Origin of the sequence: Microbulbifer rhizosphaerae, assembly GCF_014191725.1 — a bacterium.
In the GTDB taxonomy this organism is placed as follows: domain Bacteria; phylum Pseudomonadota; class Gammaproteobacteria; order Pseudomonadales; family Cellvibrionaceae; genus Microbulbifer; species Microbulbifer rhizosphaerae.
In genome coordinates this window covers 1-101872 of sequence record NZ_JACHWZ010000019.1, presented here as the reverse complement: position 1 = coordinate 101872, position 101872 = coordinate 1, and the positions used below count along the sequence as shown (strand labels likewise).

The following is a 101872-nucleotide window of genomic DNA, read 5'->3' as shown; positions in this document are numbered from 1 at the left end:
TGGTGTGTTGGGTCCCTAACAAATGGGCACGCATAACGGGGGCCTAACGGTTGGGCGTCGCCCCTGGGGGCCTCTAAGTTGGTTCTACAACCTGGGGGCCCGCGGCCGCTCCTACAATTTGATATCGCAGGATGGGAGCTGCGGGGTTTTCCAGTAGAATGCAGCCCCGGTAAAGACTCGCGCCCAAAAAGCGCACTAAGTGGAGTAGCAATGGACTTTATCGGAGCCAATATCCTCTCTGTCAGCCAGTTCGAACGGGTCGATATCGACCGCGTTTTCGAAGTGGCGGACGCCATGGGCCCCTACGCGCGCCGGGAGAAGGTCACCCGGGTGCTGGAGGGGGCCATCCTCGGCAATATGTTTCTCGAACCCAGCACCCGCACCCGCCTCAGCTTCGGTGCCGCCTTCAACCTGCTCGGCGGCACCGTGCGCGAAACAGTGGGCATCAGCGCCAGCGCCATGGCCAAGGGCGAGTCCCTCTACGACACCGCGCGGGTGCTGTCCGGATACAGTGATGTCATCTGCATGCGCCACCCGCAGGAGGGCTCTGTGGCCGAGTTCGCCGCCGCCAGCCGGGTGCCGGTGGTCAACGGCGGCGACGGCGCCAACGAACACCCCACCCAGGCGCTGCTGGATCTCTACACCATCCGCAAGGAACTGGAGGGACACGGGCGTTCCCTGGACGAATTCCGTATTGCGATGATCGGCGATCTCAAGCACGGGCGCACGGTGCACTCCCTGTGCAAGCTGCTGTGCCTGTTCGGCAGGGTCCAGGTGGCGCTGGTATCGCCGCCGGAGCTGGCAATGCCGGAGGAGATCGTGGATCGGTTGCGCAAGGCGGGGCACCAGGTGACTGTGACCGACCAACTGGAGGGCGCTATCGCCCACGTGGATATTGTCTACTCCACACGTATCCAGGAGGAGCGCTTCGCCTCCCAGGAGGAGGCGGACCGCTACCGCGGCCGCTTCCGATTGAACCGGGATATCTTCACCCGCCACGCGGAACCCAACACGGTGATCATGCACCCCCTGCCGCGGGATTCCCGCGCCGAGGCCAACGAGCTGGACATCGATCTGAACGAACACCCCAGCCTGGCCATTTTCCGCCAGACCGACAACGGCCTGCTGGTGCGCATGGCGCTGTTCGCGCTGCTGCTGGGGGTGGAGGACAAGGTGGACCATTACGCCCACGCGGTGCGCTGGCACAGTCGCCGGAATCCCGTATAGCTGGGAGCGCCGAGCCCGCGCCGCGCTGGGGCGATAAATCTTACTTCGCCGCCTCGATCTTGTGGCGCCCCTGCTGCTGGCCGCCGCCGGCTATCTGCGGCTCGGCCGGCAAGCGGTAGAGCCGCTCCTTGTAGCTGAGCGGTCCCCAGAGGGAGTGGGCCATGGCCTCGTCGACAAACGGCTGTTCTTCCTCCACCGCCTCCAATTCGCCGTTTTGGTAGCGATACTGGGACGGCGCTTTGCCGCGCTCGAAGATCACCACTTTATCCCCCTCCATATACGCCTGGGTGGCGTTGTACTGCATCATCGCCCGGCCCGGGGTGCCCGCCAGCTCCGGGCGCAGCAGGTCGTGGCCGATGGCCGGGTGCTCCGCACTCAGGCCCATCAGCGAGAGCAGGGTGGGCAGCATATCGATCTGGCTGGCCACCCGCTTGTAGCGCATCGGCTCGACGTCGGCGCCGAGAATCAGCCCGGGAATATGGAAGTGCTCGATGGGCACCAGGGAGGCGCCGCGCACCCGGGCGTCGTGGTCGGCGATCACCAGGAACAGGGTGTCTTTCCAGTAACTGGACTGCTTCGCGCGCCGGAAAAATTCGCCCATGGCGTAGTCGGCGTATTTGACCGTGTTGTTCTCCGTGGCCTTCTGCGCGTCGTAGAGTTCGATGCGGCCGTCGGGGAATTCGAACGGCGAGTGGTTGGAGGAGGTGAATACCAGGCTGAAGAAGGGCTTGTCCCCCTGTTTTTCGAATTCCTCGTGGGCGCGGGCGAACAGGTCCTCATCGGAGGCGCCCCAGGAGCCCTCGAATACCGGGTTTGCAAAGTCGTTTTCGTCCACGATGCGCTCGAAGCCATTGGCCACGAAGAAGCGTGCCATATTGTCGAAATGGGATTCGCCACCGTAGATAAAGCTGGTGTCGTAGCCCCGCTTGGACAGCAGCTCCGCGATGGTGAAGAAGTCGCGTTGCGAGCGCCCCAACTTGACCACGCTGCGCGCCGGGGTAGGGGTGAAGCCGGTGATCACCGCTTCGATACCGCGCACCGAGCGGGTGCCGGTGGCGTAGAGGTTTTCAAACCAGATGCCCTCGTCCGCCAGCGCATCCAGTTCGGGGGTGAGGGGCCGGCCGCCCAGGGCACCCACGAACTGCGCGCCCATGCTCTCCTGCAGGATGATCACCAGATTGAGGGGTTTGTCCCTTTGTTTCAGCGGCTGCTGTCGGTGCAGGGTGGGTAATTGGTCGCTGGTGAAGCTGTCTGCGGGCAGCCGCATATTCTCTCGTACCAGCCGCACTACCTGTTCCCGTGGCATTTCCCCATACACTGCCTTGCCCTTCTCGTCCCGGCGCGCCTCGTAGATGGCGTACAGCAGGCTGTAGGTGGAGTTCAGGGCCAGGTCGTTGACCATCAGGTCCTCGGATACGGCGACGATGCTGGGGTTGACCGGGCGGTGGTCCAGGGTGGAGCGAACACCCAGGGCACCGACTACCAGCACCAGCGGCAGCATCCACAGGACCGAGAGCGGACTGGTGGTGCTGTCGCTCCGCACGCGGCGGAGAGAGCGGTAGACCAGGGTCACCGCCAGGGGCATGACCACCGCGGCCAGCAGGATCGGCAGCTTGTAAGCTTTCCACAGCATCGACGCCACTTCCCGCGGATAGCGCAGGTATTCCACGAATAGGATGTTCGGGCGCAGGTCGTACTGGTCGATAAACGACGGTGTGGCCATCTCCATATACAGCAGAAAGCCGAAGCAGGCGCTCAGGTAGATGGTCAGCAGCTTCTGCCAGAGGGCGTTACTGCGCGGGCGCAGCGCCAGCAGCGGTGTGGCCAGCGCCGGCAGCAGCAACAGCAGCGAACAGGCGACAATATCGAAGCGCAATCCCTGCAGCAGCAGAAAGCCGGTAATGCCCTGTTCACCCACCCGCGGCCACTGCCAGGTGATAAGACCCAGGCGGGCGATGGAGAGGAGTGCCAGGGCGATCAGCAGGAACAGGAAAAACGGCTGCAGGCAGCGGATACCGGCGGTCGGGTGGGTAAGTTGGCGTTTCATAGAAGGCTCAGGGTCATCAATCGTTGCTATTTCGCTCCCATCCCTGAGCAACTGGCCCGGAACTTAGCACAGACAGGTTGGTTAACAAATAGCCTCCATTGCGCTTTTGTGACCCAAGTCAGGGATTGGGTATATCGGGTACCTCTCTGGCAAGCGGGGTGTTTTCTGTTAACCTGCGAGTACTGCCACTCACTTTGCATCGGGATTGGTGCCATGTCGAAGGGGTTACTGGGATGTCGATCGGCCTCGTGGCTGGGGGCGGCCCTGCTGTTGCTGAACAGCCTACTGCTGTCGGTCTGCGCTGTTGCCCAGGAGACGCCGGAAGGCAGGGCGAAGGTGGACGGCCCCCACGTGGCGGAGTTCTCCATCGACGGCCCCATAGGCCCCGCCACCACCGACTATCTGGTGCGTGCCATGGAAGAGGCGGAGGAGGACGGTGCCCAGCTGTTCGTGATCACCATGGACACCCCCGGCGGCCTGGATGCCGCCACCCGCGACATCATCAAGCATATTCTCGCTTCCAGTATTCCCGTCGCCACCTATGTCCATCCCGCCGGCGCCCGCGCCGCCAGTGCCGGCACCTATATCCTCTACGCCAGCCAGATCGCCGCCATGACCCCGTCCACCACCCTGGGCGCCGCCACCCCGGTGCAGATGGGGGGTGCGCCGGGGCAACAGCCGCCCGGCGAAAGCCCGCAAAAGGGCGGGGGCGCGGAGGAGGAAGGCAAGGAGGGGGAGGAAAAGCCTCAGCCCTCCGGCGATGCCATGGAGCGCAAGGTCACCAACGATGCGGTCGCCTTTATTCGCGGCCTCGCCAATCGCCACGGGCGCAACGCCGATTGGGCGGAAAAGGCGGTGCGCGAGGCGGCCACCCTCACCGCCGGCGAGGCGCTGGAGATGAATGTGATCGACATAGTGGCCAAGGACCAGGGCGACCTGCTGCGGCAGGCCGCCGGGCGCAAGGTGGTGCTGGACAGCGGCGAATTTACCATCCCCGACAATATTGCCGAGCTGCCGCGGCAGAGCTACGAGCCGGACTGGCGCAACAAACTGCTGGCGCTGATCACCAATCCCCAGGTGGCCTATATTCTGTTGTTGATCGGTATCTACGGCCTGATCTTCGAAGGCTACAACCCCGGCGCCCTGGTGCCCGGCATCGTCGGGCTTATCTGCCTGTTGCTGGCTTTCTACGCGCTGCAGGTGCTGCCGATCAACTACGCGGGGCTGGCGCTGATTATCCTCGGCGCGCTGCTGATCGTGGCGGAAGTATTCATGCCCAGTTTCGGCGCCCTTGGGATCGGTGGCGTAATCGCGCTGGTGATCGGTTCGGTGATGCTGATCGACACCGATGTGCCCGGTATGCGGGTGTCGCGCCAGTTGATCGGTGCTATCGCCGGGGTCAGCGGGCTGGCAATGTTGGGGCTGCTGATGGCGGTGGGGCGCAGCTTTCGCAAACCGCGTATTCCCTCCGACCAGGCCCTGGTGGGGCGCAGCGCGGTGGTGACTTCATTGCAGGAAGACATAGTGCTGGTGCATTTGAATGGAGAGATCTGGCGCGCCCGCTGTGACCAGCCGCTGCAGCTCGGACAGCGGGTTACGGTGGTGGCACAAAAGGGTCTGACTTTGACGGTGGAACCGGAGAAAGGAGAATAACGATGTTCAGCTACTTTATCGGATTGTTGATCGCGGCGGTCGTACTGCTGGTGATGTACGCCATCCGCATCATGCGCGAGTACGAGCGCGCGGTGGTGTTTTTTCTCGGCCGCTTCCAGGCGGTGAAGGGGCCGGGGCTGATCATTATCATCCCGGTGATCCAGACCATGGAGCGGGTGGACCTGCGCGTGGTGGTGATGGATGTGCCCACCCAGGATGTGATCAGCCGCGACAACGTCTCGGTGAAGGTCAATGCGGTGGTCTACTACCGGGTGGTGGACCCGCAGTCGGCGATCATCAATGTGGAGCAGTACCACGAAGCGGTCAGCCAGCTGTCGCAGACTACCTTGCGTTCGGTGCTGGGCAAGCACGAGTTGGACGAGATGCTCTCGGAGCGGGACAAGCTCAATATCGATATCCAGAAGATTCTCGATGAGCAGACCGACGCCTGGGGTGTGAAGGTCACCAATGTGGAAATCAAGCATATCGACCTGGATGAGAGCATGATCCGGGCCATCGCCCGCCAGGCGGAGGCGGAGCGTTCCCGCCGCGCCAAGGTGATCCACGCGGAGGGTGAGGCACAGGCGGCGATGAAGCTCACCGAAGCCGCGGAAGAGCTGTCCAAGAACCCCAACGCCATCACCCTGCGCTATATGCAGACACTGATCGACGTGGCCGGGGAAAAGAACTCCACCATCATATTCCCGCTGCCGCTGGACCTGATCCGGCCGCTGCTCAAACAGGCCGAAGGAAAATAATGGATCTGGATTGGGATCAGTTTGCCAACTCCTTTCTGTTGCTCCTGGTGCTGCTGAACCCGTTCATTATGAGCATCTACCTGCTGGATCTGGTCAAGCGGGTGGAGCTCAGGCTTTTCACCCGGCTGATCGTGCGCGCTTTCCTGATCAGCCTGTTGGTTTTCCTGCTGTTCGCCTGGTTCGGCGAGCGAATTTTCGACAATCTGTTCCAGGTGCGCTTCCTGGCCTTTATGATCTTTGGCGGAATGACTTTCCTGATTATCGGAACCCGCCTGATCCTGGGCATGGGCCCGCCGGTGGATGTCATGAGTACGCAGTCCCGCGAAGTGGCCGGGGCCATCGCCATGCCGTTTATCGTCGGTCCGGGCACTATCAGCGCCTCGGTGATCGCCGGCAGCCGTGTCGGCGCTCCCGCTGCCTCCCTCGCCATAACACTGGCCATAGTCGTCGCTGCCATTTCCATGATCCTGCTGAAATTTCTCCACGACTGGGTGCAGACCCGCCATGAGCGCTACGTGGAGCGTTACGTGGAAATCGCCGGACGCATCACCGCGCTTTTCACCGGTTCCTTTGCGGTGGATATGATTTTGAAAGGAGTGGAGCGGTGGCTGTTTCTGCTTCAGCAGGGAGGTCTGTAAGAGCCTGTTCATAATCTTGCACTTCTCAGCGGGACCGGGTGGGATGACCCTTTGCGGGACACGGGCTGGGCGCCCCCCTTTAATACATCCCTGTACGCTCGTAATCGGCATCCCTGCCTCATACGGTCCCGCAAAGGGCCATCCCACCCGGTCTGCCAACTTCATCAGGAGATTATGAACAGGCTCTAAGGGCGGCTCCCCCGTTTACTCTGGGCAAAAAAAAGCCCCTGCTGGCAGGGGCTGAAAGATGCGCTTACAGCGATGGGGGTTTTCCCGTGGCCCTTACCACCAGGTGTAGTAGAGGGCGACGAGGATAAGACTGATGCACAATGCGGAAAGGTTGAAGCCGCTGCTGGTGGAGTAGTCCACCGAGCCTGTTTCGATGGCTTTGGGATTTTTCTCTTTTCCCGCCACCAGCATGCCGAGCAGCAGGCAGGCGACGAATATCAGCCCCACCCGGTCCATAAATGGCAGTTCCGGCCAGAAGATACGAGCCAGTGCCGACAGCACCACGGAACCGATACCCGCAACCAGCGCCGACGTGGCGTTGGCCCTTTTATAGAAAAATCCGAGCAGGAAAATGGCCACCACGCCGGGGGTAAAGAAGCCGGTGAATTCCTGGATGTACTGGAAAGCCTGGTCGAGCTTGCCGAGCAGTGGCTCGGCGATCACCATCGCCACCACCATCGCGGTCAGCGCGGCGGTGCGGCCGACCAGCACCAGGTGTTTTTCACCACGCTGGGTCCCGGCCAACTGGCGGTAGATATCCATGGTGAAAATGGTGGACACGCTGTTGGCCATGGAACTCAGGGAAGAGGCGATGGCGGCGACCAGCGCGGCGAAGGTAAGCCCCAGCAGTCCGGCCGGAACCAGCTTCATCATTTCCGGATATGCCTGGTCGGGCTTCTCCAGGTTTGGCACCAGTACCAGCGCGGCGATGCCCGGCAGTACCACCAGTATCGGCATCAGCAGTTTGAGGAAGGCGGCCAGGGCTATGCCCTTTTGCGCCTCGCGGAGGCTTTTCGCGGCCAGCGTCCGCTGCGTGATGTACTGGTTGAAGCCCCAGTAGGACAGGTTCATCACCCAAAGGCCACCGATCAGTACGGAGATTCCCGGCAGGCTGACATAATCTTTGTGCTCCGGGGAGAGAATCATGTCGAAACTCTGCGGTACCCGTTCCAACAATATACCGAAACCGGTGAACACCCCCTGGCCATCGGCAATGGTATTCAGGGCCAGGTAGCTGACCATCAGGCCACCGAACACCAGCAGCGTCACCTGGATGATATCGGTAAATGCCACCGCCCTGAGGCCGCCGTAAAGGGAGTAGGCGGCGGAAAAAACGGCCAGGAACAGCATGCCGTAGAACATCTCCACACCGGTGATCGTCTTGATCGCCAGCGCGCCCAGGTAGAGCACCGCGGTGAGATTGACGAAGGTATAGACGGCGAGCCAGAAGAAAGCCATTACCAGTTGCACCCGGTGATCGAAGCGCTGCTCCAGGAACTGGGGCATGGTATAGATTTTCTTTTCCAGGAAGGTGGGCAGGAAATACTTACCGATAATAATCAGCGTGATGGCCGCCATCCACTCGTAGGAGGCGATGGCGAGGCCGATGGCGTAACCCGAACCGGTCATGCCGATGATCTGCTCGGCGGAAATGTTCGAAGCGATCAGTGAAGTGCCTACGGCCCACCAGGGCAGCGCATTGCTCGCCAGAAAATAGTCGGAAGTGTTGCGTTGGTGGCCGGCCTTCTCCCGGGATATCCACCAGGCGAAGCCCAGAAGCAGAATACAGTAGCCGGCGAATACCGCCAAGTCCAGACTCGTCATCGCCATGATTAACCTCGTTATTATGTAATTGCTCTATCTATTATTTGTTCAGTCAGGCGCAGGATGGGCAAAGGAGCGTAGCGACGTGCCCATCAATTGGCGCCGGGTAATGGGCACGACCGCTTCGCGGTCTTTTGCCCATCCTACGGTTCTATTTGAATTCTAAAAATTTTCGGATATAGCGTTCCGCCAATTCCGCCAATTCCGCCACCTCCTCCACCGTTCGTCCCGGCTTATAGAGATCTCCACCGATGCCAAAGCCGTGGACGCCCGCGCGGAGGAAGTCCGCCATATTGTCCAGATGCACCCCGCCGACCGCGAGCAGACGGATTTCCGGCGGCAGCACCGCCTTGAGATGTTTTACGTATTCCGGCCCCAGGTGGGCGGCGGGAAAGAGTTTCAAATATTCTGCACCCGCCTCTATGGCGGCGAAGGCTTCGGTGGGAGTTTGGATGCCGGGCATAACGGTCATTCCCTGCTCGAGACTGCGGCGGATCACCCGCGGATTGCAGTTCGGCGAAACAATCAGGCGCGCACCTGTCGCGGCCACTTCCTCCGCCTGCCGCTCAGTGGTCACCGTGCCCGCACCACAGCAGGCGCGATCGCCGAAGTGCTCCACCAGTTTGGCGATGGTGTCCAGCGGGTCCGGCGAATTGAGTGGAACTTCGATATAGCGGAAGCCCGCCTGGTAAATCGCCTCGGCGACAGGGACTATTTCCGCGGTGGTGATGCCGCGCAGGATGGCCACCATCGGCAGGTGCGGCGCCCCCGTTGCCACGATCGGTTGTTCAGTCATGTTTTCTGCTCTGTTGATAGAGTTGCCGCAGACCGTTCAGCGCCAGGTCCGCGCCCTCGTATTGGCGACTGCCTATACCCTGGTGGGCGAGGGCCCGCTGGTAGAGTTCGGTGATGTGCAGGTCGCCGATCAGGTGGACCGTCGAATCCGCGCCGGGGGCAGCGGATGCCAGGTCGAGGCGCGCGCGGATCTCGCTGCCGATCAGCAGGCCTGACAAATAGGCCGCACCTTCGGAAGGTGGCAGCCGCTGGTCGAGCACGCGGGTTCGCGCAGAGAAGAGATTGAAAGCGAGGTCGGGGTTTTCGTCACTGGCGGCGACTCCCGAATCGAATGCCTCGCGGGAGAACTTCTGGTCGCCCTGCACCAGCACGCTGTGGTTGCTGAGCAGTGCGTAGAGTTCCCCGGTGATTGCGGTGCTGAATTGCTGTACTTCGCCCTTGTCAATGTTCACCCACTTTGCATGGGTGCCTGGCAGACACAGCCAGCTCGACCGGCGCTCCTCTTCCGAGGCCTGCGCCAGCCAGCCGACAATCTGTGTTTCCTCGCCGCGCATCACTTCCAGTTCGCCGCCGACGGTACGTGTGCTGAGGCCGGGAACTATGCAGGCATTGAGGTCCGCTTCTCCCAGCGGGGCCAGGGAGGCGGCCAGTTGCTGCGGGTCCACCGGACACGGCTGGTAGGGCACATTCTGCAGACCGATGTTGGACCCGGCCATTCCGCAGAGAATGACAGGCAGTGCCCGTGCCCGGCCCGGCAATTTGGCAATTTCCCCGAGCAGAAAGGGCAGAAGTTCTTCCCGGCGCATCTGCCCCACGCCGCGGCCGGAAACCCGCTGTTCCAGTAATCGCCCTTCGCCGTTGAGGAGGGAGAGGCGGAAGCTGCTGGTGCCCCAGTCCACCGCCACCAATTCGCCGGTATCGTTTGAAAAATTTCCCGTTGGGTTGTTCATCAGTGGGATTCTCTGGAAACTTCGTCGCCGGAACCGCCGACCAGAAAGTCCAGGTCGGCCCCTTGATCCGCCTGCAACACGGTCTCCACATACAGCTTGGCGTAACCGCGATGGTAGGGCGATTCCGGCTTGTTGTTCAGCCACTCGGTCAGTCGCGCCTGTAGTTCCTCGTCGGAGATTTTCAGGTTCAGGCTCCGCGCCTCGCCGTCGAATTCGATCAGGTCGCCGTCGCGCACCACTGCCAGCGGCCCTCCGGCGTGGGATTCCGGCGCCACGTGCAGGATCACCGAGCCGAAGGCGGTACCGCTCATGCGCGCGTCGGAGATACGCAGCATGTCTTTTACCCCTTTTTCCAGCAGCTTTTTCGGCAGGGCCATATTCCCCACTTCCGGCATACCCGGATAGCCTTTGGGGCCGCAGCCCTTGAGCACCATAATGCAGCTCTCGTCGATATCCAGCTCCGGCAGGTCCTTGCGCGCGTGGTAGTCCTCGATAGATTCGAACACCACCGCGCGGCCGGTGTGCTTGAGCAGCTCAGGGGAAGCGGCGTTGGGCTTGATGATGGCGCCCTGGGGGCAGAGGTTGCCGCGCAGCACCCAGATGCCGGAGTTGTCCCGCACCGGGTTGTCGAGGTCGCGGATCACCTCGTCGTTGTAGCACTCGGCGGATTCGATCTGCTCGCCCAGGGTCACGCCGCTGACGGTAGTGGCGCCCAGTTCCAGGTGGGGGGCGATCTTCTTCATCACCGCGGGCAGGCCGCCGGCGTAATGGTAGTCCTCCATCAGGAAGCGGCCGGAGGGCATCAGGTCGACGATCAGCGGCAGGTCGCGGCTGTAGCGGTCGAAGTCCTCCAGTTCCAGCTCGACCTCCAGGCGCCCCGCGATGGCCAGCAGGTGCATCACCGAGTTGGTGGAGCCGCCCACGGCGGCGTTGACCTTGATGGCGTTGATCAGGGATTCCTTGGTAACGATATCCCGGATGCGAATATCCTCTTCCACCAGGCGTACTATCTCGCGCCCGCTCATGTGCGCCAGCGCCTGGCGCCGCGCATCCACCGCCGGCAGCGAACCGTTGTATGGCAGGCAGAGGCCCATGGCCTCCACCAGGTTGGAGACGGTGGAGGCGGTGCCCATAGTCATGCACACGCCGCGGGAGCGGGACATGCCGCTCTCCGCGGCAATAAAATCCTCCACGGGCATTTCCCCGGCGCGCACCGCCTCGGAGAACTTCCACACGTCGGTGCCGGAGCCGATATCGCGCCCGCGGAACTTGCCGTTGAGCATGGCGCCGGAGGAGACCACGATGGTCGGCAGGTTGACGCTGGCCGCGCCCATCAGCTGTCCCGGGGTGGTCTTATCGCAGCCACCCAACAGCACCACACCGTCGATGGGATTGCCGCGGATGGATTCCTCCACGTCCATCGCCAGCAGGTTGCGGAACAGCATGGCGGTGGGGCGCATCTGGGTCTCGCCGAGGCTGGTCACCGGGAATTCCAGCGGTACCCCGCCGGCCTCCCAGATGCCGCGCTTGACGTATTCCGCCAGCTCGCGCAGGCCCGAGTTGCAGGGGGTGATTTCCGACCAGGTGTTGCAGAGGCCGATGATGGGACGGCCGTCGAAACAGTGGTCCGGGTAGCCCTGTGCCTTCATCCAGGAGCGGTGGATAAAGCCGTCCTTGTCCAGCTTGCCGTAGCTCAGCTGGCTGCGGCGTTTGGGTTTCTTGTTGTCGCTCATGAAAACTGGCTCAATTGTGGCGGAGAGTCACGGTTCTCCGGCTCGGTGACTGTTCTATTTTTTTATATGATAAATATGTCTTATGTGAATGGCAAGACGCAGATCACTCCGCCCTAGTCAGGGCCGTTTCCGCCGCGGACAGCTGCGGTGATCTTGCCTTCAGGTTTACGCCGGAGAGATCGCTGCCGAGGCGGATCAGCGCACTGGCCACGCCGTCCTCGCTGTGGATGGTGGATGGGGATACCAGTTCGGCATCGCCGGACAATTCGAAGGTGACCGGAATGCCGTTTGCATGGGTCTGATTGCCTCTGGCGTCGAGCAGGCGCACACGGGCAAACAGCAGATCATTGCTGCCGGGGACCGGCGTCTTGCCGGCGGTTTCCACGGACAGCTGCAATTGGCCGGGCTCGCCGGCGGTGACCAGCTTGTGCCGCGCCACGACTTTGCCATTCGCATAGGCCAGGGCTTCAAGGGTGCCCGGTACGAAACTGTCCAGCTCGAAACGGAAGGTCGGGTGCTTGAGATTGGTGAAGCGCGAATTGGGCGCGCTGCGCGCGACCGGTTTGCCATTCAAACGGATTTCCACTTCGTCCGCATTGCTGAACACATAGAAGCTGTTGCTCGAACCCGGCTGCCAGTGGCTGGCGATATGCACCATATAACCACCGGCCAGCGGGCCTGCGAAGTCGTTGGCGTCGCGTTGGCTCTGGTAGAAGTAGTAGCTGAACTTGGGCAGCCGCTCGATGCTCATCAGCCCCGAGGCCTCCAGGTCGTCGGCGTAGCCGCGGTTGTAGTCGAACATCGCCCAGTAGCCGTCGGCGAAAGCCGGGGTGTTGAAGTTGTCGTTATGGGCCTCCATCAGGTTCAGGGCCTGCTGCTGCAGGCGCTTCTCGCCGTCGGCGAGCAACTGGCGGCTGGACCTATCCGCCTGCAGCAGGTCGCCCCAGTTGTCCTGGTTGAGGCCGGCGTTCATCGCGTAATACTCCCAGTCGCCGTACTCGGACACGATATAGGGCTTGGTCGGCTCCTTGTAGTGGTCGAGGCGGTGCTGGCGCGCCTGCAGGTAGATATCGTATCCGTAAGGCTTCCAGCCGGCAGAGTAGACGTTGTCTCCGGGAAACTCCTCGTGCACTGCGGCGTGCAACCGGTCGATAAACGGCTCCGGCATTTGGGATTCGTTCAGCGAGCACTCCCACGCCAGCACCGAGGGGTGGTTGCGGTCGCGGCGGATCAGGTCGCGGCAGGTCTGCACCGCATGGTCCCTGAATTCCGGCGTGTCATTGAAGTACTGCCAGCCGAGAATCGCGTCCAGCAATACCAGCCCAAGCTCATCTGCGGCGCGCATAAACGCCTTGGAGTGGGGGTAGTGGGAGAGACGCACATAGTCGAAGCCGGCGGCCTTGATCAGTGCGGCGTCCCGGTACTGGGCGGCATCGGACAGGGCGTAGCCCACGTAAGGGTATTCCTGGTGGCGGTTCACCCCGCGCAGGAAGGTCTTTTCGCCATTGATAAACAGCTCGCCGTTTTGCAGGCGGAATTCGCGGATGCCGATACGGGTGTCCTGTTGGTCCGTCAGTTCGCCGCCGGCGTAGACACGGGTGCGCAGCGTATAGAGATTCGGCGATGAGGGGGACCAAAGCCGCGGCTGTGTCACGGTGAGCGTCTGCCGGTCAGCCAGGTCCTGTTTGCCTTCGGCGTCCAGCTTTTGCTGTGAGGTGGCGATTGGCTCATCGCCGTCCAGCAACTGGTGTTCCACCCATAGGGATTTCGCTTCGGCGCCGCGGTGGACATGAGTCTGTACTTCCACCTGGGCGGAATTCCTTGCGACCTGCGGGTAGCGCACAAAAATACCGCCGGAGGCCACTTCACCGGCGTGGACCGCATCGGTGATATGCACCGGGTTTTCCGCGCGCAGCCAGACGTCGCGGTAAAGGCCGCCGTACATATTGAAGTCCAGGGTGGCCAGAGGCTTGGGGCCGGTAACTTGGTTATCGCGGTTGTCCAGACGCACCAGCAGCCGGTTGGCTCCGGGTTTCAGCTGCTCTGTCAGCTCAACAGTGAAGGGCAGGTAGCCGCCCGCGTGGCTGCCGATTTTTTTGCCGTTCAGCCAGATTTCGGCCAAGTTCATTGCGCCTTCAAAATCGATATAAACTTTCTTGTCACTCCATTCGCTGCGGAGTGGAATATCCAGTCGGTACCAGGCATCGCCCTGCCACTGGTCGTCGACGATCCGGGGTTCGATGCGCGGCGTGTGGGGCAGGGTGACCGATTGCCAGTTACCGGACTGCAGGGCATCCTCGAGGCTGAGCCGGCTGTCCGAGCGCATAAACTGCCAGCCGCGGCGGTTCAGTTTTTGCGGTTGGCCGACGGACAGTTGTCCCGCCTCGGTTTCCGCTTTTGGTTTTGTTTTGGCCTCCTGGGCCGGCTTTCCACATGCGGCCAGAAGGATGACAAGGACGACAGCGACGTTTTTGATTAGTATTTTGCTCATCGGTTTCTCTCAAGTTTTTCCGTGCTCTGGAGGAGAGGAGTGGCCGTTGGCCGCAATCAGGCTTGGGGTGCTCCCAAACGCCGACCTCGGCCAATGGCCATTCCCGAAAAGTATTCTTCTTTGTTCCGTAGCGGGAGAAAAACCGCATTGCCGGCATTCCCCCAGCGCGAACCCGAATCCACAATGCTGGACGTCCGGTACTGGCTCAGGCGAGCTCCCGGTAGATGCGCCGACACCGCCGAAATTTTTATGGTATCGCGAGATGGTTGAGATAGCGCAGTTGGCCCACCGGGAGCGCGCCCGGCCACGTATTGTGGTGAATGTGGCGACCGGTCCAGTTTATATAATATAAATAATACTACTTTCAAGAGGTGTGCACTGCGGTATCTTGGGCGCTGTTTGGCCATTCATTTACCTAATTACCATCTAAGGTAAGCCGAGTTTAAGCAATCTTTCCGGCATTGACGGTGTTCGGAGAGAAACGTAGGCAAGCCGAGGAATAAGCGCGCACAGGTCGAATCTGCGGTTAAAACGTATTGGAATTCCGCCAGGTAGCGCCGTACATATTTTGGTCGCATCGCAGGGTAGGTACTGCGTAACGCGCTCTTTAAAGGCTTGGTCGATGCACAATGAGTTGTTGAACTCGTCGAGCAACGCTCGCAGAAAGTCCATATCCCGTCTGTTGGTGTTGGGCTACCCGTCCCGTTGTCTGGGGATCCTTGATCTATTTAATTGTCGCCCTTGAAAGTCTAGCGGATGGCCGCCCCGCGCAACAGCGCGGAGTTGCTTGTATTCCAAGGGCCCGCGGCCGGCGCGGCACATCCCTGTGCCGCATTGACCCGACAACCTACCTAGTTGCCGTTACTGTACGTTGACGATTGCGTTGATGAGATCTGGATACAGCCAATTGCCATTGTTGCGATCAAATAGCGCCATGCCACCGTCGCCTGCATAGCCGTTGTCCCAATACACAGGGACCATCTGATGGTTGACGCTTGACTGAGTGACATACTCATTCCAGTAAACTCTATACTGTCCATGGTCCCAAACATTAGGGCGTGAAATCACGCCATACTCACCGAGAATCAAACCTACTCCGTTATTCACGAAATGCGTTTTCATGCGATTGAATTGAGAATTCACATAGGATTCATGAGCCCAGGACTCGGTCTTGCTGGGATCTGTCGCACCGGAACCCCATTGAGTAATTCCACTATTGGCGTTCAGGGTGAAATTGTACGGGTCGTAAAAATGTACTTCCATGAACAGGCGGTTTTGGACTGTATCCTCGGGAATAACAGCAAAGTCGATCGCATGATCAATATTGGTATTAAACGACTGTACCACCAGGTAACGGGTTGGATTTAACCCGCCGGTAGCGCACACAGTATCAACAAACGTTTGGTTGAAGCTGTTTTGCACGGTGTAATACTCCTGGGTAGGCGTACCATAGTCGCCCTCTACCATCACTTCGTTGGAACCGGCGAACAAAAGCCGATGATCGTAGTCCGCAAAGTGGTTGGCGATCTGGGTCCACATGATGGCGAGACGATTGTTGACGCCGCCAGCCCCATTACCGTCTGTTTGGTCTCGGCTGTGTAGAAAGCACTCGACGACCAGTGGGTCAAGCGGTTGCCATTGCGACCGTTGGATTCGGTAAACTGGGCCGACGCGTCCTCTTCCAGAATCCAATCGTCGGTACCGTTTTCGAACCCGGGATTGGTCAACAGGTTTTGTGAAAAGGAGAAGGACGAGAAAGTCAGCAATGTGGGAAAAAGTACCAGGGATATTGCCAACTTACAGATCTGCAGGAATTTATACCTTACATTTATATAGCGAGTCATTATTCTATCTCCGATAGAAGGGGGTAATCGTATTACGCTTGCGAAATACAGGCCTGCTGAAACATATGTTCCACTTGATTTTGATAGCCGCCCATAGCGCGTCCTTTGCTTTTTGCCGCTTCCAGCACCGAACAACCTTTTTCGTGATCCCTGTCGTTAAAGGCGACAAGTGCTTCGATCACATATCTCAGGGGTGCTTCCGGGGTGTGCACTCTCGCCTCATCAAGATCGTTCCTTGCTTTTTTCCACTCATTTTGACTGAGATAAGCAAAGCTTCTGTTTAGCCAGGCCGATCCCAAGTCCGGTTTCAAGGCTATGGCTTTGTCAAAGTCGCGAAAGGCACCTTCAAAATCACCGGCTTCCCGTTTGATATCCCCTCTGAGATTGAATAGGTCCGCCGACTTCGGGTTTAACTCCAGCGCCTTATCAAAATCTTCTACAGCACCCTGGACTTTTCCGATTTTTTGTTGCAGGAGACCGCGCTTGGCGATTATGTTGAAATTCATTGGATTCAACTCAACTGCTTTATTGATGCTTTCCAGTGCTCCGTCGAGATCCCCGATAAACTCCTTCGCCAGCCCCAGATTAAAGGGGCCTCGAAAGTCTGTGGGGGCGATCGCTATAGCCTTTTTAAAATCGCGCATAGCCAAATCGTCGTTATTGAGCTGCGAATGAAGCGCACCGCGTTCCAGAAACACATCCGGATTGTCAGGTTGTATTTCAGCCGCTTTGTCAAGCAATCGGAGAGCGTCTTCAAGCTCGCCATACCGGAGTAGGTTCTTGGCCACTCGATAGTGGTAGTTCCCACCCTCTGAAAATTGATCCACAAGCTTCTCGATACTGTCGGGCTCTACATTCAGGAATTCCGGTATATTGGCTGCCCGATCTTCCGTCATCAGGTGCTCCAGCAAAACTGGTGGAGTATCGTTGCCGTCTTCATCTATATGGGTGAGCCATAGCTGCGTATAAGGGCCACGCGCTTTGGACGAAAACACCATCCAACGGCCATTCGGCGAAAAGCTGTGCCAAGAGTTCATTTCGACGGTATTGGCATTCATCTCCCGCGCCACCCCTCCTTCGGCGGGCACTATGTACAGGCGGCTATCTGGCTGTAGGAGCATAAAGCTTTCGGCCTGAGTAAACACAACCCACTTGCCGTCGGGCGTAACCTTGGGGAAATAATTGCTCTTACCGTTGTTGGAAGCGCCTTCCAATGGAACGGCCTCGCCACCTTCGCCATTGTTGAAGGGAATTTTGTAAATGTCGTACTTGAACTTCTTGCCACCACTCAAAAATTCGGCCGCAGCTTCTTTCGGGATTATCGCGGAGGTATAATCGTCCGCGTTCTTGAGCTGGTGAGCGCGTGATCGTGCAAAGAACAGCGTTTCTCCGTCGGGGCTCCAGGAAGGATTGCTTTGCACATACTCGGGGTTGTCAGCGCCCGAAAGCGCCTTGAATTCGCCTGTCTCGCGGCGGTACGACGCTATGATACCCTGGATAGGAAAGAACAGCTGCGAGTAGGCCAGGTTTTCCGGAAGTCCGACAAAAATCGAACGATCTTTCACAGTGCTCACGACGTGGTCCCCATCTGGCGATACACGCGATAGAAGCCCGAATGTAAGGGTTCCATCCTCTCGTTTGTAGTCGCTCCATGTGATAATTTTATCGGGAGTCAGGTCAGTATGTTTTTCCAGATCAGTAATAACATATGAACCTTTATCGTTGGCATAATCGACATCCATACCGAAAGTGCGACCGTCGTCGGAGGCCGAGTGGCAGTTTCCACAAAGCGGCAAGTTGTCCATTAACACTCGCGATTCGTGTGATTCAGAAACGTAACCGAGCCGATAGCGAATTTTCTCCGGGTACTTGTTGGCGTAGTCAAACGGCAGCGGAACTTCCCTGAAGAAGATAGGTGCTCCTACCGGGTCATCTGAGGTCCGGATTGATATCTCGTCGCTCGACACCCAGCTATCATGATTGTGCTCCCCGTCAACTCTGTGGCCACCTTGTACAATGATTGAGACCGGCTTTTCCAGTGCCGCGACTTTGATCGCTTGCCACACATCAGTGTTGGGTTTCCAGCTCTGTTCGCTAACCTGCTTTTCGACGATAGGAGCTTCCCCCTCGCGCACCACCCGAACAAGCCATGTATCTGCTTCGCCGGAATCATCTTTCCATATAAAAGTCGAGGGTGCTACTTCAAGCGGGAACATTGCCCCATCCAGGGGATATTCAATAGTCAGCTTACCGAGCTGATCGGATGAGGCCTCCGTCTGCCCGTTGGTCGAATCGCTTTTGGAGCAACTCCAGACCAACAGCAAGCTTACGGCTGCAAAACACAGGATTGATGTTGTTTTCAATAGACGCATTTTGTTGTTCCAATTTTTGGCATCACGACTTCGGCGTCGATCTCGAAAAGGAGATCATTCCTGCAGATATCAGCAATCACCGGAACGCCGGGAAACTCAGCAAGCCCACGTTTCCTGGCGATTCTCTGGAAGATATCCCACAATGCTGGATCTTTGAGAAATACATTGGCGGTAGCGACCTGATTCAGACTCGCAGAAACGGTTTCCAATAGCGTCTCAAGCTTGTCCAGTGTACAAGCGATTTGTGATGCACCGTCTTTTGGATGAAGGGTCCGGCCATCTCCGCCTATAGATGCAGTGCCGGAAACTTGAATGATATCGGCGGTCTGTTCCTGAATCAGAACTGCTCTTGAGAATGAAGCGCCGTAATGGAACGCCTCCTTCTGCGCCGGGTTGCTGAGCTGTCTAACGGTATCTTCGGATTTCGGCTTTACAGCCAGGAAGTCCGCTGCGAGAGCAGATCGGTTTGCGGAGGTACCCCCTATACCGGTGCTTGCTGGCAGGCGGAGTGGAGCGCCTGATTTTTTTGCCAATCGGAAATCGGTGTAGTGTTTGTCCCGCACCTGATTGAATAGCTGATAGTTATCGAGGATGTCGTGAATGTAGAACCAGGTTCTGGTCACGTCAGTGAGCGAAAAACCATTGTCGGCCAGGACGCTGGCAGCGGCCAGGAATACCTCGTTCGCTTCGAGATCAAGTTGGGGTGATAATCCTGCGTTTCCCCCAAACTGCAACCTTGCGTAGTCGGCAATACCCGAGGACCAGATTCGACCCACTGGGGTACCGTGAATTTCCAGGGTTTCCGGTTTCGCGATGCTCCCCGGTACAGCATGAAAGAGGGCGCCTGCCAGCCCGGAACCCCACGGAGGGCATCCGTGGATCAGTGTCACAGGTGTATTGGGATCAATGCCGTAGCGAGGTAGCGTTTGCTGTCTTTGGTAAAGCAAATCGTGCTGGCACGATAAGCTGGCAAACACTCTTTCATGAGTAATCACCAGCTGCTTTTCCGTCAATAGCGTTCCTATAGTTTCATAAAGAGCTTCGTAAAGAGTTTCGTAATTATCGTGCTCTTCACGAGCGCCTTGGGCACTTCCGCTTGCAGTTGCCGAAATGAAAATGCCGGCCGTGCCGGCATCGGTATATGTCAAGATCAAGCCGTTTCGAGCGAGCCTCTGTTTTACCACGGACCCCGGCGGCGAGGGCGAAGCCCGAAATGCTTTTGATATGGTTGGGTTCATAAATATTTGTTTCACACAACGCGGAGGTAAAGTTTTTTCCAGGTTCCCCGGCGTAAACGCCGGGGAACCAGGCGTCCAATTCGCGTATCAGAACTGCGTGATGAATTCCCACGTCTCACCGTGTACCCACGACGATCCAATAGGCTCATCGTTCGGCGGATAGGAGTGTGCTCCGTCGAAGGTGGACCAGCGCACGGGGTAATTGTCCGGGCAATCGTAGTCGTAGGTGACATGGGGGCCTCCGTTCCAGGCCTCGGGTACGGAACCAGGTGTCGCGCACGCGTTGTTCGCCACGAATCTATCTCTCGACCGCCGTCCCGATGAGATGGGACAGGTCGGGTCGTGCAGGCCGTGCACCCCCATATAGGCGAGGGGTTCGCCCGTATTGTCCGGGAAGTAGATGTTGTAGTCGGCGGTAGCGTACACCACTACGCCTCGCAGAACGTCCTGGTGCGTTTGCGCCAGGCCATTGGTGTACATTGCACCCAAGCTGAACCCGACGGAGAAGATTCTCGACGTATCGACGCATAAGTTGGATGCGAGGTGCGCGTTCAGATCATCGAAGAAGATGTGGTCGCGGTCGTCACTCCCGTTCCACCACTCGTTATATCCCTCAGGCGCAACGAAGATCGTGTTGTCCTCCGTATCGAGCGCTTTGAGTCCGAACCACTGCGACCAGCCCTCCACGGCTTCGGCGCTTCCACCCGCCCAGTGCATCCCGAACACCAGCCGGTAGGGCTTGTTCGCGTCGTAGTTGTCCGGAAGGGAGACGATGTACTCCCGATTGAGACCCGCGCTCGTCATCCTGTGGGTACCGCTCGCCAGACCGGGAGACTGACCGCAGCCGGCGCTTGGAACGGGTGGGTTGCCCAGTGGATACCCATCACCGGAATTGTTTCCGCAGTCGATCGCCTGCGGACTGTTGCCGGTGACGGTTAACGAATCAATGTTGCCCAGTCCCTCGCCGGAGACCGCCTCCAGACGGATTGTGTTCTCGCCGGCATCCAGGGAAATGGTCGCAGTCGCCACAGCCCAGGTTTCCCAGGCGCCGGTGGAGGGGAAATCCACCGTGGTCACGCTCGAGCCGTTGATCAGCAGGCTGCCGGACCGGTTGTTGTCCGAGGCATTGGCGTAGCGCCATTCCAGCTCATAGCTCCCGCCGGCGGGCACTTGAACACGCCACTCGACGCCGTTGCCGGCGGCGTTGTCGGTGTTGGCGAAGCCTCTTCCGTTGTAGCCTGGGTGGTTGCTGTCGACCGAGCCGTCCACACTACAGAAGCCAGTGGCCTCCTCGATCACAAGCTCGCCGGGGCCACCGTCGGACACCCATTCAAAGGCCACATCGTCGAAGCTGCTCCACTCGCTGTTTTCGGTCGTTATTCCCAGTTCGCAACTGCCGCCGCTCACCGAGATATTATCAACGACGACCTGGGCCCAACTGCCCCAGGGACTGGAGGGAATGGGGGTTGAGAAGCTCTGGCCGTCGCAGTAGGCCCAGAGCCAGGCTCCGCTGGTCTCGCCGCCGACGGTGTAAACGGACAGGCGGTAGTTCCCCGCCGCCAGTCCCGTTACCGTCTGTTTGGTCTCGGCCGTATAAGAAGAACTCGACGACCAGTGGGTTAAGCGGTTGCCACTGCGCCCGCTGGACTCGGTAAACTGGGCCGACGCGTCGCCGCCCAGCGTCCAACCGCTGGTACCGCTTTCGAAGCCGGGATTGGTCAACAGGTTTTGTGAAAAAGAATAGGAGGAGAAAGCCAGCAAGGTGGAAAAAAGTACTAGAGACGTTGCCAACCTCCAACTCTTCAGAAACCTAGATCTTATATTAAGGTAGCGAGTCATAATTATATCTCCGATAAAAGTGATTAATGAGTAAGCCTGCATTACCAGGCTGCTAACACGTTTAAAAAGTTCATCGATGGCATATTTATGGTGCGAGTCATAATTATTCCTCCGAGTTAAGAACGTGTGGTGAATGAGCCCGCGCTGGCGGGCTCATTCCCTGAACTACAAAATCTATGGTTACGGCCGGGGAGCCGGACGAATGAGCGGCATGGGTGGTACAGACATACCCTCGCCAAGGTAGTAATCAACATGATGTGACTGCTTATACCCCTGAACCGTCATGCTGTTGCGGTAGCCGGGGTTGTGAGGCAGGGTATAAATCCGGTGATCGGTTTGGTGCCCCGTTGTGTAAACCTTCAGGTGCGAATGGTCGGACGCTTCGATGATAACTTCTTCACGCCAGTCACCGAGTATGTCACCGAAAAATGGTAGCGCGCCCCGTGCTTGCACTATACCGTTGAAGCTTTCCCGCCAGACGTAGGTATTGCGTTCCTGCGCCTGGGTATCCCAGTCACCAACCCGGTTTTGATCCAGCAACTCGCTGCTCAGGTCACCGTCCCACTGAAATTCGAAGTTTGGCCAGGGCACATTTCGAAGGTCGCCGGCTTCCGGTATGAGTACGTCGCCATTTGCGGCATAGAGCCCATTGAAACTCCAGTATTCCATGCCAGGGATTTCGGGAAAAACATCGGCGACAGTGCCACGACCCAAATCCCTGCCAGTGCCACCGGTAGGATTATAATATGCACGCAGGATTTCGCCGGTGGCCGCATCGTAGTAGTAGGTTTCCAATCCATTGGGATTGTCCTGCTGGATTGCAAATCCCTCCAAACCGGGGCGGGTCGGGTCAATGTCGGTGATATGAAAACGGTCGCCATGAACAACGCCATTCCCGCGCAGGTCGTAGAGTACCGTTCCGTCCTGATCAAGTGCGTAACCGCCATCCAGCACTTCGTCCATGCCGTCGCCGTCAACGTCCATTATGCGTATTTGATGGAAGTCGTGGCTGGCGCCCCAGTCACGGTTGTACTTCCAGCGCCGTGTTAATTGGGTTCCGTCAAAGTCATAGGTAGTGACTACCAGGTTGAAGCCGCCACTGCCTACGCGGTTTTTGCACTTGGTGACTACGCTGGGGTTTTGGCCGTCCAGGTAGCCAGCGCCGAAATGACACTGAAGGGGGCCATCAGAGATATAATCGTCAGGCAGGGGCGCACGCGTTATTTCAGCACCGGTCTCTCCATTGACAATGGAAACAAACTGATCATTATTGTTGTTGTGGTTCAGCGTTTGCCCATCTCCGAACACGAAGCCATTGGCCGTCTTTATCGCCACTTCCGCTTTGCCATTGCTGTCAAAGTCAAACACGGTCAGCCCGTCGTTGTGGCCATTGCTGATGGTGGTGGGACCGCCTTCGATATTGTTTTGATTGACGCCCAGTGGCCCCGTGTCCAAACGCCACAGGAATTCACCGCTCAGGGTGTAGGCATCCACCTTTGGCGATTGAGAGCTTTTGCGGTCCACAATCACCTCGTATTCGCCGTTGCCTGTCAGGTCTCCGACCCAGCCGAGGCGGACATCCGCGCCGGATGGCGCCGGTGCCAGGGGAATTTCAATCCAGTGCCTCGGAAGCAGGGATGCACTGGCACTGGGCTCGCCTTCATCGCCATTAACGACGGGGCGCACGAAATACTCTGAATTGGCGGATTCATTGGAATCCAAGCACCAGGTTGGGTCGCTACCGCTTCGCGAGCAGACCAGTGACGTGTTGCCGCCATCCTGCCGATACAGGTTGAAAGTCGTATCGCGCGGCTCGTAGCCAAATAGACGCCAACTGACAAAAGCGTTGGAGCCTTGCTGATGCGCAATAACCCCTCGATCCAAACATTCCATGAATCTGCCATTGGCCTGGCCGCTACCACACTGTGCATTTGTATTGCCACAGGCCACCGCCTGCGGACTGTTGCCGGTCACGCTCAAGGAATCGATGTTGCCCAGCCCCTCGCTGCCGGTACCCTGCAGGCGGATGCTATTCTCGCCGGCGCTCAAGACAATTTCTGCGCTCGCCGACGTCCAGCTTTCCCAGGAGCCCGTAACGGGGAAATCCACCATGGCTTGATTCGAGCCGTTGATCAGCACCTCGCCGGGCCGGTTGGCTGAGCCGCCGTTCGCGTACCGCCATTCCAAGGTATAATCGCCGCTGCTCGGCACGTTGACCTGCCAGTCGGCGCCGTCGCCCGTGGCGTTGTCGGTGTTGGCGAAACCAATGCCATTGAAGCCCGAGTGGTTGCTGTCGACCGAACCATCCACGCCGCAGAAGCCGGTGCCTTCCTCAATGACAATCTCGCTGGGGTCACCGCCGCCGGATACCTGTTCAAAGACCACATCGTCGATGCTGGTCCACTCGCTGTTTTCGGTCGTTATTCCCAGCTCGCAGCTGCCGCCGCTCACCGAGATATTGTCAACGACTACCTGAGCCCAACTGCCCCAGGGGCTGGAGGGAATGGGGGTTGAGACGCTCTGGCCATCGCAATAGGCCCAGAGCCAGGCCGCACTGGTTTCACCGCCGACGGTGTAAACGGACAGGCGGTAGGTCCCCACCGCCAGCCCCGATACCGTCTGTTTGGTCTCGGCCCTGTAAGAAGAACTTGACGACCAGTGGGTCAAGCGGCTGCCACTGCGCCCGTTGGATTCGGTAAACTGGGCCGAGGCGCTCTCGGCCAGAGTCCAGCCGTTGGTACCGTTTTCGAACCCGGGATTGGTCAACAGGTTTTGTGAAAAGGAGAAAGGCGAGAAAACCAGCAAGGTGGAAAAAAGTATGAGGAATCTTGCCAACTTCCAGCCCTGCAGAAATTTAAATCTTATGTTTATAGGGCGAGTCATTATTATATCTCCGATAATTTGAAGTCTCATACTACGGGGGGAGGCAGGTTTGTTCTCAGGTTCCCCGGCGTAAAAGCCGGGAAACCTGTTCCCCCCGTCAACGAAGAATCACCTCTCGTAGGCACCCAGGTCCGGGACGGGTCCATTGTAGGGGAGTCCGACATCCACGCCGCGATCGATCATCTGGCTACCGGAGCTCAGTTTCAGGAAGTTCAGATCCGGCAGGCTTCCGTCAGCCTGGCGCGGGCCCATAAATCCGTTGTCGGACGTACTCAGAAAATCACTGCTACTCGGCGTAATTCCCAGGTTCCAGGTATTATATTGGTCATCCACTCCCTGCATGTTCCTGTTATTGTTGGGATAGCCGATATTATTCCTCATGCGGTGACGTTTACTGCCCGTCAATATCACGCCATCGGTTCGGTTCCCGTTTGAATCCCAGGTGCTGGCCAGCATGTCGTACTGGACACCATTGGAAAACGAGGTATTGTTGAACCAGTCGTTACCGCCAGAGGAGTGGTTGGCGTAAAAGCCCTGGGAGCGGTTACCAAAGGCGAGGTTGTTGCGCACAACGTGGCGAATACCCGTCTTACTACTTCCAATCTTGAACCCGGCGCCGTTACCGTTTGGCGCTCGGTCTGCACCGGAGTTGATATAACCGCTGCCCATCGCCCAGCTGTTCTCAACGATAACGGGTACTTCCTGGGATATAAAATCCCAACCATCATCTGAATTCCACCAGGCGCGACAACCGCGGAAAATCGTTACCTCCCCCGACGTCTGGTAGTGCACACCAAAGCCATCCGCGTTTTGGCCATTTCCCTGGTGCGACCACGGATCATAGTTGTCATGTGAATCCGAGTTGAGGAACAGGTGTCCGCCGCGGGTGGTATGAACGAACACACCGGCACCTGCGATATGGTGGATATCCAACAACTCGAAGATGTTACGATAAGCGTCGTTACCACCTACCCTCAGGCCTACATTCGAGCGCGTGTTCATGGGTACATTGCGAATCTCGAAGCCCTTGAGATGGAGATAGGACCCAGTCACTAATACCCCGAAGGTGTAGTTGGGATCCGGCCGGATCTGGAGGTTTGAAAAATCCAGTACCGGGCGCTCACCCGGGTAGGCGAAATACCTGATTCGGTTGTTATCGGAGGTACCGCTCTTCCAGAAATTAACGCCGGCTGACGGTATAGCGGGATTGGAGATGTTGTAGACACCACCACGTACGTAGACCAGGTCACCTGGTCCCGCGACATCAATGGCCTTTTGCAATGTGCGGAATGGTTGATTGAGCGAGCCCGGGTTTGAGTCACTGCCATTCGGCGCGACGTAATAGTCACCATCTCCGGCACCATCGGGTGGTGTTCCGCAGTCCTTGGCACTGACACTGCTACCTGCAATGGTGACACTATCGACATTGCCCAATCCAGCACTGCTTACGGCCTCAAGGCGAACCGTGTGGGTGCCCTGATCCAACCATAATTCAACGGTTTGGCTATCTGCCCAGCTGCTCCAGCTTCCTGTGACCGGGAAAGACGCTCCTTGATATTCCACCTGGCCATCGATATAGACATCGCCGGGGCGATCACTTTCACCGCCATTGGCATAGCGCCATTGCAGGGTGTAACTGCCCGCCTGACTCACCTCGATCTGCCAGTCGACGCCGTTGCCCTCGGTGTTGTCTGTGTTGGCGAAGCCACTTCCGTTGTAGTCCGAGTGGTCGCTGTCGACCGTGCCATCCACGCCGCAGAAGCCGCTGGTGTTTTCCTCGATCACAACCTCGGTGCTGCCGCCGGAAGACACCAGCTCAAAGACCACATCGTCGAAGCTGCTCCATTCGCTGTTTTCGCTCGTTATGCCCAGCTCGCAGCTGGCGCCGGTCACCTGGATATTGTCCACGGCAACCTGGGCCCAACTGCCCCAGGGGCTGGAGGGAATAGGGGTTGAGAAGCTTTCACCGTTGCAGTCTGCCCAGAGCCAGGCCCCGGTGGTCTCGCCGCCGACGGTATAGGCCGACAGGCGGTAGGTCCCCGCCGCCAGTCCGGTTACCGTCTGTTTGGTCTCGGCCGTGTAAGAAGAGCTCGACGACCAGTGAGTCAAGCGGCTGCCACTGCGCCCGCTGGATTCGGTAAACTGGGCCGAGGCTTCCCCGTCCAGGGTCCAACTGCTGGTGCCATTTTCGAACCCGGGATTGGTCAACAGGTTTTGTGAAAAGGAGAAGGACGAGAAAGCCAGCAAGGTGGCAAAAAGTACTAGAGATGTTGCCGACTTCCAGCTTTGCACTAATCTATATCTTATATAGCGGGTCATTATTATATCTCCGATGAGGGTGGGCCACGCGCTGAGAATAATGAGCGTGGCCACAAGCGCGGGAAATTTATGGATTCCGCAAGTAGCCAATAATGCCAATGTTTTGTCGGCGAATTTCATCAACAATCATTTGGGAAAACAGCTCCGCCCCCATTTCATTGGAGTGAGTCCTGTCGCTGCCAACAAAATAGGTCTGTGCCGCAGATCGCCCAATACTGCCCGCCCATTCACTGGTAAGCTCCATTAAGTCAATTAATGGGACATTTTGCGCATTGGCCACACCAATAAGCTCATTGCGAATGTTCAGATCTCCCCAAACATGCTGCCCGGACAAGGGATCCCCTGTGTTGCGAATCATCGGGGTGATCAGTATTGGGTTGGCACCTTTGTTGCGAATGGCGGTCACCATATTCGTAATCCTTGAGCGATAAAGAGATGCGGAGGTGGTTTTGTCATTGTGCCCCAGTTGAATCATTACCCAATCGCCAGACTTTAATCGTGAGTTAATCTGGTTCCACAAACCGCCTCCATCGGTCCTGAATGCCTGGGTGCCCTCACCGGAATCCGAGTAATTTGAAACCTCTATGGCACTGCCAAAGTAAGCCGGAATAAACTGGCCCCAGCCGGAATATCGCGCATCGGGTTGTGCATACAACTGAGGCCGCTGGTCCGCGACGGTTGAGTCCCCCGCGATAAACAGGGTTGTTGGACTGCTTATCGGGCTGAAGGTTAATCTGCTCAGGGCTGGGGCTCCCTGTGCGATGCGCAGATTCAATCCCGAGGTGCCACGATCGGATTGATCTTGCCAGGGCTGGCCTTCCGGATCGCGAACATCCACCAGGAAATCCGCGCAACGTGAAGCTGAAGTGCTTTGCTGAGGGGAGGTAAACATTCGCCGCCGTGATTCGGCAAAAACTTCGAGTTCGCCGTTGTATCCGGCATCGAACTCCATGGTCACACGGTAGTTTCCAACACCACCACCCAAAAGACATACCGCTGGATCACCGCTGCAGGAAAACTGCGAATCGGGATTACCTTCGCCACAGTCACCGGAATTGTTTCCGCAGTCGATCGCCTGCGGACTGTCGCCGGTCACGCTCAGCGAATCAATATTGCCCAGCCCCTCGCCGGAGATCGCCTCCAGGCGGATGGTGTTCTCGCCGGCATCCAGGAAAATGGTCGCAGTTGCCACCGCCCAGGTCTCCCAGGCGCCGGTGGAGGGGAAATCCACAGTGGCCACGCTCAAGCCGTTGATCAGCAGGTTGCCGGGCCGGTTGTTGTCCGAGGCGTTGGCGTAGCGCCATTCCAGCTCATAGCTCCCGCCGGCGGGCACTTGAACACGCCACTCGACGCCGTTGCCGGCGGCGTTGTCGGTGTTGGCGAAGCCTCTTCCGTTGTAGCCTGGGTGGTTGCTGTCGACCGAGCCGTCCACACTACAGAAGCCAGTGGCTTCCTCGATCACAAGCTCGCCGGGGCCACCGCCGGACACCCATTCAAAGACCACATCGTCGAAGCTGCTCCACTCGCTGTTTTCGGTCGTTATTCCCAGTTCGCAACTGCCGCCGCTCACCGAGATATTGTCAACAACGACTTGGGCCCAACTGCCCCAGGGACTGGAGGGAATGGGGGTTGAGAAGCTCTGGCCGTCGCAGTAGGCCCAGAGCCAGGCTCCGGCGGTTTCGCCGCCGACGGTGTAAACGGACAGGCGGTAGGTCCCCGCCGCCAGTCCCGTTACCGTCTGTTTGGTCTCGGCCGTGTAAGAAGAGCTCGAGGACCAGTGGGTTAAGCGGTTGCCACTGCGCCCGCTGGACTCGGTAAACTGGGCCGACGCGTCCCCGCCCAGCGTCCAACCGCTGGTACCGCTTTCAAAGCCGGGATTGGTCAACAAGTTTTGCGAAAAAGAATAGGAGGAGAAAGCCAGCAAGGTGGAAAAAAGTACCAGAGATCCTGCCAGCTTCCAGCTTTGCACGAGCCTGTGTTTTATATTGTGAATCATGGTTGTATCCCGTATTAATCAAAACATCCAACGAACCCGCTTGAATGCCGCACCGTTTCCTGCCGGAGCGGGTGACGAGGAGCAGCGAGCCCGTTTGCGCGGGCTCGCTCATTGGTACGCCAACTTACTGACAGGTGGTTCCCTGCAGCTGCGACGCGGGTTTTGAAGGCACGGGAAGGCCAGCTTGCTGAGCGATGCGTGCATACTCGTCCATGGCCGAGTTGGTGGAGTACACGCCGTTACTGAAGCTGAATGGCCTGCTGTCGCCATAGGCCGTCGGCTCCCAGATAAAGGAGCCCCAACCCATGTCGTTCGGCAGGTTCAGGAAGGTGTTATTGACGAGATCCCGGCGTTGGTTGGTGTATTCGCAACTCATCACCGGTTTGCCCGTCGTATTGATGACGTAGTTGAACATATCCCACCAGTCCCCGCCGTTGTTGGTGGTTCCGTAAGTCGAGCCGCACACCACGTCCGCATCGATAGGTGGATTGCTGCCAAATATTCTGTCCACCCAGAAAGGAAAGTCACCGTCCGGGCGCGGCCGACCATGTTGAACCACAGTGATGATGTCGGGATCGGTGTCCCGCACCGCCTGGAGACAGGAGTTCATCACACCGGAGAAGCCAGTCCAATCGTTATAGGAATAGCCTGCCACGTGCGTGTTGTTTTCATTCCCGCATTGGACCATGTCCGGCTTCACGCCGGCCGCCACCATTTGGTCGAGTACGCCCTTGCTGTAGTTGTAGGAGGCTGCCCGTATTTGCGCGTTGCTCATTCCCTGCCACTGGGAAGGTCTTTCCTGGTGGCCGATGGATGCCCAGTTATCGCTCAGGTGAAAATTGAGAAAGACCCCCATGCCACAGGCCTTGACGCGCTGCGCCATTTCAATGGTATGCGCGGTATCGGCCCAGTTCTCCGTGGGGCCTGCACCGGAATAAAGATGATCCAAATAGCCCCCGGGGCACTCCGGACAGACGAAGGTACGCAGTCGAATGAAGTTGAAGCCGTGGTCGACCAGTATCCGCTCAAGGGATTTGGTTTGTCCCTGGTCCCGGTAAGTCCGGCCTATCGATTCCTGTTCGAGAGTCCAGGTGATATCGGCCCCCAGGAGGTAGTCAGGCCTGAAGACTCCTCCGGAACCGGTGCCACAGTCTACCGCTTGCGGATTATTGCCGGTCACCAGCAGCGAATCGATATTGCCCAGCCCCTCGCCGGAGATTGCCTCCAGGCGGATGCTGTTCTCGCCGGCGTTCAGGGAAATGGTCGCGGTCGCCGCCGACCAGCTGTCCCAAGCGCCGGTGGAGGGAAAATCCACGGTGGCTACACCGGTGTCATTGACCACAACACTACCCGCACGGTTATTTTCCGAGGCATTCGCGTAGCGCCATTCCAGTTGATAGCTCCCGCCGGCGGGGACATACACACGCCACTCGACGCCGTTGCCCGCGGCGTTGTTGGTGTTGGCGAAGCCGCTGCCGGTGAAGCCGTTGTGGTCGCTGTCGACCGAACCGTCCACGCTGCAAAAGCCCGTGGCATTTTCCTGGATTAGAACTTCGGTGTTGCCGCTGGCGGACACCAGCTCAAAGACCACATCGTCGATGCTGGTCCACTCGCTGTTTTCGGTGGATATTCCCACCTCGCAGCTGGTGCCGGTCACCTCGATATTGTCAACGGTAACCTGAGCCCAACTGCCCCAGGGACTGGAGGGAATGGGAGTTGAGAAGCTCTGGCCGTTGCAATTGGCCCAGAGCTGGGCCCCAGCGGTTTCGCCGCCGACGGTGTAGGCCGACAGACGGTAGGTTCCCGCCGCCAGCCCGGTTACAGTTTGTTTGGTCTCGGCCGTGTAAGAAGAACTCGACGACCAATGGGTTAAGCGGCTGCCACTGCGCCCGTCGGATTCAGTAAATTGGGCCGACGCATCCCCGTCCAGAGTCCAGCCGTTGGTGCCATTTTCGAACCCGGGATTGGTCAACAGGTTTTGTGAAAAGGAGAAGGGCGAGAAAGCCAGCAAGATGGAAAAAAGTACCAGGGTCCTTGCCAACTCCCCGCTCTGCGCGGATTTGTGTCTTGTACTGTCAGTCATTGTTGTTCCTCGATAGCAGGTATTTGTGTGAAGCAACCACCGGTTTAAATGACCTGCCAGGAATACTTCCGCACAAACAGCTGCGTGCGCCCGGCGACATTCGGCGGTACCTTTTGTGGCACGAGGAAAAATAGGAAAACAGGACGGGAAATACGTACGATTTGTAACAGAAATCAGTTACCGCGCAGGGCTGCGAAATGCGGATACTGGGCGGCCATCCTCTTATAGAGACCGCGGGCTGGTTTCTCTCTCATCGCTCTTAAACCGTCTCTTATTATTCTTTTATCTGCCTCCCACTGTGGTGGGAGACAAGCTAAAAGTTATATTTATCATATAAAGCAGACGGAATTCTTTCCGATAGCGCCGAGTTTTTCAAGGGGGTTGTCGCGCGATTCTACGACTTGTGAAGTCGCCAATGGAGAATATCGATGAACCGAATGGGTCTGTCTCCATAATTCACTTGTATTGAGGAGATTCGCGCCATCGTGAACCCGGGCTTCGGAACTGAAGCGCGATGCCAATGTGATTCAGGACAGTATTGTCGTGGTAAATTCCCCCGCATTAGCGGTGTTCCCACCCGCGCCCGTCGCGACCGAAAGCGCAGATACTTTGTCGATTCTTTTTCCTGAAGCTTATCAGCCAGTAGGCCATTCGGGAGCGAGAGGCCGGATTCCTGTTTGTTTTTGATCTACTGGGTCATCCCTGAATGAGGTTGCATGCGCAATCCGTTTATGCAATATGAAAATATATTATTTATATCCTAAATAGATGGAAATTGAGTGCCGATAGCTGACGGAATTGTAGAGCCGGTATCGGCACAAGGGTGAGCGGTTAACCAATAAACACTACTCGACTCGTCCTGTTCGCAATGCGCATCATCACCTTCGTTCGGCCGCTGAAGACGCCTCGTGTCCTGCCCGTGCGGGAGGACCTCGACGTCCGCAGCACGCCGGGCCTGAAACTGGCCGGCGGCGCGGTGGTGGCCGTAACCCTGTTAATCGTATGGATCTTCCGGTGAACAAGATGAAAACTGCAATCTGGCTTTTTTTGTTGAGCGCCCTTATGGCGTCCCCCCAAGCGATGGCCCGGCAAACCTATTCGCTGAATCTCGACCAGCCATTGCCGCCGGTGCGGCGGGGGCACCTGGACCTGGGCGGTGAAAGTGTCACCGGGGAGCGCGTGGCGGTGAACAACCAGTACATCGAACTCAATGGCCGGCCCTGGATTCCGGTTGTCGGCGAAATCCATTTTGCGCGCTACCCGGCGGAGTATTGGGACGAGGCGATTCGCAAGATGAAGGCGGGTGGCATCAACCTGATCGCCACCTACGTGTTCTGGAACATGCACGAACGTACCGAGGGCGAGTTCGACTGGAGTGGCGATCGCAACCTGCGCCGGTTCCTGGAACTGTGCGCGGCCAACGACGTTCGAGCCATAGTGCGGATGGGGCCCTTCAGCCATGGCGAGGTGCGCAACGGCGGCATCCCCGACTGGATCTACGGCCGCCCGCTGGAGATCCGCTCCAACGATCCCGGCTACCTGTTCTACGCCGACCGCCTCTACGGCGAGATCGCCCGGCAGATGCGCGAGCTGCTGTTCAAGGACGGCGGGCCGGTGATCGGTGTGCAGCTGGAAAACGAATATCAGCACAGCGCAGCGCCCTGGGAGTGGACCTACCCCGGTGCTCCACGGGAGTTGACGGTGGCCGACCGCGATGTCGACGTCACCCACATCCAGATTACGGCGGGCGGACCGGAAAACAAGTTCGCCGACGAGGGGCGCGACCATATGGCGACGCTCAAGCGACTGGCCCGCGCCCATGGCATCGACGTGCCCATCTACACCGCGACCGGATGGGGCAACGCCGCCATCGTCACCGATGGCAGTATTCCGGTGACCGCCGGCTATGCCTATCCCTTCTGGGCACCGCCCGAGCCGTCCGATTTTTATTTGTTCAAGGACATCCGGCTGAATCCCGACTACCCGCCGGTCAGCTACGACGCGGCACTCTATCCGTCCATCCCGGCGGAGCTGGGCGCGGGGATCTCGCTGACCTACGGGCGACGCACCACAGTGCGACCGGAGAGCCTGGCGCCGCTCATCGTGCGCACCTTGGGCAGCGGCGCCAACGGGATCGGCTACTACATGTATCACGGCGGCTCCACCCCCGTGATCGACGGCCATTACTTTAACGAACAGGCCGGCGGCCTGCCGCGCATCAACTACGACTACCAGGCGCCGATCGGCGAGTTCGGCGAGATGCGTCTGCATCACCGCGAACTGAAGCTGCTCCACCTGCTGCTGGCGAACTGGGGTGATCGCCTCGCACCCATGCCGCCGATCCTGCCCGAGACCAATGCCGCCATCGCGCCCGACGACGTCGATACGCTGCGCTGGGCGGCGCGTACGGATGGGCGCAGCGGCTTCGTTTTCCTGCATAATTTCCAGGATCACGTCGACAACCACGATCTCACCGGCCTGCGGCTGGAATTGCACAACGGGGAGGATGATCCCATCACCTTCCCGCGCGAGGGCTCCTTCGGCCTGCGCGGCGATGCCAGTGGAATCCTGCCGTTCAATCTCGACCTCGGCGGCCTGACCCTGCGCACGGCGACGGCGCAGCCGCTGACGGCGTTGCGCCACGGGAGCGAAACCCACTACGTCTTCACCACGGTCCAGGGCATGAAGCCTGAACTCGTGTTCGCGGGCGAGCACAGGTTTGACACCGATGACGACAGTGTGGCGAGCCGGGGCGATGGCGTCACGGTCGTTGCCGGCGGCGAGCAGCACCCGTTTCGTTTCCGCAGCGGCGACCGGCACTTCCTGGTCGTGCCGCGGAAACTCGCCCTCACGCTCGTTCACGCTGACGAAAAGCGGCTGGTGTTCGCCGATGCGGATGGCTTTCCTGCACCGGAAGGACTCGAACTGCGCTCGATCGGCCGGCCGTCGATCGATCTGCGGGCCTACCCCGAGACTGCGGTATCGGAGCTGCGGGTGAGTCGTGGCACGGTTGAGCCGCAGCCGGCCGGGGAGGGGGGAATGTCGGCCTGGCGGGTGGAGTTCGACAAGTTGCAGCCGGCCGTGACGGTGCGGCGCGTCGGCTCGCGGCGCCTGGTAGTCAGCGCATCCGACGACAAACTGCGGGCGGACGATCTCTGGCTGCGCCTGCCCTACGTCGGCGACCGGGTTGCGGCATTCCTCGGCGGCGAGTTGGTGGCCGATCATTTCTACTTTGGCCAACCCTGGGATATCGGGCTGCGGAAATTCGCGGACCGGCTGGTTGAGGAGGATCTGGTGTTCGTGTTTCACCCCCTCTCGCCCGACGCAACCTATCTCGGCGACCTTCCGGCATCAGTGCAAACCGAACTTGCGGAAGGCGGGTCGCCACTGCTCAGGATAGAGAACCCGGTGGCGCAGCCCGAATACCGCACCCGGGTGACGTTTCGCGACTAACTCAAGTTTTGGAGTTCGAGGTCCTGAGCCGGGGTGGGGGGCGCCCTTCTGGGACCGTCTGCGAGAGGGACTTCGCGAACAAGCTACAGTATTCACAGCGTGTCCCGCAACGGGCACCCATCCGGCGCCCCGATCTGAACCTCGAGACTTAAGTCATAAATTTCGAATGCCGATCAGTTCGGGTAACGAGTGAGCCCGCTTACGCGGGCTCGACTGCATCTCACTGGTTTCAGATTATTGACAGGAAGTGCCCTGCAACTGCGACGCGGGTGTCGAGGGCACGGGAAGGCCAGCCTCTCGGGCAATGCGCGCATATTCATCCATGGACGAGTTGGTGTAATACACGCCGTTGCTGTAGTTGAACGGCCTCCGATCGCCATACCCTGCTGGCTCCCAGATAAAGGTACCCACACCCATGTCGTTGGGCAGGCTCAGGAAGGTGTTGTTGACCAGATCACGGCGACCGTCGGTGTACTCACAGCTCATCACGGGCTTACCCGTGGTGTCGATGACGTAGTTGAACATGTCCCACCAGTCTCCACCGTTGTTGGTGGTTCCGTAAGTCGAGCCGCACACCACGTCCGCATCGATCGGCGGATTGCTGCCAAACACTCTGTCCACCCAGAAAGGGAAGTCTCCGTCCGGGCGCGGCCGGCCATGATGCGCCACAACGGTGATCTCGGGATCGGTCTCGCGCACCGCCCGGATACAGGAGTTGATCACACCGGAGAAGCCAGCCCAGTCGTTATAGGAATAACCCGACACATGAGTATTGTTTTCGTTGCCGCATTGAACCATATCCGGCTTCACGCCCGCAGCCACCATCTGATCGAGTACGTCTTTGGCGTGGTTGTAGGAGGCCGCCCGTATTTGCGCGTCGCTCATTCCCTGCCACTGGGACGGTCTGTACTGTTTGCCGATGGATGCCCAGGTGTCGCTCAGCATGAAATCGAGAAAAACACCCATGCCGCAGGCTTTAACCCGCTGCGCCAATTCAATGGTGTGCGCGGTATCGCCCCAGTTTTCCGTGGGACCGGCACCGGAATAAAGGTTATCCAGATAGCCTCCCGGGCATTCCGGGCAAACAAAGGTGCGCAGGCGGGCAAAATTGAAGCCGTGGTCCACCAGAATACGCTCAATGGATTTGGTTTGTCCCTGATCGCTGTAGCTACGGCCAATCGATTCATGTTCCAGGGTCCATGTGATAGCGGCACCCAGGATGTAATCGGGCTTGAAGACACCACCCGGGGGGGAACCGCCGCAGTCGACCGCCTGCGGGCTGTCGCCGGTCACGCTTAACGAATCGATATTGCCCAGCCCCTCGCCGGAAACTGCCTCCAGGCGGATTGTGTTCTCGCCGGCGCTCAAGGCAATATTTGCGCTAGACGATGCCCAACTGGTCCAGGCGCCGGTGGAGGGGAAATCCACTGTGGCCACTGCGTTGCCATTGACTACAACACTGCCCGCACGGTTGTTGTCCGAGGTGTTCGCGTAGCGCCATTCCAGTTGATAGCTCCCGCCCGCGGGCACTTGGACACGCCACTCGACGCCGTTGCCCATGGCGTTGTCGGTGTTGGCGAAGCCGCTTCCGTTATAGCCTGAGTGGTTGCTGTCGACCGAGCCATCCACGTCACAGAAGCCAGTGCCTTCCTCGATCACAAGCTCGCCGGGGCCACCGCCGGACACCCATTCAAAGACCACATCGTCGAAGCTGCTCCACTCGCTGTTCTCGGTCGTTATTCCCAGTTCACAACTGCCGCCGCTCACCAAGATATTGTCAACGGCTACCTGGGCCCAATTGCCCCAGGGACTGGAGGGAATGGGGGTTGAGAAGCTCTCGCCGTCGCAGTAGGCCCAGAGCCAGGCCCCGGCGGTTTCGCCGCCGACGGTGTAGGCCGACAGGCGGTAGGTTCCCGCCGCCAGTCCGGTTACCGCCTGTTTGGTCTCGGCCGTGTAGGAAGAACTCGACGACCAGTGGGTCAGCCGGCTGCCGCTGCGCCCGTTGGACTCGGTAAACTGGGCCGACGCGTCCCCGTCCAGCGTCCAGCCGCTGGTACCGCTTTCGAAGCCGGGATTAGTCAACAGGTTTTGTGAAAAGGAGAAGGGCGAGCAAGCCAGTAAGATGAAAAAAAGTACCAGGGTTCTTGCCAACTCACCGCTCTGCGCGAATCTGTGTCTTATGTTGTCAGTCATTGTTGTTCCTCGATAGTAGGTTTTTGTGTGAAGCAACCACCGATTTAAATGATCCGCCAGGAATACCTCTGAACAACGCTGCGTTTGCGCCCGGCGACATTCGTGGGTGCTTTTTGTGGCACGAGGAAAAATAGGAAAACAGGACGGGAAATACGTACGACTTGTAACAGAAATCAGTTGCCGCGCAGGGCTGCGAAATGCGGATACTGGGGGGCCATCCTCTTGTATAGACCGCGGCCTGGTTTCTCTCTCGTCGCTCTTAAACCGTCTCTTATTATTCTTTTATCGCCTCCCACCATGATGGGAGGTAAAAATAAAAGTTATATTTATCATATAAAACGGGCGAAATACTTGACGATAACGCCGAGTTTTTCAAGGGGCTTGTCGCGTGCTTCTACGACTTGTGAAGCCGCCGGTGCAATCACAGAATATCGATGAGACGAACGGAGTTTACCTTCACAATTTATTTGTGTAATGTCGGATTTATCAGACAAGTTATGCCTGATGGCTGGTACCCTGCCAATGAGGAAGGCCGGGTGTTGGCACAGCGGTGAAGTGGTTAAGTAAAAAATAATATAACCAGCCGGAGAGAGAGAAGACCATGCCTAAAAAAAACGAACTTTCAAAAGCGATATTGGCATCAATGACCGCGATATATGGGGCAGGAGTGGTTGCTCAGGACGAAGTCAGTCCGCCAATGGAAGAGGTGGTCGTTGAGGGAATTCGCGCCAGCCTGAGCCGGGCGGCGGATCGGAAACGCGACGCCAATGTAATCCAGGACAGCATCGTCGCCGAAGACATCGGAAAATTCCCCGACCAGAATGTGGCGGAATCCCTGCAGCGTATCGCCGGTGTTTCCATTTCCCGTGTGAACGGCGAGGGCTCCCAGGTAAGCGTGCGCAGCTTTGGCCCCGAGTTCAACGTGGTCAAACTGAACCACCGCACCCTGGCCACTGTCAACGGAGGCCGCAGCTTCGATTTCCAGATACTGCCTTCCGAGTTGATCGGCGGTGCCGACGTCATCAAAACCCCGAGCGCGGATCTGTCCGCCGGCAGTATCGGCGCCTACATCAATGTGCGCACCGCGCGCCCGCTGGACAATGCCGGCTTCCACGCCACCGGCTCCACCAAGCTCAACTATCACGGCCTGGCCGAGGATTCCAACCCGGAAGCGGCGGGCGTGGTCAGCAATACCTTTGCCGACGACACCTTCGGTGTCCTGGTGGGCGTATCCTTCAAGGAAACCGACGGCCGTATCGACAACTACCGGACCAGCCACTGGCATCAGTACGCGTCCGGCGGCTTCGGCTTGCCCATGGGCGATGACACCCTCGGCGAGGACGGCAACCCCACCAGCCTTGAAGGCAGCCGCGGCCCCGGCCGCACCATTTTCAATATGGTGGACGAGAACCGCGAGCGCACCGGCGGCAACGTCGTCCTGCAGTGGGAGCCGAGCGAGAATTTCTCTTCCACCTTCGATGCCCTCTATACCAAGCTCGACCGGGAGTTCCTGGGTTCCGGCCTGCAGGTGCCCATGCAGCACTTGGGTAAATATACCCGTGCCGTGGTCAGCGATTCCGGCACCCTACTGGAAGCCACCATCGCCGACACCGATGTGGAAATGAACGTGGACTATGGCCTGCAGGAGTCCACCACGGCCGCCTACGGCTGGAACAGTGTTTTCAACAGCGGCAATCTTACGCTGGAAGTCGACGCCTCCTGGTCCAGGGCCGAATCGACCTTCGAGGGCGACAACACCACGGCCCTGCACTACACCCGCTTCGACGAAAACGGCGTCGCCCAGCCCAGCGAAATCATTCTGGATTACCGCAACGATATCCCCAGCTTGAGCACCACCGGCTCCCTGGACGTGACCGATATCTCCAAGGTCCGCGCCGCCTGGCAGCGCTATGCGGCCAGTGAGTCTGAAGACGAAGTGAAGGAACTCAAACTGGATGCTCTCTACGAGATTGACGTGGGCGTGATCAAGTCGGTCAAGGCGGGGGCCGCCTATGCTGGTCGCACCATCGAATTCAACGAATTTGGTACTGAGTTTGATGCCGAAACCGGGGGGGCAGACTGGGGTGGTGGCGGTGCCGTCATGTGGATCGGCGATGGCAGTACCTGGAACCCCGATACCAATCTCGGCGTGCTGCCGGCGGACGTTCTGGAACTGAGCGACAGCAACTTTATGGACGGCGAAGGCGGCAACTTCCCGCGCGAGTGGGTACAGATTGCCGACCACGAAGCCTACCGCGCGGCAACCCAGGCCTATCTGGAGCAGGCGGTGGCCAACGGTGATGACTGGCGGGCGGCGCTCGTCAACGCCGGCTGGGATACCGTATACCCGGGCGCCGGTGGCAGCTACGGCAATGAAGAGGACACTGTTGCGGCCTATGTGCAATTGAATCTCGAAGGCGAGCTGGGCGACTACGCCTGGTCGGGCAACCTGGGCGGCCGCTATGTCTCCATCGAAAACGCCGCCAGCGGCACCGCTTCCACCATCGACCTGTTGACACTGAACGAACAGTCCTCGGACCTGCCCGAAAAGGTCCATAATGCGGCTATTACCTCTGCCAAGTCCCTCACCTTTGAGACCAGCGAGGAATACTTCCTGCCCAGTGTCAACTTCAGCCTGAATTTGAACAACGGCAACTACCTGCGTGCCGCCGCCGCCAAGACGATTACCCAACCTTCTCTGGCCGACAAGCGCGCCAGCTTGAATGAGAGTCCGGGGCTGGAAAATCCGACGGTGACCATCGCCGGCAGCAATCCCCTGCTGGAATCCTACCGGGTCAACCAGTTTGACCTGTCTTTTGAGCACTACGCCGACAACGGCTCGGCATACTCCGTTGGCTATTTCTATAAAGACATTTCCGACTTTATTTCGACCCTCACCACCGTGGGTCCCTGGGACGGCCCCATAGCCCAGGACCTGGCCGATGCCTATGCCGCCAATGGCCAAACCGTGATATTCCAGTCGGAGCGCAAGGAAAATCGTCCCGGTGGCAAGGTTCAAGGTATTGAACTGGGGGTACTGCACTACTTCGACAACCTGCCGGGCATCTGGAGTGGCCTGGGTATCCAGGCCAATTACACCTACGCGGACAGCGAAGACAAGGATGCGGCCCCGATCAACCTGCCACTGGTGCCGGAGCCGGGTAATGTCCTGGAGGGTTTTGCAAAAAACTCCTACAACCTGGTGGGCTTCTACGACAAGGACCGCCTGCAGGCGCGTATCGCCTACAACTGGCGGGATGAATTCATGAACAGCCGCTCCGGCGACGGTCTACAGCCGGAATATACCGATGCCTACGGCCAGTTGGACCTGAGCCTGTCCTACGATGTGACTGATAACGTGACCGCCGCCTTTGAAGCCATCAATGTGACCAACGAAACAAGGTTGCAGTATTTTGGGCAGCGCGACCGCGTCAGCCTGGTGCAGATGTCGGGGACGCGCTATCAGTTAGGTATCAGGGCAAGCTTCTGAGCTTGTTCGCGCAAGTGTTTCGCAATTGTTGAGCGGGTGTCTGGAGACTTCCGCCGACTATCTCCCCTCCCGTTGTTGTTGGATTTTTGAGGCTCCGCTGGAGCCTCTTTTTTAGTTAAGTGTATTGATAGGCTGGCAGTAAATATTCGTGGCTTAAAAATTGTATTAGATTTTTAAACAGATTAAAAAAAGAGGGAAAATCCACATGCGCCTGCTGATCTTATGTGTACTTACCCTTCTACCTGCAATGAAAATTGCCGCCCAGCCACCGGGGATTCCCGATGGATGGTCGGATGGCTATGTATATGCGAACGGAATCCGCATACATTATTACCGCGCCGTCCCGGCGCCGGGAAAACCGGTTGTCGTGATGGTTCATGGGATCACGGATATTGGACTTAGCTGGACCACCCTGACGTGGAGGCTGCAGGACTCATATGACGTATATATGATTGATGCTCGTGGGCATGGTCTGTCAGATCCTTTCACCGCTGTTGATGATGGTAATACGCTAGTGAAAGACGTGGTGGCGTTCGTGCAGGCGATGAACTTCGAGAAACCGATCCTTATGGGCCACTCAATGGGCGCCGCCACGGTAATGCGGGTGGGTGGGGAATACCCCGATCTGGCGAAAGCCATCGTCATGCTGGACCCGTGGCTGGGGCCCTGGCCTCCCCGCAGTCGTGATTCCACGGAGCGTGAAGAAGAGAGAAAAAGTGCAACAAGTGACGTCGGGAAAAACGAAAACTCGCAACCGGATCACCTTTCCGTGAGCATGTCCGGGGCTCCCGAAACACTGGTGGTACAGAATAACTACAGCTTCGACGAACTGGTGGCGACCTGCCACCACAACACCCCAAAATGGGACCCGGTGGATTGCCGGTATTGGGCGCTCTCGAAAAAGCAATATCATGGAGCCTACACCACTGAAGCGTGGCAGGTAATGTCGGGCACAATGAGAACCGGAGAATCACTGGCGAAGATCCCGGTAGCCGCGCTTATTCTCAAAGCGGACACCTCGCCGGAGCAACGAAAAGTCCACGAGAAGGCGGCCAGCGTAATGCGGAAAGGTAAGCTGGTGCACATCGATAATGCGGGCCATAACCTGCACCACGACCAGCTGATGCCTACCGTGGAGGTTCTGAAGGAGTTTCTATCGACTATCTAGTGTGGTGTAAGGTACTAAATGCGGTTATCAGAGCCCCCCAAAATGTTCACAGGAAGGCGCCGCTCGCAGGGAATGGCTCGCCCTTTTCAAGAGCGGCAACGCAGCTGTGGGCATTTTGGGGGGCTCCCTTCGGGCGGGCCGCTAAGCAGCCATCTGCGGCGTTGCATTTGCTTGCCGTAGCGGGCTACGCCCGCGCAAATGCGCCTTGCATCTGGCCGCTTAGCGGCCCGCTGATATCCGCATTTAGTACCTTACACCACACTAGAGTCACCCAAATGTACCAGGCCGGTGGTTGATGAACCGGGAGTTGTGCAAATTGTGAGAGGTAAGTGGACTATCAACCTTTTGGGTTATCTAAATGAGTAAGTATAGCAATATGCCTTTTGCAAATCAGATCGGGTGGTCAATGTACTATTTTTTATAATAACTCATGCTTATCAAGCACCGTCCAATCCAATCCTGGGTCGTCGTCGGTGGCGGTACTGCCGGCTGGATGACCGCCGCTCTCCTTGGCAAGGTACTCGCCGGTACCGGTGCGAGGGTCACCTTGGTGGAATCACCGGAAATCGATACCATCGGCGTGGGCGAGGCCACGGTGCCTTCATTCGTCGACTTGCTGAAAGTACTGGGTATTCCCGAACCGGATTTTGTCCGCGAAACCAAATCCACCTTCAAGCTGGGAATCAAATTCACAGGCTGGCAGGGCCCGGAACACAGCTACTGGCATCCCTTTGGAAACATCGGAGCCAGAATAGACGGCCAGCCGTTCTTCCACCAATGGCTGAAAAGTCAGGCGTACGGCAATAGCAGCGGCTATACCCGCTACTCCCCCTCCGCGGCCATGGCCCGGGCGCACAGATTCTTTATTCCCGATCCGCAAAAACCCAACAATCTCACCCGCATGGGCTACGCCCTGCATTTCGACGCCAGCTTGGCGGCCCGCTATCTCGCCGGTTATGCGCAACAGCAGGGAGTAAAGCGTATCGCGGGTCATGTGGTCGATATCCGCCAGGGCAGTGACGGCCGGATAGAAGCCGTGGCGCTGAAAGGGGGTGGGCAGCTGCAGGGGGATTTCTTCGTCGACTGCAGCGGCCAGCGCGCTCTGTTGCTGGGCGATGCCCTGAAGGTGGGCTACTGCAACTGGCACGAGTATCTGCCGGTGGACGCTGCAGTAGTGGTGCAGACGGAAAAGAGAGGAACGCTGCAGCCCTACACGGAAGCCATCGCCGAGGAGTACGGCTGGCGCTGGCGTATCCCGCTGCGGCATCGCACGGGCAACGGCTATGTCTTTTGCAGTGACTACTGCAGCGGCGACCGGGTTGCGGAACTGTTGCTGAATAACGCCGGCGGCAGGCCCGTCGGCGATCCGCGCAGGCTCCGCTTTGTGGCCGGCAAGCGCGAAAAAATGTGGCACCGTAACTGTGTTGCCATCGGCCTGTCGTCCGGGTTCCTGGAGCCCCTGGAATCCACCAGCATCTATCTGGCGATGCGCGCGGCGCTCAACCTGGTCAAACTGCTTCCCGGCCGGGATATTTGTCCGCACACGGAAGCGGAGTACAACCGCCTGATGGATATCGAATATGAAAGTATTCGCGACTTTATCGTTATGCACTACTGCACCAGCCGGCGTGACGACTCCCCTTTTTGGAAAAGCTGGCGCCAGCGGCCCATTCCCCCATCCCTGGAAACCAAGCTGGCGCTCTACAAGAGCCAGGGCCGGCTGGTGCACAACGACCTGGACCTGTTTGCCGAGGACAGTTGGCACGCGGTGCTGACCGGTATGGGTGTTTTTCCTCGGGACTACTGCCCCGCGGTGCAGGCTTCCGACCCGGAAAAGACCCGCGCTCTCCTGGACAGGATTGAATACTCCCTGGAGCATTCGGTAAACCAGCTGCTGTCCCACGAAGAATTTTTGCGACGCTTTATAGCGCCACAATAGCCATGCCAATCAAGCCCCTGATATTGTTCGCTCTGCTTCTGGCCCTTCCCGGCGTCGGTTTTGGCGGTGAGGGAGGGAAACAATTCGATCCGGAAGTCTTTGCCTTCGACTGGGAGTTTCACCGGGGAGACCTGCCATGCCGGCAAGTCGAAGCGGCCGCTGAAGTCCGCTGGCGGAAGGTGCAGATTCCCCATGACTGGTCCATCGAAAGCTCCACCGGCGGATCGCCATTTTTCGAGGAATCCGGCGATGCCTATGATACTGGCTACGCCCGTGCGGGCGTCGGCTGGTATCGAAAAGCCTTCCATGTACCGGAATCGCTGTTCGTGGAAAGCCCCGAGCCCAGGCGAACTGGTGGCCGTTGGTTACTGGCTCGTAAATGGGGAGGCGGTAGCAGCAGAAAGATCTGTATTGGCGACCACCGGCGCGGCAGCATCCACTGAGTTGACGGCTGAGCCGGTTGTGAGAGAGCTGGGATGAGAGCGCAGCAAGGAGGTAAACAACAAAGTGCAGATGAGGCCTATAAAAAAATGATTAATCGAATATTCTCAAAGTGGGTGACCATTACCGTCGTGGTGGCGTTTGTCCTTGGGCTATCGGGAAATCGGGTATGGGCCGCAGATAGCGAATATGCGATCGGAGCCGACCTGTCCTTTCTCAAGTCCGCCGAGGACCGCGGGGCCGAGTTCAAAGACGGCGGCGCCGTGAAGCCGGGCCTCGAGATCTTCCGCGACCACGGGTTCAACTGGGTCCGCCTCCGGCTGTTCCACTCACCCGACCGGCTGCCCAATGACCTGGAATACACCATCGCGCTGGCCAAGGCAGCCAAGCATCTGGGCTACAAGTTCCTGCTCAACTACCACTACTCCGACACCTGGGCCGACCCGCAGAAGCAGTTCATCCCCGCCGTGTGGGAAGGACAGTCGCACGGGGAGCTGGTCGATTCGGTGCGCGCGTACACACAGGAAACGATGGAAGCCTTCCGCGAGGCCGGCGCTTGGCCGGATATGGTGCAGCCGGGCAACGAGGTGATCGACGGCATGATGTGGCCCGACGGCCAGCTCTCCCAGGAGGGCGGCTGGGACCGCTTCGCCGACCTGGTCCGCGCCGCAATCGAGGGCGTCGAGGCCGCGACGACGGACGACGTCGATTCGCCGCTGATCATGATCCATATCGACCGCGGCGGCGACATGGAGCGCACCAAGTGGTTCTTCGACAAGTTCCACACCTACGGCATCGACTACGATGTGATCGGCCAGAGCTACTACCCCTGGTGGCATGGCACCCTCGCCGAGCTCAGGGCCAATTTCGCGTTCATGGTCGAGGCGTACGACAAGGATATCGTTCTGGTCGAGGCCGCCTACCACTGGCGCGAGTCGGGCGAGTGGGAGGACGCCCCGCGCGCGGACGCAATGGAATACCCTCAAACGCCCGAAGGCCAGATGCGATACTGGCTCGACGTGGACGCCGCCGTCCGCGCCATCCCGGGCGGCCGCGGCAAGGGCGTCATGTGGTGGGAACCCGCCGTCGGCAACTTCCGCGGCATCGGGAGTCGCGGGATGTTCGACGAGGACGGCAATGCCCTGCCCGCGGTGGGCGCGATCCAGGCCCGACAGCGCGAGGCAGCGCCGCGGTAAGGCGACATACCCAGGCACCCGCTCTCCACAGTGTGAAACCGTTTCAACTCAATTGTCGGGGAGCAGCATCCTCACCAGCCCCCGGGTAGAGCCGTCCCAATCCTCCGGCAACGCTCCCTGCGCCGCATCGAAGATGCGGCTGCCGAGCTGTTTGCCCAGTTCCACTCCCCACTGGTCGAACGGATTGATATCCATCAGGAAGCCGTGCACGAACACCTTGTGCTCGTAGAGTGCCAGCAGCGCGCCCAGATTGTGCGGGTCCAGCTTCTGCAGAATCAGAGTGTTGCTGGGACGGTTGCCCGGGACCACCTTATGCGGCGCCAGGGCGTGGATTTCCCGGTGGGTGTGGCCCTCGTCCTCCAGTTCACGCCGGGCCTCGGCCAGGGTCTTGCCGCGCAGCAGCGCCTGGCTCTGGCTGATGCAGCAGGCCAGCAGCCACTTATGCTGCTCTTCCAGCCCGGAGGTGGGCTCCTTGATGGCGATGAAGTCCGCCGGGATCAGATCGGTGCCCTGGTGTAGCAACTGGTGGAAGGAGTGCTGGCCGTTGCTGCCCTCGGTGCCCCAGATCACGCTGCCGCTCGGATAATCGAGCGCGTGGCCCTCGCGGTTCACGCCCTTGCCCAGGCTCTCCATGTCCAGTTGTTGCAGCCAGGCGGGGAAGCGCGTCAGGCGCTGGGCGTAGGGCAGCACCACCTGGCTTCCGGCGTCCCAGCACTGGCGGTACCAGAAGTGGATCAGCGCCAGCAATACCGGCAGGTTTTCAGCCAGCGGCGCCTCGGCGAAATGCCGGTCCACGGTGTGGGCGCCGGCCAGCAGTGCTTCATAGGTCTCGAAGCCGCAGGCCAGGGCGATGGGCAGGCCGATCGCGGACCAGAGTGAATAGCGGCCACCCACCCAGTCCCACATGGGAAAGATATTTTGCGGGGCTATGCCGAAGTCCTGGGCGGCGACGATATTGCTGCTCACCGCGACAAAGTGTTGTTCCAGCTGATCTTCCCGGCAGCCCGCATCCAGTATCCAGCGGCGCGCGGAGAGTGCGTTCTGGCGGGTCTCCAGAGTGGAAAAGGATTTTGAGGCGACGATAAACAGGGTCTGCTCCGCGGGCAGTCGCGACAGAGTGTCGCTCAGGTCGGCGCCGTCGACGTTGGCCACGAAATGCACACTGATATCTTCCCGCTGCCAGGGGTACAGCGCCTCCACGGCCATGCGCGGGCCCAGGTCGGAGCCGCCGATGCCGATATTGACGATATGACGGATGGGCTCCCCGGAGAAGCCCCGCCAGCGGCCGCTGTGTACCTCTTCCGAGAACCGCTTCATCTGGGTGCGGCAGTCGGCCACCGCCCGCTCGTGTTCGTTTTGCGGTTTGCCCTGGAAGCGCAGGGCAGTATGCAGGGCGGGACGGCGCTCGGTGTTGTTCACCTCGGCGCCCGCCAGCAAGTCGGCGATCGCCTGCGGCAGTCCGAGCTGATCCGCGCAGTCCAGCAGCAACTGCAGGGTATCCTCGCCCAGGTGGTTCTTGCTGTAGTCGAGATAGAGGCCCGCAGCTTCGAGGCTGAAGCGCTGGGCCCGGTCGGGATCGGTGGCGAACAGTTCGCGCAGGGACCATTTGTGTTGCTGGTGGTGGGACTGGAGTCGGGCGATGGCGGCGGAGCGGGATTCAGTTGTCATAGCGGTGCGGATTTATTGGCTCGTAAAAAGCCGCTTATGCTAGCCGCAAACGGGCCTGTCGGCCAGCCTTGGAAGAGTTCAAGCGGGCTCTCAGAGCCTGTTGGAATTCTTTGTTTTCCCGCCCTAAGTACGGGACCGGTTGGGGTGCCTCTTTCCGGGGCACGGGCCCTTTAATACATCCCTGTACGCTCGTTATCGGCATCCATGTCTCATACGGCCCCGGAAAGAGGCCCCCCGGTCTTGGAGAACCCTACGCAAGATTCCAACCAGGCTCTCAGCGGGTTTTTCACCCTATGCTGCCAAAAGCCCAAAAATATAGCGGCGTAGAAAATGCAAATGCCGCTCCGAAAAGCGGCATTGTTAGGGCACCTCTGCACAAGTCCATAGCTTCTCAGCGGTTCTGAAGCGTGCAGATGCAAGGCGCAGCTCGCCGCGAATGGCCTAGCCCTTTGCAAGAGCTGCAACGCCGCAGATGCATGCTTCAGGACCCGCCCTGCGGGGCTTTCAGAGCGATTCACACTCTACGTTGCGACTTTTTGAAAGGTCTAGACATTCCTGCAAAGTCGCGCCTTGATTGTGAACCGCTCTGAAAGCCTGAGAGGCCATGGACTTGTGCAGAGGTGCCCTAGGCTTGCCGGAAAGTAATCTTACTTGACCACTTTCATGCAGCGAACATTGTCGGAAGCCATCCAACAATCCGCGTCTGCGGGGCAGGCCATTGACAGCGGAATTTGTTCAGAGCCCGGAGGGCAGTAAGCCGGCGGGACTGGCGCTGCACAGCAACCTGCCAAAACCAGTGCACTGATAATTCCGATTAAGTACTTGGCTGGAGTGAAATTCATCCCCTAACTCCTTTCCGTTGATGTTAGCCATTAGCATAGACAATAAAACGTCACCTGTTTGGTCTGCTTTGTAAAAATCTTTTCTACAAAGATACCGCCCAATGGAGTGTAATAGGCGCACGGTTAAAATAACCGCCAGGGGGAAAGTCTGGATAAATTTTGTGCCAGTTTGGCGTGACAAAATACCTAAATTTGGAGGTTTGTCCGCCAAATCGCTCTGTAGACTATTGCGGAATTTCCGAAAATTTTTTTTGTAAAAAACTGTAAAAAAATTTCTTTAAACCCATGGTGGCTTTGCGCGTCAAAATATTTTTGTGTTGCCGGAGCGCCCCAAGGTATCCGGGCTAGTGGGTCGGCAGCGAGCCCCGGAGCAGTATTCCGAATGCGCGCGCCAGGGATTCCGGGCGCGCCGGGTTGCGCAGTGCCCCCAGCAATATCGGGCGCACTTGGGGCAGGAACAGCAGGTCGGTGAGCAGCAGGTTGAAAGTTTTCTGGTCCAGGTTTTCCGCCAGCGCGGCGAGCCAGGGTTCGGCAATTTCCGCTCGCTCCAGATCCCGCGGACAGCGGCTGCCGATGGCCGCCAGTACTTCTCTGTCGCGCCCCGCCGAACCCAGCAGGAGTTCGCGCAGAAATTCCCGGCGCAACCCACCGGCGACCGAGTGGGAAACACCGCGAACAGCGGCGGCCACCGGGGTGTAATCCGCGGTGCCGCCGGCCAGTTGCGAACGGGCGCGGTCGATGATCCCCGCCGCCAGCCGGTGATCGATGGCCTCGTTCTCCAGGCACTGGCACAGATTGATAAATACCGGAGCCGCCAGCCTGACCATTCTCTGTTGCAGCAGCGCGCCGTGCTCTTCCCAGCGCGCCGCCAGATCGGCGACGCCCTGCAGGGCCAACCGGTCCCAGGGCCGGGTGTCCGGGTCGCGGCAGTACTCCAGCATCGCGGCGTAGTGCGCGCTGGGGGGCCGCTTCAGCAACAGGCCGGCCCGGGCGTGGAAGCTGGCGCGGCGCTCCGGCAGCGGATCGAATACCAGCTCGCTGCGGTCCAGGACGCTTTGCAGGCGCGCGGCCGGGTCCCCGTCACTGTCGGCGCACAGTTGCTGTGTGAGCTGGCGCAGAAAGCCATCGCGCACCGGCAGTTGCAGTTTTCCCTGTTCATCAAGGGGCAGGCGCAGAAACCAGACCGCGGGTTCTCCGCCTTCCTCCGGCCATAGCAGCAGCCCTGTCCAGGCGTGGCGCAGGTAGGGGTGCGGCCAGGGTGAGCGGCCGGATTCGAAGGCCTCGGCCTGGGTGCGGGTCAGCGGCAGTATCCGCCGTCCCAGATCGAACCAGCGCAGCTTGAACTGCGCTGCGGCGATCAACTCGCCGAGGGTGTCACTATCCTCCATCGCTCTACTGGGGCTGAGCATGTGCCTGTGCCACGGCGGAAGTGTCCGTGCCGGCAGACAGCGGCATCTGTTTGAAGTGGAACCAGCCGTAGCCGATGGCCAGCAGTGGGCAGAGGAGGTTGAACAGTGCGAAGGGCGCGTATGTAAAAGTGGCGATGCCGAGGGTGGCACTCATATAGGCGCCGCAGGTATTCCAGGGAATCAGCACCGAGGTGATGGTGCCCGAGTCCTCCAGGGTGCGCGACAAGTTGAGACCGTGCAGCCCCTTGTCGGCGAACGCCTCGCGGAACATGCGCCCGGGGATGATGATGGCCATATACTGGTCGCCGGCGGCGGCGTTCATGCCGAAGCAGGTGAGCACGGTGGAGGTGATCAGGCCGCCGACGGTTTTTACCCCCGACAGGGCCCAGTTGACGATGCGCTCCAGGAAGCCGGCCCGCTCCATGGCGCCGCCGAACGCCATGGCGGAGATGATCAGCCAGATGGTGTTGAGCATGCTGCTCATGCCGCCCTTGGACAGCAGCGCCGCCACATTCTCGTTGCTGGAGGTGGATTTGTAGCCGTCGAACAGGCTGATCCAGGCGCCTTTGAGCAGGTCCAGGGCACCGCCTTCTCCCCCCGCCAGGCGACGAGTGCTCTCCGGTTCGAAAATTACGGCGATAACACAGCCCACCAGTGCGCCGATAATCAGCGTGGGATAGGCGGGAATCCTGCGCCAGGCCATAAACAGCAGCAGCGCCAGCGGCAGCAGGCTCACGGCGGAGATATTGAATTCGTCCTGCAGGGCGTTCAGCATCAACTGGATATCCGCGGCGGAGGCGCTGCCGGTGTCGGCGGCGAGGCCGATCACCGCAAAGGCCACCAGGGCCAGCGCGAATGCGGGCATGGTGGTCCACAGCATATGACGGATATGCAGGAAGAGGTCGTTGGAGGTCACCGCGGCGGCCACGTTGGTGGTGTCGGACAGCGGCGACATCTTGTCGCCGAAGTAGGCGCCGGAAATTACCGCGCCGGCGGTGATCGCCGGGGACAGGCCGAGCGCCCCGGCGATGCCCATCAGTGCCACGCCCAGGGTGCCGGCGGTGGTCCAGCTGGAACCGATGCTGAGGCCGACCACGGCGCAGATAATACAGCTGGCGGCATAGAACCACTGCGGCGATAGTATCTGCACGCCGTAGTAGATCATCGACGGGACGGTGCCGGCGAGAATCCAACTGCCGATCAGCGAGCCCACAGCCAGCAGGATCAGGATGGCACCGAACACCAGGCCGATGCCGTGCAGCATGCCGCCTTCCATATCGTTCCAACTGTGGCCGTTCTTCATGCCCATCAAAGCGGCCACGCCGGCGCACAGCAGCAGGGCGATCTGGTTGGGGCCGTAGGAGGAGTCCTCGCCGAAGAAGAACACGGACAACGACAGCAGTGTGATAAGAATCAGTAGCGGGATCAGCGCATCCAACAGGGTTGGATTGCGGGGCTCGGCGGAACTGGGCTGGCTCAAGGGCTACTCCTGGACTACTGCGGGGCCGCGGCGGCCCGGAATCATTATCGTTATCGTTGTTTTTGCCGTCGTCGACGGGAATAAGCCGCCTATTCTCCCGGCTGTGGCCGGGGAAGTCCACTTTGGCGAGGTCAGTGGTTGGTGGCCAGTGGTGAATTGAATTTCGCTGGTCCGCTTCCATTCCGCCCATCGCCGACCACTGGCAGTTCTGCGGCGCTTCCGGTATGTTCTGCGCCCTGCCCGGCGACCCCGGCCGGGGTAGAGTTCCTGTCCACAAATAAGCAAATTAAGAAAGCCGCGCTTTGCGGCCAACTGGTGTAGTGAGAGCATGAGAGCGAGTGAGTTGGATCCCGCCCAGTTCGAGGATATCCGTCCCTACCGGGACGACGAGGTGCGCCCGGTGCTGGACCGGCTGATCGCCGATCCGGAGATGTCCCGCGCGCTGGCGCACTTCCTGGTGCCGAGTGCGGCGCGTATGCTGGAGCGCCCGGTGGCCTGGCTGGTGCGCCAGTTCGTGCGTTTCGAACTGCGCAAGGCGCGGGATGTGCGCGGCGTACAGGAAGTGGTCGACAAGTACGTGGACCGTATCGTCGAGCGCACCACCAGCGAATTCTCTATCTCCGGCCTGGACAGACTGCCGCGGGACCGCGCCTGCCTGTTTGTGAGCAACCACCGGGATATCGCCATGGACCCGGCGCTGTCCATCGTGGCCATGTTCCGTGAGGGGCACGAGACGTCGCGCATCGCCATCGGCGACAACCTGCTCACCAAGCAATTCGCCACCGATCTCATGAAGCTGAACAAGAGCTTTGTGGTCAAGCGCCAGGCCGGCAGCCGCCGGGAGAAACTGGCCGCGGCCACCCAGCTATCCAATTACATCTATTACTCCGTAGTGAACGACAACGAACACGTATGGATCGCCCAGCGCTCCGGGCGTGCCAAGGACGGCATGGACCGTACCAATCCGGCGCTGGTGGCGATGTTCGCGATGACCAAGGACAAAGAGACCCCTTTCGCCGATTTCTGGCGCAAGCTGCATATAGTTCCTCTGTCCATCTCCTACGAGTGGGACCCCTGCGATGCCAGCAAGGCCAAGGAGCTGTATATTACCGAGCACCAGGAGGAGTACCGTAAGGCCGAACACGAGGACCTGGGGACCATCGCCCGAGGGATCACCGGCCCCAAGGGGCATGTGCACGCCGCCTTCGGTACGCCGATCGAGGGGGACTTCAACGATGTGGCCTCCGTCGCCGAGGAGATCGACCGGCAGATTATCGGCAACTACGTACTGCACCCAACCAACCTGATCGCCTACCAGATGGTCTACGGCGAGGCGCCTGACCTGCCGGTCTCCTATCCGGCCCGGCCCTGGCACCCGGACGAGCATGAGGCGACGCGGCAGAAATTCGAGAAGCGCATGGCAGACATCGATGAGCGCTGGCGCGAAAAGGCCATCCGCGCTTATGCCAACCCGGTGGTCTCGCGCCTCGCCTACGAGTAGTCACTGGAAACCCCGTGCTCAGCCAAAAACACAAAGAATCCATCCAGGCCGCCTACAGCCGGTTCCTCTCCGGGCGCGAACTCAAGGCCCGTTACGGGCAGAAGCTGATGGTCGCCGCTATCGCCCGAACCCTCGGCGGCATTGCCCGGGCGGCGGGCGGTGAGCGCGATTGCGACAAGACCGACGGCGAGCATATCTGCGTGGTGGAGGCGGGCACCGGCACCGGCAAGACGGTGGCCTACCTGCTGGCCGCCATTCCGCTGGTACAGGCGCAGGACAAGAAACTGGTGGTGTCCACCGCCACAGTGGCCCTGCAGGAGCAGATCATCCACAAGGACCTGCCGGAATTGATGCGCCACAGCGGGCTGCAGTTCGACTTCGCGCTCGCCAAGGGGCGCGGCCGCTATCTGTGCCTGAGCAAGCTGGACCAGCTGCTGTCGGAATTCAGCGCCGGCGGTGCGGGTGTCAGCCTCGCCCTCTACGAGGACGAAAAGCCCCAGGTGGGCGAGGACGGGATCAAACTCTACCGCGCAATGGCCGACAAGCTGGCCACCGGCGGCTGGGACGGCGACCGGGACAACTGGTCGGATACCCTGGAGGTGGAGGACTGGAGCCGGGTCACCACCGACCACCGCCAGTGCAGCGGCCGCCGCTGCCCACACGTAAGCAATTGCAGCTTCTTCCGCGCCCGCGAGAGCCTGGGTAAGACCCAGGTGATCGTCGCCAACCACGACCTGCTGCTGGCGGACCTGGCCCTGGGCGGCGGCGCCATACTGCCGCCCCCGGAGGAGACCATCTATGTCCTGGACGAGGCCCACCATCTGCCGGACAAAGCGCTCAATCACTTCTCCCACCACAGCCGCGTGGGCGCCACCACCGGCTGGCTGGACCAGGCGAACAAGAACCTCGGTCAACTGCTCGGCGAAATCGGCGATGGCGGTGAGATAGACCGCTGCGGCGAACAATTGCCGGCGGTGCTCAGCTCCGCCAAGCTGTCCCTGGAGCAGCTGTGGCCGCTGATCGAGGACATTTGTGAATTCGAAGACCAGCGCGGCGGCACCTCGTCTTCTCCTGGCCGCGGCGCTCGCCACCGCTTTGCCGGCGGCGTGGTGCCGGAGGTGCTGATGGAGCTGGCGGAGAAGCTGCGCGAGGACTTCGATGAACTGGAGTCCCTGCTGGACAAGATGCTGCAGTCCGCCCAGCGCCTGCTGGAGGACCCCCACAGCCCGGTGCCGGCTGTGGACCTGGAGCGTTGGTATCCGATACTGGGCAGTTGGTACGGGCGCGCGGAGGCCAACCTGCAGCTCTGGGCCAACTACGGACGGCCCGACGCCGAGGGCGCGCTGCCCCAGGCGCGCTGGGTCACCCTGGTGGACTGGGGCGGCTCCACCGATTTCGAGGTATGCAGTTCGCCGATCCTCGCCGGTAAAACCCTGGAGTACAGCCTCTGGCGCCGCTGTTTCGGTGCCGTGCTCACCTCCGCCACCCTCACTGCCCTGGGGCGCTTCGACCGCCTGAAAATGCGCGCCGGCACCCCGGACAACGCCAGCTACCAGGTGGTGCCCAGCCCCTTCGACTTTTCCCGGGCGGAGTTGCGGGTGCCCGCCGCCGCGGTGGACGCGGGCAATGCGGACGCACACACCAGTGCGGTGATCGATGCGCTGCCGGAACTGCTGCAGGACTCCGGGGGCGCACTGGTGCTGTTCTCCTCCCGCCGGCAGATGGAAACCGTGTACGAAGCGCTGCCCGGCACCTGGCGCAACCGTATCCTGGTGCAGGGGCAGCGCTCCCGCCAGCAACTGCTGGAGATTCACCGGGAGACGGTGGACGGAGGGGGCAGCAGCGTGCTCTTCGGGCTCGCCAGTTTCGCCGAGGGCCTGGACCTGCCCGGCGACTACTGCCGCCAGGTGGTCATCGCCAAGCTGCCCTTCGCGGTGCCAGACGACCCCATCGAGGCGGCGCTGGCGGAGTGGATCGAGGCCCGCGGCGGCAACCCGTTTATGCAGATCACCGTGCCCGACGCCGCGCTCAAGTTGGTACAGGCCTGTGGGCGCTTGCTGCGCACCGAATCCGACAGCGGTACCGTGATTCTGCTGGACCGGCGTATCGTCACCCGACGCTACGGTCGGGCTATCCTGGACTCGCTGCCGCCCTTTACCCGGCGGATCGAATAACTGGCCGGAATCCGGCCCCTCTCCCGCTTGCGAGAGAGTGGGGTTGGGAAAGAGAGCAACCCGCACAATAATAGTTTTGCTATGCAGTCGATTTATTCAGACGTCGCCGACCAATTGCTCCAACTAGAGGTGGAACTGCGCCGCCTCGACCTGTGGCAGACGGAACCGCCCCCCGCGGAGGCGCTGGACAGCCGCGAACCCTTTTGCGTGGACACCCTCAGCCTGCCCCAATGGCTGCAGTTTGTGTTCCTGCCGCGCATGAGCCTGCTGGTCGAGCGGGAACAGCCGCTGCCGCGGCAGTGCGGTATCGCGCCCATCGCCGAGGAGTACTTCAAGGACAAAGCCAGAGCCGCCCCGCTGGTAAAGCTGCTCGGCGATATAGACGCGCGCCTCCGGCTCGGCTGATTTCCCCGTCGGGGAACCGCGAGCTGTCGAGCAGTCGCTGTTCAGGTCCCGGGCGGATAGGTTACTATCCGGCCTTTGCAAAAAAGGGGCAGGGATTTCCCGATATTAGAAAATGCACGGACAAGCTTTGCACAGGGGTGGCCGAGAGGCCCTAAGGTAGTATTTAAGAATGCGGATTTTTCCCATTTTGTCGCTGTTGCTGATCTCCCAGTTGCTGGTGGGCTGTGAGATGTTTCAGCGCCTGACACCGGGGAGACAGGCTCCGGCGGCCGAGCCGGCCACAGGCGAAGCCGCCACCGATATCCCGGAGGCACAGTGCCCGCCCCCAGTGGAGCTGGCGTGCGCCGAGCCGGAAGTCAAAGTGGTCGAGCGCATTATCGAACGCACCCGGGAAAGGCTGGTCGAAGTGCCGGTGGCAAAAGACAAGCTGGTGCTCGGGTCGGTGGAAACCGTGGCCATAGAGCCCGGCGGCCTGCGCCTGCGCTCGCTGGTCGATACCAGTGCTCCAACATCCTCCCTCAGCGCACAGAAGCTAACGCCCTTCGAGCGGGACGGCAAGGACTGGATCCGTTTCGAACTGACGGACCCGGACGAGAAAAAGGCGGAGCCGGTGACGATCGAGCTGCCGGTCAAGCGTTTTGTGCGCGTGACGCGCCCGGGCTTTGACAGCCAGCGGCGACCGGTGGTGGAGATGAGCCTCACGGTGGGCGAGGTCACCCATATGGTGGAGGTCAACCTGACCGATCGCGGCGCTCCCGATTACCCGTTGCTGGTGGGGCGCAACTTCCTCAAGGACGCCGCGGTGGTGGACGTGAGCCGCCAGCACGTGCAGGGCCGACCCCGGGAGCGCTCGGACAAGTAGCTCTCGAGCCCCCCCTACGCTCGTCCAGATAACAACATTCGGCGCCGCGCCTCTCTTCGCGCGCCAGTAGAAATTATGGAGATTGGCGGATGTCGCCGCGCGCTCAGGTTTATATTATCGCTGGGCTGCTTGCGCTTATGGGTGCGGGCCTGACGATTTACAAAAACATTGAATTGGGCTTCCCGTTGTTGCCGGGGGAGTATCGCACCGTCTGGACCATCGAGGCCAAAGTGCGCTTCACCGCCGATGGCGGCCCGGTCAAGGCCGCGCTGACCCTGCCGCGGGAACAGCGCAATATGGAAGTGCTGAACGAGAGTTTCAGTTCCTCCGGCTACGGCTTCAATATTGTCAGCGAGGACGACGAATACCGCGCTGTGTGGTCGCGCCGCTCAGCCACCGGCTCACAATCGCTCTTTTACCAGTTGGACGTGCACCAGACACCGGGGGCAGCGCTGGAACAGCCACTGGATTTGAGTACCGAGGTGCAGAAACCGTTTCTCGGTGCCCGCGAACAGGAGGCGGTGCGCCTCGCCATCTATTCCCTGGTGGACAGCGCGCGGGAGCGCTCCTCGGATACCAAGACTTTCACCACCCAACTGCTCATCGCCTTGGGCGACAACCGCAATCAGGATCGGAACCTGATCTTCGGCTACTACAAGGACCGCTCCCTGGTGGATGTGGCACTGCTAATGCTGTCCGCTGCGGAAATACCCGCACACCGCATCCGCGGTCTCTATCTGGAGGACGACCGCCGGCGCCTGGACCCGGAGGACCTGCTGGAGGTCTACGACGGCGAGCGCTGGGTGGTGTTCGAGCCCCACAGCGGCTCGCCGGGCGTACCGAAAAATTTCTTTATCTGGCAGCGCGGCGGCAAGAGCCTGCTGGACGTGGAGGGCGGGCGCAATTCCAGAGTGACCTTCTCGGTAATCTCCAACGACGTCCCTGCGCGGGAAGTGGCCATGCTCAGCACCAGCCGGGAGAAGGAAGCGCTGGTGGACTTCTCGATCTACAGTTTGCCCATCGAACAGCAGAGTATTTTCAAGCTGATCCTGCTGGTGCCGGTGGGCGCGCTGGTAGTGGTGCTACTGCGGGTATTCGTGGGCATTCGCACTTCCGGCACCTTTATGCCGGTGCTGCTGGCCGTCGCCTTTATTGAGACCCGGCTGATCACCGGCCTGTCGATCTTTGTCCTGATCCTGGTGCTGGGGCTCTGGGTGCGCTTCTACCTCAGCCGGCTCAACTTGCTGTTAGTAGCCAGGATCGCCGCGGTGGTGGTTACGGTGGTGATACTGATGGGGGCCATCAGTGTGGTGAGCTACAAGCTGGGTATCGAGCAGGCGCTCACCGTAACCTTTTTCCCGATGATTATTCTGGCCTGGACCATCGAGCGCATGTCCATCGTTTGGGAGGAGGACGGTCCCTACGAAGTGGTGGTGCAGGCGGGCGGCAGCCTGCTGGTGGCGGTGCTCGCCTGGTGGGTGATGACCAACCGCTACGTGGAACACTGGACCTTCAACTTCCCGGAACTGTTACTGGTGCTGCTGGGTCTGATCCTGATCGTAGGTAACTACACCGGCTTCCGCCTCGGGGAACTGATGCGTTTCCGGCAATTGGTACGTTAGATGCGTCAGGTCTCGATAGCGCAAATCTTCGGCAAGCTGCGTGGCGGTTTCGTCTCGCCGCTGGCGTTGCGGCGTATGGGCGTGCTGGGCATGAACGCGCGCAATGTGAACTATATCGCCCGCTATAACGACCGCGATAAATACCCGGTGGTGGACGACAAACTCAGCACCAAGCGCGCCGCGGCACGTTACGGTATCGCGGTGCCGGAGCTGATCGCCGCTTTCGACACCCAGCCCGGCCGCCGGCGGGTGATGGAAGTGATCGAGCCCCTGTGGCAGTTCGTGATCAAGCCGGCGCGGGGTTCCGGCGGCAAGGGAATCCTGGTGATCGCGGGACGCAATGGCGATAAATACGTGAAAACTTCCGGTGCGGAAGTGACTGCGTTGGATATCCTGCGCCACGTGAGCAATATCAACAGCGGTCTCTACAGCCTGGGCGGCAAGCCGGACCGGGTGATGATCGAGGCACTGGTGGATTTCGATCCGGTGTTCGACAACTACTCCTTCGAGGGGGTGCCGGATATCCGCGTGATTGTCTTCCGCGGCTTTCCGGTGATGGCCATGCTGCGCTGCTCAACCCACGCCTCCGACGGCAAGGCCAACCTGCACCAGGGGGCCGTGGGGGTGGGTATCGACCTGGCCAGCGGCAAATCCTGTCACGCGGTACAGCGCGGCCTGCGTGTTTCCCAGCATCCGGACACACAGATGCCATTCGGCGAACTGGTGGTGCCTGGCTGGCGCGATCTGGTGCGGCTTGCCGCGAGCTGCTATGAAATGACCGGCCTGGGTTACCTGGGCTGCGACATAGTGCTGGACCGCAAGCGGGGCCCGTTGCTGCTGGAGGCCAATGCCCGCCCGGGACTGGCGATCCAGATCGCCAACGGCGTGGGCCTGCGCAAGCGGCTGCAGCATATCGAAAGCCTTGACCTGGAACAGCTGGAAAAAAATGTAGAGGAGCGGGTGGCCTATTCCATGAACCAGTTTGCCGCCGGGCGGAGCGATTAGAAAAGGGAGGCCGCCTTTCAGCTAACTTAAAGTCATTCGGTTAATCCAAAAAAAAAAAGCGGGCTCAAAGGCCCGCTTTTTGGTTTTGTGGCAGATGTCACGCCACCTGCGCCGGACACAGGTGGAACTGCTCCATCATAATGTTCAGCCGTTTGCGCTGCATTTTCAGGCTGTATTCCAGTTCCTTCACCCGGGTGCGGATAGCTGCACTCTCCCACCTGGCCAGCAGGCGTTCACGAGCATTTTCGTAGCGCTGGGCCTGCAGTTCCTTCCACTCCGCCAGGGCCGCGGAAAACTGCTGGGCTTCCTTTTCCACCAGTTGGCGCCAGCTGTCCCTATGGCTGGATTCTTCCAGTTTCCGCTCCGCGCGCTTGAACTGCATGGTGAGCATGGCGCGCTGGATACGCATCGCCGGCACCGTCTTCAGGTTGTGTGCAAGGCCCAGCCAGCTCGCGGTTCTGATCAGCCACTTGGTGGGGTCCCAGTGGTACCAGCGGATACCGTTGCGGTAATCGGTCTGAAAGATGTGGTGGTAGTTGTGGTATCCCTCGCCGAAGGTGAGGAACGCCAGCAGGTCGTTGTCCCGCGCGGTGTTCTCGTCGGTATAGGGGCGGCGGCCCCATATGTGGGCCAGGGAGTTGATAAAGAAGGTGGTGTGATGATTGACCACGATACGCAACACACCGGCCAACAGTAGCATGGCGACGATATCGCCGGTGAGCCATCCCAGCAGCAGCGGCAGGCCCAGGTTCATGGCCAGAGTCAAGGGGACATAGTGGTTGTGCTGGAACATCACGATCTTGTCCCGCTGCAGGTCCTTGGCATTGTCGAAATCCTCTTGGCCGCTGGGGTAGTCCCGCAGCATCCAACCGATATGGGAAAACCAGAAACCGCGGTTGGCAGAGTAGGGATCGCGCTCGTTGTCGTCCACGTGGCGGTGGTGGCGGCGGTGGCCGGAACACCAGACCAGCGCGCTGTTCTGCAGCGCAGCGGCCCCAAACAGGGCAAAAAACAGCCGCAGGGACCAGTGGGCCTCATAGGTGCGGTGCGACCACAGACGGTGGTAGCCGGCGGTGATGGAGAGACCACACAGGGCGCCATAGACGGCGAAGGCCAGCCACTGAGACCAGTGATAGCCGTAGAGCACGCCATACAGCGGCACGAGGATCAGCGCCGCCAGCGCTGTGCTGGCAAACAGGATGGTGGTGACCCACAGGCGCGGCGGTGTCGCGGGCCGCGGGGTCTCGGATACTGCATTCATAGTACAACCTTTCAATATGCTACAGCGGTGCCCCGGGGAGAACAGGGTAATAGGTATATAGCCCGGTTCGGCGGAGTCCGCTCAAGGGGTGATCCTACCCCATCATCTGGACCAAGACACCCCCAGTCCCAGAATTTGAGAACCCACTAAGGACTTTGGGTCACATTGCGCAGCTTTGGTGCGCACCCCCGGTTTTTGGCGCCCCGCTGGTTCACGCGACTCCCGCCGGGCCCGGAACAGGGCCACAGAGGCCTCGTGGGGACAGGTTATGCAAACTTGGCACAGCGATTGCTTTAACAATAACTGTGGGCCGCAAGGCCCGCGCTCCGGGAATCCATCACGGGTTATGGCAAAAGTTATTAATGCGTGACTTCCCGTTTTCTCTCATCATCGCTGATTATGGCCCCGCTTGCGGGGCCCTTTTTTTTGAGGAGCACTCCAACTCTCACTTTGTGAGTAGCTTCGGCAGTGCAATCCTGTACTCTTCCCCTGTGCGAGGATAAGTGTTTCACTACCCGGTAACTGACTGGCAACCATAGTGATCCGAGTGCTCGAGCGACCCTCCTCCGGACAAGCCGCATTCCCGCTGCAGTTGGCTGCACCACAGGTGCCGGGCCCCGATTCCGCGCAGCCGACTTATTTGCAACGCCTGCTCCAGGCGCTTGCCGATATCGGTGACGGCCTCTGGGAATGGGACCTGCGCAGCGATGAGATAATCCTGGACCGGGTCTGCTGGGCCATCCTCGGCTTCGAATTCAGTCAGGTGGACACGGAAGGCGGAAGCCCGTTCGCCCAGTGGAAGAAGCGGACCTTGCCGGAGGACCTGCCCCGCGTCGAGCAGGCGCTCGAAGACCATGTTCGCGAGCGGCTGCCGCTGGATGTGGAGTTCCGCCTCTGGCACCGGGACGGCGGTATCGTCTGGGTGCGCTCCCGCGGTCACGTGCAGCGAAACAGGGACGGCGAGCCCCAGCGAGTGCTGGGGGTGCTGCAGGATATCACCGGCAGCCGCGAGGCGCTGGCGCGCGCCGAGCACGAGCTGAGCCGGCAGCGGCGGGAGAATGACAATCGCGCCGACCTGCTGTTCAGCCTGAGCCACGAACTGCGCACCCCCCTCAATGCCATCCTCGGCTACAGCCAACTGGTGGAACTGGACCAGAGCCTGAATCCGGACCAACGTCAGCGCCTGGGTGAGATCCGCCATGCCGGCCAGCACTTGCTGCACCTGGTGGGCGATGTACTGGAACTGGCCCGTATCGACAGCAACCGTCTGGCGCCGTCCATGGAGCCGATGCAGCCGGCCGCTGTGGTGGAGGACTGCACCCGCCTGCTGGAGCCGCTGGCGGAAACCCGTCGGGTGAACCTGATTTTTGAGCCTCTGGGCTGGGAATCGGCGTATATCTGTGCCGATCCGGTGCGCTTCAAGCAGGTGGTGCTGAACCTGGCGGGCAATGCGGTCAAATACAACTACGAGGGCGGCCGCGTGGTGATCAACTTCGCGCCCCAGGCGGAGGGCTGGCTACGTCTCAGTATCCTGGATACCGGCCGCGGCATTCCCAATGAAAAGCGTATAGAGGTGTTCGAGCCTTTTAACCGTCTCGGTGAGGAGAAGGGACAGATCGAGGGCACTGGCGTTGGGCTGGCCATCGCCAAACGGCTCACCGAGGCGATGGGCGGGCGTATCGACTTTGATAGCCACGAGGGGCAGGGTTCGATTTTCTGGATAGAGTTCCCCCTGATCGACGCACCGGTTGAGGTGATGCAGTTGTCGGCGCAGCCGGCGGCGACGCTATACCTGCCCCCCTGTCGACTGTTGCAGGTGGACAGCCGCCCCAGCGGAGTCAATCGCCTGAAGGGGCTGTTGAGTGGATTTCCCCAGGTCCGGCACCTGGCGGCGGCGGATGCGGTCGAGGCGATTTTCACCGCGCGCACCCGGAACCCCGATATTGTGCTGTTCGATGCGGCGCTGCCGGGAATGTCCGGTGCGGAAATGGCGCATATTCTGCGCGAGGACCCGCTTACGGCGGGTATCCGTTTTGTCGCGGTGGGCGAATGCAGCGGGGAGGCGTGCGATGCGGCGCTGCCCGCGAGCTTTGACTTGGCGCAGTTGTGTCAGGTGGTGGAGAAATGTATGGAGGTCGGGGAGGATTGATTCCCATTTTCGGAAACTGATCCCTCCATTGCAGAAAAATTACCGGCCCGATACCAAATAACCCCGGATAGTGGATGTCTGGTATGCAGTCACAATCTCGCCAATCCCCTTATGTCCCGGCAGTGCTATTGGCGGTGTTGAGTGCTGTTTTCTATATCCTGTGTAAAAAGTTTCTCAGCGGCGGCAACGGCGGTGCGGCAATCTGGTTTGCCGACGCGGTCGCCATTGCCTTTCTGTATCGTCACCACTACAGGCACTGGCCACTGCTGATCGCCGCTTTTCTGTCGGCAATTATCGCCGCCGGGGTGGGAGTCGGTTTCGGTATTCTTCTCGCCATCCAGTATGCTCTCGCCTGTCTCAGCGAGGTACTGCCCGCCGCGCTGCTATTGCGTCGATTCTGCCCGCGGGAGGATTACTTTGATGGGCTGTGGCCCTGGGCGCGCTTTACTCTGTTCTCCGCGGTACTGCCGCCCCTGTGCAGCGCTGCGGTCGGCGCGATGGTAGCGGATGCCTCCGGGCGGGGGAGTTTTTCCGAGGTCTTTCCCCCCTGGTATATCGCCAATGCGGTGGGCATATTGGTGTTGCTGCCCATCGCCCTGCAGTGCCGGTGGAGCACGCTGCACAGCCTGTTTCGCGGGGTGGACCTGGGCAGGTTCCTGGTGGTGGGCGCGCTGGCGATCAGTTGCATCCTGTTGATATTGCCACTGGCGACGCACCCTTTCGTTTTTGCGAGTCTTCCTTTGATCTGGGCGGCGAGCAGGCTCAAGCTGCTGCATACCCTGGCGGTCATATTTGTCGCCATACTGCTGATGTCGATGCACTTCGCCGGTGTCGATCGCGCGGCGCAAGGGGATGGCTTTTTTCTCTTCCTGGCGGTGTTCGCTTCCGCAATACCCGCCTACGTGATGGCGGTCTCCGCAAACATCGAGCGCCACCGCAATGCGCGCATTGTGGAGATGGAGAGCGATCTCAGCTACCGTGCCTCCCACGACGATCTCACCGGCCTGCCCAACCGCGAGGCTTTCAAACGCGAACTGCTTGAAGCCATAGGCGGTGCTCGGGAGAACGGCGAGCGCCACGCGCTGGTCCATATCGACCTGGACGGCTTCAAGCTGATCAACGACAGCGCCGGCCACCTGGCGGGGGACGCGCTGTTGCAGAAAATCAGCCGGCAGCTGGGCGGCCTGCTGCATCCCACTGATCGGGTGGCGCGGTTGGGAGGAGACGAGTTCGGCCTGCTGTTTTTCCGCAGCACCAAAGAGCAGGCCCGCGCGCGCTGCGAGGAACTGCTGCGGGGGATCACCGCCCTGCGTTTTCCCTGGAGAGGGAGGGTCTACGGCGTGGGTGCCAGTGCCGGCATCACCGAAATCAACCGTCACAACAGCCGCCTGGAGGACCTGCTCAGTCAAGCGGATGTGGCCTGCTACTCGGCCAAGCACGCCCGCCGCGGCACCGTGATGCTCTACGAAATTGCGCGGAGCGCCGCCGCCGAGCAGCACAGTGAAATCATTATGGCCTCGACCATTCGCGAGGCCCTGGACCGACAGCGCCTGACGCTCTGTGCGCAGCCTATCGCCCCGGCTGCAAACACCGGCTCGGTAGACCACTATGAAGTCCTGGTACGTATGCAGGATGACCGCGGAGAACCGGTAATGCCCGCTGCGTTTATTCCAGCCGCGGAGCGCTACGGCCTGATGTTACAGATCGACTGCTGGGTCGTGGACGAAATTCTGCTGCGACGGGCGCACCAAGTGGCCGGTGCGGGGTTCCATTTCTCGCTAAATATTTCCGCGGAGGCATTGGGGGATTCGGGGTTCCAGCGTCACCTGATCGAAATGCTGGAACACACGCCGATTCCGACGCGGCGTATCGGTTTCGAGATTACTGAAACCGCGATGGTCAATCAGATGGACCGGGCCAGTGAATTTGTCGCCTCGCTGCGACAAATGGGATGCAAGGTGGCGCTGGACGATTTCGGCAATGGCCTCAGTTCCTTCAGCTATCTGAAGGCTTTTGCCATCGATTTCATCAAGATCGACGGCAGCTTCGTGCGCGAGATGGAATCCAACGTTGTCGATCCGATCATTGTCGAATCCATTCACCAGGTTGCGCACCGCCTTGGGGCGCGCACTATCGCCGAGTATGTGGAGAGCGCGTCAGTCGCTGCGCTGTTGCATTCGATCGGAGTGGACTTTGTGCAGGGGTACCATATCGGCCCACCGCTCCCCTTGGAGCAGCTGTTGTACGTCGGTACCCAGTTGGAAAATAGCGGAAGGATGGAATTGGGGTAAACATCGACATAATTAAAAAACCGACGCCAAGATAGTGTTGTATTTCGCAATTTTGTAATAATCAGGAGCGGTTATCAGTGTTATTTCCGTCTCTTGGCCATTACACTGGTTTCCGTTTCGAGCGGTCAGGAAGTACCCCTAAATAACAACAAGGAATTGCAGACAATGAAGCATCTATCCAACCGGCGGCTGGCGGCCGCACTCCTGTTGTTCTGTTCCTCTGCAGTCTGGGGCCACAGTGCCATGTTTCCCGACGGTTTCAAATTCGACGACAGCAACGAGGGCGATCCACCCCCGGCAATGATGCCGGCGATGCAGGCGGCCACCCTGTGTCAGGGCGGCAGTGCCGGCGGCTATCCGTGTAACAACGTAGACCTGATGTCTTTTGTCGCCAAGGCGGACATGGGCGGCGGCAGTGCCAACCTCAACGATATCTGGGGGTATTCCGATCCGCAGACCGGAGCGGAAATCGCCTTAGTGGGACGGAACAATGGCACCTCGTTTGTGGATGTCACCATTGCGGACGCACCGGTATACCTCGGCTTTTTGCCCTCCCACAACAACGGCAGCGACTCCTGGCGGGATATCAAGGTCTACAACGACCACGCCTTTATCGTCGCCGACGGCGGCGGCAACAGTTCCCACGGTCTGCAGGTATTCGACCTGCGCACCCTGCGCAACCTGCCCTCGCCGGGGCAGACTCTCAGCGAAACCGCGCATATGAATGGTTTCGGCAACGCGCACAATATCGCCATCAACGAGGACAGCGGCTACGCCTATGTGGTGGGCAGCAACCAGTGCAGCGGCGGTCTGTATATGGTGGATATTTCCGATCCGCTGAATCCGCAATACGCCGGCTGTTTTTCCTCGGACGGTTACACTCACGACGCTCAGTGCGTAATCTACGGAGGCCCGGACACCGAGTACAGCGGGCGGGAAATCTGCGTCGGCTACAACGAGGACACCATCACCATTGTGGACGTCACGGATAAGTTCAATCCGATGCAGGTGTCCCGCACCCTCTACCAGGGCTCGCAGTACACCCATCAGGGCTGGTTTCTCGACGGGAACCACAGCACCCTGATCATGAACGACGAACTGGACGAATCGCGCAACGGCCACAACACCACGTCGTATATCTACGATGTGAGCGACCTGGAAAATCCCGCGGAATTGGGCCGTTACGTGGGCCCCACGCCCGCGATCGACCACAACCTCTACACCAAAGACGGCTATGTGTACGAGACCAATTACCGGGCCGGCCTGCGTATACTCGACGCGGCGAATATCGCCAGCGGCCAGATGAGCGAAGTGGCCTACTTTGACACCATTCCCAATTCCAACAGCGCCCAGTTTTCCGGAACCTGGAGCAACTACGCCTATTTCGCAAGCGGCAATGTCATCCTCAGCGATATCGGCAACGGCCTGTTCGTGGTGCGTCCGGACTGGGACGCGATCAATAATCCGGACCCCGATCCGGGCGATCCGCAGTACTGCAGCGCTGCGTCGAACAACGCCAGCGAGGAGTGGATCGGCGAGGTAAGTCTGGCCACATTCAGCCACAGCTCCGGCTCATCCACCTATTCGGATTTCACCACGCAGATGGTGAACCTGGAAGAGGGCGCCAACGCCGTCAGCCTGGCCCCGGCATTCAGTGGCAGCAGTTACGGCGAGTACTGGAAAATCTGGATTGATCTCAACAGCGACGGCGACTTCGATGACAGTGGCGAGGAGGTGTTCAGCTCCGGTGGTACCTCTTCCTCCAGGGTGACAGGTACCCTGACTTTGCCCACCGGCAGCGCGGGAGTGAGCACGCGCCTGCGTATCGCCATGCGTTACAACGCCGCGCCCTCGCCCTGCGGAAGTTTCAATTACGGCGAGGTGGAGGACTACAGCGTAACTATCGGCTCCGGTGGCGGTGGTGGTGGAGGCGACAGCGATCCGGTGACCTATTCGAACACCGGCAGTTACAGCATTCCCGATAACAATGCCACCGGCGTAAGCAGTCCGATCGACGTCGACCGCAGCGGTGCCTCCGAATCCATCAGCGTGAGTGTGGATATCACCCACACCTACATCGGCGACCTGGAGGTGGACCTGCTGGCCCCCGGTGGAACGGTTTTCAATCTGCACAACCGCAGCGGCGGCAGCGCCGACGATATTGTGCAGACCTACAATCTCGATGCCGGCACCGTGGAATCCTCAGGCCAGTGGTCGCTGCGGGTGCGGGATCGTGCCAATTTGGACACCGGCACCATCAACCAGTGGAGCCTGACCTTCCAGTAATTTGCAGGCACTCTCCCCCCGTAGGAGCGGGCCATGCCCGCGATTGATCTGTGGATTGAACCACCGCCGATCGCGGGCATGGCCCGCTCCTACAAAGCAAAAATAACAACTGAAGTTCGGGAGTCAGCATGCAACCCCGTTTTATTGTTCTTACCGCGGCTCTGCTTTTACCCACCCCGCTTTTTGCCGACGAATCCCCCAGCCGATCCCTGATGGCACTCGGCGGCGAGATGCTGCGCAGTGCCGAGGGGCTGCAGGCGGAGTCGGTGACTGCGATCCGTCACGGCAATTCCCTGCGCAAAACCCTGAATCAGCTGCGGGTCAAGCTGCGCTCGCTGCCTGAAGGGGAGGAGCGGGCGGCGCTGGGCGAGACGATCGACCTGTTCGCTGGAGAAATTCCCCGCTGGCAACAGCAGGCGGCCAGCTTGCGCGAACGCGGGCTGAGCGAGCGGCAGCGGGCGCTGGCGCTGCTGGAAGTCGGCTACCGGGAAATCTGGCAACCGCACATACGCCTGTCGGGCCCGTTGCAATTGGATGGAAGCGATTCGCTTACTTCCGGACACAATGCGCGGATTCGCAGCGTTCACCCGAGCAAACTGAATATGAATGTCGTTCCTGGCGATGGGGCAACGCCAGCGGATATGTCCCTCGCGGTGCCCGCGGCCAGCGGGCAGAATATTCCCGGGGAACTGGATTTGCGCAGTTTCCAGATTTCCCGCGAGCTGGCGGTGTTTGCGCATGTGGAACCAGAAACCGGGAACAGCCGGGTGCCGCTCAACGAGATACACAGTTGGAAACTGATGCTCTCACGTCTGGACGGCGAGCCGTTGGGTGATGCCGAAATCGAGATCGAGGGGCATATGCCCGGACATGTGCACGGGCTGCCCACACAGCCGCGGGTAACCGGTGAAGTGGAACCCGGGGTCTACCGGGTGCAGGGGGTCAAGTTCCAGATGACCGGCTGGTGGGTGATGACCTTCAAGGTCTCCGCCGGGCCTCTGGATGACGCTGTCACTTTCAATATCCGCTTGTAGGAGGTGGCCGTGAAGAGACTGCTGCCGCTGCTTGTGGCTTGGTGTTCCCTGGCGTTTGCCGGCGGCGAGGAAATTTACCGTTTTACCCCGTCGGATATCCACTTCCTCGAGCGCTTCTCCCTGCAGGCGCTGCCGCCGCTGCCCCCGGCCCCGGACAACGGGGTGGCGGACGATCCGCGCGCGGCGGCGCTCGGCCACCGGCTGTTTTTCGATACCCGGCTCAGTGCCAACGGTCAGGTGGCCTGCGCCAGCTGCCATCAGCCGCAGAAGTATTTTACCGACGGCCTGCCCCGTTCGCGGGCACTGGGCATCACCCGGCGCAATGCGCCCACCATTCTAGGTGCCGGCCACAGTCCCTGGCTGTTCTGGGACGGCCGCAAGGACAGCCTCTGGTCCCAGGCGCTGGGGCCACTGCAGGACCCCGGTGAGCACGGCCTGGCGCCGCTTGAAGTGGCGCAGCTGATCCGGCGGTACTACCGCGGGGAATTCGAACAGGTCTTCGGCGACAGCGCCGGCCTGGATCGCCTGCCGAAGAGGAGTGGCGGCAGGCTGTCCCGAAGGCAGAGGGCAGTGCTCAACCGGGTGCTCAGCCGGGTGGGCAAGTCAATCATGGCTTATGAGCGCCGGCTGCAACTGCGCCCGGCGCGCTTCGACCGCTTTGTCGCCCAGCTACAGCGCGACAGCGGCGACCGCGGGGCCCTGGCCACATTGATGACTGAGGGCGAGGTGGCGGGTATGCGCCTGTTTATGGGCCGGGCAAACTGTGCCAGCTGCCACAACGGACCGCTGTTCACCAATTACGAGTTTCACAATATAGGCGCGCCGGAACCGGACCCTGCGCAGGTGGACCTGGGGCGCTACGGGGGAGTGGCGGCGCTGGAAAAGGATGGCTTTACCTGTCTCTCCCCCTGGAGCGATGCCGGAGCGGAGGACTGCCTGGAGATGCGCTTCCTGAAGAAACAGGGGCCGGAGCTGGTGGGGGCCTTCAAGACACCTACACTGCGCAATGTCGCCCACACCGCGCCCTATATGCAGTCGGGACAGCTGGCCACACTGGAGCAGGTGCTGGCCCACTACAACAATCCCACCCCGCCATATTACGACCGCGAGCAGCACCCCAGCCGGCCGCATTTCGATATTCTGCCGCTGGGGTTGAGCGAAGAGCAGATGGGGCAGGTGATCGCATTCCTGGAAACCCTGACTTCGCCGCTGTCGGAGGACGATCCGCTGTGGCGGGCGCCGGAGTAAGGAGTGGTCGGTGGAAAGAATAAACGAAGCTGATGCGAAGGTCCTGCTGCCGGGGGCTGTTTGCCAGACCTTATGAGGCAGGGATGCCGATTAGAGCCTACAGGATGTATTTACGGCGTGTCTGGCAAACAGCCCCCGGCAGCAGGACCGCCTTTGAACTGGCTACAGGGCCAGGGCCCAGAGGCTGCGCACTCAGCGGCGAGATCGATCGCGGCCATGGCGCCGCTCCTACGACAATCCCGCGAGTTCCGGTTAGCGCATCTGCGCATCCTTCCAGTAGCGGGCCTGCGGCCCGCAAGCGGAGCTGGAGCTCCGCGCTCCCGGGCTACCGCACATGCCCCAGGTGCCTGCCCACTATCTGCAACAGCGGTTTGAACACCTTGGGCGTGGCGCATACCAGATGGCCAGAGTCCAGGTAGTCGTCGCCGCCGCGGAAGTCGCTGATCAGACCTCCGGCCTCTTTCACCAGCAGCGAGCCGGCGGCGATATCCCAGGAGCTCAGGTACATCTCCCAGAAACCGTCGAAGCGGCCCGCGGCCACATAGGCCAGGTCCAGGGCGGCGGCGCCCGGGCGGCGGATGCCCGCGGTCTGGCCGGCGATCTCCTTCAGCGCCGCCAGATAAGGATCGATATTCTCCAGTGCGGGGCCGTTGAACGGGATGCCGGTGCCGATCAGCGCGCCGCGCATGTTCTGGCGCGGCGACACGCGGATACGGCGGCCATTGAGTGCCGCGCCGCGGCCGCGGCTCGCAGTGAATTCTTCGCGCTTGATGGGGTCCAGTACCACCGCGTGCTCGATGCGGCCGCGGTAGCGGCAGGCGATGGAAACGCAAAACTGGGGTATGCCGTGGATGAAGTTGGTGGTGCCGTCCAGCGGATCGATGATCCACTCGTACTCCGGCTCGGCGCCCTCCTGCAGGCCGCTCTCTTCGGCGCGGATGCTGTGCCGGGGGAAAGCCTTGCGCAGGTGGTAGATGATCTCCTGTTCGGCTGCCCGGTCCACCTGGGTGACGAAATCGTTGCGCCCCTTCTCCTCCGGGATCAGGTGGTCGCCGCGCTCCCAGGCCCGTTCGATCAGCTCCCCGGCCTTGCGCGCCGCGCGCAGGGCAATATTCAGCATGGGTTCCATAGCAATTCCGCACCAGTGATTAATTAAAAAGCAGGGGCCGGGCTGGCCGGCGGGGGAGGATTGTAGGGATTCCGCCGTATATTTGCTACACTCCGCGGCCCGATTTCAGCCCTGTGCGGAGAGGCCGTCGGCCCTCCTACGGAATATTTGTTCAATGATGCCCGATTCCCCCTTGGACACCTCTCCCCTCGACAATGTGCGCGTGGTCCTTGTGAACACCGCCCACCCCGGCAATATCGGCGGCGCCGCTCGCGCGCTGAAGAACATGGGCCTGAGCCAGCTGTACCTGGTGGCGCCGAGGGAATTTCCCGCCGCCAATGCCATCTGGCGCGCCGCCGGCGCCGCGGACCTGCTGGACACGGCGGTGGTGGTGGACACCCTGGAGGAGGCCGTGGCCGACTGCGGCCTGGTGATGGCAACCAGTGCGCGCGAGCGCCGCATCCCCTGGCCGTTGCTGACTCCGCGCCAGTGCGGCGAGCGAGCGGTGGCGGAGGCCACCGCCCATCCGGTGGCCCTGGTATTCGGGCGCGAGGATCGGGGCCTCACCAACGAGGAGCTGCAGGCCTGCAATTACCATGTGCATATTCCGGCCAACCCGGACTACAGCTCCCTCAACCTGGCCACCGCGGTACAGGTGCTGTCTTACGAGGTGCGTGTGGCCGCGCTAGAGCTGGAGAAGGGCGCCGAACTCAGCTACGCCGACTGGGACAGGCCGCCGGCCAAGGCCCGGGATATGGAGCTCTATTTCGACCACCTGCAACGGGCGCTGGGGGAACTGGGCTTTATCGATCCGGACAATCCCCGCCAGACCATGACCCGCCTGCGCCGCCTGTTCAGTCGTGTGCGCCCGGACGATATGGAGCTGGGCATACTGCGCGGCATGCTGACCGCGATCCAGAACTATATTCACCGCACCGGCGGCACGGGAAGGCCAGGGGAATAGAGCGGTGGGAATGGTTGGTCAGTATTCGCCATTACCCTTCCAATACCTGACTACATTGCTAGGCTATATACTTGACTAGCTTGGTGGGTTATTCCATACTCGCGGCCGTTCGGAACAGGCGGGAACTGATATGCGTTTGACAACCAAAGGCCGCTATGCGGTCACGGCGATGCTGGATCTGGCGTTACACGCCGATCGCGGCCCTATCAGTCTGGCGGATATCTCCAAGCGCCAGGGTATCTCCCTGTCCTATCTGGAGCAGCTGTTTTCCCGGCTGCGCCAATCTGGGCTGGTGTCCAGTGTGCGCGGCCCCGGTGGCGGTTACCGCCTGGCGCGGGGCGGCGAGGAAATTTTTGTGGCACAGATAGTGGATGCGGTCAACGAGTCGGTGGATGCCACCAGTTGCGGCGGCAACAACGACTGCGCCGGCGGCGAGCAATGCCTGACCCACTACCTGTGGTGCGACCTGAGCGAACAGATTCACAACTTCCTGAGCAGTATCAGCCTGGGTGACCTTGTGGCGCGGGCGGAGGTGCAGGAAGTGGCACGGCGCCAGGAAATGCGCGAGGCCGCTCCTGAGGAAAAGGTGGCGTTGCTCGGCAGCCTGTAACCCGGCGCCTGCGGCGGGTTCTTGCAACGGGATTTTTGAGGGTTTTTTTGAGCGGACACGATATGACTATGAAGTTTCCCATCTACCTGGACTATTCGGCCACCTGCCCGGTGGACCCGCGCGTCGCCAGCAAAATGGCGGAGCAGCTGACTATGGACGGCAACTTCGGCAACCCGGCGTCCCGCTCGCACCTGTTCGGCTGGAAGGCGGAAGAGGCGGTGGAAGAGGCGCGTCGCCATGTGGCTGAACTGGTAAACGCCGACCCGCGGGAAATCGTCTGGACCAGCGGCGCCACCGAGTCCGACAACCTGGCGATCAAGGGCGCGGCCCACTTCTACCAGGGCCGGGGCAAGCACATCATCACCTCCAAGATCGAGCACAAAGCGGTGCTGGATACCTGCCGCCAACTGGAGCGCGAGGGCTTCGAGGTGACCTACCTCAACCCGCGCACCGACGGCATCGTCTACCAGTCACAGGTGGAGGAAGCCCTGCGCGAGGACACCATCCTGGTCAGCCTGATGCACGTCAACAACGAGATCGGCGTGGTCAACGATATCGCGGCAATCGGCGAGTTGTGCCGCGCACGCAAAGTGATTTTCCATGTGGACGCGGCGCAGAGCGCCGGCAAGCTGCCCATCGACCTGGCGGAAATAAAAGTGGACCTGATGTCCTTCTCCGCGCACAAAGTCTACGGCCCCAAAGGCATCGGCGCCCTGTATGTGCGCCGCAAGCCGAGGGTGCGCATCGAGGCACAGATGCACGGTGGCGGCCACGAACGCGGCATGCGCTCCGGCACACTGCCCACCCACCAGATCGTGGGTATGGGCGAGGCCTTCCGTATTGCGAAAGAGGAAATGGCCCAAGAGGCCGAGCGCCTGTTGGGGCTGCGCCAGCGCTTTTGGGACGCGATCAAGGATATGGAGGAAGTGCATATCAATGGCTCCCGCGAACAGCGGGTGCCCGGCAACCTGAACGTGAGTTTCGCGTTTGTGGAGGGCGAGAGCCTGATCATGTCGCTGCGCGAACTGGCGATTTCCTCCGGCTCCGCCTGCACCTCTGCGAGCCTGGAACCCAGCTATGTGCTGCGCGCCCTGGGCGTAAATGACGAGATGGCGCACAGCTCCCTGCGTTTCAGCTTCGGCCGTTTTACCAGCGAGCAGGACGTGGACACCGCGGCCGCGGAAGTGCGCCAGGCGGTGGAGAAGCTTCGCGAGCTGTCGCCTCTGTGGGATATGTACAAAGACGGCATCGATCTCAATACCATTGAATGGGCAGCTCATTAGGGCCTGTTAACAGGCCCCATCCAGCGGGAAAGTTTTAGGAGAAAAAAATCATGGCCTATAGCGACAAAGTCATCGATCACTACGAGCGCCCTCGCAACGTCGGCCGTATGGACGAGAAAGCGGACAACGTGGGTACCGGAATGGTGGGTGCCCCCGCCTGTGGCGATGTGATGCGCCTGCAAATCCAGGTGAATGAAAACGGCGTGATCGAAGACGCGAAATTCAAAACCTACGGCTGCGGTTCCGCCATTGCCTCCAGCTCCCTGCTCACCGAGTGGGTCAAGGGCAAGACTATCGACGAGGCGGAGCAGATCAGGAACACCGCCATCGCCGAGGAACTGGCCCTGCCGCCGGTAAAGATTCACTGCTCGGTGCTGGCGGAGGACGCCATCAAGGCGGCGGTACGCAATATCCGTGAGAAGCGCGGCCAACTGACAGCAGAAGGTAAGGAAGAAGCGACCGGCTAACCAGTAAGGCCCAAGCGAAGCAGTAAGGGTATTGTTTATGGCTATCACCATGACCGAGGCGGCGCAGGCCCATGTCCGGCGCCAGCTCGCCAACCGCGGCAAGGGGATCGGCATCCGCGTCGGTGTGAGAACCGCCGGTTGTTCCGGTCTCGCCTATGTGCTCGAATTTGTCGATCAGGCAGAGCCGGAAGACGAAGTGTTCGAACAGGGTGGCGTAAAGCTGGTGGTGGACCCGAAAAGCCTCGCCTACCTGGACGGCACCGAGCTGGACTTTATCAAGGAGGGGTTGAATGAGGGCTTTGCCTTCTCCAACCCCAATGTGAAAAATGAGTGCGGCTGCGGCGAAAGTTTTCACGTTTGATTTCCCCCTCGCCGAAAAGAGGCCGGGTGCGCCGCGCACGCCGGCCTTTTTAATATACCCGGGACCGCGGAGCTCCAGCTCCGCATGCGGGCCGCAGGCCGGCCGTAGGAGCCTGCTTGCAGGCGAATGGATATGGCACTGAACCAAACTTATTTCGAAATATTCGGCCTGAAACCCGCGTTCGCAATCGATCGCGCGGCCCTGGCCGAGCGCTACCGCGAGCTGCAGCGGGGATTCCACCCGGACAAGTACGTATCCAAGTCGGAACGCGAACAGTTGCTGGCGATGCAGTATGCGGCGCGGATCAATGAGGCGCACACGACGCTGCGCGACCCGGTGCTGCGCGCCGGCTATTTGCTGAAGTTGGCCGGGGTGGAAGTGAGCCCCGAGCAGACCACCGCCGACGCCGACTTCCTGATGAAACAGATGGTGCTGCGCGAGCGCCTGGAGGAAGCGCGCGAGGCGCAGGACCCGGCGGCGGTGCTCGACGAACTGGCTGACGAGGTGCGCCACCTCTTCTCCGGCGAGCAGAAACATTTTGCCGGCGTGTTCGCCGCGGGCGACCTGGAAGCTGGCAAAAGCTCCCTGCTCAAGTTGCAGTTTCTGAGCAAATTGCAGCGGCAGGTGGAAGAATTGGAAGAAGACCTGTTGGATTGAAAATGGCACTACTGCAGATTTCCGAACCCGGCCAGACCCCGGAACCCCACCAGCGCAAGCGCGCGGTGGGCATAGACCTGGGTACCACCAACTCGCTGGTGGCGACTGTGCGCAGCGGCACTGCGGAGGCCATAGCGACGCAGGACGGCAGCGTAATACTGCCGTCGGTGGTGCACTACGCCGCGGACGGAATTACCGTGGGTGCCGCGGCGCGCACCCGCGCCGGCGAGGATCCCTACAATACGCTGATTTCGATTAAGCGCCTGATGGGGCGCGGTATCGCCGATGTAAAGAGTTTCGGTGAACAACTGCCCTACAAGTTTGTGGACAGTGACGGGGGCATGCCTGCGATAGAAACGGCGGCGGGCCCGGTCAATCCGGTGCAGGTGTCCGCAGAAATCCTCAAGACGCTTTACCAGCGCGGCTCCGCCGCGCTGGGCGGCGAACTGGACGGCGCGGTGATCACCGTGCCCGCCTATTTCGACGATGCCCAGCGCCAAGCCACCAAGGATGCTGCGCGGCTGGCGGGGCTGAAGGTACTGCGCCTGCTCAATGAGCCCACCGCGGCGGCAGTTGCCTACGGCCTGGACAAGGGTGAGGAAGGTCTGATCGCGGTCTACGACCTGGGCGGCGGCACTTTCGATATTTCCATCCTGCGCCTGTCCCGCGGTGTCTTCGAGGTTATGGCCACCGGGGGCGACACCGCCCTGGGCGGCGACGACTTCGACCGCACCATCGCCACCTGGGTGGCGGAACAGGCGGGGTTGGGGACGGACCTGGACGCAGCGGCCCAGCGCGCGCTGCTGGACAGCGCCTGTGCCGCGAAAGAGGCGCTGGCGCAACAGCAGCAGGTGGAACTCGCCTACGGCGACTGGCGCGGCACCCTGGACCGCGCCGGCATGGCGGAACTGTTGAACCCACTGATCGACAAGACCCTGCGCGCCTGCCGGCGCGCGCTGCGCGACGCCGGCGTGAGCGCCGGGGAAGTGGGCGAAGTGGTATTGGTGGGCGGCTCCACCCGAACCCTGCAGGTGCGCGAGCGGGTGGAAGAGTTTTTCGGCCGCGCCCCCCACGCGGATATCGACCCGGACCAGGTAGTGGCCATAGGCGCCGCACTGCAGGCGGACGTACTGGTGGGCAACAAATCCCGGGACGACCTGCTGCTGCTCGATGTGATCCCGCTATCCCTGGGTATAGAAACCATGGGCGGGCTCACGGAGAAACTGATACCGCGCAATACCACCATTCCCGTGTCCAAGGCCCAGGAATTCACTACCTTCAGGGACGGCCAGACCGCCATGGCGATCCACGTGGTGCAGGGTGAACGCGAGCTAGTGAAGGACTGTCGCTCCCTGGCGCGCTTCGAATTGCGCGGCATACCGCCCATGGTGGCGGGCGCGGCGCATATCCGCGTGACTTTTCAGGTGGACGCCGACGGCCTGCTGTCGGTGGCCGCGATGGAAAAGAGCAGCGGCGTCAGCGCGGATGTCACCGTCAAACCCTCCTACGGACTGGAGGACGGCGATATCGCGCGTATGTTGCAGGATTCCTACGCCCACGCGGAGGAGGACATCGCCGCCCGCGCCCTGCGCGAGGCCCAGGTGGAGGCGGAGCGCAGCCTGGAGAGCCTGCTTGCTGCGCTGCAGGAGAACGGCGCGGAACTGCTCAGTGGGCGCGAACTGGACGAACTGGAACGGGCTGCCGAGGCGCTGCGCTTCGCCCACAACGGCGGCGACGCCGAGGAGATCCGCCGGCGCATCGAAGCGCTCAACCAGCTGTCCGAGCCCTTCGCTGCGCGGCGCATGGATGCCTCCATCAGGCGCGCCATGCAGGGCCACACGCTGGATGAATTTGATAAATAAGGGATCTCCCGCGATCCCCGCCGTAGGGGCGAACACAAGGTTCGCCCCTACGGCTTGAGACCATAGCGAGTTAGCAACCTATGCCAAAAATCGTATTTTTGCCCCACGCCGAAATCTGCCCCGAGGGCAAGGTGGTGGAAGTGGAGAGCGGTGTCAGCGTCTGCGACGCGGCGCTGGAGAACGGTATCGAAATCGAGCACGCCTGCGAGAAATCCTGTGCCTGCACCACTTGCCACGTGATCGTGCGCGAAGGATTCGATTCCCTGGGCGAGCCGGACGAACTGGAAGAGGATCTGCTGGACAAGGCCTGGGGCCTGGAGCCGGAATCCCGCCTCTCCTGCCAGGCCATCGTGGACGACGAGGACCTGGTGGTTGAAATTCCCAAGTACACTATCAATCAGGTTTCAGAAAAACACTGACGGGTTGGTCACAGCCCAGGGTGGAAAGAAAGGAAAAGAACAGTCATGCAGTGGACCGATATTCACGATATCGCCATCGAACTGGCGGAGGCGCATCCGAATGTGGACCCGATTGCGGTCAACTTCGTCGATTTGCGCAACTGGATCATGGAGCTGCCCGATTTCGAGGACGACCCGTCGCGTTGCGGGGAAAAGATCCTCGAGGCCATCCAGGCCGCCTGGATCGAGGAACTGGAATAATCCTCTCATTTCTGTAGGAGCGGCCGTTGGCCGCGATCGGACTGTCTACGAAGCGAGACTGCTGATACGCACCGTCCATGGTGCTCACCTTTTGGGCGCCTTCGGCGTCTAAATCGACAAGCCTGCCGATTTGTCGCGGCCATGGGCCGCTTCTACAACGGGAAACAGCAGAGTACAAAAGCTGATCAATTACCCGTATAATCCGCCCGCCGCAAAGGGCGGCACAGGAACAGCACGAAGAGCAACTGCGGTTGCTCTTTCTATATGTAACAACACTAGACTGGAGAAAAACATGGCCCTGGAGCGCACTCTTTCCATCATCAAGCCGGATGCGGTTGCCAAGAATGTGATCGGCGAAATAGAAAGCCGTTTCGAGAAAGCTGGCCTGCGTATCGTCGCCATGAAAATGCTGCAGCTGTCCCGCGAGAAAGCCGAGGGCTTCTACGCCGAGCACAAAGAGCGCCCCTTCTTCAAAGACCTGGTGGACTTTATGACCTCTGGTCCGGTAGTGGTGCAGGTTCTGGAAGGCGAAAATGCCGTCATTGCCAACCGCGACCTGATGGGCGCCACCAACCCGAAGGAAGCGGCCCCGGGTACCATCCGCGCCGACTTCGCCCAGAGCATCGACGCCAACGCCGTGCACGGCTCCGATTCTGCAGAATCTGCCGCCCGCGAAGTGAGCTACTTTTTCGCAGACGACGAGATCTGCCCCCGCAGCTAAATTTTCCTCCCCTCTCCCATTAGTGGGAGAGGGGCCCGGGAAGAAGGTAATCCCATGAGTAGCACTGAAACCGCCAAGACCAATCTGCTGGGCCTGTCCCTGGACAAGCTCGCGGCTTTCTTCGAGTCCCTGGGCGAGAAGCGCTTTCGCGCGGTGCAGGTGCTGAAGTGGATTCACCAGAACGGCGTGGACGATTTCGCGCAGATGACCAACGTCAGCAAGGCGCTGCGTGAAAAGTTGGCCGGGATCGCCGAGATCAGCGCTCCGGAGGTGCTGGGCCAGTGGGATTCCGCCGACGGCACCCGCAAGTGGCTGATCCGGGTATCCGGGGGCAGCGCCATCGAGACGGTCTATATCCCCGACGGCGACCGCGGCACCCTCTGTGTCTCCTCCCAGGTGGGTTGTTCCCTGGACTGCAGCTTCTGCGCCACCGGCAAGCAGGGTTTCAACCGCGACCTGACCGCCGCCGAGATCATCGGCCAGGTGTGGATCGCCTGTAAATCCTTCGGCCAGCTGCAGCCCCCAAAGAGTAAGCAAGAGCGCCCGCGCAAGGTGACCAATGTGGTGATGATGGGCATGGGCGAGCCCCTGCTCAACTTCGACAATGTGGTCGACGCCATGAACCTGATGATGGAGGACAATGCTTACGGCATCTCCAAGCGCCGGGTGACCCTCTCCACCTCCGGCGTAGTGCCGGCGCTGGACCGGCTGGCGGACGTGACCGACGTGAGCCTGGCCATCTCCCTGCACGCGCCTAACGACGAGCTGCGCAACCAATTGGTGCCCATCAACAAAAAGTACCCGATAGCGATGCTGCTGGACTCCGCCAAGCGCTACATCGAGCGCATGCCGGATACCCACCGAAAAATGACCATCGAGTACACCATGATGCGTGAGGTCAATGACCGTCCCGAGCACGCCGAGCAACTGGCGGAACTGCTGCGCGATGTGCCGGTGAAGATAAATCTGATACCCTTTAACCCGTTCGAGTTGTCGGACTACCAGCGGGTCAGTAACAACGCTTTGCGACGCTTTCAACAGATTCTGTTGGACAAAGGCTTTACCGTAACTGTGCGCACCACCCGCGGCGACGATATCGCCGCGGCCTGCGGCCAACTGGCCGGCAGTGTCAACGATCGCACCCGCCGCTCCGAGCGCTACCGCGACGCCGGGCGGGTGACTTCCAGGGAGGGGGAACTACTGGCGGAGGAAAGGAGTCCGGAACAGCCGGTGCGAATCGTCGGCTGAGCGCCACTATAAAAAACACAGGTGATGTCGTGTTGGCGAAACTCTTTTCCCCGTTCCTGGCGGGATTGCTACTCAGTGTGCTACTGGGCGGCTGCGTAACCACTGGAATGCCGCAGCGCCAGGAGATCGACCTGGACAAGGCGCTGCAGACCCACGTGCAACTGGGCCTGCGCTATCTGCAGAACGGTGGCCGCGAAGCTGCCCGCCGCCACTTCCTCGAAGCACTCAAACTGGGCAAGAGAAACCCCCAGGCCCACCACGGCCTGGCCCTGCTGTACCAGATGGACGGCGAACTGGACGTGGCCGAGTCCCACTTCAAGAAAGCCCTGCGCTACGACAGCGATTTCTCCATGGCTCGCACTAATTACGGCGCCTTCCTCTACCAGCAGGAGCGCTACGCAGACGCCTTGGAGCAGTTTGAGCGGGCTTCCGAGGACCTCACCTACGGCCGTCGCTCCTACGCGCTGGCCAACTATGGCCGCACCGCCCTCAAGCTGGGCAAGGTGGAGGCGGCAGAGAAGGCCTATACCCGCGCCCTGGCGCTGAACGCGAACCTGCCCCAGGCGCTGCTGGAGCTGGCTGAGCTGAAGTTCGATGCCGGCGAGTACTCGCAGGCCAAGCGCTACCTGGACAGGTTTGCGGAAGGAAGCCGTCAGGTCCCCCAATCCCTTTGGCTGGGCATCCGCATCGAGAAGATCTTTGGCAACCGGGACAAGGAAAGGAGCTACGCCCTGGCGCTGAAAAACCTCTATCCCTATTCGGCGGAAGCGCTGAAATACAAAGAGATGATGGCCCATGACGGATAACAGCTCCGACACTTCGAACCTCGCGGCGCAGGAGCGCGAAGATGTGTCCCAGGATCTGGACAACTCCCCCGGCAGCCAGCTCCGGCGTGCGCGCGAGCGGGCAGGCCTGAGCCTGGAAGAGCTGTCCCGTCGTCTGTGTATGACACTGGGCAAACTGGAGCTGCTCGAGCGGGATGAATACGACCGCCTGCCGGGGGCTCTCTATGTGCGGGGCTACATCCGCAACGCCTGCAAGGAGCTGGGTATCGACGCCGAACCGGTACTGCAGGCCTTTTCCGGCTACAGTGCCGCGGAAGAGGAGAGCCGCGCCCTGCTGGACCATGTGCGCCGCGCCCCGGTAATGGAAAGCAAGCCCCGCCGCAGCCTGCGCGGTTTAGCGCTGCTGCCTTTGTTAGTGGTGGCCGGGGTCTTCTGGTGGCTGCACGGCCGGGACCTGGCTCCGCCGACATTCTCCACCGACAACCACCCCTTTGACACCGGAGTGGCGCCGGAGATTGAAGAGCCCGCCGTGGACGCGGCGCCCACATCCATAGCGGGGGAGAAGGCGCCGGAGCCCGATCCCCAGGCGGAAGAGCCTGCGGTGAATACCCCACCGGTTGAAGAGCCTGAATCCGAAGTTGCCGCCAGTGAGTCCGAGCCGGCTCCAGAGCCGCTCCCGGCGTCCGGAACCGAAGCGGAGCCGGAGATGCTCCCCGCTCTGGCTGCCGCTCCCGGTACTGGCGACGCGTCGCAGCTGGAACTGTATTTCGACGAGGAGTCCTGGATCGAGGTAAGGGATGCCAGCGGCGCGGTGCTGCTGGCCAAACTGAAATCGGCGGGCAGCCAGGTGACCCTGGAGGGTCAGCCGCCGTTCGAACTGATGCTGGGCAACGCCAGCGGCACCCGGGTGCGCTACCGGGGTGAGCCGGTCGCCAGCGGCCCCACCGGCAACCGTCGCACCCGCAAGCTTATAGTCGGCGAGTAATCGGTAATCCGGAGTCGCAGCGGGGCTTGCTCCGCTCGCCGGGCCCTGTAGGTTTGTGCCCAATCTCTCTATAATTCCCCCTCGTTTTTCAGCATCTGAAACTGCCGGGTCAGTCTATGCAATTTGAATCCCCCATCGTTCGCCGCGTATCGCGCCAGATTATGGTGGGCGATGTGCCCGTAGGGGGCGGAGCGCCCATCTCGGTGCAGAGCATGACCAACACCGATACCTGCGATGTGGCCGCCACCGTGGACCAGGTCCGGCGCCTGCAGGCGGCCGGCGCCGACATCGTGCGGGTGTCCGTGCCCAGCATGGACGCCGCCGAGGCTTTCGGCGAGATCAGGAAACAGGTGGATGTGCCGCTGGTAGCGGATATCCACTTCGACTACCGCATCGCCCTGCGTGTCGCTGACCTGGGGGTGGACTGCCTGCGCATCAACCCCGGCAATATCGGCCGCGAGAAGCGCATTCGCGCCGTGGTGGACAAGGCCCGCGACCTGAACATCCCCATCCGCATCGGCGTCAATGCCGGTTCCCTGGAAAAGGACCTGCAGAAAAAATACGGCGAGCCCACCCCGGACGCGCTGGTGGAATCCGCTTTGCGCCATGTGGAGATCCTCGACAGCCTGGATTTCCACAACTTCAAGGTGAGCGTCAAGGCGTCCGACATCTTCATGGCCACCGCCGCCTACCGCAAGCTGGCGCAATTGATCGAACAACCGCTGCACCTGGGCATCACCGAGGCCGGCGGCCTGCGTTCCGGCACGGTCAAGTCCGCCATCGGCCTGGGCGCTCTGCTGCTGGACGGCATCGGCGATACCCTGCGGGTCTCCCTGGCCGCGGACCCGGTGGAAGAAGTGAAAGTGGGCTGGGACCTGCTCAAAAGCCTGCGCCTGCGCACCAAGGGCATCAACTTTATCGCCTGCCCCAGTTGCTCGCGGCAGAACTTCGACGTAGTGAAAACCATGAACGAACTGGAGACGCGCCTGGAAGACATCACCACGCCACTGGACGTGGCGGTGATCGGCTGCATCGTCAACGGCCCCGGCGAGGCGAAGGAAGCGGATATCGGCCTCGCCGGCGGAACCCCCAGCCACGCCATCTACGTGGACGGCCAGCCAAACCGCAAGTTTACCAATGAAAATCTGGTCGACGACCTGGAGCGCCTGATCCGGGAAAAGGCCGCGGCGAAGGCGGAGCGGGAAGCGGACATTATCGCCAAGGCGTAATCCCCTGGGAGCGCGGAGCTCCAGCTCCGCATCGCGCCGGCAGGCGCGCCCGGCGTACTCCTGCGATCGCCCAAAGCGGGCCTGCGGTCCGCGTGCGGAGCTGGAGCTCCGCGTTCCCGGGGGAGTCCGACAAAGCGAACAAATTCGAGTTAAAAATTAAGGAACACCGTTGAAACAACTTCGCGCAATACGCGGCATGAACGACCTGCTGCCGGGGCAATCGCCCGCCTGGCAGTACGTGGAGTCAGCCCTCAGCGAACTCTTCGCCCGCTACGGCTACAGCGAAATCCGCACCCCGCTGCTGGAGGCCACCCAGCTGTTCAGCCGCGCGGTGGGGGAGTCCACGGATATCGTGGAGAAGGAGATGTACACCTTCGACGACAAGAGCGGCGACAGCGTCACCCTGCGTCCCGAAGGTACCGCTGGCACTGTGCGCGCGGCCATCCAGAACAACCTGCTCACCTCTCCCCAGCGGCTCTGGTACACCGGACCCATGTTTCGCTACGAGCGCCCGCAGAAGGGCCGCCTGCGCCAGTTCCACCAGTTCGGCGTGGAGGTGTTCGGCATCGATGGGCCGGATATCGATGCGGAGATCCTGGTGATGACCGCCCGCCTGTGGCGCCAGCTGGGTGTTTCCGACCAGGTGAAACTGCAGCTCAACTCCCTGGGCAGCTCCGCCAGCCGCGCCGCCTATCGGGAGGCGCTGGTGGAATATCTCACCGCCCACCGGGAGCGGCTGGATGAGGACAGCCAGCGGCGCCTGGAGCGCAATCCCCTGCGCATTCTCGACAGCAAAAATGCCCAGACCCAGGAACTGCTGGCGGATGCCCCCTGTCTACTGGACTTTCTCGACAGCGAATCCGCGGCTCACTTCGCCAGCCTGCGCGAAATGCTCGATGCCGCCGGCGTCGCCTACGAGATCAATACACGGCTGGTGCGCGGCCTCGACTACTATGGCAAAACGGTTTTTGAGTGGGTGACCGACAGCCTCGGTGCCCAGGGCACCGTTTGTGCCGGCGGCCGCTACGACAGCCTGGTGGAGCAGATGGGCGGCAAGCCCACCCCGGCAGTGGGCTTTGGCCTGGGGGTGGAGCGGCTGGTGCTGCTGCTGGAGACCCTGGATGTGCTGCCGGACACACTGGAACAACAGGTGGATGCCTACCTGGTGGCGGTAGGTGAGGTACAATCGTCCGCTTTGGCCGCCGCGGAGCGGCTGCGCGACGAACTGCCCTGGCTGCGCCTGCAGACTCACTGCGGCGGCGGCAGCTTCAAAAGCCAGATGAAAAAGGCCGACAGAAGCAACGCTGACTTCGCGCTGATTATCGGCGAGGACGAGGCGGCCGCCGGCCAGGTGACGGTGAAATACCTGCGCTCCGATGAACCGCAGCAGACCGTGGCACTCGCCGAGCTGCCCGCTTTGCTACAGAGCTAAAAAGAAATATGTAGGAGCGGCCCCTGGGAACGCCGAGCTCCAGCTCGGCTTGCGGGCCACAGGCCCGCTACTCCTACAGGAAGATCATGGAATTTACAGGAAAGGCGAAATAGAGAATGGCTGACCATCTAACCGAAGAAGAACAAATAGAATCCCTCAAACGCTGGTGGGCGGAAAACGGCAGGGGCATAGTCACTGGCGTGGTCCTGGCACTGGTGGGTTATTTTGGCTACCAGTGGTGGCAGACCAGCGAGCGCAGCAAGGCCGAAGAGGCCTCCAACCTCTACCAGAGCTTTGTGGAAGCGGTATCTGCCAACGAGGGCCAGCCGGACAACAAGCAGCTGACCACCGCCAAGAGCCTGGCACAGCAGCTGAAAGAGAACTTTGCCAAACGCATCTACGCCAGCCAGGCTTCCCTGCGGCTCGCGGCGCTGTCGGCGGAGGGCAATGATCTGGAGACTGCGGCCAGCGAACTGCAGTGGGTCCTGGACAACAGCGATGAGGAATCCCTCAAGCTGCTCGCCAAACGCCGTCTGGCGACGGTACTGGCCGCCCGCGGCAAGCCGGGAGAAGGGTTGGAACTGGTGAGTGCCGATGTGCCGCCGGCGTTTTCCGCCCTCTACTCGGAGACCCGCGGCGATATCCTCTTGCAACAAGGCGATAAAGCCGCAGCCCGCACTGCCTACCAGCAGGCGCTGACACAACTGCTGCCAGAGCAGCAGGGCAACCGCCGCCTGCTGGAAATGAAGGTCGAGAGCCTGGCTGTCGCCGAGCCCGCTGCCACAGAAGTGGAAGACAGCGCGCCGGCCACCGAGGCGACGGAGACGAGTGAGGAAAACCCGCAGCCGGATGAGGAGAGCGACGCGCAATGAAATTCCCTACCCGCGCACTGAACCGCTTCGTGGCGGTGGCCCTGGCGGCGGCCCTGGCCGCCTGTGCCTCCAACGATGACAAGGAAGACACCGATCCGGTGGCGCTGGTGGATATCAGCCCCAACGTGGAGCTGCGCGAGGTCTGGTCCAAAGGCATCGGCAAAATAGACCGCAAGCGCTACGCCATGCTGCAGCCGGCGCTGGCCAACGGTGTGCTGTACGCTGCCAACAGCGAAGGAGAGGTGTTTGCCTTCGATCGCAGCACCGGCAGGCGCCAGTGGGAGACTGACCTGGACGTCTCCCTCAGTGGCGGTGTGGGCGCGGGTCAGGGCATCGTCGTGGTCAGCGATTATCGCGGCCGCGTGATTGCGCTCGGCCTGAGTGACGGCAGGGAAGTCTGGAGCTACCAAGTGTCCGGCGAAGTGGTTTCCGCCCCGGCGGTGGGCGCGGGCATGGTGGTGGTGCAGACGGTGGACGGCAAATTGATCGGCCTCGACGCCGCCAGCGGCGAAGAGCGCTGGAGTCACTTCACCTCCCTGCCGGTGCTGACCCTGCGGGGCACCGCCGCGCCGGTGATTTCCGGCAGCACCGTATTCGCCGGCCTGGATAACGGCAAGTTGATTGCGCTGGGTGTCACCGACGGTATACCGCGTTGGGAGCAGCGGGTGGCCATTCCCCAGGGTTCCGCTGAACTGGAGCGGGTGGTGGATATCGACGGCGCGCCGGTGGTGCGCGGAGACCTGGTGTTCGCCGCCAGTTACCAGGGCCGGGTGGTGGCCCTGTCCAGACAAGACGGCCGCGGCCTCTGGGCGCGCGACGCCTCCACCAACCACAGCGTGGCGGTGGGCGGCGGCAACGTCTACCTGAGCGGTGCCGATGGCAGCGTCCACGCCTACAATGTGGGCAACGGACAGATCGTCTGGAGCAACAGCGAACTGCTGCGCCGGGAACTGAGCGGGCCCGCCTACTTCGGCGACGTGCTGGTAGTGGGTGACCTGGAAGGCTACCTCCACGTACTGGACCCTGCCAGTGGCCAGCTTATCGGCCGCGAGCGCATAGACCGCGACCCGGTGCGCATCCCCATGCTGGTGGACGGCGACCTGCTGTTCGCCCTGTCCGACGGCGGCGAGCTGGTGGCCCTGCGCCTGGAGCGCGGATAACCCCGAAACTTAAAAGAATAGCTCCTCTCTCCCGCTTGCGGGACAAATTTGCAGGGAGCAAATTTGGACGCCGGAGGCGCCCGAAGAGTGAGCGCCAAGGATGGCGCGAATCACTGGGGCCGGGGGAGAGGGCCACGGAGGCTCCCCTGAACTTGATAACCGCCCGCGTCCCGCGGGCGTTCGTATTTCTGGCAAAAGTGATTTTGCCCCGAGTAGACTGATTTATGCTGCCAGTAATTGCCCTGGTCGGGCGCCCCAACGTGGGCAAATCCACCTTGTTCAACCGGCTCACCAAGAGCCGCGACGCCCTGGTGGCCAACTACGCCGGTCTCACCCGCGACCGCAAGTACGGCGAGGCGGAGATCGAGGGCCGCAAGGTGATCCTGGTGGATACCGGTGGTATCAGCGGTGGTGAAGAAGGCATAGACGCCGCCATGGCGCAGCAGTCCCTGCAGGCCATCGAAGAGGCGGATATCGTCCTGTTCCTGGTGGACTGCCGCGCGGGCCTGACCCCGGCGGATCAGATGATCGCAGAACAGTTGCGCACCCGCTCCAAACCCACCTTCCTGGTGGCCAACAAGGTGGACGGGGTCAACCCCGATATCGCCCTGGCGCCCTTCTACGAACTGGGTATCGGCGAACTGTTTCCCACCACCGCCACCCACGGCCGCGGCGTGCGCACGCTGATGCAGCGGGTTGTCGAGGATCTGCCCGAGCAGGCGGAGCCGGAAGCCGTGGAAGTGGCCACCGGCATCAAGATCGCCATCGTCGGCCGCCCCAATGTGGGCAAATCAACCCTGGTCAACCGCCTGCTCGGCGAGGACCGGGTGGTGGTCTACGACCAGCCGGGCACCACGCGGGACAGTGTCTACATCAATTACGAGCGCGACGAAAAGCCCTACACCCTGATCGACACCGCCGGTATCCGCCGGCGCAAAAATATTGTGGAATCGGTGGAGAAATTCTCCATCGTCAAGACCCTGCAGGCGGTGGAAGACGCCAATGTGGTGGTGCTGGTGATCGATGCCAGCGAGGGTCTGGTGGACCAGGATATGCACCTGATGGGCAGCGTCATCCAGGCCGGCCGCGCACTGGTGGTGGCGTTGAACAAGTGGGATGGCCTGGAAGATGACCACCGCCAATTTGTTAAAGCGGAACTGGAACGTCGCCTGCGTTTTGTGGACTTCGCCGATATCCACTTTATTTCCGCCCTGCACGGTACCGGTGTCGGCAACCTGTACCAGTCCATCGAGGCCGCCTATCAAAGTGCCACCGACAAACTGTCCACCAACCACCTGACCAGAATCCTGCAGTGGGCGGTAAGCGAGCACCAGCCACCGCTGGTGCATGGCCACCGCATCAAACTGCGCTATGCCCACGCCGGCGGACAGAACCCCCCGGTGATCGTGATTCACGGAAACCAGACCGAGCACGTGCCGGCGCACTATGTGCGCTACCTTGAAAAGACCTACCGCAAGGCCCTGGATCTGCACGGCACCCCGGTAAAGATCGAATTTCGCACCGGCGCCAACCCCTATGCGGGCAGGAAACAGAAACTGACTGACCGACAGAAAGCCAAAAAGCGGCGCCTGATGAAATTTGTCAAAAAGAAAAAGTAGTATCTTCGGGACTCGGTTCCCGGGACCGCGGAGCTATTTACCTTTGAGCGCTGAAGGCTCCAGCTCCGCCCGCGGGCCGCAGGCCCGCCATTTGTAGGAGCGGCCGTTGGTCGCGATCGGGCTTTCCGCCATTTGGCGAGATGGATCGCGGCCAACGGCCGCTCCTACAGCAAACAGACATGGAGGCCAAAGATGCTCGAACTGAAAAACCCTTCGCTACTACGCAAACAGTCCTACATAGACGGCCAATGGCTGGACGCCGATTCCGGCAAAACCTTCGACGTCATCAACCCCGCCACCGGTGAAGTCATTGCCAGTATCGCCGACCTGGGTGCCGCGGAAACCCGCAAGGCCATTGAGGCGGCGGACAAAGCCTGGCCCGCCTGGCGAAATGCCACAGTAAAAGAACGCGCAAAAATTATGCGCCGCTGGTTCGACCTGATTGTCGCCAACGCGGACGACCTGGCAAAAATTCTCACCGCTGAACAGGGCAAGCCGCTCTCGGAATCCAAAACCGAAATCCTCTACGGTGCCAACTATATCGAGTGGTTTTCCGAGGAAGCCAAGCGGGTCTACGGAGATGTGATCGCCCCGCCGTCGAATGACAAGCGCATCGTGGTGATCAAGCAGTCCGTAGGCGTTACCTGTTCCATCACTCCATGGAATTTCCCCAGTGCCATGATCGCGCGCAAAATGGCCCCGGCCCTGGCGGCCGGCTGTCCCTTTGTGGCCAAGCCCGCTTCGGAGACCCCACTCTCGGCACTGGCGCTGGGGGCCTTGGCAGAGGAAGCGGGCATCCCTGCCGGTGTGTTCAATGTAGTCGCCGGCAAGAGCGCCAGGGAAATCGGCGAAGAGATGACCTCTAACCCCCTGGTGCGCAAATTCACCTTCACCGGCTCCACCGCCGTGGGCAAGCAGCTGCAGGCCCAGTGCGCCGAGACCATCAAGAAAACCTCCCTCGAACTGGGGGGGAACGCGCCCTTTATCGTCTTCGACGACGCGGATATCGATGCCGCGGTCAAGGGCGCGATCATCTGCAAATACCGCAACGCCGGCCAGACCTGCGTCTGTGCCAACCGCATCTTCGTACAGGAGGGTGTCTACGACGAGTTCGCGAAGAAATTCACTGCCGCGACCAATGCTCTTAAAATGGGTAACGGCGCCGAAGAGGGCACCGAAGTCGGGCCGTTAATCAGTAGCAAGGCGGTGAAAGGCGTACAGGAGCTGGTGGACGATGCGCTGAAAAAGGGCGCCAAAGCCATTGCCGAAGGCGGCCCCAGCTCCCTGGGTGAATGCTTCTATGCACCGACGATACTCAGCGGAGCGGACGACACTATGCGCCTGTTCAAAGAGGAAATCTTCGGCCCGGTGGCACCCCTGTTTAAATTCTCCACCGAGGAGGAGGCCATTCGCCTGGCCAACGACACCGAATTCGGCCTCGCCTCCTATTTTTATTCCCGCGATATCGGCCGCATCTGGCGCGTCAGCGAGGGCCTGGAATACGGCATGGTGGGCATCAACGAGGGCATCGTCTCCAACGAAATGGCCCCCTTCGGCGGCGTCAAACAATCCGGCATTGGCCGCGAGGGTTCCAAGTACGGCCTGGACGACTACCTGGAAATCAAATACCTCTGCATGGGAGGAATTTGATTAATGCGGAATGCGGAATGATGAATGCGGAATTGAATTTTCCCCCTGTAGGAGCGGCGGGGCGGCCATCCGCCCACGGCCGCGATCCATCTAGCGGATATTACCAAAGCCTGGTCGCGGCCAATGCTCTTGTCGCTTGGCAAAAGAACCGCCCGCGCATTCCGCATTCCGCATTCATCATTTATGAAGCACATCCCTGTGCTTCACCCCTTCGGGGCAGCCTTCGGCTGTGCAAACCGGCAATCCTGCCGGTTTGTCCGCATTCCAAATGACTCCCATCGCCACCGTCCACTCCTGCTTCGGCGAAAAATTCGGCGTCCCCCGCCAACCTTTACTGGCGGACGCCAGCCGCGCCGCCATCGAGCTGTTGCCTCCGCTGAATACCCCGGACGCCGTCGCCGGCCTGGAGCAGAACACCCACTTGTGGGTAATCTTCCAGTTCCATCAGGCCGCTGGCGAGTGGTCCGCCAAGGTGCGCCCGCCGCGCCTCGGCGGCAATAAAAAGCTCGGCGTCCTCGCCACCCGCTCTCCCTTCCGCCCCAACAATATTGGTCTTTCCGTTGTGCGCCTGCTGGAAGTGCGGTTGAAACCGAAAGTGGAATTGATCGTCGGCGGCGCCGACCTGGTGGACGGCACCCCGGTGCTGGATATCAAACCCTATATCCCCTACGCCGATGCGGTGGAGGAAGCGCAGAGTGCATTCGCCGACGCTGCGCCGCAAATGCTGCCGGTATTTATTCCCGAAGACATAATGCAAAAGGCACATGCCTTCAAGGACGACTGGGATACGGATCTTCCCCGCCTGATCGAGCAGCTACTGGGCCAGGACCCGAAACCCGCCTACCAAAAGCCGGACCCGCAGCGGATCTATGGCATGCAGCTGTGTGGCTTCAATCTGCGCTGGCGCTATACCGAATCCGGTATCGAGGTAGTGGCACTGGACCCGTAGCCTGCTTGCAGGCGACTCTCCCCAATTCCACCAATCGCCTGCAATAGCCGGGCATTGGTCGCAACGGGTTTGCAGCCGACCGGGCAATCCGCTTGAATGGGGTATCCGCAATAAAAACAACACCGGTGCCCCGCGCCCGACTGCGGGCGATGGAAGCCTCCGGCCAATATCGAAAGAGGTGTCAGTGTCCACTGTGCACAGTGTCGCGAAAACCATCCTCGCAGCTTTTCTGCTGTTCGCCGCCGTGACGGCTTCCGCCCAGAACAGTGCCAGCGGCGATCATGTGCGCGTGCGCTGGCTGGCGCCTGATACCTTTGCCACCGATGAAACGGAAACCATCGGTTTTTATTTTGAAGTCGATCCGGAGTGGCACGTTTACTGGCGCAATGCGGGGGATTCCGGCGCCGCACCGCGCTTTGATTTCACCGCCGAGGATGCCGAGGTGGGGGAAACCCAGTGGCCCTTCCCGGTGCGCCTGCCGATCGAGCACCTGACCAACCTCGGTTACGAAGGCGATGTCGCCTACCTGTTCGATGTAACCCCTGCCGCCGGCGCCAGCCGGATTTCCCTGAAAGTGAACCTGGAATGGCTGGTATGCAAAGTGGAGTGCATTCCCGGCTTCGGTACCATGAGCCTTGAGCGACCGGTGCGGGAGGCAGCCAACTGGCCCGGCGAGGATCTCGCGCTACGCGATCGCTTTGCGGCGCGCATACCGGGGCCCGGTTCCACGAGCCCCTGGGAGGTGGTGGCTCTGTCGGAAGTCGGTACTGATAAGGTACAGCTGGCACTGGCTCGGGGGAGCGGCGGCGTGCCGCGGATTTTCCCGCTGGACGGCGGTCTGCTTACCGCGGCCGAGCCCGAACAGCGCATCGACGGTGACCGGCTTCACTACATCTTTACCCGCGTCCCCGGTACGCCGTTGCCCGAATCCACGCGCTTCGTACTGACAGACGGCGAGCGCGCCTGGCAATTAAATGAGGTGCCTTTCGGCGGCCCGCCGGTGTCCCGAACGGGCGAACCGCAGGCGCTTTGGTGGCTGTTGCTGGCGGCCTTTGCCGGCGGCGTTATCCTGAACCTGATGCCCTGTGTTTTCCCGGTGCTGTCGATCAAGCTGTTCGGCCTGGTCAACGCAGGTACCGGCACGGCCGGCCGGGTGCGCGAGGGATTGATCTATAGCGCAGGCGTGCTGGCTACCTTCGCCGCCCTGGGCGCGCTGCTGCTGGTCCTGCGTGCCGGTGGCGCCGCGGTGGGCTGGGGCTTCCAGTTGCAGTCGGCGCCGGTGGTGCTGGCGCTGATCCTATTGTTCTGGCTGATGGCGCTGTCCTTCAGCGGCGTATTCGAATTCGGGCACCGGTTGATGAATATGGCCGGCAACAGTCGCGGCGGGAGTTTCGCCACCGGCGTGCTGGCGGTATTTGTCGCCGCGCCCTGCACCGGCCCCTTTATGGGCGCCGCCCTCGGCGCTGCGGCGGTGCTGCCCGCGGCATCCGCGATGGCGGTGTTTCTCGGTCTCGGCGCCGGGTTGGCCGCGCCCTTCCTGCTGCTCTGCGCCAGCCCCGGGCTGCTGAATCGGCTGCCCGCGCCCGGCCCCTGGATGGACAAACTGCGCCAGCTGCTCGCCTTTCCGCTTTACACCACGGTCATCTGGCTGCTCTGGGTGCTCGGGCGATTGGTGGGGGAAAGCGGCTGGCTGATCGGCACCCTGTTGCTGCTGGCGGTGGTTTTCGCCCTGTGGCTCGGCCGCAGCTTTTCTGGCGCGGGCAGGGCGGCCGGCACTCTGATGGCGGTGGCCGCGCTGATCACTGCCTTCGGCACGCTGCGGACCACACCCGAATCGCAGACACAGTCGTTGGCCCAGGGCGGATGGCAGGCCTACGACCGCGCCGCCATCGACCGGGCGCGGGCGGACCGGCGCGCGGTGTTTATCGACTACACCGCCGCTTGGTGTATTACCTGCCAGGTGAACAAGAAACTGGTCCTGGAGTCGCCGGCGGTGATGGACCTGTTTGAAACCCACGACGTCATGTTGGTGCGCGCGGACTGGACCAATCACAACCCGGAGATCACCCGGGCCCTGGCCGAACTGGGCCGCAATTCGGTCCCGGTGTATGCCTGGTATCCGCCGGGCGCAGACGGGCCCGAACTTTTGCCACAGGTTCTGCAGGAGCGCATGATCGCAGCGCTGTTCGATGAGCACACCCTTCAACTCACAGAGGACGATACGCCATGAGAATAAAAGGAAAGCAACTGATCCGCAGCCTTGTGCTGCCCCTGGTCTTCGCCGCGCCCACCCTGGCACTGGCGGTAGCGACACCCGGGGAGAAAGCCCCGGCCTTTTCCGAAGTCGACGCCGAGGGCAAAACCCACTCGCTGGCCGACTACGAGGGGCAGTGGCTGGTCATCGAGTGGTTCAACAAGGATTGCCCCTACGTGAAAAAGCACTACGGCAGCGGCAATATGCAGGCCCTGCAGAAAAAATACACCGGGCAGGACGCCAACTGGCTGACGGTGATCTCCTCCGCCAAGGGCAAACAGGGCTACCTGGAGCCGGCCCAGGCCCTTGAAGTGGCCGAAAGCCACGGACTGAATGCCAGCGCGCCCTTCCTGCTGGACCCCGACGGCAACATGGGCCGCGCCTATGGCGCCAAGACCACGCCGCATATGTTTGTGATCAACCCGGAGGGCAAAGTGGTTTACGCCGGCGCCATCGATGACAACGACTCCGCGAATCCGGCAGTGATTCCGGATTCCAGGAACTACGTCGCCGCCGCACTGGATGCCTCGCTGGGTGGCGAAGCCGTTGCCGTCGCCTCGTCCCGCGCCTACGGCTGTAGCGTCAAGTACTGATCGCCTGTACGGGAGTATTCCGTTGCGGAAAAAATGGATCGCGGCGTTGCGTAAACCGGCCGGCTTTGTGCTGATGGCCGTGCTGGTTGCGAGCGCTGTGGGTTACTACCAGCAGCGGGATATTCCCACAGAAGAGGCGCCGTCCCTGAAGGGCAGATCGCTGGATGGACAGTATCTGGACCTGCAGCGGATGACCGCCCGCGGGCCGGTGCTGATCTATTTCTGGGCCACTTGGTGCCCCTATTGCCGGGTGGTGTCACCGGCGGTTTCCGATCTCTCTGTTGACCACCAGGTGCTCTCCGTCGCCATGCAGTCCGGCAGTGACAGCGAAGTGGTCCAGTACCTGCGGCGTAACGATCTGCAGTTCCCCACCATCAACGACCCCGACGGAGCGCTCAGCAACAGCTGGGGCATCCGCGTGACCCCCACCATCGTGATTGTCGACAGTAGTGGCAATGTCAGATGGGTGACATCAGGGGCTACCTCCAAATGGGGGCTGAAGCTGCGCCTGATGCTGACCGACTCGCGGCTGAATATCAGGGCGTGCTATGGGAACTTCTGGAATTGCGGATACAGGGCTTCAAATGTAGGGTGCGCCGCTGGGCTTTGTAGGAGCGGGCCATGCCCGCGAACGGGGGTGGCTGTCCTGCAGACCGATCGCGGGCATGGCCCGTTCCTACAAGGAGGTTAACCAATTGTTCTGGGCCTGCAAGGGGTGTCCACTTCGGATCGATTACAGGTTGCCGATAAATTTCTCTTTCTGTTCTAAGGCGAATAAAGGAGCATTACAAAACCTGTGAGAACAACTTCCTTGAATTCCCTGCAGTTCTCTCCCCCTTGACCCCGCTGCCCCGGCCCCAGTGACCCGCGCATCCTGCGCTCGCGCCGTGCGGCGCCATGGCGTCCAAATTTACTCCCTGAAAATTTGTCCGGCAAGCGGGAAAGGGAAGCTTTGTTAATTCACACTGCAAAGAAAATTCCAGCTACCACTGACTTTCGGACAGGCACTTTCTGTAGCAGATGCCGCCATTGTGTAGGGCCGCTGTTACCTATTGTGACTTCCGATTGTCTTTCGCCAGCGTCAGCGGTTATTTCCACGTTCCGCGCCCAAACCTGGTGCATTTTTTTTCATTTTTCCGATCTGTCGCAGGCCGGCAAATATTTTCAATTATGGCAAGCGTACCAATCAGTGGTTACTGGAACCTTTTATATGTCATGTTAGACATTATTTGAATTTAAATAAAAAAATACAGGAAAAACACGAAATATCCTTATTGGTAGCTAGTGGCACACTAAACGATATCCGGATTGAATTTGCCGGGAAAATTGCAGCTTTATGTCACAGTTTTTGCATTGGCCCTGTGGAAGTCTTCATACCCGCATGCAAAGACGCATGCATATAAATAAAAGAGTTCAAGGGAGCTTTTATGAAAAACCACAGACACCTCGGGGTCCCCTCTCTACTGGCGATGGCCATTGCCGCCACATCCAATCCACTGATTGCCCAGGAAGAAGTCCTTGAGGAGGTGATTACCATTGGTACCCGGGTCGAGGGTCGCTCAGCCCAGGACTCCGCAGCGCCGGTCGATGTTATTACTGGAGAGGAATTCGTTAACCAAGGCGATGGGGATTTGAGTAATCTGTTACGCAACGTCGTGCCTTCGTACAATGTTAACGCCCAACCCATCAGTGATGCGGCGTCAATCGCCCGCCCCGCCAACCTGCGCGGCTTGTCTTCAGATAGTACCCTGGTGCTGGTCAACGGCAAGCGCCGCCACCGCGCAGCGGTGATTTCATTCCTGGGCGGCGGCTTGTCCGATGGCGCTCAGGGCCCGGATATCTCCGTTATCCCCGCCATTGCCCTGAAGCAGGTTGAAGTGCTGCGCGACGGTGCAGCGGCGCAGTATGGCTCTGACGCCATTGCCGGGGTAATCAACTTTCAATTGAAGGACGACAGCGACGGCGCCGTTGTGGAAACCAAGTGGGGCACCACCGCCGAGGGTGACGGCGACCAGTGGATGGTGACCGGCAATGTGGGACTGCCACTGACCGACGCCGGCTTTGCCAACTTCAGTTACGAAATGCGCGAGCAGGATGCCACTAGCCGCAGCGTGCAGCGGGACGACGCGGCCGGCCTGATCGTCGCCGGCAACACCGCGGTGCAGGATCCGGCACAGATCTGGGGTCAGCCGGAGGTCAAGGACGATATCAAGGTATTTGCCAATCTGGGGCTCGAGCTGGGTAACGGTGCCGAAGCCTATGCGTTTGGCAACTATGCGAGCAAAACCGTCGACGGCGGCTTTTACTATCGCAACCCAAATACACGGCCGGGGGTGTATGGTCTGAAAATCGTGCATAACGAAGGGCAGCCGGATGAATATGTCACCTATGATCGTTTGGTTGCCGATTTAACTGGGGATATGAGTGGAGGTTGCCCTGTCGCAGGGACTCCAACCGGTTTGGATTCCCAAGATGCTGAGGGACTGGCTGCAGTAATGGCCGATCCGAACTGCTTCGTTTTCAATGAAATGTTCCCCGGAGGCTTTACTCCGCGCTTCGGCGGCGATGTAGTGGACTTGGCCGGAGTGGCGGGCGTACGCGGAGAGATGGACAGCGGCTGGGGTTATGATATCAGTGTCGGCGTTGGCCGCAATGAGGTGGAGTTTTTTATTTACAACACAGTGAACGCTTCTCTGGGTTCCGCGTCTCCCACAGAATTTAATCCCGGAACCTATATCCAATTGGAGAAAAACTTCAACGCGGACTTCACCAAAACCCTGGCCTTGGGAGGAACCGACCTGCACTTCGCCAGCGGTTTCGAATGGCGCGAGGAGCAGTTCGAAGCGCAGGTCGGCGACCAGGCATCCTGGGAAGTCGGTCCGCTGGTGGACCAGCGTTTCACCATTGGATCCAACGGTTTCCCCGGTTTTGGCCCCCAGGTGGCCGGCACCTTTGACCGCAGAAACATTGCGCTCTACACGGATGCGGAAGCGGAAGTGACCGACAGTCTGCTGCTTGGCGCTGCGCTGCGTTGGGAGGACTTCAGCGATTTCGGCTCCACCAGTAACTACAAACTGTCCGCCCACTATCAGGTATTGGACAGCCTGGCTTTCCGCGCCACCACCACCACGGGTTTCCGCGCACCGACTCCCGGTCAGTCCAACATCACCAACGTTTCCACCGTGTTTGTCGGTGGTGAACTGGTGAACCAGGGCACCATTCCGCCCACCAGCCCGGTGGCGCAGTTCTACGGTGGCAAGCAGCTGGAGCCGGAGGAATCCCAGAGCTTCGCACTCGGTGCCGTGTTCAACATCGGCGCCCTGGATGTCACCATTGACTATTTCGACATCGACGTGGAAGGGCGCTTGTCCCAGTCGCAGGATGTCACTCTCAGTGACACCGACCGCCAGGCACTGGTCGATGCGGGTATCACCGGTGCGGAGTCCCTGACCTCGTTCAAGTTCTACACCAACGACTTCGACACTAATACCCGTGGTGTGGATTTGGTGGCCACTTATCCGCTGGATTTATTCGGCGGCAGCACCGATCTGAGCGCAGCGTTTAACTGGACCGAAACGGAAATCACTGATTTCAACCCGGAAACCATGAGCAACCTGCGTATCCGGCAGATAGAAGATAACCTGCCCAACACCCGCGGCAACATCTCTCTTCGGCACGCCCAGGGCAGCTGGCGCGCGTTGGCCAGGGTGAATTACTTTGGCGCCTACTGGGAGCCGCATCTGGAAGACGACACACTGCCAATCGATGTTCCCTCCGAAGTGACTCTGGATCTGGAGTTCGGATACGATATTACGGAGAATGCTTCACTGATCGCCGGTGCCGAGAATGTTCTGGATAATTATCCGGTAGAACATGAATGGGCGGGAATTGCCGGAGCCAAATATCCAACGACTTCGCCAATGGGCTTTAACGGCGCCTTCTACTATATGCGGGCTCGGTACGAGTTCTGAGTAGCGCTAAAAATCGTCTCGTAGAAAAATCCCCACTTCGAAGTGGGGATTCTATGGGAACCCACATATTTGCACGTGGATTTTATCTCGCCGGTTAGGTAATGGAGTTTCATTATTTTGTATAGTGGGCTAACTTTGTTTTTGATCGTCAGCCCATTTCACACTACTACAGTGGTCGCTGAAAGTTTCTTGCGTAACAAAAGTTGGCGTGATTTTCTTCTTCTATTTATTCGGTTGCTTTGTAAATTCGATCATGTTTGTGGTTTAATTTGCAAATTCATTCCGCTTTTTATCGTGCAGGGCGCACAATTTTAACTAAACCGCTTGCAGTAATTTTTAAAGTCTTGGGGGATACATGCAGCCGCGACGGCTTTTCCGCGCGCACCGGGTATTACTGTGCGTACTGGGTTTGATTGCCCTGACCCCTTCGGCATCTGCCACTGAATACTCCCTCACCGGCCCCCAGGATTTCACCCGCGAGCGCGGTCGCCCCCAGCGGGAACTGATCGCCTTTGACGCCCCCGCGCCCGGCCAATATTACTTGTTGCGCATTCACAACGGCCCCGGTGAGCTGGAACCGGTGGACGCCGGCTGGATTACCGTCAATCACAAAAAAGTGGCCAATCTCGCCGCATTGCGCTGGAAAGCTGGACGGCATGCCGCCGCTTTCAATTGCCCTTTCTGGCGGCATCACTGCCGCGACGGGGGCAATGGTGATTTGGCACCGATAGAAATACCCCTCGATCTCGAACTGGCCAACGACCTTTCTGTCGAACTGCACGGCCGCCCCGGTCGCGGCCTGCGCCTGGAAGTGCTCAGCATCGGCGACGAAAACCCCTATTTCAACGAATTCCCCCTCAGCGGCTCACACACATTCACCCCCGTCTTCGGCTGGCCCCAGGAACAGGAACTGACGTTCAATGCCCCGGTGGCCGGTGCGCACTATTTATTGCGTTTGAACAATGGGGCAGGGGACTTACAGCCGGTCGGCGCCGGTTGGCTGTGGCTGAATGGCCGCGAATTATTGAGCCCCAAAGATTTTGGGTGGGGAAAAGCCTTTTGTAGGAAAGGACATCCGGGGAAAGGGCAGCATAAAAACAAACACAAAAACAAAAACGCTCCCTGGCGCCCGGATTTTGGCCAGCCCTGTGACGCAGAGACGACTATCCAGCTCCCTCTGTCCCTGACTTTGGAAAACATCCTGACCGTCAAACTACTGGGCCACTGGCATAGCGGCGTACAACTGGAAATCGTCGGCGTTGACAATGACCTGCCGCAGATCGTTGCGGCGGTGGACCCGGCGGCCAATGATGCCGGCTGGCACAATACTGATGCCACCGTCTCCTTTGCCTGCAGCGACAGCCTGAGCGGTATCGTCAGTTGCAGCAATCCCGTCGTGGTTGAGGAAGAGGGCGCGGACCAGCAGATTGAGGGCACCGCGGTGGACAAGGCCGGCAACAGTGCCAGCACTCAGCTTTCCGTCAGCCTGGACAAGACCCCACCGCAACTGCTGGCTGAAATCACCCCGCCCGCCAACGAGAATGGCTGGCACCGGGAAAGCGTCACCATCGGTTATACCTGTGCAGATACCCTTAGCGGCGTTGCCAGTTGTCCCGAGGCAGAGCAGGTCAGCGAGGAAGGTGCAGACCAGCAGATTGCAGCCACCGCCGCGGATATCGCCGGCAACGTCACCGAAGTTAAAACCACGATTCAACTGGACCTGACGCCGCCAGAAATTGTCACCACCATCACCCCGCCGGCCAACTCCGCCGGCTGGCACAAAACCCCGGTAGCCCTCAGCTACCAGTGCAGCGACAACCTGAGCGGCATGGCCGACTGTCCCGAAGACCGGGTCGAGTCCCAACAGGGCCGCAACCGGGAAATCCCAGTGAGCGCCACAGACCTGGCCGGCAATGCCGCCAGCAGCAGTACGCTACTCAGTATCGATACCACCGCCCCCATTATTCAGACCCCGCTCTCGTCCCAGGCCAACAGCAACGGCTGGCACAATGCACCGGTTACCGTCACCTACCTCTGCAGCGACAGCCTCAGCGGCATCGCTGGCTGTACCGACCCGCAAACCCTCGCCGCCGATGGCGAGGGCCAAGTGCTCAACGGCACTGCCATCGACCTCGCCGGCAACACCGCCGGCACGGAAATAATCATCAACCTGGACCGCACCGCCCCGGAGATCGCCTTCGTCTTCCCCGCGGACCAGTCCCTGCTGAGTGACCCCCAACCGGAACTGCAACTGCTGCTCTCCGACAACCTGGCACTGGACACCGGCAGCCTGAGCGTAAGTGCCGATGGCACGGCCGTCACCAGCTGCGAAATAACCGATAACCTCGCCCGCTGTGCACTGCCCGCCCCTCTGGCCACGGATCGGGAAGTTACTCTCTCGGCCGCGATCAAAGACCTGGCGGGCAACAGTAGCGAAGCCACCGTCACCACTGCCATCGACAGCGACGGCGACACAATCGCCGACTACGCCGACCAGTGCCCCGCTACCGCGACCACCCACACCGCCAACACCAACGGCTGCGCCCCCGAACAACTGGACAGTGACAACGACGGCATCAGCGACGCCGAGGAAATCGCCGCGGGCAGCGATCCCGAAGATGCCAACAGCTTCCCGCCGCTCACCATCGAAACCTTCGCCGCCTCGCCGAATACACTGGAAAGCCGGGGCCAAACCGTCGAACTGCGCTGGCGGGTCAAAGGGGCCGATACAATCACCCTCAGCAGCGATGCCGGCAGCGAAGCCCAGGCTGACCTGGAAAGCCAGGGCGCCCTGCAAGTCAGCCCGCAGATCACCACCCGCTATACCCTCAAGGCCAAAGGTCCCGGCGGCGAAGCCACCCAAAGCCTCACCGTCACCCTCGACCTGCCACCTCCGCCGGATCTGTGGACCACTCCAACGGTTCCCGTCAAAGAACAGATCGCCACCTCCCTGGCGGTAGCCGAAGACGGCAGCGCCTATGTAGGCGCCTTCGACGGCAACTTCTACAAGGTCGATCCCAGCGGCCAGGTGGCCTGGACCCTGGAAGACGCCGGCCTGGTGATGGGCAAGGCCGCAATCGCCAATGACCGCATTATTGTCGGCGCCAACATCGGCGGCAGCGGCCGCCTGGAAAGCCAGGGCCGGATCTATGCCCTCGGTTCCGATAAGACCCTGCGCTGGAGCCTGGACACCGAGGGCGCCGTGGTCGCCGGCCCCATTCTCAGCCCCGACAAAGCCACCGCCTATATCGCCACCTATACCGGACATATCTATGCGCTCGATGCACAAACTGGTGAACAGCGGTGGCACTACCAGTTGCCGGACGATCAGAAAATCACCGCGGCTCCGGCGCTAACTCAGCAGAAGTTAATAGTGCATGCCGAAGGAAAGCGCATCTTCGCGCTGGATGCCAGTGAAAGCCCGGGAGGCGAGCGCATCCTGTGGAGTAGGAATTTCGAATAGTTGGGAAAGCCTGTCGTAGGACGGATAAGCGTAGCGAATCCACCTTCCTGGTTATTGCAATAGCTACTCCTGCAAAGAAAAGCAAGTTTCAAGAATAGATGTATTGCGCTAGATAAAGACTACAAGGCAGTAATCAAATGGTTGATAGATATAATTCTCATGAATGGCTGAAAGTGTGTGATAGATTTTTGAGTGGAATGCTGCTTTTTATTCTTCTCATGGCTTCAGGGAGCGTAATTGCGGCTGAGATTACTATTGATGATGGCTTAGAAAGCATTGATGGTGACTATTCTGTTAAAGCTTCCTCTGTTCTCAACCAATTTGATGAGACCTGCAATCGGTTAAATTGCCAGTACTCTGCCGAGCTAACAATCTTTGAAAGTGATGATGGTGGTTTGGTTTGGAATTCGGTAGGTGGCGGAGCTAGAGGAGGGGGAAAGTTTCAAAAAGTTAATTTTTCGATAAATTTGAAGAGAAATAATGGCGTATACAAGTACTATGCTGAAATAAAAAAAATAATAACAGCGAGTGAGCGGCCTACATTTAGACGAGAGTTTACGTCTGGTACTGTCGAAATATCAGTCGTTGTAAATAAACCACAAAAACCCAACAAACCCAGAAACCTCCGGGTAACCGACCGGACAGATCGATACGACCGCAGCTACAAAGTCCGTTGGGGCGCCCCAACCTCCGGCGATTACGATTACTACTTGGTCCAGGAAAGAAAAAACCGGGGCAGCTGGTGCTTCAATAAAAAGGGCCGTATCCACGGTCACTGCTACGCCCGAAAGAGCACCGGTCGCAGCTATACCGCCACCAACCGGGCCAGCGATGCCAGCTATTCCTACCGGGTCTTCGCTTGCAATGACCTGGAGTGCAGCGATCCGCTTTCCGCCAGTGAGGTGCTGACCGTCAATGTCCAAACGCCACCTACTCCGGATTTTTCCTGGTCGGAACCTGGGGCGGGCTCCGAGTTGCGTTTTGGAGAAAATAAAACGCTACGGATCGAAATTAAGAACGATAGCCCGGGAATTACTCCAAGCTCGGTAAAGTTCTATCGCCAATTTAAAAAAGATCCTGAAGATGAGAATAGTGCGCTGGTAACTGAACCTCTCGATCAACCAGTTAACTACGAGGATGACTGCAACTGCTACAACGCCAACTGGACGGCAGCTCCCGAAGGGGAGGTGACTTTGATTGCCAAGGTGGGCAACAAATGGGGCAAGAGGGCCAGCAAGTCCATCCCCGTAAAAGTCCAGAAAAACCAGCTGCCGGTAGTTTCCCTGCCTGCGCTCCCGCAAACCATTGACCAGTACGAGACACTCGACCTGGAAGCGACTGCCGTCGATCCGGATGGAAGCATCCAGTGGGTGAAAATAGTCGTCGATACGGAGGTGGCCAACTTTACCGCACCGCCCTACCAGTACTCGTGGACCGCTGAGAATGCAGGTTCGCACATCATCTATGCGGAGGCCATGGATAACGAGGGTTCGGTGTCCCGCTCTGCGGATCAATCGGTTACGGTGAAGGCCCTGCAACCGCCGTCGTCCCCTACCCAGCTCAAGATCGACGACCAGTTGGCCCCAATTCCCGACAATATCACCGGTTTCTACACCGTGTCCTGGAATCCCGTGGCCGGTGCCGACGACTACCAGCTGCAACAATTGCAGGAGGGTGTGGATACTCAGTTTAAGGATATCGCCACTCCTGACGGTGTTACCTCCGCTTATCTGCCCAACCAGAGTCAGGGGCATTACCGCTACCGGGTGGCCGCCTGCAACGCCGCCGGCTGCGGCGACTTCAGCGGGGAGATTGCCCTTTCCGTGGTGCTCTCCGCCCCCCAGGCGCCCAACGGACTCTCGGCCGCGCCCGCGCGGGCGGGTTACGACTTTACCGGCACCCATACCCTGAGCTGGAAATCCGTCACCAGCGAACCCAAACCCAAGTATTACCAGTTGGAAGAAAAGACCGGCGGTGTCGATTCCCCGGCGGAGTGGCAGGCCCTTACCAATAGTCTGGCGACGGAACTGACCCTCGAAGACAAGGCGCCGGACACCTACAGCTACCGGGTCAGGGCCTGCAACGCCTTCGACTGCAGCGCCGAGGGCGAAATCCTTACCCTCGCGGTACAGCCGCCCAACCTGCTGACCGCCGATCCCGTTGCCGAAGACCCGAACTGCAACGGCCACTGCCTGAAGATCCAGGGTACCGGTATAGACCCGGATTCCACCTTTACCCTGACGGACCTGAAAACCGGTGACCAGGAGGCCCTGAGTGCCGTTTCAATTAAGTGGCAGCCCCCGATTCGGGAGGGCACTGAAGAATTGGACCCCGCTGCTTACGCCTGGCTGCCCCTGAGCGCGGCCATGCGGAGTGCCCTGAATAACGAGGAGGGCGTTCACGTCTCGGTGGAAAACACCAATGGCGAGCGCGCCGGCATCGATGCCTACGGCAATGAAACGGTGGAGCGCCTCAGCCAGATCGACTCGGCCCCGGCAGTGGCTGCCGACGGCACCATCTATGTGGGCTCCGGCAACAACGTCTACGCCCTGAGCCCGGACGACGGCACCATCGTCTCCGGCTGGCCCTATGCCACCGGTGACCTGGTGAAAGCCACCCCGGTGGTGGACTCCGTCAACGGCAATATCTACGTCGGCTCCCTGGACGACAACCTCTACGCCTTGAATACCCTGGGCCTGGAACAGTGGCGCCTCAACACCGGCGGCGACCTGGTCGCTTCTGCGGTCCTCGATGAAAACCGCATTCTCTACCAGGGCTCCATGGACGGCGCGCTCTACGCCGTGCAGGTTCAGAATGGCGCGATTCAGTGGACCTATCCCGCCGGTGCTGGTATTGCGGAAACGCCGGTACTGGCCGGCAACGGCACTTTGTACTTCACCACCGTGGACAGCAGCCAGGTCTATGCCTTGGGCCGCGGTGTTCTGGGAGCAGACCAACTGGCCTGGGAAAGCAGCGACAACTCCCTGCTCAAGAACAAACTGGAAGAGCTCAACTGGCAGCCCGGCGAGCAACACCTGCCGGAATACCAGACCGCCGCGCGCCTCTACCGGCTATTGCTGCAGCCGCCGCTGAACTTAAGCCGCGACGTGCTCACCTTCTGGACCTATGCCCTGGTTAACCGCGCCAGTGTGCA

68 protein-coding genes and 1 pseudogene are annotated in these 101872 nt (G+C 60.3%); 48 read left to right on the top strand and 21 right to left on the bottom strand.

What is annotated here, in order from left to right; translation table 11 throughout:
* Positions 1-210 precede the first annotated feature (210 nt).
* A complete protein-coding gene (locus FHS09_RS17545) occupies positions 211-1227 on the top strand; it encodes an aspartate carbamoyltransferase (RefSeq protein WP_183462298.1) in 1017 nt (338 codons plus the stop codon).
* Between the two features lie 40 nt (positions 1228-1267).
* Here FHS09_RS17545 and FHS09_RS17540 read toward each other — a convergent pair whose 3' ends face one another.
* Complete coding sequence (locus FHS09_RS17540; protein ID WP_183462296.1) at positions 1268-3274, bottom strand: LTA synthase family protein; 2007 nt, start codon at positions 3272-3274, stop codon at positions 1268-1270.
* Positions 3275-3487: 213 nt separating this feature from the next.
* Between FHS09_RS17540 and FHS09_RS17535 the strand changes: the two genes are divergently transcribed.
* From FHS09_RS17535 to FHS09_RS17525, 3 genes are read left to right on the top strand one after another with little or no spacing between them, the layout of a single operon-like run.
* Entirely contained in the window at positions 3488-4927 is a 1440-nt protein-coding gene (locus FHS09_RS17535) for an NfeD family protein (RefSeq protein ID WP_183462294.1), read from the top strand.
* A 2-nt stretch (positions 4928-4929) separates the two neighbouring features.
* A complete protein-coding gene (locus tag FHS09_RS17530) occupies positions 4930-5685 on the top strand; it encodes a slipin family protein (protein ID WP_183462293.1) in 756 nt (251 codons plus the stop codon).
* A complete protein-coding gene (locus FHS09_RS17525) occupies positions 5685-6323 on the top strand; it encodes a MarC family protein (RefSeq protein WP_183462291.1) in 639 nt (212 codons plus the stop codon). Before FHS09_RS17530 ends, FHS09_RS17525 begins: the two co-directional genes overlap by 1 nt.
* A 282-nt stretch (positions 6324-6605) precedes the next feature.
* Here FHS09_RS17525 and FHS09_RS17520 read toward each other — a convergent pair whose 3' ends face one another.
* From FHS09_RS17520 to FHS09_RS17445, 14 genes and pseudogenes are all read right to left on the bottom strand, one after another.
* The gene (locus FHS09_RS17520) at positions 6606-8162 is read right to left on the bottom strand and encodes a sodium/sugar symporter (protein WP_183462289.1); all 1557 of its coding nucleotides are present in this window, start codon (positions 8160-8162) and stop codon (positions 6606-6608) included.
* A 145-nt stretch (positions 8163-8307) separates the two neighbouring features.
* Positions 8308-8952: a 2-dehydro-3-deoxy-6-phosphogalactonate aldolase gene (locus tag FHS09_RS17515; protein WP_221192094.1), complete on the bottom strand. Its 645-nt coding sequence runs from the start codon at positions 8950-8952 to the stop codon at positions 8308-8310.
* The gene (locus FHS09_RS17510; protein ID WP_183462287.1) at positions 8945-9901 is read right to left on the bottom strand and encodes a 2-dehydro-3-deoxygalactonokinase; all 957 of its coding nucleotides are present in this window, start codon (positions 9899-9901) and stop codon (positions 8945-8947) included. Before FHS09_RS17510 ends, FHS09_RS17515 begins: the two co-directional genes overlap by 8 nt.
* The gene (locus FHS09_RS17505; RefSeq protein WP_183462285.1) at positions 9901-11634 is read right to left on the bottom strand and encodes an IlvD/Edd family dehydratase; all 1734 of its coding nucleotides are present in this window, start codon (positions 11632-11634) and stop codon (positions 9901-9903) included. Before FHS09_RS17505 ends, FHS09_RS17510 begins: the two co-directional genes overlap by 1 nt.
* Positions 11635-11737: 103 nt before the next feature.
* Positions 11738-14125: a glycoside hydrolase family 2 TIM barrel-domain containing protein gene (locus FHS09_RS17500; protein WP_183462283.1), complete on the bottom strand. Its 2388-nt coding sequence runs from the start codon at positions 14123-14125 to the stop codon at positions 11738-11740.
* 426 nt (positions 14126-14551) lie between these two features.
* Positions 14552-14736: pseudogene (locus FHS09_RS17495) on the bottom strand (IS1595 family transposase); the annotation flags it as partial.
* Positions 14737-14986: 250 nt separating this feature from the next.
* Positions 14987-15817 carry a glycoside hydrolase family 5 protein gene (locus FHS09_RS17490; protein ID WP_246395111.1) on the bottom strand — a complete coding sequence of 277 codons (831 nt, stop codon included), beginning with the start codon at positions 15815-15817 and terminating at the stop codon, positions 14987-14989.
* 184 nt (positions 15818-16001) lie between these two features.
* Positions 16002-18341: a tetratricopeptide repeat protein gene (locus FHS09_RS17485; protein WP_183462281.1), complete on the bottom strand. Its 2340-nt coding sequence runs from the start codon at positions 18339-18341 to the stop codon at positions 16002-16004.
* Entirely contained in the window at positions 18329-19489 is a 1161-nt protein-coding gene (locus FHS09_RS17480; RefSeq protein ID WP_221192093.1) for a RidA family protein, read from the bottom strand. The genes FHS09_RS17485 and FHS09_RS17480 overlap by 13 nt, the downstream gene beginning before the upstream one ends.
* Positions 19490-19666: 177 nt before the next feature.
* The gene (locus tag FHS09_RS17475; protein WP_183462277.1) at positions 19667-21370 is read right to left on the bottom strand and encodes a CBM35 domain-containing protein; all 1704 of its coding nucleotides are present in this window, start codon (positions 21368-21370) and stop codon (positions 19667-19669) included.
* Positions 21371-21598: 228 nt separating this feature from the next.
* Entirely contained in the window at positions 21599-24301 is a 2703-nt protein-coding gene (locus tag FHS09_RS17470; RefSeq protein ID WP_221192091.1) for a rhamnogalacturonan lyase family protein, read from the bottom strand.
* A 108-nt stretch (positions 24302-24409) separates the two neighbouring features.
* Complete coding sequence (locus FHS09_RS22600; protein WP_221192090.1) at positions 24410-26620, bottom strand: right-handed parallel beta-helix repeat-containing protein; 2211 nt, start codon at positions 26618-26620, stop codon at positions 24410-24412.
* A 67-nt stretch (positions 26621-26687) separates the two neighbouring features.
* A complete protein-coding gene (locus FHS09_RS17455) occupies positions 26688-28544 on the bottom strand; it encodes a CBM35 domain-containing protein (RefSeq protein WP_221192089.1) in 1857 nt (618 codons plus the stop codon).
* A gap of 196 nt (positions 28545-28740) precedes the next feature.
* The gene (locus FHS09_RS17445) at positions 28741-30699 is read right to left on the bottom strand and encodes a glycosyl hydrolase 53 family protein (protein ID WP_183462269.1); all 1959 of its coding nucleotides are present in this window, start codon (positions 30697-30699) and stop codon (positions 28741-28743) included.
* An 868-nt stretch (positions 30700-31567) separates the two neighbouring features.
* Here FHS09_RS17445 and FHS09_RS17440 point away from each other — a divergent pair.
* Together FHS09_RS17440 and FHS09_RS17435 are read left to right on the top strand one after the other, a co-directional pair.
* A complete protein-coding gene (locus tag FHS09_RS17440; protein WP_183462267.1) occupies positions 31568-31717 on the top strand; it encodes a hypothetical protein in 150 nt (49 codons plus the stop codon).
* Positions 31718-31722: 5 nt separating this feature from the next.
* Positions 31723-34152, top strand: coding sequence for a beta-galactosidase (locus FHS09_RS17435; protein ID WP_246395116.1), 2430 nt, complete (start codon positions 31723-31725; stop codon positions 34150-34152).
* A gap of 234 nt (positions 34153-34386) precedes the next feature.
* Here the strand turns inward: FHS09_RS17435 and FHS09_RS17430 are convergent, their stop codons facing one another.
* Complete coding sequence (locus FHS09_RS17430; RefSeq protein ID WP_183462263.1) at positions 34387-36345, bottom strand: glycosyl hydrolase 53 family protein; 1959 nt, start codon at positions 36343-36345, stop codon at positions 34387-34389.
* Positions 36346-37012: 667 nt separating this feature from the next.
* On the opposite strand from FHS09_RS17430, the gene FHS09_RS17425 reads away from it, so the two are divergent.
* From FHS09_RS17425 to FHS09_RS17405, 5 genes are all read left to right on the top strand, one after another.
* Complete coding sequence (locus FHS09_RS17425) at positions 37013-39835, top strand: TonB-dependent receptor (RefSeq protein ID WP_183462261.1); 2823 nt, start codon at positions 37013-37015, stop codon at positions 39833-39835.
* A 205-nt stretch (positions 39836-40040) separates the two neighbouring features.
* Positions 40041-41003 carry an alpha/beta hydrolase gene (locus FHS09_RS17420; RefSeq protein WP_183462259.1) on the top strand — a complete coding sequence of 321 codons (963 nt, stop codon included), beginning with the start codon at positions 40041-40043 and terminating at the stop codon, positions 41001-41003.
* 430 nt (positions 41004-41433) lie between these two features.
* Positions 41434-42942, top strand: coding sequence for a tryptophan halogenase family protein (locus FHS09_RS17415; RefSeq protein WP_183462257.1), 1509 nt, complete (start codon positions 41434-41436; stop codon positions 42940-42942).
* Between the two features lie 2 nt (positions 42943-42944).
* The gene (locus FHS09_RS17410; protein WP_183462255.1) at positions 42945-43385 is read left to right on the top strand and encodes a hypothetical protein; all 441 of its coding nucleotides are present in this window, start codon (positions 42945-42947) and stop codon (positions 43383-43385) included.
* 33 nt (positions 43386-43418) lie between these two features.
* Positions 43419-44579, top strand: a complete 1161-nt coding sequence (locus FHS09_RS17405; protein WP_221192088.1) for a glycoside hydrolase family 53 protein — start codon at positions 43419-43421, stop codon at positions 44577-44579.
* 48 nt (positions 44580-44627) lie between these two features.
* On the opposite strand, the gene pgi is transcribed toward FHS09_RS17405, so the two are convergent.
* From pgi to nhaC, 3 genes are all read right to left on the bottom strand, one after another.
* Positions 44628-46247, bottom strand: a complete 1620-nt coding sequence (gene pgi / locus FHS09_RS17400) for a glucose-6-phosphate isomerase (RefSeq protein WP_183462253.1) — start codon at positions 46245-46247, stop codon at positions 44628-44630.
* Positions 46248-47433: 1186 nt separating this feature from the next.
* Positions 47434-48477, bottom strand: coding sequence for a DUF3549 family protein (locus FHS09_RS17395; RefSeq protein ID WP_183462252.1), 1044 nt, complete (start codon positions 48475-48477; stop codon positions 47434-47436).
* A gap of 4 nt (positions 48478-48481) precedes the next feature.
* Complete coding sequence (gene nhaC, locus FHS09_RS17390; protein ID WP_183462251.1) at positions 48482-49978, bottom strand: Na+/H+ antiporter NhaC; 1497 nt, start codon at positions 49976-49978, stop codon at positions 48482-48484.
* Between the two features lie 328 nt (positions 49979-50306).
* On the opposite strand from nhaC, the gene FHS09_RS17385 reads away from it, so the two are divergent.
* The 6 genes from FHS09_RS17385 (at position 50307) to FHS09_RS17360 (ending at position 57547) form a co-directional block, all read left to right on the top strand.
* A complete protein-coding gene (locus FHS09_RS17385; RefSeq protein ID WP_183462250.1) occupies positions 50307-51479 on the top strand; it encodes a 1-acyl-sn-glycerol-3-phosphate acyltransferase in 1173 nt (390 codons plus the stop codon).
* Positions 51480-51493: 14 nt separating this feature from the next.
* Entirely contained in the window at positions 51494-53653 is a 2160-nt protein-coding gene (gene dinG / locus FHS09_RS17380) for an ATP-dependent DNA helicase DinG (protein ID WP_183462249.1), read from the top strand.
* 81 nt (positions 53654-53734) lie between these two features.
* Positions 53735-54058 carry a YqcC family protein gene (locus FHS09_RS17375; protein WP_183462248.1) on the top strand — a complete coding sequence of 108 codons (324 nt, stop codon included), beginning with the start codon at positions 53735-53737 and terminating at the stop codon, positions 54056-54058.
* Positions 54059-54227: 169 nt separating this feature from the next.
* Positions 54228-54920 (top strand): ATP-dependent zinc protease family protein, encoded by a 693-nt coding sequence (locus tag FHS09_RS17370; RefSeq protein ID WP_183462247.1) that lies wholly within the window; start codon positions 54228-54230, stop codon positions 54918-54920.
* 89 nt (positions 54921-55009) lie between these two features.
* Positions 55010-56542 (top strand): UUP1 family membrane protein, encoded by a 1533-nt coding sequence (locus FHS09_RS17365; RefSeq protein ID WP_183462245.1) that lies wholly within the window; start codon positions 55010-55012, stop codon positions 56540-56542.
* Entirely contained in the window at positions 56543-57547 is a 1005-nt protein-coding gene (locus FHS09_RS17360; RefSeq protein WP_183462243.1) for an alpha-L-glutamate ligase-like protein, read from the top strand.
* Between the two features lie 97 nt (positions 57548-57644).
* Here the strand turns inward: FHS09_RS17360 and FHS09_RS17355 are convergent, their stop codons facing one another.
* A complete protein-coding gene (locus tag FHS09_RS17355; RefSeq protein ID WP_183462241.1) occupies positions 57645-58808 on the bottom strand; it encodes an acyl-CoA desaturase in 1164 nt (387 codons plus the stop codon).
* A gap of 547 nt (positions 58809-59355) precedes the next feature.
* Here FHS09_RS17355 and FHS09_RS17350 point away from each other — a divergent pair.
* The 5 genes from FHS09_RS17350 to FHS09_RS17330 all read left to right on the top strand — a co-directional run bounded on the left by FHS09_RS17350 (position 59356) and on the right by FHS09_RS17330 (position 67816).
* On the top strand, positions 59356-60957 hold the full coding sequence (locus FHS09_RS17350) for an ATP-binding protein (RefSeq protein ID WP_343057512.1): 1602 nt from the start codon (positions 59356-59358) through the stop codon (positions 60955-60957).
* Between the two features lie 83 nt (positions 60958-61040).
* Complete coding sequence (locus tag FHS09_RS17345) at positions 61041-63248, top strand: EAL domain-containing protein (protein WP_183462239.1); 2208 nt, start codon at positions 61041-61043, stop codon at positions 63246-63248.
* Positions 63249-63413: 165 nt separating this feature from the next.
* The gene (locus FHS09_RS17340; RefSeq protein ID WP_183462237.1) at positions 63414-65534 is read left to right on the top strand and encodes a choice-of-anchor B family protein; all 2121 of its coding nucleotides are present in this window, start codon (positions 63414-63416) and stop codon (positions 65532-65534) included.
* 128 nt (positions 65535-65662) lie between these two features.
* The gene (locus tag FHS09_RS17335; protein ID WP_183462235.1) at positions 65663-66568 is read left to right on the top strand and encodes a FixH family protein; all 906 of its coding nucleotides are present in this window, start codon (positions 65663-65665) and stop codon (positions 66566-66568) included.
* 9 nt (positions 66569-66577) lie between these two features.
* On the top strand, positions 66578-67816 hold the full coding sequence (locus tag FHS09_RS17330) for a cytochrome c peroxidase (protein ID WP_221192087.1): 1239 nt from the start codon (positions 66578-66580) through the stop codon (positions 67814-67816).
* 325 nt (positions 67817-68141) lie between these two features.
* On the opposite strand, the gene FHS09_RS17325 is transcribed toward FHS09_RS17330, so the two are convergent.
* Positions 68142-68945: an inositol monophosphatase family protein gene (locus FHS09_RS17325; protein WP_183462231.1), complete on the bottom strand. Its 804-nt coding sequence runs from the start codon at positions 68943-68945 to the stop codon at positions 68142-68144.
* A gap of 154 nt (positions 68946-69099) precedes the next feature.
* Between FHS09_RS17325 and trmJ the strand changes: the two genes are divergently transcribed.
* The 26 genes from trmJ to FHS09_RS17195 all read left to right on the top strand — a co-directional run.
* Positions 69100-69888 (top strand): tRNA (cytosine(32)/uridine(32)-2'-O)-methyltransferase TrmJ, encoded by a 789-nt coding sequence (gene trmJ / locus FHS09_RS17320; RefSeq protein ID WP_425487780.1) that lies wholly within the window; start codon positions 69100-69102, stop codon positions 69886-69888.
* Between the two features lie 130 nt (positions 69889-70018).
* Positions 70019-70498: a Fe-S cluster assembly transcriptional regulator IscR gene (gene iscR / locus FHS09_RS17315; protein WP_183462229.1), complete on the top strand. Its 480-nt coding sequence runs from the start codon at positions 70019-70021 to the stop codon at positions 70496-70498.
* Positions 70499-70566: 68 nt separating this feature from the next.
* Positions 70567-71781: an IscS subfamily cysteine desulfurase gene (locus FHS09_RS17310; protein ID WP_183462302.1), complete on the top strand. Its 1215-nt coding sequence runs from the start codon at positions 70567-70569 to the stop codon at positions 71779-71781.
* Between the two features lie 50 nt (positions 71782-71831).
* Positions 71832-72248: a Fe-S cluster assembly scaffold IscU gene (gene iscU, locus FHS09_RS17305; RefSeq protein WP_183462227.1), complete on the top strand. Its 417-nt coding sequence runs from the start codon at positions 71832-71834 to the stop codon at positions 72246-72248.
* Positions 72249-72285: 37 nt separating this feature from the next.
* The gene (iscA, locus tag FHS09_RS17300; RefSeq protein WP_183462225.1) at positions 72286-72609 is read left to right on the top strand and encodes an iron-sulfur cluster assembly protein IscA; all 324 of its coding nucleotides are present in this window, start codon (positions 72286-72288) and stop codon (positions 72607-72609) included.
* 132 nt (positions 72610-72741) lie between these two features.
* Positions 72742-73266 (top strand): Fe-S protein assembly co-chaperone HscB, encoded by a 525-nt coding sequence (hscB, locus tag FHS09_RS17295; protein WP_183462223.1) that lies wholly within the window; start codon positions 72742-72744, stop codon positions 73264-73266.
* A gap of 2 nt (positions 73267-73268) precedes the next feature.
* Positions 73269-75128 carry a Fe-S protein assembly chaperone HscA gene (gene hscA / locus FHS09_RS17290; protein WP_183462221.1) on the top strand — a complete coding sequence of 620 codons (1860 nt, stop codon included), beginning with the start codon at positions 73269-73271 and terminating at the stop codon, positions 75126-75128.
* A gap of 80 nt (positions 75129-75208) precedes the next feature.
* Positions 75209-75547 carry an ISC system 2Fe-2S type ferredoxin gene (fdx, locus tag FHS09_RS17285; protein ID WP_183462219.1) on the top strand — a complete coding sequence of 113 codons (339 nt, stop codon included), beginning with the start codon at positions 75209-75211 and terminating at the stop codon, positions 75545-75547.
* A gap of 45 nt (positions 75548-75592) precedes the next feature.
* Complete coding sequence (gene iscX / locus FHS09_RS17280; protein ID WP_183462217.1) at positions 75593-75787, top strand: Fe-S cluster assembly protein IscX; 195 nt, start codon at positions 75593-75595, stop codon at positions 75785-75787.
* Positions 75788-76079: 292 nt separating this feature from the next.
* Positions 76080-76508, top strand: coding sequence for a nucleoside-diphosphate kinase (ndk, locus tag FHS09_RS17275; protein ID WP_183462215.1), 429 nt, complete (start codon positions 76080-76082; stop codon positions 76506-76508).
* Between the two features lie 54 nt (positions 76509-76562).
* The gene (rlmN, locus tag FHS09_RS17270) at positions 76563-77756 is read left to right on the top strand and encodes a dual-specificity RNA methyltransferase RlmN (protein WP_183462213.1); all 1194 of its coding nucleotides are present in this window, start codon (positions 76563-76565) and stop codon (positions 77754-77756) included.
* 29 nt (positions 77757-77785) lie between these two features.
* Positions 77786-78562, top strand: coding sequence for a type IV pilus biogenesis/stability protein PilW (pilW, locus tag FHS09_RS17265; RefSeq protein ID WP_343057511.1), 777 nt, complete (start codon positions 77786-77788; stop codon positions 78560-78562).
* The gene (locus FHS09_RS17260; RefSeq protein ID WP_183462212.1) at positions 78552-79526 is read left to right on the top strand and encodes a RodZ domain-containing protein; all 975 of its coding nucleotides are present in this window, start codon (positions 78552-78554) and stop codon (positions 79524-79526) included. The genes pilW and FHS09_RS17260 overlap by 11 nt, the downstream gene beginning before the upstream one ends.
* Before the next feature lie 116 nt (positions 79527-79642).
* The gene (gene ispG / locus FHS09_RS17255) at positions 79643-80755 is read left to right on the top strand and encodes a flavodoxin-dependent (E)-4-hydroxy-3-methylbut-2-enyl-diphosphate synthase (protein WP_183462211.1); all 1113 of its coding nucleotides are present in this window, start codon (positions 79643-79645) and stop codon (positions 80753-80755) included.
* A 169-nt stretch (positions 80756-80924) separates the two neighbouring features.
* Positions 80925-82187: a histidine--tRNA ligase gene (gene hisS / locus FHS09_RS17250; RefSeq protein ID WP_183462210.1), complete on the top strand. Its 1263-nt coding sequence runs from the start codon at positions 80925-80927 to the stop codon at positions 82185-82187.
* A gap of 116 nt (positions 82188-82303) precedes the next feature.
* The gene (locus FHS09_RS17245; protein ID WP_183462209.1) at positions 82304-83059 is read left to right on the top strand and encodes a YfgM family protein; all 756 of its coding nucleotides are present in this window, start codon (positions 82304-82306) and stop codon (positions 83057-83059) included.
* Complete coding sequence (gene bamB / locus FHS09_RS17240; protein ID WP_183462208.1) at positions 83056-84219, top strand: outer membrane protein assembly factor BamB; 1164 nt, start codon at positions 83056-83058, stop codon at positions 84217-84219. The genes FHS09_RS17245 and bamB overlap by 4 nt, the downstream gene beginning before the upstream one ends.
* 224 nt (positions 84220-84443) lie before the next feature.
* Entirely contained in the window at positions 84444-85838 is a 1395-nt protein-coding gene (gene der, locus FHS09_RS17235; RefSeq protein WP_183462206.1) for a ribosome biogenesis GTPase Der, read from the top strand.
* Between the two features lie 192 nt (positions 85839-86030).
* The gene (locus FHS09_RS17230) at positions 86031-87488 is read left to right on the top strand and encodes an NAD-dependent succinate-semialdehyde dehydrogenase (protein WP_183462203.1); all 1458 of its coding nucleotides are present in this window, start codon (positions 86031-86033) and stop codon (positions 87486-87488) included.
* A 268-nt stretch (positions 87489-87756) separates the two neighbouring features.
* A complete protein-coding gene (gene tsaA / locus FHS09_RS17225; RefSeq protein WP_183462201.1) occupies positions 87757-88437 on the top strand; it encodes a tRNA (N6-threonylcarbamoyladenosine(37)-N6)-methyltransferase TrmO in 681 nt (226 codons plus the stop codon).
* A 184-nt stretch (positions 88438-88621) separates the two neighbouring features.
* The gene (locus tag FHS09_RS17220) at positions 88622-90667 is read left to right on the top strand and encodes a protein-disulfide reductase DsbD domain-containing protein (protein WP_183462199.1); all 2046 of its coding nucleotides are present in this window, start codon (positions 88622-88624) and stop codon (positions 90665-90667) included.
* Positions 90664-91284, top strand: a complete 621-nt coding sequence (locus FHS09_RS17215; RefSeq protein WP_183462197.1) for a thioredoxin family protein — start codon at positions 90664-90666, stop codon at positions 91282-91284. Before FHS09_RS17220 ends, FHS09_RS17215 begins: the two co-directional genes overlap by 4 nt.
* A 46-nt stretch (positions 91285-91330) precedes the next feature.
* A complete protein-coding gene (locus tag FHS09_RS17210; RefSeq protein WP_246395110.1) occupies positions 91331-91975 on the top strand; it encodes a protein disulfide oxidoreductase in 645 nt (214 codons plus the stop codon).
* Between the two features lie 736 nt (positions 91976-92711).
* Positions 92712-95255: a TonB-dependent receptor plug domain-containing protein gene (locus FHS09_RS17205; RefSeq protein ID WP_183462193.1), complete on the top strand. Its 2544-nt coding sequence runs from the start codon at positions 92712-92714 to the stop codon at positions 95253-95255.
* 355 nt (positions 95256-95610) lie between these two features.
* Positions 95611-98718, top strand: coding sequence for an outer membrane protein assembly factor BamB family protein (locus FHS09_RS17200; protein ID WP_183462191.1), 3108 nt, complete (start codon positions 95611-95613; stop codon positions 98716-98718).
* A gap of 710 nt (positions 98719-99428) precedes the next feature.
* Positions 99429-101872: Ig-like domain-containing protein (locus FHS09_RS17195; protein WP_183462189.1), on the top strand; the 2444-nt coding region annotated here is incomplete at its 3' end.

What these genes read in the sequence shown, in the direction of transcription:
- FHS09_RS17545 (WP_183462298.1), top strand. Translation starts at nt 211, where the DNA reads ATGGACTTTATCGGAGCCAATATCCTCTCTGTCAGCCAGTTCGAACGG.
- FHS09_RS17540 (WP_183462296.1), bottom strand. Translation starts at nt 3,274, where the DNA reads ATGAAACGCCAACTTACCCACCCGACCGCCGGTATCCGCTGCCTGCAG.
- FHS09_RS17535 (WP_183462294.1), top strand. Translation starts at nt 3,488, where the DNA reads ATGTCGAAGGGGTTACTGGGATGTCGATCGGCCTCGTGGCTGGGGGCG.
- FHS09_RS17530 (WP_183462293.1), top strand. Translation starts at nt 4,930, where the DNA reads ATGTTCAGCTACTTTATCGGATTGTTGATCGCGGCGGTCGTACTGCTG.
- FHS09_RS17525 (WP_183462291.1), top strand. Translation starts at nt 5,685, where the DNA reads ATGGATCTGGATTGGGATCAGTTTGCCAACTCCTTTCTGTTGCTCCTG.
- FHS09_RS17520 (WP_183462289.1), bottom strand. Translation starts at nt 8,162, where the DNA reads ATGGCGATGACGAGTCTGGACTTGGCGGTATTCGCCGGCTACTGTATT.
- FHS09_RS17515 (WP_221192094.1), bottom strand. Translation starts at nt 8,952, where the DNA reads ATGACTGAACAACCGATCGTGGCAACGGGGGCGCCGCACCTGCCGATG.
- FHS09_RS17510 (WP_183462287.1), bottom strand. Translation starts at nt 9,901, where the DNA reads ATGAACAACCCAACGGGAAATTTTTCAAACGATACCGGCGAATTGGTG.
- FHS09_RS17505 (WP_183462285.1), bottom strand. Translation starts at nt 11,634, where the DNA reads ATGAGCGACAACAAGAAACCCAAACGCCGCAGCCAGCTGAGCTACGGC.
- FHS09_RS17500 (WP_183462283.1), bottom strand. Translation starts at nt 14,125, where the DNA reads ATGAGCAAAATACTAATCAAAAACGTCGCTGTCGTCCTTGTCATCCTT.
- FHS09_RS17485 (WP_183462281.1), bottom strand. Translation starts at nt 18,341, where the DNA reads ATGCGTCTATTGAAAACAACATCAATCCTGTGTTTTGCAGCCGTAAGC.
- FHS09_RS17470 (WP_221192091.1), bottom strand. Translation starts at nt 24,301, where the DNA reads ATGACTCGCCCTATAAACATAAGATTTAAATTTCTGCAGGGCTGGAAG.
- FHS09_RS22600 (WP_221192090.1), bottom strand. Translation starts at nt 26,620, where the DNA reads ATGACCCGCTATATAAGATATAGATTAGTGCAAAGCTGGAAGTCGGCA.
- FHS09_RS17445 (WP_183462269.1), bottom strand. Translation starts at nt 30,699, where the DNA reads ATGACTGACAGTACAAGACACAAATCCGCGCAGAGCGGGGAGTTGGCA.
- FHS09_RS17440 (WP_183462267.1), top strand. Translation starts at nt 31,568, where the DNA reads ATGCGCATCATCACCTTCGTTCGGCCGCTGAAGACGCCTCGTGTCCTG.
- FHS09_RS17435 (WP_246395116.1), top strand. Translation starts at nt 31,723, where the DNA reads ATGAAAACTGCAATCTGGCTTTTTTTGTTGAGCGCCCTTATGGCGTCC.
- FHS09_RS17430 (WP_183462263.1), bottom strand. Translation starts at nt 36,345, where the DNA reads ATGACTGACAACATAAGACACAGATTCGCGCAGAGCGGTGAGTTGGCA.
- FHS09_RS17420 (WP_183462259.1), top strand. Translation starts at nt 40,041, where the DNA reads ATGCGCCTGCTGATCTTATGTGTACTTACCCTTCTACCTGCAATGAAA.
- FHS09_RS17415 (WP_183462257.1), top strand. Translation starts at nt 41,434, where the DNA reads ATGCTTATCAAGCACCGTCCAATCCAATCCTGGGTCGTCGTCGGTGGC.
- FHS09_RS17410 (WP_183462255.1), top strand. Translation starts at nt 42,945, where the DNA reads ATGCCAATCAAGCCCCTGATATTGTTCGCTCTGCTTCTGGCCCTTCCC.
- FHS09_RS17405 (WP_221192088.1), top strand. Translation starts at nt 43,419, where the DNA reads ATGAGAGCGCAGCAAGGAGGTAAACAACAAAGTGCAGATGAGGCCTAT.
- pgi (WP_183462253.1), bottom strand. Translation starts at nt 46,247, where the DNA reads ATGACAACTGAATCCCGCTCCGCCGCCATCGCCCGACTCCAGTCCCAC.
- FHS09_RS17395 (WP_183462252.1), bottom strand. Translation starts at nt 48,477, where the DNA reads ATGGAGGATAGTGACACCCTCGGCGAGTTGATCGCCGCAGCGCAGTTC.
- FHS09_RS17385 (WP_183462250.1), top strand. Translation starts at nt 50,307, where the DNA reads ATGAGAGCGAGTGAGTTGGATCCCGCCCAGTTCGAGGATATCCGTCCC.
- FHS09_RS17375 (WP_183462248.1), top strand. Translation starts at nt 53,735, where the DNA reads ATGCAGTCGATTTATTCAGACGTCGCCGACCAATTGCTCCAACTAGAG.
- FHS09_RS17370 (WP_183462247.1), top strand. Translation starts at nt 54,228, where the DNA reads ATGCGGATTTTTCCCATTTTGTCGCTGTTGCTGATCTCCCAGTTGCTG.
- FHS09_RS17365 (WP_183462245.1), top strand. Translation starts at nt 55,010, where the DNA reads ATGTCGCCGCGCGCTCAGGTTTATATTATCGCTGGGCTGCTTGCGCTT.
- FHS09_RS17360 (WP_183462243.1), top strand. Translation starts at nt 56,543, where the DNA reads ATGCGTCAGGTCTCGATAGCGCAAATCTTCGGCAAGCTGCGTGGCGGT.
- FHS09_RS17355 (WP_183462241.1), bottom strand. Translation starts at nt 58,808, where the DNA reads ATGAATGCAGTATCCGAGACCCCGCGGCCCGCGACACCGCCGCGCCTG.
- FHS09_RS17345 (WP_183462239.1), top strand. Translation starts at nt 61,041, where the DNA reads ATGCAGTCACAATCTCGCCAATCCCCTTATGTCCCGGCAGTGCTATTG.
- FHS09_RS17340 (WP_183462237.1), top strand. Translation starts at nt 63,414, where the DNA reads ATGAAGCATCTATCCAACCGGCGGCTGGCGGCCGCACTCCTGTTGTTC.
- FHS09_RS17335 (WP_183462235.1), top strand. Translation starts at nt 65,663, where the DNA reads ATGCAACCCCGTTTTATTGTTCTTACCGCGGCTCTGCTTTTACCCACC.
- FHS09_RS17325 (WP_183462231.1), bottom strand. Translation starts at nt 68,945, where the DNA reads ATGGAACCCATGCTGAATATTGCCCTGCGCGCGGCGCGCAAGGCCGGG.
- trmJ (WP_425487780.1), top strand. Translation starts at nt 69,100, where the DNA reads ATGATGCCCGATTCCCCCTTGGACACCTCTCCCCTCGACAATGTGCGC.
- iscR (WP_183462229.1), top strand. Translation starts at nt 70,019, where the DNA reads ATGCGTTTGACAACCAAAGGCCGCTATGCGGTCACGGCGATGCTGGAT.
- FHS09_RS17310 (WP_183462302.1), top strand. Translation starts at nt 70,567, where the DNA reads ATGAAGTTTCCCATCTACCTGGACTATTCGGCCACCTGCCCGGTGGAC.
- iscU (WP_183462227.1), top strand. Translation starts at nt 71,832, where the DNA reads ATGGCCTATAGCGACAAAGTCATCGATCACTACGAGCGCCCTCGCAAC.
- iscA (WP_183462225.1), top strand. Translation starts at nt 72,286, where the DNA reads ATGGCTATCACCATGACCGAGGCGGCGCAGGCCCATGTCCGGCGCCAG.
- hscB (WP_183462223.1), top strand. Translation starts at nt 72,742, where the DNA reads ATGGCACTGAACCAAACTTATTTCGAAATATTCGGCCTGAAACCCGCG.
- hscA (WP_183462221.1), top strand. Translation starts at nt 73,269, where the DNA reads ATGGCACTACTGCAGATTTCCGAACCCGGCCAGACCCCGGAACCCCAC.
- fdx (WP_183462219.1), top strand. Translation starts at nt 75,209, where the DNA reads ATGCCAAAAATCGTATTTTTGCCCCACGCCGAAATCTGCCCCGAGGGC.
- iscX (WP_183462217.1), top strand. Translation starts at nt 75,593, where the DNA reads ATGCAGTGGACCGATATTCACGATATCGCCATCGAACTGGCGGAGGCG.
- ndk (WP_183462215.1), top strand. Translation starts at nt 76,080, where the DNA reads ATGGCCCTGGAGCGCACTCTTTCCATCATCAAGCCGGATGCGGTTGCC.
- rlmN (WP_183462213.1), top strand. Translation starts at nt 76,563, where the DNA reads ATGAGTAGCACTGAAACCGCCAAGACCAATCTGCTGGGCCTGTCCCTG.
- FHS09_RS17260 (WP_183462212.1), top strand. Translation starts at nt 78,552, where the DNA reads ATGACGGATAACAGCTCCGACACTTCGAACCTCGCGGCGCAGGAGCGC.
- ispG (WP_183462211.1), top strand. Translation starts at nt 79,643, where the DNA reads ATGCAATTTGAATCCCCCATCGTTCGCCGCGTATCGCGCCAGATTATG.
- FHS09_RS17245 (WP_183462209.1), top strand. Translation starts at nt 82,304, where the DNA reads ATGGCTGACCATCTAACCGAAGAAGAACAAATAGAATCCCTCAAACGC.
- bamB (WP_183462208.1), top strand. Translation starts at nt 83,056, where the DNA reads ATGAAATTCCCTACCCGCGCACTGAACCGCTTCGTGGCGGTGGCCCTG.
- der (WP_183462206.1), top strand. Translation starts at nt 84,444, where the DNA reads ATGCTGCCAGTAATTGCCCTGGTCGGGCGCCCCAACGTGGGCAAATCC.
- FHS09_RS17230 (WP_183462203.1), top strand. Translation starts at nt 86,031, where the DNA reads ATGCTCGAACTGAAAAACCCTTCGCTACTACGCAAACAGTCCTACATA.
- tsaA (WP_183462201.1), top strand. Translation starts at nt 87,757, where the DNA reads ATGACTCCCATCGCCACCGTCCACTCCTGCTTCGGCGAAAAATTCGGC.
- FHS09_RS17215 (WP_183462197.1), top strand. Translation starts at nt 90,664, where the DNA reads ATGAGAATAAAAGGAAAGCAACTGATCCGCAGCCTTGTGCTGCCCCTG.
- FHS09_RS17205 (WP_183462193.1), top strand. Translation starts at nt 92,712, where the DNA reads ATGAAAAACCACAGACACCTCGGGGTCCCCTCTCTACTGGCGATGGCC.
- FHS09_RS17200 (WP_183462191.1), top strand. Translation starts at nt 95,611, where the DNA reads ATGCAGCCGCGACGGCTTTTCCGCGCGCACCGGGTATTACTGTGCGTA.